Here is a 115,343-nt window from a genome sequence, read left to right as displayed (position 1 = left end):
TCACTTCGAGCTCTAAAGATGATCCTATCTGCTTACCTCCGGCAAAAATCTTATCTCCAGGCTGTTTGCTGATACTTTCACTTTCTCCGGTAATGAAACTGTTGTCGATATTACCTTCTCCGTTGATCAGAATAGCATCTACCGGAATTATTTCCTGATTCCTAACCAGAATTCTATCACCCACTTTTATTTCAGATAGTAAAATATTATCCTGTTTACCTTCGAAATCTACCTTGGTTACAGCAATCGGGTAGAAGGATTTGTAATCTCTGTCATAGGATAGTGCACTGTACGTCCTTTTCTGGAAAATTTTCCCGAGAAGCATAAAGAATAAAAGTCCACAAAGAGTGTCAAAATATCCTGGACCATAATCTGTTACCACTTCATAGATACTTCTTCCGTACAGAACAAAAATTCCTAAGACAATCGGAACGTCAATATTGACAATCTTATTTTTTAAACCGTACCATGCGGATTTATAATAGTCTGAAGCTGAATAAAATACAACAGGTGTTGCCAGCAGGAATATCAAAGTTCTGAATAAACCTCTGTAATGTTCCATCCAATAATCTTCCCCTCCAATATATTCCGGAAAGGCAAGGAACATTCCGTTACCAAAAGCAAAGGCAGCAATGGCAAATTTTACTAATAAAGATTTGTCAAGATGATCTTCATTTTTATCAGCGGTTTCAAGGCTGATTACCGGTTTGTATCCTAGATTGGTTAAGAATTTAGCGAGTTCGCTTAATTTCAGATCGTTATGGTTGAATGAAATCTGCAAAGTCTTCCTTGTGAAGTTTACCTGCGAATATTTAATGTGCTTATTTAATGTATGAAGGCTTTCCAATAGCCAGATACAGGAAGAACAGTGAATGACAGGGATTTTGAAAGTAACAAGACTGGTGCTTCCTTCAGAGAAATCAGTAACTTTCTCAAAAATTTCCGGCGTGTCTAAGTAATCAAATTGAGAAGAATTTTCATCATTCGGACGAATTCCTGCTCCTTTATTAAGCTCATAGAAATTGCCTAAATGATTTAAATTTAGAATCTCGTAAACAGATTTACATCCGTTACAACAGAAAGTCTTTTCATCAAATAAAATTCTCTCTTTTTCTATCCCTTGACCACAATGAAAACAGTTCTCGCTCACCCCATAAAATATTGAACTACAAAATTATAACAAATTTTTTTGTTTATCGTGTTAAAAAGTTCTATTTTTGTGATAAATATCATATAAAATGCCGCAGGAACAACAGATAGCAATTGAAGAGAGGTTCGCCAGAGTTTTTAATGATAAATCATTTAAAGAAAGACTTTCTAGCGCAGATTTTGAAAAATACATTAATGGCAAGAAGAAACTGAGTTTTCAGAAGCATGATACTATTTTCGAGGATGGCGAAACTCCAAAAGGAGTGTTTGTCCTGGAAAAAGGTGCTGCCAAACTTTCGAAATCAGGAGCGTTCGGTAAAGATCAGATTTTAAGATTTATCAAAGAAGGAGATATCATCGGCTATCGTTCTTTGCTTTGCGGGGAAAATTTCCAGGCCAAAGCAGAAGCAATGACAGATATTGAATGTGTATTTTTACCTGCAGATATTTTCATGTATCTTTTGGAGGTAGACCCACAATTGTCTTTTGTAATGCTTCAGAAAATCTCATACGAACTAGGAGAATCTTCCAATACCATTACTTTCCTTGCACAAAAAACGGTAAGAGAAAGACTGGCAGAAATTCTTTTGCTGCTGGAACAGAAACTGGGAGTAGATCCTGAAGGCTTTATCAAGATCTCATTAACGAGAGAAGAGATAGCTAATATCATCGGTACTGCTACTGAAAGTGCCATCCGCCTGATCTCGGAATTCAAACAGGATAGCCTGATTGAAGTGGACGGAAGAAATATCAAGATCTTAAATCACGACAAACTCATGAAACTCGGTCACGTAGTTTTATAATCATACAAAAACTTAAGTCGGCTCAAGGCCGACTTTTTAACTTTTAAAAATAGATAAATTATGTCTGTTCACTCTGAAATTAAAAAAGTTACAACTGAAACCTTGCGTAAAATGAAATTCGACAAGGAGAAAATAACAATGCTTACAGCCTATGATTTTACCACGGCGAAGATGGTAGACGCAGGTGGAGTAGATGCTATTTTGATTGGAGACTCTGCAGCGAATGTAATGGCTGGTTTCGAAACTACATTACCCATTACGCTGGATCAAATGATTTATCATGCTCAAAGTGTGGTAAGAGGAACCGACAGAGCTTTGGTGGTAGCGGATTTACCTTTTGGAACTTATCAGAGTAATCCTGAAAAAGCACTGGAGTCTGCGGTAAGAATGATGAAGGAAGGAGGGGCGCATGCTGTAAAAATTGAAGGTGGAAAAGAAATTTCCAAGTCTATCAAAAAAATTATCAATGCCGGAATTCCTGTAATGGGGCATTTGGGATTAACGCCACAGTCCATTTATAAATTCGGAACTTATAAAGTAAGAGCTAAAGAAGAAGCAGAAGCTGAAAAACTGATTGCTGATTCTCAGCTTTTGGAAGAGCTTGGCTGTTTTTCTATTGTGTTGGAAAAAATTCCTGCTGATTTAGCCAAGAAAGTAACTGAAAGTATTTCTATTCCTACCATCGGAATCGGTGCTGGCGCAGATTGTGACGGACAGGTTTTGGTGTATCATGATATGGTGGGAATGAACAAAGGTTTCAGCCCGAAATTCTTAAGAAGATACCTTGACCTTTACACAGAAATTACAGGAGCCGTTTCTCAATACGTGAAAGATGTGAAAAATGTAGAGTTTCCAAACGAAAACGAAAGTTATTAATCCATGCAGAACCAACAATCTATCCAGGGAATATTATCTATTGCAGCTTTGATTTGTCTGGCCGTAGGATGGTTTAATTTATTTTCCCCGGAAATCAATCATTTGCTTTCAAGAAAAGTATTTTATGTTCTGATTGGAGCGAGCTTTTTTATTCAGGCTCCATTGCTTACCAATAAGAATTTTGTTTATGCCATGTATGCTGCAGCGGCTATCTGTGTATTCGGAGCGTTTATTCCGGAAGGCTCAAAACTTTCAGCTGTTAAAACGGTAGGCCTTCTTGCAGGGATTATCCTGTCTTTATCCAACAGAAGAAGATAGACGGAACAAGTATGAAGGAGCAGATTATATATGAAGACAACCATCTTCTGGTGATTAATAAAAAGGTGGGTCAGCTTGTACAAGGCGATAAGACCGGCGATGAATCACTATTAGAATCCATCAAGAACTTTATAAAAATAAGAGATGCTAAGCCGGGAAATGTTTTTCTCGGCTTGGTTCATCGTATAGACCGCCCAACTTCAGGACTGGTGATCTATGCAAAAACTTCCAAAGCACTTTCCCGTTTGACACAGATGGTGAAAAACCGTGAAGTGAAAAAAACATATTGGGCAGTTGTAGGAAAAGAAATGATCCCGCAAAGCCAGAGACTGGTGCATTATTTAAAGAAAAATGAAAAAAATAATAAGGCTATTGTCTTTCCGAAAGCTACTGAAGGGGCGAAAGAAGCTATTCTTACCTATCATGTGATCAAAACACTGGATAATTATCTCCTTCTTGAAATTGATCTTGAAACCGGAAGGCATCATCAGATCAGAGCACAGCTGTCCAAGACCGGAGTTCCGATTAAGGGTGATCTGAAATACGGAGCACCACGTTCCAATCCTGATGGAGGAATCAATCTTCACGCCAGAAAGCTGGAGTTTATTCATCCTGTTACCAAAGAAAATATTGAAATAACAGCTCCCGTGCCGCAGAATGATGCGATCTGGAGAGCTTGTGAGGAATAACTAAAGATTTTTAGTTAATTAAAGGCAAACATAAAAGTCCGTCTCAATTTTGAGATGGACTTTTTCTTTATTATCATTTCAGATTTTGCGCATTCTAAAAAAATGTCTAACTTCGTTCCCAACTTTAGGGGTGTCTGTTACCAACAGACTGAGACTTACCCTTTGAACCTGATCTGGATCATACCAGCGTAGGGAAAAGTAGATGACTTTTGCTGTACATTCTATTGTACAATAATGGCCATTCCTAAAGTATATTTAATTTATTAGGAATGGAACTTATAATCAACCACACCCGAAAAACATTTGATGTACTTCCTGCAAACCTGGAAGCATTACTGGCTATTGAGTTACCCGGAAAGAAAAAAGGTATTGCTGTAGCGCTCAACAACCGAATTATTCCGCTGTCAGTCTGGGCGGAAACCATTCTCAAAAACAACGATTCAGTTTTAATCATTACTGCCACTCAGGGCGGTTAATTCTCATATTTAATACCAAAAACTTATGGCTCACTCCATTACATGTTCGCCATTTCCGAACTCAAAGAAAATCTATATTGAAGGTACATTACATCCTATCAATGTAGCAATGCGTGAAATACAGCTTAGCCCAACCAAATTGACCAATGGCGGCTTTGAACATAATGCTCCGGTAACGATTTATGACACTTCAGGTCCTTATACCGATGAAAATGCGGTTATTGATATTCAGAAAGGGCTTCCAAGAATCAGAGAACAATGGATTCTGGACAGAAATGATGTGAATATCTTAGACGGAATTACTTCTGAATACGGGAAAGCCCGTTTAGCTGATCCACTTTTAGATGAATTGAGGTTCTCTTATGATCATAAACCTAAAGTAGCACAGAAAGGAAAAGAGGTTACCCAGCTTTACTATGCCAAACAGGGAATCATTACTCCGGAAATGGAATATGTGGCGATCCGGGAAAATCAAAGAATAGAACAGCTGGAATCAGTGTCTAAAGAAATGGCTTTTCAACATCCGGGACACAGTTTTGGAGCCAATACTCCAAAAAGCAAGATCACTCCGGAATTTGTAAGGGACGAAATTGCTGCGGGAAGAGCGATCATTCCCAATAATATCAACCACCCGGAAAGTGAACCGATGATTATCGGAAGAAATTTCCTGGTAAAGATCAATGCCAATATCGGAAACAGTGCTGTTTCATCCAGTATTGAAGAAGAAGTAGAAAAAGCAGTATGGGCCTGCCGATGGGGAGCTGATACCATTATGGATCTTTCTACCGGGAAAAATATTCACGAAACAAGAGAGTGGATTATCAGAAACAGTCCGGTTCCTATTGGTACTGTTCCGATCTATCAGGCATTGGAAAAAGTAAAAGGTGTTCCTGAAGATCTGACATGGGAAATTTTCAGAGATACCCTTATTGAACAGGCAGAACAGGGAGTTTCGTACTTCACTATTCATGCAGGTGTTTTGTTGAGATATATCCATTTAACAGCAAAAAGAGTGACCGGAATTGTATCCAGAGGAGGATCTATTATGGCAAAATGGTGTTTATTCCATCATAAAGAAAGTTTCCTATACACTCATTTTGAGGAGATCTGCCAGATCATGAAAAAGTATGACGTGGCTTTCTCTCTTGGTGATGGCCTTCGTCCCGGATCTATTGCAGATGCTAATGATGCCGCTCAGTTTGCAGAACTGGAAACTTTAGGTGAACTGACAAAAATTGCATGGAAACACAATGTACAGGTAATGATTGAAGGACCAGGCCATGTTCCGATGCACATGATCAAAGAAAATATGGAAAAGCAATTGGAAGAATGCCATGAAGCTCCGTTTTATACCTTAGGCCCATTGACCACTGATATTGCACCGGGCTATGATCACATCACTTCAGGAATCGGTGCAGCCATGATCGGATGGTTTGGATGTGCGATGCTTTGCTATGTAACTCCGAAGGAACATTTAGGGCTTCCGAATAAAGACGATGTAAAAGTTGGAGTAATAACCTATAAGCTGGCGGCTCATGCTGCAGATTTGGCTAAAGGTCATCCGGGAGCACAGTACAGGGACAATGCATTGAGTAAAGCCAGATTTGAATTCAGATGGGAAGATCAGTTCAATCTTTCATTAGATCCAGAGACAGCAAGAGCTTATCATGATGAAACACTGCCCGCAGAAGGAGCAAAAATTGCTCATTTCTGTTCCATGTGCGGACCGAAATTCTGTTCCATGAAAATTACACAGGAAATTCGTGAATCAGCAGAACAAGGAATGCTTGATAAATCACAGGAGTTCATCGAAAAAGGGAAAGAAATTTATATATGATCCTGGTCATTACTCCTGAATTGATTGTCCCGAACGAGACAGATTTCATTAATCAGATGTTTCAGGAAGGTCTTGATCTGCTTCACATTCGTAAACCATGGATCAGCCGGAATGAAATGATTGAATTTATCACTCAGATTGATGAATCTTTTTATACACAGCTGGTTTTGCATACGTATTATGACCTTGGGAAAGAATTTACTATTTCAAGGTTTCATTTCAGAGAGATTGATCGACAGGAAGAAATGTATAAGTCTTTTGCGAAAGAAAATACCATTTCAACTTCTGTACATGATATTAAAACCTACAATACTTTGGAAAAAGAATGGGAATATGCTTTCATAAGCCCGTTCTTTCCAAGTATCTCCAAAAAAGGATATGGATTGAATTCTACCATTAAAGAAGAAATAAAACATCGGAACAATCCGGATGTAAAATTGATTGCTCTTGGAGGAATTCATCAGGATAATATTCATGAAGTTTTCGATTCAGATGCTGATGGAGCAGCTTTATTAGGTGCAATCTGGGAAAGTGAAGAACCTTTAAAAGTATTCAAAAAATGCAGGAACGTCCTTATGTCATAAGTATTGCAGGCTTCGATCCCAGTGGCGGAGCAGGCTTATTATCAGATAGCAAAACTTTTGAGCAATCAAAGGTGATGGGACTTGGAGTGTGTACCGCATTAACATTGCAAACTGCTTCGAAATGCCTGAGTTTAGAATGGCGGCCTATACATGAAGTAACTGAAGCGATTCAGGTACTGATGGATAATTATTCCGTTTCAGCCGTGAAAATTGGAATAGTGAAGGATGCCGAATTTCTGGGTAAGATTGTAAAAACAGTTCAAAAAGGAAATCCTGAAGTGAAAATAGTTTGGGATCCCGTTCTGAAAAGTACTTCTGAATTCGCATTTTTTAACCTTGAAACACTTCCTCAATTAAAAAGTACGGTTAATAAGCTTAGTTTAATAACTCCTAATTATAACGAATACCACATTTTAAGAGGAGATAATCTTTTGCCGGATACAAATCAATGCTCATTACTGATCAAAGGAGGACACCGGAAAGATCATTTGGGAACGGATATTTTAGTTGAAAACGAAAAAGAAACTTTTTTACTCCCGTCCGAAGACAATACAATCTATTTTCCTAAACATGGTTCCGGCTGTGTTTTATCTTCAGCAATTACTGCAGAACTTGCGAAAGGCGAAAATATGGAGAAGGCATGCCGAAACGGAAAACGATACATCGAAAAATTTTTAAAAAGCAATCCCTCTTTATTGGGAGCGCATTCATAGAAAACATGGAAAAATTACAATACATATCACAAGGAAATACCCTGCAGGAACAGGAACTTTGTATTCGGAAAGCCTTAGACAACGGGATCAAATGGGTACAGGTTCGATGGAAAAATGCTCCTGAAAACGAATTAATCAATCTTTGTGAAATTTCAAAACAACTTTGTTCAGAATATCAGGCGGTTTGTATTATCAATGACCATGTACAAATAGCCAAAGAAATAGATGCAGATGGTGTTCATTTAGGATTGAACGACAGTGCCATTGAAGAAGCAAGACTGATCTTAGACGAAAATAAAATAATTGGAGGAACGGCTAATACCCTTTCAGATGTCATTCAGAGAATCAAAGAATCTTGTGATTATATAGGTTTAGGACCATTGAGATTTACTACAACCAAAGAAAAACTAAGCCCTGTTCTGGGGTTTGAAGGCTACCAGGCTATCATTGATGGATTAAGAGAAAAATCAATAGACGTTCCCAAAATATTTGCCATCGGAAGTGTTACTCTCGAAGATATTTTACCGTTACAGGAAATCGGGATTTATGGTGTTGCTGTATCCGGACTTATTACCAGGCAGCCGACTATTATTAACGAACTAAAAAAAGTAATGATATGAACAATCAGAAATTAGAAATAGCAGGAAGAACTTTTGAATCAAGACTGTTTTTAGGAACAGGAAAATTCGGAAGTATGAGAGATATGGTGCAGTCTGTTATCGCATCAGAAACCAATATGGTGACAATGGCGCTTAAAAGAATTGATGCTCAATCCAGTGAAGACGATTTGCTTGATTCATTAAAAGAAACCAACGTTCACCTTCTGCCTAATACTTCCGGAGCAAGAACCGCCAAAGAAGCTGTATTGGCAGCTCAATTAGCCAGAGAAGCACTGGAAACCAACTGGGTAAAACTGGAAATTCATCCGGATCCAAAATATTTACTTCCCGATCCAATTGAAACTCTATATGCCACGGAAGAATTGGCTAAATTAGGATTTATTGTCATGCCTTATATCCATGCCGATCCTGTTTTATGCAAACGTCTTGAAGATGCCGGAACAGCTGTAGTAATGCCGTTGGGGGCACCCATTGGAACCAATAAAGGATTGAGAACTCAGGACTTTCTGGAAATAATCATCAGTCAGAGTAATGTTCCTGTAGTGGTAGATGCCGGAATCGGGGCACCATCAGATGCTGCAAAAGCAATGGAAATGGGAGCAGATGCCGTTTTGGTGAATACTGCCATTGCTGTAGCCAGAAATCCGTTGAATATGGCTGTTGCTTTTAAAGAAGGTGTGATTGCAGGAAGAAGAGCCTTTGAATCTGGATTGGGAGCTATTGCCAACCATGCTGAAGCTTCAAGTCCGCTTACTTCATTTTTATTTGAATAAATCAAACTTATGAAAAGCTTTAAAGATGTTTTTGAAAACTATCAGTGGGATGAGGTGAAGAATAAGCTTGAAAAAGTAAGTCTGGCAGATGTAAGATACAGTCTTCAGAAAAAAAATAAAACTCTGGACGATTTCCTGAATCTCCTTTCACCAGCTGCCTCTCAGGAACTGGAACTTATGGCAGGAATGACGCAGATGCTTACCCAAAAACGATTTGGAAAAACCATTCAGCTGTATGCACCGCTGTATCTCAGTAATGAATGTCAGAATATCTGCACCTATTGCGGATTCAGTCTTGATAATCATCTGAAAAGAAAAACCCTCTCCGATACGGAACTGATGATTGAAGCATCTGTTCTGAAATCAATGGGAGTGAATCATGTGCTGCTGGTGAGTGGTGAAGCCAATAAAATAGTAGGAGTTCCTTACTTTCAGAATGCTGTCCGTAAGTTAAAGCCTCATTTTTCCAACATTTCCATTGAAGTTCAGCCCTTATTGGAAGAAGAATATAAGTTGCTTCATGAGGAAGGAGTACATTCCGTTTTGGTGTATCAGGAAACCTATCATCAGGATGTTTACAGAGAATATCACCCAAAGGGTAAAAAATCTAACTTCCATTTCCGTCTGGAAACTCCCGACAGGGTAGGAAGAGCAGGAATTCATAAAATTGGACTAGGAGTTCTTCTTGGACTTGAAGATTGGAGAGTTGACAGTTTTTTTAACGCATTACACATTGATTATCTTCAGAAACAATACTGGAAAAGTAAATTTTCTGTTTCCTTTCCAAGACTCAGACCGGCAGAAGGGATTATTGAACCTAATTTCATAATGGAGGACAAAGATCTTCTTCAATTGATCTGTGCGTATAGAATCTGGAATGAAGACCTTGAAATCTCCATTTCTACCAGGGAAAGTGAAGTGTTTAGGAATAATATTGTTTCTCTGGGAGCAACCGCTATGAGTGCAGGTTCAAAAACAAACCCCGGAGGATATGCGGTGGATAAAGAATCTCTGGAACAGTTTGAAACCAGTGACGAGCGAAGTATGGATGAAATTAAAATCATGATTAAAAAAGCAGGTTATGATCCTGTGATGAAAGATTGGGATTCCGTATATAATGGATTTTGAAATTTTAAAGCCATTAAGGATTTTGAAGGAGTGAAGTTGAATTAATAAAAATCGGAGATTTTTAAGATAGTATCTTTTTAAAGCGAAGCTTAACTTTCCTAAAAAAGCTAAAGAAACTTAATGGCTCAATTATCATAAAGTATGAAAAAAGAAGATTATTTTTCACGGTACAGCCGGCAGATATTTATTGAAGAAATAGGATTGGAAGGACAAAAGAAAATAAGTTCATCCAAAGTTCTTGTCATTGGGGCAGGAGGTTTGGGAAGTCCTGTTATTCAATATCTGGCTGCTGCAGGAGTAGGAACTTTAGGTGTTGCAGATTTTGATGAGGTTGAACTTCATAATCTGAACCGGCAGATTATCCATACCGAAAACAGAGTAGGATTATCCAAAGTGAAAAGTGCTGAAACCTTTGTTGGAGAACTCAATCACCAGATTACATTCATCGGTATTGAAGAAAAAATCAATGAAAATAATGCAGAGGTAATTCTGTCTCAATATGATGTTATTGTTGACGGCTCAGATAACTTTTCAACAAGATATCTGGTAAATGATACCTGCGTGAAACTGAAAAAGGTTTTGGTTTATGGAAGTATTTTAGGGTTCTCAGGACAGGTTGCTGTATTTAATCATAGTGGAAGTAAAAATTTACGGGATATTTTCCCTGAACCGCCTTTCGATGAGGATGTTCCCGATTGTGACAGTCTTGGTGTATTAGGAGCTCTTCCCGGAATGATAGGCAGCATGATGGCTCTTCAGGCATTAAAAATTATCATAGATCTTCCGGTGAGTGTGAATCAAATGACATTGGTAGATACGATGAAGTGGAGATTTCAGACGATAGATTTCTGAAGTAAATGTAAACACTAATATCACTGATATTTTACCAAATAACACCATTTTAATATCAATAGAAAGAGGCAGTAAAATGATTACTGCCTCTTTTATTTATCTTGGAAAGGATTATTGTGCCTGCTGCATTACGCCACCGTTATCCTCTTTTTTAGTCTGGTTAAGGATATTCGGATCCTCTTTTGCCAGTTTATTTCTTGTCGGAATTTTGTAGTTGATAGAAAATCCGAAATTTCTTGTATCATATTTACTGCTGATCATTACAGGAGTTCCTGATGGAGGATTAGAACGTACCTGCATCATCTGTCCGTTGAAAATATCATTCGCAAAAACAGAAAGTGTCAGACGGTTGTTCATAAACTTTTTCGTCAACGTAATATCAAGCGAGTTGTTGAACGGTTTTTCTGCCGTAAAGTAGAAATATCCTGCTTTAGGTGTCAGATAGCTGTAATTAGCTGTCATTTTGATGTCCTTAGGCAAAAGAATTTGCGTCATGATATTGAAAATCCAGAACCCTTTATTATTCAGATTGTCAATTTCATGTTTCTGATAACCGGCATATAAGTACATGAAGTTAATTTTATCAGGGTTGAAATCAAACTTCATAATCTCACTCATAGGCTTACTGAAAATCATGAAAGGAATCGGCAATCCCACGTTGAAGTTGTGAATTTTCATATTTGAAATATTCACCTGCTCGTTGTAGAGTTTTCTTCCGTCTTTTCGGATGATCTGTGCCACCTGATTGCTTGCCGAACTTACACTATATCCGATAAATGCATAATCAAAAGCTGAAATTTTCAATTCATAATTATCAAAAATAGTAGGTTGTAGATTCGGGTTACCGTTTACTTCTGTACTGGGTCCTGAGAACGTCACGTTGTTCGGGTTAAGGGCAGAAATACTCGGCAGACTGATTTTTCTGTTGTAATTCGCGGCAATATAAACCTGATTCATCATGTTATACTGCACGCTTGCATTAGGGAAAAATTTAAACTTATTGAAAGGAATTAAATTAGCCTCTACCAGTTTTGCATCTTTATCAAAATATCTTGTTACTCCGGAAATATCATAGTTCTCAGCACGGGAGCCTAATGTGAAATCAAATTTTTTCAATTTAGCCTGAAACTCTAAGTAGGTAGAAGCTGTCTGTCTTTGATATTCCAGATTGGTCAGACCAAAACTTTTTGTATCATAATCCTGTCTTTCATATAACCCACCAAAACTTACCTTTCCGCCATCAAGAAGTTTGATTGGCTGTGCATAATCTACTTTCAGGTTCGCGATATTCATCACAGATTTATTGTTCAGAATATCTTTTAATCCGTTGGTAGGACTATCAAGAGGTTCATTGGGATAGTTTACAAATGTTCCATCCTGAAAATAATTATCCTGAGAAAACTTGCTGTCTGATTTTGTATACCCAAACTGGAAATCAAGTTTTTGAGATTTGTCAGCAAAACGTTTCTGATACGTTACCACGGCTTCCTGTCTTAAAGTATTGGTATGGGCAACATCCGAAGAAGTGTAAAAAGCTTCTCTTAAATCCTTCGGGTTTCTCTTGAACGGTAGATCTCCATGTCCGTCACTTAAAGTATAGTTATCATTATTGTTGTGATAAATATCGTAGTTCAATAATAATCTGTCCTGTCCTAAATCAAAAGTCAATCCGGATTTTGCAAAATATCCGCGTGCATATCGATCGGTATGGCTGTTCAAAAGTTCATCCTGCTGGCCATTCAGCATACTTTCACGGTAATTCTGCCCAACATTCAGCTGCCACCCGAAATATTTATTTCTGGCGTTTAAGTTAACAGAGTTTGTGGTTCTGCTTCTGAATTTATCATAATTCGTGAAAGAATAATTTCCAGAATAGGTAGCAGTTAAATATTTATTAGCGTTTTTGTTGGTGATGATATTCATAATTGCACCTCCGGAAGTGGCTGGAAACTCAGCACCAGGCTGAGTGATCACTTCAATCCTTTCTACAGAATTGGCAGGCATTCCTTCCAGGAAGGAGTTCAGTTCATTGGACGTAATATTCAACGGTCTTCCGTTAAGATATACTTCCAGCATTTTTCCCTGATACATCATCCCTGCGATGTCGGTAGATACAAGCCCGGGAAGTTTTTTAATTCCTTCCAGAACGTTTCCGTTATTGAGCTGAGGTTGTTCAGAAAAATCAAAAATAGTACGGTCCGCCTTTTGTTCAACGGCTTTTTTAGTTTTGGTGATCACTACACCTTCAATTTGTTTCTCTTTAGGAGTGCTATTGGTCTTTTCCTGAGAGAAAACCAGCATAGAACTTACCAGAGATAAAGCGAATATAGTTTTTTTCATAATGTTTTTACTACTATTCGGTTAGACGATGAAAAATAAATTTTGTTACAGTCAGCACAGTAATTTATTTATTTTAATGAAGAAAATTCAATAAAATCATATTCTGCAGAAGAAGTAAAAAGTTGTCTTAATACAGCCGCATGGCCATTTCCTGCAATAACAAGAATTCTGTCTTCATTATTATGAGGAATGTTTTGAATATTGCGGAACATTCTCAGGTTCCTGCTGTACCAATAGAGAGCAAGCATATCTGCACCATCATATTCTCTCAGTTTAAAATCTCCGCTCAGATAAGCCCCATATCCATATTGATGGCTTTCTTTGGAATTCATATAAATAAAAGTGTCTAAGAGCGATTTGAAATTTTTAGGTTCAGAACTCTTGAAAAACCTGTTAAATTGTTGAGAAATTGCATCATTACTTCTAAAATCATACTCTTTGCTGAGGGTATTAAAAAATGTAGAATCGCTTTTTCCAAACTTCTTCTGAAGATCATCCCAAATACATTCCGCATCAATGCTGAACAGTTCTTTTATTTTAAGGTCCCTGGCGATTCTCATAGCAAGCTGATAACGTTCGTCTCTTTTGTCCCGGTGTTTGCCGTCATTGTATTCCTTAAGCTTTTGATTAGCATTCCAGCTTGGCCAGGCCTCAATTGCAATTTTTGTTGGCTTAAATCTTTTGATATATTCTACAAGCTCGGTGACTTCATTTGAAGTTTTAGGAGAAAGTACATCTATCTGATCTTCTGTATTGATTTTATTGGCATCAAGATTTGGGTAATCAAAATGAAATGATCCGACAACCAAAACTTTTGTCTTTGGATTTTTAAAATAATCGGAAGGTTTTTTTTGAGCAAACACTGATGTAGACATGAATACAAGAAAAATATAAATAAAAGTTTTCATGATTTTATTTTTTAATTACTATTACATTATTATTGTGCACGGTTTTTCTCTTCGAAATTCACCGTTCTGTTATTTGATTTTACTTTCTGATTTCCAAAATTATAAGTGATGCTGAGTGACATTCTTCTGGCATCCCAATAGTTGTTGAATGACTGTGTGTTATCGGTAAAGTACATATCAGCCCTCAATCCGGATTGTCTGAAAATATCACTCATTGAAAGATTGACCTGAAGTGCCTTTTCTGCAAAGCTCATCTTTAATCCTGCATCCAGACTTGCACTGTTTTTCGCAGAAAAATATCCGTCTCTGGAAGGAAGGTTGTTCCAGTAGTTGACAAATAGCATGAATGTTTTTGCTTTATTCAGCTGGAAGGTGTTGTTCAAAGAAAAATAAAATGACTGTCCATTTTTAGCAACCAGATTGAATCTTGTAATCTGAGTTTCATTATAGCTGAAGGAAGTAGAGATATTACTTTCCCAGATTTTGAAATAGGTGTTCGTATAATTGAGATTGATTCCGTAAACATTCTGACTATAATAGTTTTCATAGGTACTGACAAGGTTAATCCCATTCAGAAAGGAAATCTGGTCAAAATTATTCGTTGTTCTCTGATAATAAAGATTGGTAGAAAATTTACTTTTAAAAATATAATTGAATTCGATGTTATGATTGAAAGATGGCTGCAGACTTGGATTTCCTGTATAATACGTATTGGGATTAGAATACCATCGGAACGGATCTAAAGCTCGGAAGTAAGGCCGGTTGATTCTTCGTGAATAATTAATACTGAACTGATTGTTTTCATTGGCTTTATAAGAGACATAAGCTGTTGGGAAAAACTTTCCGTAATTATTCTCCGATTTTGATTGCGTAGTAGGAGAGAAGCCGCTGGTTTGTGAATATTCATAACGAAGTCCGGCCTTTAAAGACCATTTTTCACCTAGGTCCTTACTGGCACTGATATAAGCTGCATAATTCTTTTCATCATAATCAAAAAGATTACTCTTTGCCGGATCTATGATATAATTCCCATTGGTGAAATTAAAATATTCTATATCTGAATTATTAGAAAACTGGCTGTATTTCGTACCTGTTTCCAATTGAATTTTTTTGAAATTTAAAGTCAAGTCTGCTTGTCCGGAGTATATTTTATAATCTACCGTAGAGCGATTTCTAACGATCTGAGTGGCATTAGTGGCAAGATTTTTTGTTGTAAAATTAACTTCAGTATCGGGCAAATTTCCATAATAATTAGATCCGAAACTAAGTTTATGTTCACCCAGTTTTTGATCAAAATAGAGATTAAGCATTTGGGTAGTAAAAGGAGACCGATGCTTTGAATCTGTCTCTGTTTGCAAAGTAGACGTACCATCTGTAAAGTAACTTTGTGTCGAATTGATATCCATATTGGTATGTCCTTTTGTAATGTCGTATACCAATCCTATATTGGAATTTTTAGAAAGAGAATAGTCGAAATTGGCATTCAGCCCAAGTCCGTCATTCATATCTCTTCTGTCATCCTTGCTGACAGAAGAATTTTGGCCGATAATATTATATTTTTCTACCGATCTTTTATCTCCGTCATATCCCGTCACCTTTACAGAAGCTTTTATCTTCTCGTTTTGATAATTTACTCCTGCCACACTGCTGAAACCGGCATATGTTTTTTGAGTATAATTGGAATTCAGATAGCCGCTCCATCCAAGATTCTGATTCTTTTTGAGGATGATATTAATAATTCCGCTGTTTCCCTGAGCTTCATATTTAGCAGGTGGAGTCGTAATCACTTCTATTTTCAAAATATTTTCAGAACGAATATTTCTCAGATAATTGATGAGTTCTGATCCGGAAAGATTCAGCATCCGGTCATTCACCATTACAGAAACCCCATTCTTTCCGGCAATAGAAAGAAGTCCTTTGTTTTCATCCACCTGCAATAAAGGAGTTCCCGCCAGAACCTCAGTCCCTGAGCTTCCCTGTGAAAGCATTGAGTTCTGAACGTTGTAAACAAGACGATCCACTTTACGTTCTACCAGAACTTTTTTACCATTCACCGTCACTGCTTCAATTTTGTTGACGTTAATAGTGTCTTTTGTTTGTGCTGCTGTTAAAGAACAAATCAAGGTAGCTATAAATAAAAAATCTTTTTTCATGGAATATTAATGACAGATTAAAATAATGGTTGTGTTAAATTTCTCTCACAAAAGTATTGGAAGGGCTTCTGAATGGAAAGAGCATTTAGATGAAGGGCAACATTATGCGTGTCAAAAAAGTTTCATCGGAAAAAAACAGGTTTTTATCGAAAAGAGTAGATGGAGTATCGCTACAGTGATTTATATTTGAATATGAATAAAAAGCAAATTATCTGGCTTCAGATTTTTTATTGGTGTTTCAATTTTATAGGGAACAACATTACGCCTTATTTCTTTTTCCCTGAGCGAAGGGGATTTGAAACGTATGTGCTGAACTTTACCTATTTTATTACTGAAATCTCTACTTTTTATCTTTTGTATCTTGTTATTATTCCGAAAGTATTAAATCTTGAGAAACTTTATTCTGCAGTTTTAGTTTTTTTAATCTCTATATTAAGCTTTGGTGTCATTCGGTATGGAATAGAAGAAGTACTGCTTCCAATTACTCTTGGATTCAGAAATTATAATAAAGATACCGGACTTTTATATTATTTGACAGATAATATTTACAATGCTTCACTGACGGTTTTCATTGCCGGAATTTTGTGGATCGTGGAGAAATACGGAGTTGCTGAAAATGATAAAAAACAACTTCTGATTGAAAAAAAACAGGCAGAGTTACAGGCACTGAAGACTCAGATCAATCCTCATTTTATTTTTAATTCATTAAATAATATTTACTCTTTGGTGTATCAAAAGTCAGATAAAGCACTTCCGGCCATTGAAGAACTTGGGCAATTGCTAAGATACAGTACCAAAGATCTTGAAAAAGACTCAATTTCTTTGGATAAGGAAATTGGATATATAGACAGTCTGATTGCGCTGGAGAAGCTTAGAATCAGAAATCCTGAACTGTTGAGTATACAAAAGGATATTCAACACCCTCATCTGAAGATCTCACCCATGCTGTTGGTTCCTTTTGTTGAGAATGCCTTTAAACATGGTGATTTTCGTGATAAGGGTTTTGATATGAAAATTTCAGATCATGATAAGGTGCTGCATTTTTATCTTTTAAATTTTAAAACACAGAAAATGAAAGACACCGTTTCTGGAATAGGAATTCAGAATGTAAAAAAAAGACTGGAAATATTGTATCCTAAACACCAGCTTGAGATCAAAGATTCCGAGACGGAATTTATTGTAGACTTAAAAATTGATTTAAGGGATGAATAAGATAAAATGCATCATTGTGGATGATGAGCCGCTGGCCATCTCTCTTCTGGAACATTATGTAGAGAAGATTCCCTTTCTTGAATTGGTATTTTCAACAGAGAATCCTATTCTGGCCTTGGAGTATCTGCAAAAAAATGATTCCGACCTCATCTTTCTTGATATTCAGATGCCTGAGCTTACAGGAATCAATTTTATGAAGATTGTAGGACCTGATCAAAAGTATATTCTGACAACGGCTTATTCAGAGTATGCCTTGGAAGGATATGAGCATAATGTAGTGGATTACCTGCTGAAGCCTATTTCATTTGAAAGATTTCAAAAGAGTGTATTAAAGGCTCAGGAGCGATTTTCTTTTCCACAGGAAGAAAATACCCATTTCTTTGTAAAATCTTCCGGGCAGAGGCATCGTATCGGCTTTCAGACGATTCTTTATATTGAAAGTATAAAAGACTATGTCAATATCCGGACTGAAAATGATGAGTTTATCGTTCTGGATACTCTTAAATCAATGGAAAACCAGCTTCCTGCAACATTTGTTCGGATTCATAAATCTTTCATCGTCAACCTGGATAAAGTCAAAAGTATTGGAGCGAAAAAAGTGATTCTTCCTGAATACGAGATTCCTATTGGAGAAAGTTATAGGGCAGGTCTTTTGGATAGATTAAAGTGATAAAATATCGGGATATTCATTTGAGACAGGTTTCTAAAACCAGTAAGGTTTAGAATATTTAACAAGTTCAGATCTAGTAAGTTGAAATAAAAAAAGACGACTTCAGTTGAAGCCGCCTTTCTATTAATTAATCTAACAATTAATCTTATTTTTCCTGTTGTTTGATCAGATTTAGCGCTGAACCGGCCTTAAACCAATCAATTTGCTGATCATTGTAAGTATGGTTGGCCATAATGATATCTTTAGTTCCATCGGTATGAATGAATTCTAAAGTCAGTTGTTTTCCTGGAGCGAATTGATCAAGATCTAAGAAATTAACAACATCATCTTCCAGGATCTTGTCATAGTCTGCCTCATTAGCGAAAGTAATTCCAAGCATTCCCTGTTTTTTAAGGTTCGTTTCGTGGATTCTCGCGAATGATTTTACCAATACAGCTTTCACACCAAGATGTCTTGGTTCCATGGCTGCGTGTTCTCTGGAAGAACCTTCACCATAGTTCTGGTCTCCTACAACGATTGTCGGGATACCTGCTGCTTTATAAGCTCTTTGTACAGCCGGAACTTCACCGTATTCACCGGTTAATTCATTTTTAACTTTATTGGTTTCCATGTTGTAAGCATTCACTGCTCCAATCAACATGTTGTTTGAAATATTATCCAGGTGACCTCTGTATTTCAGCCATGGTCCAGCCATAGAAATGTGGTCGGTAGTACATTTTCCGAAAGCTTTGATCAATACTCTTGCTCCGGTAATGTTTTTACCATCCCATGCAGGGAATTCTTCCAATAACTGAAGTCTGTCTGAAGTTGGGCTTACATTAACAACAACGCTTGAGCCATCTTCTGATGGTGCCTGATATCCGTTATCATCTACAGCAAATCCTTTTGAAGGAAGTTCGAAACCTCTAGGCTCGTTAAGTTTTACCTGTTCGCCAGCTTCGTTCGTTAAAGTATCAGTAATCGGGTTAAAGTCCAGTCTTCCTGAGATCGCTACAGCAGCTACCATTTCAGGAGAAGCTACAAATGCGTGGGTGTTTGGGTTACCGTCAGCTCTTTTTGCAAAGTTTCTGTTGAAAGAATGGATAATAGAGTTTTTCTCTCCTTTTTCCGCACCTTCTCTGTCCCATTGTCCGATACATGGTCCACAAGCGTTGGTAAAGATTCTTGCGTTTTCAAATTTTCTGAAAGAATCTAAGAATCCGTCTCTTTCCGCTGTAAATTTCACCTGCTCAGAACCAGGGTTGATTCCTAAGATTGCTTTAGGTTTTACCCCTTTTGACACTGCATCCTCTACAATGGATGCAGCTCTTGATAAATCTTCATAAGAAGAGTTGGTACAAGAACCGATAAGCGCCCATTCCACTTCTAACGGCCATCCGTTAGCTTCAGCTTTAGCTCTGAATTCAGCAACAGGAGTCGCTAAGTCCGGAGTGAAAGGTCCGTTTAAGTGAGGAGTCAGTTCAGAAAGGTTGATTTCTATTAATTGATCGAAATATTGTTCAGGGTTAGCATATACTTCAGCATCACCTGTTAAGTGCTCTGCAATTTTATCAGCGGCATCTACTACGTCCTGTCTTCCTGTAGCGGAAAGATATCTTCTCATAGAATCATCATATCCGAAAGTAGACGTGGTAGCCCCGATTTCAGCACCCATGTTACAGATCGTACCTTTACCCGTTGCGGAAAGAGATTCTGCACCTTCACCGAAATATTCCACGATACAGCCTGTACCTCCCTTTACGGTAAGAATTCCGGCAACTTTTAAGATCACGTCTTTTGCAGAAGTCCATCCATTCATTTTACCGGTTAATTTTACCCCGATAAGTTTAGGCATTTTAAGCTCCCAGGCCATTCCTGCCATTACGTCTACTGCATCAGCACCTCCTACACCAATAGCTACCATTCCCAATCCGCCGGCGTTTACCGTATGCGAGTCGGTACCAATCATCATTCCTCCAGGGAAGGCATAATTTTCCAGTACAACCTGGTGAATGATACCTGCTCCCGGTTTCCAGAATCCGATTCCGTATTTATCACATACAGAGCTTAAGAAGTTGAATACTTCGGAGTTTTTGTTGATCCCTTCCTGTAAGTCTTTATCAGCACCTACTTTAGCCTGGATAAGGTGATCCGCGTGAGCAGTAGAAGGAACAGCCACTTTAGCTTTTCCTGCCTGCATAAACTGTAAAAGTGCCATCTGTGCGGTAGCATCCTGCATCGCTACTCTGTCCGGTGCAAAGTCCACATAAGAGTTTCCTCGTTCATACGCTTGTGTAGCATTTCCTTCCCAAAGGTGGGTGTAAAGGATTTTTTCTGAAAGGGTAAGAGGTTTTCCCACGATTTGTCTTGCTGCTGCAATTCTTTCAGGGTAACGTTCGTACACCTTTTTGATCATATCAATATCAAAAGTCATATCGTATTTTAGTTTTGTTCTTGTTCCGTTAATGCTTCTTTTCCCTGTGTTGAAAAAGAAAATCACTTATCTATGCATCAAAAAACGTTCCTATAATCCATAAACAGGGTGTTTTTGATTCTGAAATCAATAGATTTTATAACTTTCAATTTAAGAAAAATTAGAATTTATTTTCCAGCTTTTATCGAAAAAAAAACGTAATTATCTTAAAATAGAAACGTTCTAAACAAAAAATTGGAAGATTTTAAATCCTTAAGGACTAAAATCTTCCAATAATATAGTTATTCAGTAGTCTTGCGACTTATTATCAATCTCTTAGTGAGCGCTTGTACTTGTTAATTCTTTAATAGAAGGAACGAAAGTAGTAAGGTCGATTCCTTCCACTGCAGCTTTGTACTCATCAATGCTAGGAATTCTTCCGATAATCGCAGAAAGAACAACAACCGGAGTTGAAGCAAGCAGAGATTCTCCTTTTTTACGTTCAGAATCTTCCACTACTCTTCCCTGGAAAAGACGGGTAGATGTTGCTAAAACAGTATCTCCTTTAGCTGCTTTTTCCTGGTTACCCATACAAAGGTTACATCCAGGACGCTCAAGGTACATTACGTTTTTATATTCAACACGGGCCTCTCCTTTTGGAGCGTTATCATCAAATTCAAAAGCTGAATATTTTTCTAATAATTCCCAGTCTCCTTCTGCCTTTAATTCATCAATGATGTTGTAAGTAGGGGCTGCTACTACAAGAGGAGCACTGAATTCTACCTTACCTTGTTGCTTTTCAATGTTTCTAAGCATTTGAGAAACAATCTTAAGGTCTCCTTTGTGAACCATACAAGATCCTACGAAACCAAGGTCTACTTTTTTCTCACCACCATAGTAAGAAAGATCTCTGATGGTATCGTGAGTATATCTCTTGGATACATCATCATTGTTTACATCCGGGTCAGCAATCATTGGCTCGACAATTACGTCAAGATCTACAACTACTTCAGCGTAATATTTAGCATTTGAATCCGGAGTTAAAGCAGGTTTTTCTCCTGATCTGATCTCTTCAATTCTCTTATTTGCTTTGTCAATTAATCCCTGAAGAACTTTGTTGTGGTTATCCATACCCTTATCGATCATGATCTGGATTCTGCCTTTTGCAATTTCCAGTGATTCGATCAAAGTATTATCTTCAGAAATGTTGATAGAAGCTTTTGCTTTCATTTCAGCAGTCCAGTCTGTAAAGGTAAATGCCTGGTCAGCAGGAAGTGTTCCGATGTGAACTTCAATGATTCTACCCTGGAATACGTTTTCTCCTCCAAACTGCTTCAACATCTGAGCCTGTGTAGCATGAACCACATCACGGAAATCCATGTGTTCTTTCATGTTTCCTTTGAAGGTTACTTTTACAGATTCCGGAATTGGCATTGATGCTTCACCTGTAGCCAAAGCAAGAGCCACAGTTCCTGAGTCTGCTCCGAAAGCTACTCCTTTGGACATTCTTGTGTGAGAGTCACCACCAATGATGATGGCCCACTCGTCAACAGTGATGTCATTAAGAACTTTGTGGATAACGTCAGTCATGGCGTGGTATTCACCTTTCGGGTCACGGGCTGTAATCAGTCCAAACTCGTTCATGAATTTCATCAGCTTAGGAATGTTAGCCTGAGCTTTTTTATCCCAAACCGAAGCGGTGTGACATCCCGACTGGTAAGCTCCGTCTACAGTAGGAGAGATTACAGTTGCGGCCATAGATTCAAGCTCCTGAGCAGTCATAAGCCCTGTGGTATCCTGTGAACCTACAATATTCACTTTGACACGAACGTCTGATCCGGCGTGCAGAACTTTTCCTGGGGTAGTTCCCACAGCATTTCTGTTGAAAATCTTTTCTACAGCAGTAAGTCCCTGTCCTTCATGAGAAATTTCTTTTGAAGGAGCAAAAACCGTCGGCGCTTCAATACCTAAAACCTGAGCAGCAAATGTCTGTAGTTTTTTACCAAATACGACCGCGTAAGATCCTCCTGCTCTGATGAATTCCATCTTTTGCGGAGTGAAAGATTTGGTAAGGTCGATCAGTTCCTGGTCGCCGTTATATAATTTCTTTTCTTTTGTATTGATTGTTAAAACAGTTCCTGTTGCTACTGAATATGCTTCTTCAAGAACAATGTCACCGTTTTCATTACGAACCGGGTTTCCGTTTTCGTCAACTTTCTTTACCCAGTTTTTAAGGTCAATACCGATACCTCCGGTAACGTCTACTGTGGTAAGGAAGATCGGAGAAATACCGTTTGTTCCTCCTACAATAGGAGCAATGTTAACGAATGGTACATATGGGCTGGCCTGTTTTCCTGTCCAAAGAGCCACGTTGTTTACTCCGGACATTCTGGATGATCCAACACCCATTGTTCCTTTTTCAGCGATCAGCATAACGCTTGCATCAGGATGCTTTGCCTGTAAAGCTTTGATTTCTTCCTGAGCTTCAGGAGTGATCATACATTTTCCATGAAGTTCACGGTCTGATCTTGAGTGAGCCTGATTACCCGGAGAAAGTAAATCTGTAGAAATATCTCCTTCACCAGCAATATAAGTAACTACTTTAATTTCTTCAGCAACTTCAGGAAGTTTAGTGAAGAATTCAGCTTTTGCGTAGCTTTCAAGGATTTCTTTTGCAATTTCGTTTCCGCTGTTGAATGCTTCTTTCAGACGGTTCGTATCTGCTTCATAAAGGAAAACCTGAGTTTTAAGAACGTTGGCAGCTTCTTTGGCAATAGCTGCATCATTACCTAAAGCAAGGTCCAGCAGCACCTCAATAGAAGGTCCGCCTTTCATATGAGATAATAATTCAAAGGCAAATGCCGGGGAAATTTCTTCTACTACGGATTCACCCAGAATAATTTCTTTTAAAAATTTTGCTTTTACTCCCGCTGCACTTGTTGTTCCGGGTAGTGTGTTATAAATGAAAAATTTAAGAGAGTCCGGTCGGTCAGCATTACCTGAATCTTTAATTTGTGCAATGATTTCGCTTAGTAATTCAGCACCATCAATTGGCTTTGGATGAAGCCCCTGGGTTTTTCTTTCTTCAATCTCTTTGATGTAATCCTTATAAATACTCATAATAGAAGGTCTTTCAAAATTAAAGGTAGGCCTGCTTTTTCTTTACCGGGGTGTATAAATACAATTAATGACATTTTGAGTTCTCGCATTTTGATGCAACATTAACCGAATAAAGTCAGCATAATCTACACTTTTTCAAAAGTTTTTTAAAATTATCAAACATTTCAAAATGTTCCCAAAATTACGAAATTTTACAATTTTATAAGAATGAAATTATTTAGATTCTTTATAAATATGAATTTTATAATATCTATTTTTGGTCGTATTTTTGTAATCAAATGGAGAATATGAAAAATATCCTGAATGTTTTATGTGTTTTTATTTCGATTTTCGTTTTCTCACAGACCCGATCTGTGAAGAAAATCCCTGCGAAGAAAGGACCGAAAACCACGGCTAAAAAAGCAGCTTCAGCCAGCAAACCTAATGCTGACCTGGTGGTGATCAACAAAGATCTTCCTGTTTTGATTCCTAAGAAAAAAGGAGATCAGTTCGGGTATGTCAATCAGAACGGGAAATTTATTATCCAGCCGGAATATCATATTGCCGTATTTTTTTATGAAGACTGCAACCTTCTGAATTCTCCTAATGAAAAAGTGAGAAAATTTGGAACAAAAGACTATGCTACGGTGGAGAAAAATATGATTTCTTACCGTATAGATAAGTCCGGGAAGAGAGTCTATCAGTTTAAAGATACCGATTTTGGAAAATGTAAATTTGAAGAATATAAACAACAGTTATTCCAGGCTTATATCCTTAATGGTTTTTACGGAATCATTGAAAAATCAAAATTTGTAAATGCCGCAGATTACAGACAATATCAGATCTATCCTCAATATCAGTATCTGTTCATTCTTGAAGGGGATGATGTAGCTAATCCAATGATTGTTGCTTCCAATAATGATAAATTTGGAATCATTGATGTTAACAATAAAGTTATTATTCCGTTTGAATATTCCAATATTAAAAGAAACTTCAGCTGGAAACTCGGTAAGATGTTTGAAGTGACAAAAGACGGCTCGAATTACTACTATATCGATGCCAACAACAAAACTTACTAAATAATTATAAATGATGAATGATGAATGATGAATGATGAATGATGAATGATGAATGATGAATGATGAATGATGAATGATGAATGATGAATGATGAATGATAAATGATAAATGATGAATGATAAATGATGAATGATTCATTTGATAACTCCTATTTTTCATAGTGTTTTTTCCATTCTGTAACTATTTATTTACCACGTAATCTGATATTCAGAAGCCCACATCTCGTAACCCGATCGCAGTTCATATATTTTTTGTAATTTTGCGGCTGAAATAAAGGGGTGCTTTAACAGGCTGAGATTATACCCAATGAACCTGGAACAGGTAATGCTGTTTAGGGAATTGAAAATGTACCAATGAAACAGTATAACAATATACCAATTGCTAGACTGTTAAATTAATAAAATTGTTACATTATTGCTCAACCCCTTTTATTCATTAAATATTAAAGATTTATAGAATGAAAGGATTATTTTTTTTAGGGCTTAGTGTAGGCTCAGTAGCTTTTATACAGGCTCAGAATAAAGATTCCCTAAAGGTGAGGGAAATTGAAGCAGTCAACTTTACCAAAAGGCTTCCGGTAGCAAAGGAAATCATCAATGTACAGAAAGATCTGGACAGTAAGAATCTGGGACAGGATCTTCCTATTCTTTTGAAAAATCAAACTTCCATTATTTCGACGTCAGATGCCGGAAACGGAGTAGGATATACCGGTTTCAGAATCCGTGGTGTTTCAGGAAGTGCCATCAATGTTATGATGAACGGTGTTCCATACAACGACTCTGAAAGTCAGGGAACCTTTTTTGTCAACGTTCCGGATTTGACAAGTTCTGCCTCACAGATTGTCATTCAGAGAGGAGTAGGAACTTCCAATAACGGGGTTTCTGCCTTCGGAGCAAGTATTAACGTACTTTCTAAGGATCCTGAAGAGAAATTTTATTTTAAAACGGATGACAGCTACGGATCATTTAATACTTATAAATATTCAGCAGAAATTGGCTCAGGGAAATTCTGGAAAAACCGACTTTCTGTGATGGGAAGATATACTCATATTCATTCTGACGGATACATCGACAGAGCTTCATCCAACTTACATTCTTATAATTTCACTGCCTTATTTGAAGAAGGAAATACGAAATTACGTTTAATGGCTTTTGGTGGAAAAGAGAAAACGTATCAGGCATGGAACGGGATTGATCGTAAAACCTGGGAGACTGATCCCAAATTCAATATTTCAGGGGCCATTTATGATGCCAACTGGGAGAATATTGTAAGTTTCTATGATAATGAAACGGATAACTACAGACAGAATCATTATCAGTTGCTGTGGGAACAGAAATTCAGCGACCGCTGGAATCTGGAAACCACGTTCCACTATACAAAAGGAAAGGGATATTATGAAAACTACAAGCAGGGAGATCCTTTTTCAAGATATAACCTTCCCAATATAACAGAAGGAGGAGAAACGATAAAAGCTTCAGACTTTATCAGAAAAAAATGGCTGAATAACGATTTCTACGGAATGGTTTCTACATTGTACGGAAAGTTTGAAAATTTAGATTTGAACTTTGGTGCTGTGGTCAATCAGTATTACGGAAGACACTATGGAAATGTAACAGGAGTATTTTTTCCTCAGATTGATGAAAGCGAATATTACAGAAATCGCTCTGTAAAGAATGAGGTGTCTGGTTTTGCAAAAGCTTTATTAAGATTGAATAATTTTGAATTCTTTGGTGATTTGCAGCTCAGAAAAATAAATTACAACACAAAGATTCTGACGGCTGGTGATGGTGAAGGAGCAGATTTAAGTAAAAACTGGCTGTTTTTTAATCCAAAAGCTGGAGTAAATTACAGAATTGACGGAGGTAAAATATTCCTTTCTTACGCCCACGCCCATCGTGAACCCAACAGAGACGATCTGATGGTTAATAATGATGTAAAAGCAGAAAAGCTTCACGATATTGAAGCCGGTTTTGAAAAACAGTTCGGAATCGTTTCTTTTACTGCGAATGTGTATTATATGTATTATGTGAACCAATTGGTTCTGAACGGAGAACTGAATAACGTAGGGGCATTTATCAGAACAAATTCAGGGAAGAGCTACAGAAGAGGTATTGAGGTTGGTGCTTTGGCAAAACTATCCAAACAATGGGAGGTTTCCGGTAACGTAACATTAAGCCAGAACAGAAATCAGGATTTTAATATTCAGAATGGTGATGTTCCTAAAAGCCTTGGAAATACTCAGATTTCATTTTCTCCAAATGTTATAGCCAATTTAGGCTTGAAATTCAATCCTACAAAAAATTTCCAGTTTGCTTTAATGAATCAGTATGTAGGAAAACAATATCTGGATAATACCGAAGATGCCAATCTGCAGCTTAAAGATTATTTCCTTACAGATTTCAATGCTCAGTACCAGTTTAAAATTGCCAATAATGAAATTGCATTGAAGTTATTGGTGAATAACCTGTTCAATAAGAAATATGTGAATAACGGATCTGTTTATGATGGGCAGCCTTATTATTTTTCTCAGGCAGGAACGAATTTTATGTTTGGAGTGAGCTGGAAAATTCAGTAATTGACAAATCGGCCTTTTTGCTTTTTAACAGTTTTGACCTTTTTAAGCTTAAAAAAAGCAGTTTGAATAACAGTATATCTGTTTTACTACAGAATAAGTAAAAGACTGTTTCGGCAGTCTTTTTTATATCCATTAAATATTACAAAAAGTCCCGAAAAAGTTATAAATTTGCTGCCAAATGAATATTTCAGCATATATTTTAGAATACTTAAAACAATTTGGAACTGCCACAGTTCCAGGCTTTGGGGTGTTTTCACTGAAAAATTCTAAGGCAATTATTAATTCTGAAAACGGAAGCATTCTGCCTCCGGCCAGTCAGATTGAGTTTACAATAGATTACGAAGTACAGACTGAAGATCTTGCTGCTTTTATTGCAGAACAAAAACAAATGTCTCTGGAAGCTTCAAAAAGTGATCTTAAAATTCAGACTGATTTTTGGAAGAAAAAACTTCAGGCCGAACAGGTTCTTGAAATTCAAAACCTTGGAACAGTCTTCATTGAAGAAGGACACACTCATTTCAAGGGAAAAAGAATAGAATCCGGACGTCCGGACTTTTACGGATTGGAAGAAATCAGATTCTCAGATATCAATAACGGGGAAAAAGTGAATACCACAGTGAATCGCGAAAAGGATTTTAAATTCAAAAAAACAATTCTTTGGATTTTCCTTCTGGTTATTCCGGTTCTTGGGATTTTATACCTGGCGTTTAGCCAACAGGAACTTCTTTTTGGAAAAAAATCTTTCAATAATGTTTCTGTACAGACTTCCACCCATAGAATTGTAAAAGATACGGTGAAAGTAATGGTACATACCCCGGAAACATCCGTTTCAGATTCTTTGAAAAAAGATTCATTAGTAAAACCCGCCGGAAAAGTAAAACAATCTGCCCCGGCTGTCTCAAACAACACTAAGACTAGATGGCAAAAATAAAAAAAGCGTCAGAATCTCTGACTATTATGACCAATATCGTTCTTCCGAACGAAACCAATTCTCTAAGAAACCTTTTCGGTGGTGAACTTTTAGCAAAAATGGACCGTTGTGCGTCTATTTCTGCAGCAAGACACTGCGAAAGAAGAGTAGTTACAGCTTCTGTAAACCACGTATCTTTCAACCATCCGATTCCGGAAGGAGGAGTTGTGGTGCTTGAATCTAAAGTTTCCAGAGCATTTTCCACTTCCATGGAAGTGTATGTAGATGTATGGTTGGATGATCCTATCAATCAGAAAAAAGTTCATACGAATGCCGGGATTTATACTTTCGTTGCAGTAGATGAATTCAACCGTCCAATTCCTATTCCGGAAATGATTCCTGAAACAGAGGAAGAAAAAGAAAGATTTGCCGCAGCATTCCGTAGAAAAGAACTTTCATTGATCCTTTCCGGAAGAATGAAGCCTTTGGAGTCTGTAGAGCTTAAAAAACTATTCCAGGAACCGCAGGAGTCTAAGAAAGACAAGAAATAAAACACAAAAAACACAAATGACTGGCACAAATTTTCACAAATGGTTTGTGCTCAGTCAGATGAAAAAAATAAGCAAAATGGATATTTCAGAAAATGATATATCAAAAATAGTCTACGAAGCAGGGTATACAGTTCATAAGTCTTTAGGACCTGGACTTTTGGAAAGTGCTTATGAAGAATGCCTGTTTTATGAATTAAGTAAACATGATATTCTTGTAGAAAGACAAAAACCGATGCCATTAATTTATGATGAAGTTAAAATGGATGTTGGTTATAGACTTGACTTTTTGATTGAGGAAAAATTTGTGCTGGAAATAAAATCTATAGAATCATTACAGGATATTCATTTAGCGCAAATACTTACCTACCTTCGCCTCAGTAATTGTAAACTTGGGATGTTGATCAACTTCAATACACTTCAGTTTAAAAATGGTGTTAAGAGAGTAATTAACGGTACTTTATAATTTGTGCTATTTGTGAAATAAATTAGTGTCATTTGTGTTTAAACTATGAAAATACTTCTTTTAGATAAAAACCATCCTCTCATCACTGAACAGCTTTTGGCTCAGAATTTTATTTTAGAAGAGGATTTTACATCGTCTTATGATGAGGTTTGTGATAAAATTGAGAAATATGACGGAATTATTATCAGAAGCCGTATTCCACTAGACAAAAACTTTCTGGAAAAAGGGAAGAACCTGAAGTTCATTGCCAGAGTAGGAGCCGGAATGGAAAATATTGATATTCCTGTTGCAGAAAAACTGGGAATTCAATTGATCAATTCTCCTGAAGGAAACAGAGATTCTGTGGCTGAGCATGTAGTGGGAATGCTTCTGGTGATCATGAACAGACTTTTTATTGCTTCTCAGGAAGTGAAAAACGGGATCTGGAAACGTGAAGAAAACAGAGGAGATGAGCTGTTGGGGAAAACAGTAGGATTAATTGGATATGGTAATATGGGAAAAGCTACTGCGAAAAGACTTTCAGGATTCGGATGTAAGGTGATTTTCCATGATATTCTTCCTGATCTTTCTGATGAATATGCAGTACAGGTTTCATTGGATGAATTGAAGCAGTCTGCAGAGATTGTGAGCTTACACATTCCTTTAACTGCGGAAACCCATTATCTTATAGATGAAACATTCATTGCAGAAATGAAAAAGGAGTTTTATTTTGTGAATACTGCAAGAGGAAAGAATGTTGAAACTAAAAGTTTAGTACAAGCATTGAAATCAGGAAAAGTGAAAGGTGCTTGTCTGGATGTTTTGGAATATGAAAAGTCTTCTTTTGAGAACATTGAATCAGAAAATGAAGATCTGAAATATCTTCTTGAATCAGAGAAAGCTATTGTCACACCCCATATTGCCGGATGGACCCATCAAAGTAAAGAAAAACTGGCTCAGTTTATTGTAGATAAAATTGTGGCTTCACATTGTTAAGATATTTAAAAAAATAAAATATAAAAGGCGGATATACAAAAAGTAAATCCGCCTTTTATGATGATTTTACCCTTTAACATTTTACTTTTCTACTTCACTTATGTTAAATAATTCATAATATCCACCTCATATTTATTATTTATTTTGAGTTTTATTAAATTGCCGCTCATTTTTGAATCACATGACGACGCGTAATTTTGTACTTATTTTAACTGTTCTATTATCAATATTTTCCTGTAAAAAAAAGTCTGAAGCCAAAGAAGTTTCGGCTGAAAATACAACCAATCTGCCCAACTATGGAAATGTAGATCTGAGTGATATTTTTACAAAGGGTGACGGACAGCTTTTGAACAGACAAACTACCGTAAGTTATATAGATCAGTATTACAAAAAAATATGGGAAGGAGGAGACCTTAGTGGTGGAATTCTTGTTGCCAAAGGTGATGAAATCCTGTATGAAAATTACAGAGGTTTCGGAAGAGAAGGAAACCAAATGCCAATAGATAAAAATACACCTTTGCACGTTGCTTCAGTTTCAAAGACTTTAACGGCAATGGCCATGATGAAGCTTATAGAGGCCGGAAAAATAAAATTAACGGATCACCTTACGCAGTTTTTTCCAGGATTTCCCTATCCGAATGTTACCGTTCAGACTTTATTGGATCAAAGAAGCGGTCTTCCAAAATATGAATATTTTATTACCAAGATACAACCTGCTCCGGCAGAACTTTCCAAGCCTTTTATTACCAACGAAGATGTATTGAATATGATCATCAAATATAAACCTGATCTGGCAAGAGATACGGATACAGGATTTATGTATTGCAATACGAATTTTGCTTTATTGGCTTTATTAATTGAGAAAGTGACTAAAACTCCTTTCCCTCAGGCGATGAAAGAAATGGTTTTCACACCACTGAAAATGAATAACACGTACATCTTCCAGGAAAAAGATATTCCTACAGCTTCGCAGTCTTTCTATTATGGAGGAAATAAGTTGTATCCTTTAGACAGACTTGATCTGATTTACGGAGATAAAAATGTGTACACGACACCAAGAGATTTATACAACTTCTCAAAAGCAATGTTTTCGAAAAATTTCCTGAAACCGGAACTGATGCAAATGGTATTCACTCCTTACAGCAATGAAAAAGCAGGAATGAATAATTATGGATTAGGATTCAGAATGAAAATATTCGATAATGGCGAGAAGCTGACCTATCACAACGGATGGTGGCATGGCACCAACTCGGTATTTGCCCATCTTTTAAAATCTAAGGTTACCATTGTAGCTATTGGAAATAAATATTCAAACAAAGTATATACAGCTCTTGCATTATCAGGATTATTTGAAGATTTCCCTTTACAGAAAGAGAAACTTCATACGGTGATGCACGACAATAAAGATACTTTGAATTCCGAACAGGAAGTTTTTGGAGAATAATGTTTACTTTTGCCTAAACATTTTCATGAAAAGGTTTCTTTTATTACTCATTATCTGTTTTCTTGTACATTCATGTGCAAGAGTAGGATCTCCTGTTGGAGGGCCTAAAGATACTCTGGCACCGAAATTTTTAAGTTCAAACATTGATACAACAAGAATTAATGTCAAAAGAGATATTCACCAGCTCCGTCTGGATTTTGATGAATATGTGACGTTGAAGGATATCAATAAAAACCTGATTATTTCACCTCCCATTAAAGGGATAACGAGGATTCTTCCGTCCAATATTGCCAACAAATTTGTTCTGATTCAATGGTCAGATACCCTTCAGGCTAATACAACGTATAATTTCAATTTTGGAAACTCAATTGTTGATAATAACGAATCCAATATACTAAGGTATTTCAATTTTGCTTTTTCTACAGGAGATAAATTGGACGATCTTTATATCAGCGGTGAAGTGAAGGATGCTCTCAATACTAAAAAGAAAGAAGGAACTACAGCAGAAAATAAACTTGTCGTAGGATTGTATCAGCTAAAAGATACAATGGATTACAAGAAAAAACCTTACTATATCACGAAGGTAGATGAAGACGGATATTACGAATTAAACTATCTGACTCCTGGGAAATATAAAATTATTGCTTTTGAAGACGAGAATGGAAATTCTATGTATGATCCGGGTAAAGAAAAAGTAGGTTTCCAGAAAGATCCCATCAATTTTGAGAAATCTATTTCAGGGTTAAACTTAAAAGTATATCCTTCCAAAAAGGCTGTAAAGTATGTTGAAATGAAAGAAATCTCAGGCGGTGTTCTGATGACTTTTGAAGGAAATCCTGACGAAGTAAAAGTTCAGTCGCTGAATGAGAAACTGAAAGATGTAAAAATAACCCATACTCCGAAATCAGACTCTGTAAGAATCTGGTTTGATGCGGTAAAAGATAATGTAGGGCAGGACGCCAATGAAAAACTGATATTCACCCATAATAAAGGTCTGAAAAAAGACAGTGCCTACAGCGTGTCTTTATTTTACAGATACAATAAAAAGAATGTCATGGATCTCAACAGTGATAATGGAGGTGAATCATTAGCTCCAAAGTCAGATTTTAGGATATCTTCCAATTATATCGTTGATAAAATAGATCCTTCAAAATGGACACTTAAGATGAAAGGAGACAGTTTAACATCGTTACCATTTACTGCGAGAATTTCAGAAACAAATCCTTATCAGATTCAGGTTCAGTCAGATTTTGTAATGGGGAAAAGTTATGAGCTTACCGTACCTAAAGAAACCGTATCCTCTTTCTATGCAAAAAATACTCAGTCTAAGCGTTTCGATTTTGATGTTGACAAGATAGACCAGTTTGGAAGTGTTGAATTCTCCATTTCTAATGCACCTACGACAAATTATTGGATTCAGCTGCTGGATTCTTCAGATAAAATTGCTTATCAGAGATATATAAAAGGAGACAAAGTAAAATTTGATATCCTGAAACCTGGAGAATATATTGTGAGAATTCTGGTAGATAATAACGGGAATAAATATTGGGATGAAGCAGATTTTGCAAATGATGTTTTTGCTGAAGATGCCTATGTTTTCTATAAAAAAGTGATCATTAGAGGTCTATGGGAAACAAGAGAAGAGTGGGATCTGAAGGATACCAGAACACTTGATAATCCTAAAGGAGCTACGCCCGCTGTAGCAATTCCTGTAGTGGAAACACCACCAGCTGCGACTGAAGTGAAACAGGAAGCTAAAAAAGAATTAAAATCTCAAAATGCTGTTTTAACGCCAGTAAAGTAAGTTGATGAAGATCGCTAAGAAAATAATATTCTGGACATTGGTGGCGTTTGCCCTGATTCAGTTCTTTCCTATCGATAGAACCAATCAGCCTGTGGATAAGAAGGAAAACTTTGTTGATGCAAGGAAATCACCGGAAAAGATCAGAACGCTGCTTAAAAATGCATGCTATGACTGTCATTCCAATGAAACGGTTTATCCGAAATATGCTTTTATTGCTCCCGTTTCATGGTCTGTGAAGAGTCACGTGAATGAAGGTCGCGAACATCTTAATTTTTCTGTCTGGGGAACATATAATAAGGATCTGAAGGAAAATATGCTGACTAAATCCGTTCAGACCATTCAGAACAAAACAATGCCGATGCCGGGTTATATTGTTTATCATAAAGAAGCCAATCTTTCAGAAGCGGAAAGAGCATTGCTGATTCAGTATTTTGAAGAAATGCTGAAGACTAAAACCTACTAGTTTCTATCATAGAAAACTCCCGCAGATTTTACAAACTAAGCAGATTATTTAAAACAAATATCTGTCCGGTCTGTAAAATCTGCGGGAGAATATTTTACAAAAATTATTTCTTTATATAGCTCTCAAAAAATCTCTTCTGAGAATCGAAAGCGATATCTTCAAAATCCAGATCCTGTAAAGGAATCCAGACTGCTTCTGAGATTTCAGAGAGTTCAAGACTTACCTCAAATTTTTCCGGAACATTGTATTCATAAAAGAGATCGATCGTATTATAATCAATTTCCTTGTATTGATAAATGTTAGGAAGGCTGGTAAGGTATTTTAGGTTCGAAATATCGATATCAAGCTGAAGTTCCTCAAAAAGTTCTCTTTTACAGGTTTCCTCTGCACTTTCTTTAGGGTCGACAAATCCTCCTGCAAGATCGAGTTTCCCTTTTTTAGGATCTCTGTTTCTTCTGGTAAGATAAATTTCGTCTCCACATCTGATGACAACTGCTACCGCACCTGCCACATTATTATACAAAGTAAAACCGCATTCCGGACAGCTCCATTTTTTTTCACCATCCCAGTGTAAGGACTCCTTGCCACAGCTTGGACAATATTTCAATAGTTTCATTGAGCAATATTAATATTTCTCGGGTGATAACTCAAAATAACATCCCTTAATTCTTCTGTTTTCAGATGCGTATAGATCTCCGTTGTCGTAATACTGGAATGTCCCAGCATTTCCTGGATATAACGTAAATCTGCCCCATTCTGTAACAAATGGGTTGCAAATGAATGTCTGAATGTGTGTGGAGATATTTTTTTGTTAACCCCTGCTTTATCTGTAAGTTCTTTGATAATAAGAAATACGATTACTCTGGACATAGAAGTCCCACGGCTGTTTAAGAACAGAGTATCTTCATATTTCTTATTGACTTTTCCTTTAGAACGCACCTCTTTGATATAACTTTCAAGCAAATCAGCCGTATAATCAGCTAAAGGAACAAAGCGGGTTTTATTTCCTTTTCCGTGTACCTTGATATATTGCTCTTTGAAATTGATATTGGAGATCTTCAGATCGATCAGTTCAGAAACACGAAGTCCGCATCCATATAGTACCTCTATGATGCAGTGGTTTCTTTTTCCAAGATCTGTATTGACCTCAATAGCAGCAATAATTTTGTTGATATCAGGCAGGCTTAAAGTATCAGGTAGATATAGTCCCAGTTTAGGGCCTTCAAGTAACGCCGCAGGATTGTCTTCACGATATTCATCCTCCAGCAGAAATTTGAAGAAAGCTTTGATGGAAGATATCCATCTTGCCTGTGATCTCTCACTGAATTTCTGTTTGGAAAGATTGAAAATGTATTCCTGCAGGTTTTCGTAACCGATGGAGTCTGGACCGACGTTTTCCAGATCCTCTTCTGCGTAATCTTTTAATTTCTTAATGTCCCGAACGTAAGCGTCGAGCGTGTTTTCTGAAAAATTTCTTTCGAAACGAAGAAATATTTCAAAATCTTTGATCTTTTCATCCCAAGTCATTTGTGCTTATTTTTTTAGTTCACAGTCCGATATTTGTTCTATTTCAATATTATGGTTTCTCAGGAACGATATTCCATCGTCATCCGAATACTCATTAATGTACACCAGTCTCGTAATCCCTGCCTGCAGAATCAGCTTGCTGCATTCTTTACAGGGAGACAGCGTTAAATATAACGTTGCTCCTTTTGCAGATTGGGTAGAGGCAGCCAGCTTTAATATAGCATTGGCTTCCGCATGCAATACGTACCAGTGTGTTTTTCCATCTTCATCTTCACAGCAGTTTTCGAATCCCGAAGGAGTCCCGTTGTAACCATCTGAAATAATCATCCTATCTTTTACGATAAGAGCTCCCACCTGTTTTCTCTTACAGTAGGAGAGTTTTGCCCATTCCTGAGCCATTTTTAGATAAGCTTTATCAAACTTATTCATACCGCAGCATTGTTTTTTTTCGAAATAATTTGGATTAAAATCTTTTAGAAAGATTTAGAAGTTAGGCTTTCTCTTCTCTAGAAACGCAGTAACTCCTTCTTTCTTATCTTCCATTTCAAAAAGTTCTCCGAAATATTTGATTTCAGTTTCAAAACCTTTTTCCCTATCCGATAAATTCACGGCATTGATAGCCTTCGATATTGCCATTGGTGAATTGTAGGCAATCGTGTTTGCTAATTCTTTCGTTTTGGTTAATAATTCTTCAATAGGGTATACTTCATTCACCAGTCCGATCTCTTTTGCTTTTTGAGCAGGGATCATTTTGGCAGAGAAGATCATTTCATTGGCAATACCTTTTCCTACAAGCTTTGGAAGCCTCTGAGTTCCTCCGTATCCTGGAATCAATCCAAGTGTTACTTCAGGAAGTCCTAATCTGGCGTTTTCCGATGCATATCTGATGTGGCATGCCATGGCAAGCTCCAAACCTCCGCCTAATGCAAAACCGTTTACGGCTGCAATGACAGGTTTAGACATATTTTCAATCTTGTTGAACAATGTATTTTGTCCGTTTCTTGCAAGTTCTTCAGCTTTTTCCTGTCCGAATTCACTGAATTCCTTGATATCAGCTCCTGCTACAAAAGATTTTTCTCCACTTCCGGTAAGGATAATGACTCTACATGAAGTGTCAGCGTTAAGCTCATCCAGTGCGGTACTGATTTCCTGAATTGTTTTGGCATTTAAAGCATTTAAACTCTCAGGTCTGTTTATGGTAATAATAGATAATTTATCTTCTTTTTTTAATAATATGTTCTCGTAACTCATTTTTCCACTTTAAAATATCATCCTTTGCAAATTATGAATTTTTTACAAAAAAAAGGAAAAAATATTATTTTTTTTTCCTTTTTTTTAATTTATCATTCAATATGATTATTTTGAATGATTCATCATATTTGCATCAATATTGACGTTTAGTTGAGAAGCCACTTTCATGCCAAGCTCTATGTTAGCACGGAAAAAGTGACATAGCTGTCGGTTGATAATCTCATCCTTTTTAGGTCCTGTAATGCCATTCATACTGCCTACAATATTTTTGATCAGATGATCTCTGTCCTCAGCATTCATTGCTTTTGAATACAAAAGCCCCGGTTGGGTATAGTGATCACTGTCATTGTCATTTCTGTTGTAGCTGGCAACATGAGCACTGTCTAACTCATATTCATAGTTTTTATAAGATGAATCTGCTTTAATATCATCAAAACTGTTCGGATGATAATTAGGTTTGTCCTTGTACTGGCTTGAATCCGCCATATAACCATCTCTTTGGTAGTTGTTGACTTCAAATGGACATCTGTTCACTTCCAGCTGATGAGCATTGACACCTACTCTGTAACGATGAGCGTCAGGATATGAAAATAATCTTCCCTGAAGCATTTTGTCCGGTGAGAAACTGATTCCGTTAATTAAGTTACTTGGTGAAAAAGTAGACTGTTCCACATGGGCGAAATAATTAACAGGTACTTCGTTCAGTTCCATTTCTCCTACTTCAATCAAAGGGAAATCATCGTGGAACCATACTTTGGTTACATCAAACGGATTCCATCTGAAATCTTTTGCCTGTTCTTCTGTCATTACCTGAATGTACATCGTCCATTTAGGGAAATCCCCATTTTCAATAGCGTTGCAAAGGTCTTCCTGTGCAAAGTCCGGGTTTTCTCCGGCCATTTTTACGGCTTCTTCCTCCGTAAAGTTTTTTACACCTTGTTTTGTTTTAAAATGGAATTTCACCCATACTCTTTCATTTTTATCGTTGATCATGGAGAAAGTATGAGATCCGAAACCGTGCATATGTCTGTAGCCGTGAGGTGTTCCTCTGTCTGACATTAGTATAAGAACCTGATGAAGTGATTCCGGGTTTAAGCTCCAGAAATCCCACATCATCGTGGCGCTTTTTAAGTTGGTTTTCGGCACTCTTTTCTGAGTGTGAATAAAATCCGGGAATTTTTTTGCATCCTTAATAAAGAATACGGGAGTATTGTTTCCTACAAGATCCCAGTTTCCGTCTTCGGTATAAAATTTTAAGGCAAAACCTCTCGGGTCTCTTGCCGTATCTGCGCTTCCTTTTTCGCCTCCCACCGTGGAAAATCTTGCGAACATTCTGCATGAGTTTCCTACTTTTGAAAACAGCTTTGCTTTTGTGTACTGGCTGATGTCGTGTGTTACAGTGAACGTTCCGTAAGCTCCGCTTCCTTTGGCATGCACAATCCTTTCAGGAATTCTTTCCCTAACGAAATGTGCAAGATTCTCCTGAAGAATAAAGTCCTGCAGCAATACCGGGCCTCTTGGTCCTACCGTCTGTGAATCCTGATGTTCAAAATAAGGTGCCCCGTTACTTAACGTTAATTTTTTAGAATCCATATAATTGATGATTTGAATAATTGTTTCTTTTTTCTAAATCCAGTGTAAAGGTAATGAATATCAAATTTACTTGAATTTTTAATTGCTAATAGCAAAAACGTTATATCTTTGTAATAGATAATATTAATCAAATGAACATTCAGCAACTGGAGTATCTTATCGCCGTTGATAAGTATAAACATTTTGGTAAGGCCGCTCAGGCGTGTTTTATTACCCAACCTACGTTAAGTGCCATGATACAGAAATTTGAGGATGAACTGGATGTAAAGGTTTTCGACAGAACTACTCACCCGATTCGTACCACGGATGTAGGTCTTCAGATTATTGATCAGGCAAAGGTAATTATCGAGTCTGTCAATGAGCTGAAAAACAAAGCCAACCTTTTGAATAATATTCTAGGAGGAACTATCAATCTGGGAATCATTCCTACGGTGTCTTCTTTCATTCTGCCAACAGAGATTTTCAAATTCCTGGAGGAAAATCCGAAGATTCAGATGAATGTAAAAGAAATGACAACTGATAATATTATTAAAGCGCTGAAAGCAGGAGAGTTAGATGCCGGAATTATTTCCACTCCTTACGATACCGCTGACGAGTTTTATCAGGATTTTCTGTTCAATGAGGAGTTGATGATTTACAGTTCCAATACAGAAGCTAACAAAAAGAATTCTTATATCATTCCGGAAGATCTGAATGTAGAGAAAGTATGGCTTCTTGAAGAAGGGAACTGTCTGAGAAATCAGTTTGAAAATATTTGTCACCTTAAAGAAAATACCCTGAAACCTAAAAATTTAGATTTCTTAGCTTCCAATATCCAGACTCTGGTACACATGGTAGATAAAGTAGGAGGAATCAGTATTCTGCCGGAACTGGCACTGAGCCAGCTTTCAGAAGAGCAGAAGAAAAATGTTTTCAGATTTAAAAAACCTTTCCCGTATCGGGAAATCAGTATTATTTACTATAAACCGACTTTTAAGCAAAAAATTATTGATGAATTATCACATTCTATCAAAACTTCTTTAGAACTTAAGTTGAATTACCACGAAAGTCCGAAAGAATTTGTAAGCATTAAGCCTCAGTAATGGAAATGCTTTAAAGTGATAGAAATCATCAATTTAAATAAAAGTATAATTAATAAACAAAATTTTTGAGTATTACGAAAATAGTACTTAAATTTGCTGACGTTTATTACGAGGAAAAATTTGACCTGATTGCAACCTCTATAAAAAAATGCTAAAACAGTATTCTTTTTTCTGGGCAATTTCATTCATATTTTTCGCAATACAATTTTTTAAATCTTTAAAAACAAAAGAATTATATGTCTTATTTATTTACATCTGAATCAGTTTCAGAAGGACATCCGGATAAAATTGCCGATCAGATTTCCGATGCATTAATCGACCATTTCTTAGCCTATGATAAAGATTCAAAAGTAGCATGTGAAACTCTTGTAACTACCGGACAGGTGGTATTGGCAGGAGAAGTAAAATCAGATGCTTACCTTGATGTACAGACCATTGCCAGAGAAGTAATCAACGGAATCGGGTATACGAAAGGAGAATATATGTTCAACGGAGATTCTTGCGGAGTTATTTCTGCTATCCATGAGCAGTCACCTGATATCAACCAAGGAGTTGACAGAGCTGTAAATGATGAGTCTTTCGAAGCTAAAGCAAATGCACAGGGAGCAGGAGATCAGGGTATGATGTTCGGGTATGCTACCAATGAAACGGCAAACTATATGCCTCTTGCATTGGATCTTGCCCATACGATCCTGAAAGAACTTTCTGCTATCAGAAGAGAAAATAAGGAAATCACTTATCTTCGTCCGGATGCAAAAAGCCAGGTAACCATTGAGTATTCTGACGATCATAAACCAATCAGAATAGATTCTATCGTAGTTTCTACCCAACATGATGACTTTGGAAGTGAAGAAGAAATGCTGAACAAAATCCGTGAGGATATCAAAAATATTCTGGTTCCAAGAGTTGTTGCACAGCAAACTGAAGAAATCAAGGCTTTATTCAACGATCAGATCAAATATCACATCAATCCTACTGGGAAATTCGTAATCGGAGGACCTCACGGAGATACAGGTCTTACAGGTAGAAAAATCATCGTTGATACCTACGGAGGTAAAGGAGCTCATGGTGGTGGTGCTTTCTCTGGAAAAGATCCTTCTAAAGTAGACAGAAGTGCGGCTTACGCAACAAGACATATTGCTAAGAACTTAGTGGCTGCCGGAGTAGCGGATGAAGTTTTGGTACAGGTTTCTTACGCCATTGGAGTAGCTGAACCTTGTGGTTTATACATCAACACTTATGGAACTGCGAAAGTAGATCTTCATGACGGAGATATCGCTAAAAAAGTTTCTGCTATTTTTGATTTAAGGCCTTATGCTATTGAGCAGAACTTGAAATTAAGAAATCCTATTTATCAGGAAACAGCGTCTTACGGGCATATGGGTAAAGAGCACTATATAGCTGATAAAACTTTCAATAAAGGACATAAAAATGAGCTTACATTAGAAGGGCTTGAGTTCTTTACATGGGAAAAACTAGACAAAGTAGAGGAAATTAAAGCTGCTTTTGGAATTTAATTTCTCTTTAAAGAATAATAAATGAACTGCTTTATCTTTGGATAAGGCAGTTTTTTTTAATTTTACACCTTAATAATATAGAAAGATGATGAATTTTCGAACTGTAGTTGCTGCCATGTCTCTGGTTTTGCTAAGCACATTAGTAAAAGCTCAATATACCATGCATAAAATGATCAGTGTAGGGTATACTTACCAAAATCAAAGTTTTGGTGAAATAGGAGGTAAATTACTTTTCCTTAAAAATGATGATGTGATTTACAGAGTAGGAGGATCTGCAATGATGGGATCTGTGGATTCTAAATTTGCTATTATGCCCAAACTACAGGCTGATGTCCTTCTTAATTTTGAAAAGAATGTAGACTTCTATCATTCATATTACTTTTTAGCAGGTGTGGAAGGAACCAATAAATACATTGCCCCTAAGATAGGAGTTACCTTATTTGGGATGCTTGATCTTACAGGAGGTTATGCTTTTCCTATCGGAGATACCCGACTGAACGGCAAAGAGATGAAAGGACTGAATATTAATTTTACATTAAATGTTCCTACAGTCTTTATTCATGACATGTTTAAATGATTTTTTTTAGATTTTTCTCTATAAAATTTAATAATAGGTTAACAGTTATTAAAAAATTATTATATTTACATCATAATAATTGTACTACTGCCTATAGAAGAGACTCTACTCTAGAACTGTTTTGTTTATACAGCAAAGGCCAGAAGAAATATCTGGTAGAATGCCTGTCTGCAAATATTTATATTGAGAAGAGTTATGAAATCAAAATCGGATAGTTTACTAATTTCCCTTTACCAGAAAGGTGATGAGAATGCATTATCAACCCTCATTCACCGTCATCAGAGAGAACTTTTTACATTCATTTTTTACAAAATTAATGATGAAGATTTAGCTAACGATATCTTCCAGGATACATTCATGAAGATTATTGTCATGCTGAAAGAAGGACGCTATAACGAAGAAGGCAAATTTATTCTTTGGGCGAAAAGAATTTCCCACAATTTAATCATTGATCATTTCAGGTCAAAATCCAAGAATATCAAAGTTTCAGAAACTACTTTTGAAACAGATGAATATTCTATCTTTGATTTGATCAGAGAACCTTCAGAAAATATTGAGGACCAGCTTGTGACCAACCAGATTCAGGAGGATCTTATGAGGATGTTACTGTTTTTGCCACAAAACCAGCAGGAGGTAATCAAACTGAGGTTTTTTGATGGTCTGAGTTTCAAAGAAATTGCAGACCATACAGAGATGAGCATTAATACTACGCTAGGAAGAGTAAGGTATGCACTGATAAACCTGAGAAAAATCATGGACGAAAACAATATAATATTAACCAGATAAATAATATTTTGTAAAATTTCACGTTTTTAAGGAAAACATACTTCGCTTATGAAAAAAAATGACTCCTTAAAAGTGAAAACTTTGAAACCTAAGAAACAAACAATTGATTTTTTGCTGAATTTTTCCAAAAGCCTTGAGATTGTGAAAAGCAAGAGCAAAAATTATCCTATTACAAAAAATTAAAATTATTAACTTTGTGCTGTATGAAAATGCAGCACGTTTTTTTTGACCTGGATAATACACTCTGGGATCACCGCAGAAATGCCTATCTTACCATTAAAGATCTTTTTGAAAAACAGGAAATTACTTCAAAATATCATATTGATTTTGAAGAGTTTCATTCTGTCTATCACAATATTAACGAAGAGTTGTGGGAAAAGATCAGAGACGGAATTATTGGCAAAGAGTACTTGAGAGAACACCGTTTTTATGATTCATTCAAACATTTTGGAGTAGATAATAAAGAGCTTGCCCTTTATTTTGAAGAAAACTTCCTTGATAATATTGTGAGTCATAACGAATTGGTAGAAGGTGCAGAAGATGTTTTGGAATATCTGAAAGCTAAAAATTATACACTGCACATTATTTCCAATGGTTTTCAGGAAGTAACGGAAAGGAAATGTACCCTGTCCGGAATTGCACCTTATTTTAAGACTATTACCAGTGCAGATGCAGTAGGGGTAAGAAAACCCAATCCAAGGATTTTTGAATATTCATTAGGCCTTTCTGAAGCCAGCAAAGAAGAAAGTATTCTGATTGGGGATGATTGGATTGCAGATGCCATGGGAGCTACAGATTTCGGAATGGATGCGATCTTCTTCGATGTTTATAAAGAAGATAAGCAGAAAGAAGGTTTAAAAGCCATTACCCATCTTCAGCAGATCAAAGAATATTTATAGAAATATATAAGATCATAAGATTTGATAAAAAGCCACTAAGACCGCCTTAGTGGCTTTTCTGTTTTCAATTTTCATAAATCAATACAAACATTGGTGATCATCTGTTTCAATGTGTGGTTAACTTAAATTTCTCCACCAAAATCATTTTTCCCAATTCTTTCCCAAATTGATTAGCAACTTTGCTTCATAATAATAACAGAAAATGTAATAGTATGAAAAATGTAAAGAAAATCACAGGAGTATTAATGATTATTTTTTTATTAGTGGGAGGCTTAGTAGCCGCACAGGACAGAGCAATCAATGCGAATCAGTTACCGAAAACAGCTAAAAACTTTCTTGCTGCTCATTTTAAAGGAATACCTGTGACCTCGGCAATAGAAGACAGAGAAATCTATGGAGTAGATGAGTACAAAGTATATCTGACGAACGGAATGAAAATGGAGTTTGACAGCAATGGAAACTGGAAAGAAGTGGATGGAAAACACCAAAAAATTCCATATGGTTTCATTCCTGTTTCAATCAGAAATTACATCACGAAAAACTTTCCTAACACTTACATTATTAAGATTGAAAAGAAAAGATGGTCTTATAAAGCAGAACTTTCCAATGGATTGGAGCTTGAATTCGATAGAAACGGGAATTTTAAAAAAATCGATGATTAACACTTAACCGAATACAAACACTAAATAGTAATACTATGGTCAATTGGAATGTAATAAAGAGTAACGGAAGAAAGATGTCTTCTGCTCAGATTAGAAAGAATATGGTATCATTTATGACAAGAAATCATCCTTGCAGCATCATTGATTCTATTGAAAAAGAACACAGTGCTTACAAAATTCATTTGATGAATGGTCTGTGTCTTGTTTTTGATGCAGATGGCCTGAATGTGAAATCAAATTAGATTCTTTATGAAAAAGAACCTGAGGGAATCCGGCAGAGAGCATTTCCATTTTGTAGATTTATTATCAGTAATTTATCACATAACCCTTATACTGATGATATTATCGTAGACTTTCGGATGTATATTCCTTTCTCCAGCTTCCCTCCTTATAATTTCCTATATTTGACATAAGTTAATCGTGCACCAGAGCATATAGATCCGGAATATGAAGATTTTAATAGTAGAAGATGAACCCGAACTGAAAGATACCGTACAGAAATTTCTGGAGGCAGAACACTTCATTGTAGAGTATGCAGAAAATTACAGTGGCGGACTGGAAAAAATTATTTCTTACGAATACGACTGTATTTTGCTGGATATCATGCTGCCTGACGGAAACGGAATCGATCTGCTGAAAGAGATCAAAAAAATGCACAAGAAAGACCCTGTGATCATCCTTTCTGCCAAAGACTCAGTAGATGATAAGGTGGCCGGACTGGAAATAGGAGCAGATGATTATCTTGCTAAACCTTTCCATCTTGCAGAACTGATGGCGAGAATCAAATCTGTGATCAGAAGAAAAAATCAGGATGGCGAAAATATCATCCGCTACAAAAATATCAGCATTGACCCGGAGAACAGAACGGTGAAAGTAGGTGATGAAGAGCTTGTTCTTAACCGTAAAGAATATGACCTTCTCTATTATTTTGTGATTCATCCGGAAAAGACCTTACAAAAAACAACACTGGCAGAAGCCATCTGGGGAGATTATATCGATCAGGCGGACAGCCTGGATTTTATATATTCCCAGATTAAAAATCTTCGTAAAAAACTGAAAACCCTCAATGCAGAAGCTGATTTCCAGGCTGTATACGGAATAGGATATAAATTCATCTGATGAAGACTTCATTAAAATATTACACGATAAAATACCTGATCATGATCCTGCTGCTGATTATAGCAGTATGGGCAGGTCTTTTTTATGCCTACATTCTGGATGAAGTACACGATAATGTAGATGATGGTTTAAGAGATAGAAAAATACAGATTATTAAAGCTGTTTATCTTAATCCTCAGCTTTTGAAGAATAATGAATTTGGATTCAATGAATTTAAAATCAATCCGATCAAAGCCGCAGATTATCAGAATAAAAGCAGGCTGTACAATAAGATGTATTATATGGAATATGATGATAAAGACCAGCCTTACAGGGTTTTGGAAGCCGACTTTATTGATCAGTTCAAAGGGCATCAGCGGCTTGTCATCAGAACATCTACGGTAGAAGAAGACGAATTGATATATGATCTTACAACAGCCTTAATTGTGCTTTATATCCTTTTGGTGATAAGTATCGTAGCAGTTAACGGATATCTCCTTAATAAAGCTATGAGACCATTCTATCAGATATTGGATAAACTTAAAAAATATCAGTTTGGAATTCCTTTTTCTCAGGAAAAGCAGAACTATAAGATCACCGAATTTGAAGAATTAAATGTGGAAATCAATGAAATGATTGAACGTAATGAATTGGTTTTCTATCAGCAGAAACAGTTTATTGAAAACGCTTCCCATGAGCTTCAGACTCCTTTGGCTATCGTGATTAATAAAATTGATCTGATGATCCAGAATGATGATCTTGATAAAAAGAACCTTACTTTTCTTACTGAAGTAAAGAATGATCTGAGAAGAATGGTTGGGTTAAACAAATCGTTATTAATGCTTTCCAAAATTGAAAACAGTCAGTTTAATAAAACTTCAGATGTTGATTTTAATGTGATGATCGCTCAATTAGTTCAGAATTATGAAGATTTCATTGCATTCAAAAAAGTAGAGGTCAGTATTATTGAGAAAGGAAAATTTGTTGCGGATTTTAATCAGGATCTTGCAGATATTCTTTTATCCAACCTTCTTAAAAATGCAGTTAAATATAACCATCAGGAAGGGATTTTAAACATTATCGTGGAAAATAATCGGATAACATTTCAAAACAGCGGAAGTGCTGAACCTTTAGATAAATCCAGAATCTTTAACCGTTTCTATAAACGGGGATCAGATCATACTTCTACAGGATTAGGGCTGTCTATCATCAAAACCATTATCAAGCAATATCCGGGCTGGGATATTAATTACGAATATGGAGATCAGATGCATTACTTTATTCTGACAAAGAATAATGCCCAATAATAATACTTTATATCAATAGAAAAAGCCTTTCAGACGAAAGGCTTTCTTATGTTTAAAACTCAGGATTAAAATCCTAAACTTGTTCTTACTCTTTTAAGTGTTTCCAGCGCGATAGGTCTTGTTTTTTCCGCTCCTTGCTGAAGTTTTGCTTCAAGTTCATCAAGATTATTCATGTAATAAGTGAACGTTTCTCTTTCTTTCTCAAAACGTACCAGGATAAGATCCAGCAATTCTTTCTTAGCATGTCCGTATCCGAAGTTTCCGACAAGATATTTTGCTCTTAATGCTTCAGTCTGTTCAGTCGTAGCAATCAGCTGATAAATCTGGAATGTTTTATCCGTTTCAGGATCCTTAGGTTCCTCTAAAGACTTGGAATCTGATTCAATGCTCATCACCTGTTTCTTCAACTCCTTTTCAGGTAAGAAAATGTTGATGATATTTCCTCTTGATTTTGACATTTTCTGTCCGTCTGTCCCGGGAACATATTTAGTGTCCTCCTGAAGTTCAGATTGTGGAAGAACAAGAATTTCACCCATCTGGTTGTTGAATCTTGAAGCTACATCTCTTGCAAATTCCAGGTGCTGAAGCTGATCTTTTCCTACAGGTACAATTTCAGCATCATACAGTAAAATATCTGCAGCCATCAGAATAGGGTAGGTAAACAGACCGGCATTTACATCCTGAAGTCTGTCAGCTTTATCCTTAAATGAATGGGCTAATGTTAATCTTTGGTATGGGAAAAAACATGATAAATGCCAAGAAAGTTCACAGGTTTCAGCGATATCACTTTGTCTGTAGAAATATGTTTTTTCAGTATCCAATCCACAAGCAAGCCAAGCCGCAGCAATCTCGTAGGTATTTTGTCTTAAAGTCTGCGCATCCTTAATCTGTGTAAGCGTATGAAGATTCGCAATAAATAAAAATGATTCATTTCCTTCCTGTTTGGATAACTCAATAGCAGGAATAATGGCCCCTAATAAATTTCCAAGATGGGGTGTTCCGGTGGCTTGAATGCCGGTAAGAATTCTTGACATTTGTTTACAATTTATATTTAAAAATTAATGAATAGCAAATTTACGAGGTTTGACGGGAATAACGAAAGATAAAAGATAAAAGATAAAAGATAAAAGATAAAAGATAAAAGATAAAAGATGTTGTTATTAAAATTCAATAGGGGTGGGCTTCAGCCCAGCCAGCTTAAAATTCAACATCTATCCATTGGCTTTAGCCAAAACGTATCAACCTTCAATAATCTATATCTCTTTACGCATCATCCGTGAAAATCTGTGCAATCCGTGGGAAAAATATTAAGGAATCACAATTTTTTCTCCTCCAAATTTCGGTTCCACACCAAAAAGAAGATCCCAATAGGCTTTAGCTTTTGCAAAATACTCTCTTAAATTGGTCTTTAAACCTGCATACTTATTCACATCCGCTGCATTGTATCCAAAGGCTTCCATACCATTTTTTCTGGCCAGGAAAACGGCCCTTTCATTGTGAAACTTCTGAGAGATAATGATCAGTTTTGTCTGGCTGAAAATATCCTTTGCTCTTACCACGGAATCCAGCGTCCTGAATCCTGCATGGTCTAAAATAATTTTATCCTGTGGAATTCCTTCCTGCATCAATGCCAGCTGCATATCTTCAGGTTCGTTATAATCCTTGGTACTGTTATCACCACTAACGATGATGTATTGTATTTTCCCGCTTTTGTATAAATCACTTGCAGCCTTAATTCTGTTATAGAAATAAGCATTTGGAGTTCCATTGCTCAGAAGTTTTCCGGTTCCCAGTAATAATGCGGTTTTTACTTGTGGTACATCAGCAGTATTGTAGGAAAGAAATGGTGCGCTGTCACTTTTGATGCTGTAATTCGCCCAGGCAATAAAAATAATTCCTGCAACGAAAAGAAGCAGGAAAAATTTAATAATATTTTTGATTATTTTTTTCATCCGAAAATATATCTTTTAAAACTCCAGACCGTTTGGGAAAGCTTTTTTTCTGAATATTAATAAGAATGCGGCACCTACTGTGATCGCAGAATCAGCAACATTGAAAATATATTTGAAGAACTCAATATGTTTTCCTCCTATCAAAGGCCAGCTTTCAGGAACGTACCAGTCTACCACCGGGAAATGAAGCATATCCACTACACATCCTTTCATAAATGTGGAATATCCGTGTCCGAAAGGAACAAGTTTGGAAATTCCGCCATAGCCAATCCATCGGTCAGTGCTGGCGTCATAAACTGTTCCGCTGTCGAAGATCATTCCATAGAACATTCCGTCAATAAGATTTCCGATAGCGCCTGCAAAAATGATCGCCATGGGAACTAAAAGATAATTAGAAGCTCCTTCTTTCAACCATTTTTTGAACATATAGATCATCCCTCCGATCAGGAAAACTCTGAGGATAACCAGAAAATATTTCCCGATAATTCCTCCGAAATGAAATCCATAGGCCATTCCGGGATTTTCCACAAAAGTTTTGTTAAAGAAACCATTGATAACAGGAATGCTCTCATTCAGTTCAAAATGGGTTTTGATATAAATTTTTGAAGCCTGGTCAATGAATAACACTAAAAGTGTTATTGCTAAGATCTTTTTCATTATTGTCCTTTAGGTTTTGAAGGCTTTGAAGCCGGCTTTACATTTTTATTATCGCTTGCTTTCTTGACCACTTTCTGTCCATTGAAAGAGCTCTTAACATGTGCTTTTTCAAATTTAATGCCCATTTCTTTGAGTACGCTTTTCAGTGCACTCAGCTCCATAGAATTCTTAGGATGTACTATGATAGATTCCATTTCTTATATTTATTATTTACATTTTGGACAGCTCATCAAGTCTTTTCCTGTCTTTCTCAGACAGATCATTCACTCCGTTTTTGCCCATCTTACTCAAAAGTCTGTCGATTTCTTTCTCCCGCTCGCGTTTATCAGAATTGAATTGATCATCAATGGTATAATTATAATTTTTTTTCCGATCAGGGAAGAATCTGTTTTTGATCCATTCTCTGTTGAAAAATAATATAACTACGGCAATGATCACTCCCAAAATTAATAATTCGTTCATGGGTATACATTAAAAATTAGGTTTATAAAGTATCCGTAAATACGATATAAACCCAATGTTATTTTACAAACCTTACGGTTATTTTTGCATGTTTTTCGCTTCGATGCTCAACGTAGCGTGAGGAACGGCTAAAAGCCTTTCCTTAGGAATCAGCTTTCCTGTTACTCTGCAAACACCATACGTTTTATTTTCGATTCTGATCAAAGCATTTTTAAGATCACGCACGAATTTTTCCTGTCTTCCTGCCAAAATAGAATTCTGTTCTTTGCTCAACGTTTCTGCTCCTTCTTCAAAAGCTTTGAAAGTAGGAGACGTATCATCAGTACCATTATTCTGGTCATTGATAAAACTTTCTCTGATAAGCTGAAGATCCTTTTCTGCTTTTTCTATTTTTTCTTTAATGATCGCTTTAAATTCCTGTAAATCAGCATCGCTGTATCTAACTCTTTCGTCTGACATATTCTTTCTCTTTTTTAATAAAATTATGAAATGGAATTTGAAATATAATAACTACAGGTTAATTTTTTTCAACATTTATCTTAAAATTAACCTCATCTATTTCGATTTCGTTAAAATTTAAAAGTGAAGATACAATTTCTATTTTATTTGACAAGACTTCGGAAGAAATATATTCTTCATTTTTCTTAATCTCATTCAGGAAAGGAGAGCTTTCTTCCAATGTGATTGAAATTCTGTCTGTCAGATCAAAGTCTTTGTCTTTTCGCAGGTTCTGAATTCTGTTGATGAATTCTCTTGCGATCCCTTCAGATTTTAACTCATCGGTTAACGTCAAATCTAATGCCACAGTTGTTTTTCCATCAGAAGTTACTGTCCATCCCGGGATATCTTTTGTAGAAATTTCCACATCATCAAGAGTGATCTCATATCCCTGAACGTCTGTTTTCCCTTCTTTTTCAAGTGTGGAAATCTGTTCTGCTGTAAGGTTGCTAATCTCTGCACCTACCACCTTCATATCTTTTCCTAATTTAGGACCAAGTGCTTTGAAGTTCGGTTTTATCTGTTTTACAATTAAATGGGATGCTTCTTCAGCATTAATTAACTGTAATTCTTTCACGTTCACTTCCTGCTTGATCAGATCTGCAACTGCAAGAATCTGCTCTTCTGTTTTAGCATCCAGTACAGGAACCAATACTTTTTGTAAAGGCTGACGAACTTTTACATTTTCTTTCTTTCTCAATGAGAAAACCATACTTGTAATGTTCTGTGCCAGATGAGTCTTTTCAACCAGATCCTGATCGATTAAACTTTCATCTGCTACCGGGAAGTCTGTTAAGTGTACAGATTCACAGTTTTCTTTACCTGTTACCTTATTCAGGTCCTGATATAACTGATCCATAAAGAACGGAGCAATAGGAGCGGATAATTTTGCTACTACTTCAAGACACGTGTATAGAGTTTGGTAAGCGGAGATTTTGTCATCAGAATAGTCTCCTTTCCAGAAACGTCTTCTGCATAATCTTACATACCAGTTACTCAGGTTATCGTTCACAAAAGTACTGATCGCTCTTGCTACTCTTGTCGGCTCATAATCTTCATAGAATGCTTTCACCTCTTTGATCAGAAGATTAAGCTCAGAAAGGATCCATCTGTCGATTTCCGGACGGTTTTCCACTTCTTTTTCTGAATAGTTAAAGCCATCTACATTCGCATACAAAGCAAAGAATGAATAGGTATTGTAAAGGGTTCCGAAGAACTTTCTTCTTACTTCGTCGATTCCTTCGATGTCAAACTTCAGGTTTTCCCATGGGTTGGCATTGGAGATCATATACCAACGCGTAGCATCCGGTCCGTATACAGCAAGTGTTTCGAACGGATCTACGGCATTTCCTAAACGTTTTGACATCTTCTGCCCGTTCTTGTCCAGAACAAGACCGTTACTCATTACATTTTTATAAGCAACTGAATCAAACACAGCAGTCCCGATAGCGTGAAGCGTATAGAACCATCCACGCGTCTGGTCAACACCTTCTGCGATAAAATCAGCCGGGAATGCTTTATTATTGTCGATTAATTCTTTATTCTCAAAAGGATAATGCAACTGGGCATAAGGCATAGAGCCTGAATCGAACCAAACGTCGATCAGGTCGCTTTCACGCTTCATTGCTTTTCCTGAATCAGAAACCAATACCACTTTGTCAACCACGTTTTTGTGAAGATCCACAAGTTCATAGTTAGACTCTGACATATTTCCAATGATGAAACCTTTGAAAGGGTTTTCAGTCATCAGTCCTGCTGCAATTGATTTTTCGATCTCGTTATAAAGTTCCTCTACAGAACCAATGATCTTTTCTTCCTTCAGGTCATCTGTTCTCCAGATCGGCAACGGAATACCCCAATATCTTGAACGGGATAAGTTCCAGTCGTTTACATTTTCCAGCCAGTTGGCAAAACGTCCTTCACCCGTAGCTTTTGGCTTCCAGTTGATGTCTTTGTTTAAATTAACCAGTCTGTCTTTTACAGCAGTCATTTTCACAAACCATGAATCCAACGGGTAATACAATACCGGTTTATCTGTTCTCCAGCAGTGTGGATAGGAGTGGACATATTTCTCTACTTTGAAGGCTTTGTTCTCTGTTTTCAACAGGATCGCAAGTTCTACATCCCATGATTTCTCAGGAGCCGTTCCTTCGTCGTAATATTCGTTTTTGATATAAGTTCCGGAGAATACCGCAGGAACATTATCTCCTTTGATGAATTTACCCTGTAAATCTACCAATGGTACAAGATTGTCATTTTCATCTTTTACCAACATCGGTGGAACCTCAGGCTGAGCCATTTTAGCTACTCTCGCATCATCAGCACCAAAAGTAGGAGCCGTGTGAACGATACCTGTACCATCTTCTGTGGTTACGAAGTCACCAAGAATCACTCTGAATGCATTCTCAGGGTTGTCATTAGGTGTAAACCACGGAACTAATTGCTCATATCTTGTATCAACAAGCTTTTCTCCTGTAAATTCCTTTACTATTCTGAAAGGAATTACTTTCGTTTCCGGAGTATAGTTGGCAAAATCTTCATCTGTACCTTCTGCATATTTTTTACCGAAAACTTTAGGTAAAAGAACGCTAGATAAAACCACTGTTACAGGTTCAAATGTATATTGATTGAAAGTTTTAACTAAAACATATTCAATATCTCTCCCTACGGTAAGAGCCGTATTGGATGGAAGCGTCCACGGGGTGGTCGTCCATGCAAGGATATGAACATCTCCGTCAACATCATTGAACAATGCTGAAGAGTCTTTCTTTACTTTAAACTGAGCCACAACCGTTGTGTCCGAAACATCACGATAGGTTCCGGGCTGATTCAGCTCGTGAGAAGAAAGTCCTGTTCCTGCTTTTGGAGAGTAAGGCTGGATCGTGTAACCCTTATATAACAAGTCTTTGCTATACAACTGCTTCAACAACCACCAAACGGTTTCCATATATTTTGACTTGTACGTGATGTACGGATCATCAAGGTCTACCCAATATCCGATTTTCTCCGTAAGGTTATTCCATACGTCGGTATAACGCATTACCGCTTCACGGCAAGCTTTGTTATAGTCTTCAATAGAGATTTTTTTGCCAATATCTTCTTTCGTGATTCCTAACTCTTTTTCTACACCCAGTTCCACAGGAAGACCATGCGTATCCCAGCCTGCTTTACGGAAAACCTGCTTTCCGTTCTGAGTCTGGTAACGGCAGAAAATATCTTTCAATGCTCTTGCCATTACGTGGTGAATTCCAGGCATACCGTTTGCTGAAGGCGGACCTTCGTAAAAAACAAACTCAGGATTTCCCTGACGAATCTCAACACTCTTATTGAAGGTTTTATTTTGTTTCCAAAATTCCGCTACATTCTCTGCTATGTCAATAAGGTTGAGGTTTTTGTATTCTTTAAATTGGCTCATTGTAAATATCTCAATATCGTTGATTAATTAAGTCTGCAAATTTACTAAAATTTGTCGGTTTATAATATATGTTTTATTTAGGTAATTTCTATTAAAAAGTTCAATTTCAGAAATATAATAAAGAAAGTGGGGGAAAGTGAATGGTGAATAGTGAATAAATGAATTTTTTCTGACAACTTTTATGTGAGATTTTATGCAGTATATTCAATAGAAGTGGACTTTAGCCCACTTGAATAATAAAGTTTATTTATGGCTTTAGCCAAAACTTAATGGTAACGCAAAGTTCACAAAGATGTATGGATAATGTAAGATCGATCGCAAAGACGTTTCACTCAGCAGGGGAAATATGGGGTGAGAAAAACAAAATTGATTCGAAGATTGGCTAGAGTACGAAGCACTGATTGGCAGAAATTTTGTACATTTAAGTAGACCTACTAAACCCAAATGCTGTATGAAAATCTTTTATTACCTGATGCTTTTTGTTTGTTTTATCAACACAGGCATTGTACAAGCTCAAAATAATTACCCTCAAAATTATTTCAGAAATCCATTAAACATTCCCATGCAGCTCGCTGCCAATTTTGGTGCTGTGCGGACCAACCACTTTCACATGGGACTGGATCTGAGAACCAACAGCCAGGAAAATCTGCCGGTTCTTGCCGCTGCAGAAGGTTATGTAAGCAGGATAAAAGTAGAACGGTACGGATTTGGAAATGCAGTGTACATCACTCATCCCAATGGTTATACCACGGTATATGCTCACCTGAATAAATATTTCAATCAACTTGATGAATACGTAAAGGAGAGGCAATATAAAGACGAAAAGTGGGAACAGGATATTACTTTTCAGCCCGGACAGTTTCCTGTGGAGAAAGGACAGCAGATTGCTTTAAGTGGAAATACCGGAGGTTCGGCGGGTCCGCATCTGCACTTTGAAATAAGAGATACCAAAACAGAGGAATGCTTAAATCCGTTACTTTTTGGCTTTGCCATTCCTGATAATATTGCCCCGATTATTAGCGGATTGTATTGGTATGACCGACGTTTCAGTACGTATGAACCAGGAGCAAATAATATTGCCGTAAAAAAAGAGGGAAATGCTTATACGGCTAATCTTGTTCAGGTGAGTTCTCCGGAGATAAGTTTTGCCATTAAAGCTGTAGATAAAGCCAACAAAGGATTTAATCTTGGTATTTATCAGACAGAACTGTTTATGGATGGCAATCTGATGTACAGTTTTAAAATTGATAAGATCCACTATGATGATACCCGATACATCAACGGTTGTATAGATTATACCAAATTCATAAGAGATAAAATGGGAATCCAGCACCTGTCTGATTTACCTGGAATGAAACTGCAGCATTATAGTCTTCCAAACTTAAGTGGGATTATCAAACTTCAGGATGAAAATGTTCATGCCATTGAAATTGTCCTGAAAGATGTCAAAGGAAACACAAGCCGGTTAACAACAAAACTTCAGTTAAGCAAAACATCAGACAAAATATCTTATACTGCAAAAACAATAATGGCTAATCAAGGGAAAATCATTACCACAGAAAATACAGAGATTGCTTTTAGTAAAAATGCCATGTATGATGCTGTAAATTTCAGTGCCTATGAAAAACCTGATACAGATCCGAATGCAGTTTCAAATACGATTGTTTTGCATAATCCATATATTCCCGTCCAGGATGAATATACTTTGAAAATAAAACCGGATAGAAAATTAACCAATACAGAAAAAGATAAAGCCATTATTCTTCTTGACTATGGCAGTGATAAAACCGTTGTCAAGGTAAAATGGAATGGTGATTGGGCAGAAGGGAAATTCAACAGATTGGGTACCGCAAAATTGTTGATTGACAATAATCTTCCATCCGTTTCATCAGGCTGGGCAGAAGGAGCATTAGTTAATAGCAGTTCATTACTCTTAAAAGGAACAACGAAAGTGGGTGATATTATTTCATTCCGTGCCGAACTGGATGGCAAATGGTTGAGGTTTACCCGTGTAAAAGATAATTTTGTCTACATTTTTGATGAAAAATGTCCTAAAGGAAGTGGTTCTCATACTTTAAAAGTAACAACTATCAATACTGCCGGGAATACCAATACACAAACTTTTACGTTTAGGAGATAATTCATCTTTTAATACTTAAATCTTTTAATTTTAATTAGATAAATTTGCCTTTTTAAAAATTAAAATCATTGGAATTTCATCCGTCAATCGAGAAAGCAGGGATTCAGGAAATCAAATTGTTTCAGGAAGAAAAACTTCATGAGCTTTTGAGGTATCTTGAAACTCATTCGCCGTTTTATCAGAAACTGTTCAAAGAAAATAATATTACTATTGAGGATATTCGTACTTTGGAAGACCTTCAGAAGATTCCTACCACCACAAAGAATGATCTTCAGCAGTACAATCATGATTTTTTCTGCATAACACCGGATAAAATTGTGGATTACAGTACCACTTCCGGAACATTGGGAGATCCGGTGACTTTCGGATTGTCTGACAGTGATCTGGAAAGGCTTGCGTACAATGAAGCGATATCTTTCGCCTGTGCAGGAATTCAGAAAGGAGATGTTGTGCAGATGATTACCACCATAGATAAAAGGTTTATGGCTGGGCTTGCTTATTTTCTTGGTTTAAGAAAAATGGGGGCAAGCGTAGTAAGAATGGGACCGGGGATTCCTGAACTGCAATGGGATTCTATTTTTAGATACAAGCCAAAATATTTGATTACCGTACCTTCTTTTCTACTGAAAATGATTGATTACGCTGAAAAACACGGGTTGGATTATAAAAATTCCGGCGTTTATGGTGCTGTTTGCATTGGAGAAAGTATCAAAAATCAGGATTTTACAGATAATATTCTTTCACAGAAAATCAAGGAAAAATGGGACATCAAACTCTTTTCTACCTATGCTTCTACGGAAATGAGCACTGCTTTTACAGAGTGTGAATTCCAGATCGGAGGACATCACCATCCGGAATTGATTATTACAGAAATCCTGGATGATGAAGGAAACCCTGTAAAAGAAGGAGAAAGCGGTGAACTTACGATTACGACTTTGGGAGTGGAAGCCATTCCTTTGTTGAGGTTTAAAACCGGAGATCTTGTAAAAGCCCACTATGAGCCATGCCAGTGTGGAAGAAATACGATGAGGTTAGGACCTGTTGTAGGAAGAAAGCAGCAGATGATCAAATACAAAGGGACAACGCTGTATCCTCCTGCTATGAATGATATTTTGAATGATTTTAATACTATCTTATGCTACCAGATTGTGATTCAGTCCAACGAAATCGGACTTGATGAGATTATCATTAAACTTAGTACAGAAGCAGATCACGAAGGGTTTGTCAATGAAGTGAGAGATCACTTCCGTGCAAAACTGAGAGTAAGTCCCAAAATTGAAATCATAGATTTTGATGTTCTTTCTAAAACAGTTTTTAATCCAAACAGCAGAAAGCCAATCACTTTTATTGACTTAAGATAAAATTAAACCTAAAGAATAATTAACAGAGGTCTTTTTATATATCTTTGGGGCTTGAATAGTAAAACTAATACACTATGAAAAAATTATTTCTGCTGCTTTTTGCAGCCATTACCACGGCAACTTTTGCCCAGGACAAAATTAATATTGAATCTGGAAATTTTGACTTTCTGAAAGATCAGACTGAGGTAAATGTTCAGTTTAAATTTGAAAATCCTCTTTTTCAGGCAGATAATTATACTGAAGCCCAGTATCTTGAAAGAAGAAAAACAGAGACATTGGCTAAGAAAGGCGAGCAATCCTGGAAAGAATGGGATGAAGAATGGCAAAAGCATAAGGAATCTGTTTTTTTTGATAAGTTTATCGAAGGAGTAAATGGTAAAGCGAAAAAAATAAAATTCAGTAAAGGAGCTTCGGCAAAGTACACCTTAGTACTGCATACAAAATGGATCTACGCCGGATGGACTGGGTTTGTAACACAGCCTGCTAAATTATCATCAGAAATGATATTTGTTGAAACTGAAAATCCATCTAAAGTTTTAACTAAAGTTCAGGGTGATAAGATTGAAGGGATAGGAAGTAAAGGTAGTTATCGTATGGAATACGGAAGAATATCCGCTGCATATGAAAAAACAGGAAAAGAATTGGGTAAAGCTATTAAAAATGCTTTAAAATAACAAAAACGGTCTGAATTTTCAGACCGTTTTTTTATGCTTGATTTTGCTGTTCCTGTTTTTCCTGTTTGATCAGGTTTGCAAGGTTTTTAATAACTGTATCATGCTTTCTCACAAAAGGATTGTCTTTATTCCAGACATAGCCTGCTAAAACAGCACAGATCTTTTTCTTTACGTCCGGATTTTCCGGTTGATGGAAGAATAATTCCTGAAGGTTTCCGGTATACCATTCTTTTACATAGGTGGTGAAAACATCCACTCCATATAAAATGTAGTCTGTGTATTCCCTCTGCCAGTCAATTTTTTCTCCGTTTAATTGTCTTAATGCCAGTTTGGCGGCCAGCATTCCGGATTCTGTGGCAAAAGCCATTCCTGAAGAAAAAACCGGATCAAGGAATTCAGAGGCATTTCCTGTTAAAGCAAATCCGTCTCCGAATAAACTTTTTACTGAACAGGAATAATCTTTCAGATGTTTAGGTTCAAAAAGGAAATCTACATTTCCAAAACGTTTTACATAATATTCAGAAAGAGAAATAGCTTTTCTTAAAGCTTCCGTTGTATCTCCGTTTTCAGATAATTTGTCAATATATTCAGTAGGACCTACAATTCCTAAGCTGGTATTTCCGTTGGAAAAAGGGATTACCCAAAGCCATACTTCTGTTTCAATAATGTCAAAAGAAATCAAAGTTCCTTCCTCTCCCGGTTCTCTGTTGATATCATTCACATGAGAAAAAATCGCAGAGTGAGGGGATAGTTTTGAAGGTTTTTCAAGATCAAGCAGGCGAGGTAAAACTCTTCCGTAGCCACTGGAATCGATAACAAACTTAGCATGGATCTCTTTTGTTTCCCCATCCTTGTTTCTTACCGTAGTTATAGAATCTGTTCCGTCAAATTTGATGTCTATAACCTCAGTTTCAAACTCAAGATCGATTCCCTTATTCATTACTTCCTGAGCAAGCGTATTATCAAAATCAGCTCTCGGAACCTGCCAGGTCCAGTCCCAGCCTTCCCCGAATTTGTTGCTGAAATCAAAAATGCAGACTTCGTCACCACGAAGAAAACGAGCTCCAAGCTTTTTTTCAAAGCCCATTTTATCTAATGCAGGGAAAAGTCCGGCCTCCTCAAAGTGGTCCATTACCCTTGGAATTAAGCTTTCTCCAACTACGAGTCTGGGGAATTTTGTCTTTTCGACTACTTTTACGCTGACGTTATTGTTCTTCAGGTACGAAGAAGACACGCATCCGGAGGGTCCGGCTCCGATTACAAGAACGTCAACAAATTCTTTGCTCATCTTTGATTTTTTATTTTAATAATAACTTTTATCTTTGCCGCAAAATTAGTGACAAATAATTAATATTTTACAAAATTATCAACTATTACTTTTAATTGATGAAAATAAATAACTTTTTAGAACTGAAAGACTTTCAAAAAATTATCATTGAGAATGAAAAAATAGAACTGGATGAATCACTTTTATCAAGAGTGGATAAAAGTTTTCAGTTTTTAAAGGAGTTTTCAAAAAATAAAGTAATATATGGTGTGAACACCGGTTTTGGGCCAATGGCTCAGTTTAAAATCAGTGATGAAGATACACACCAGCTTCAGTATAACCTGATAAGAAGCCACTCTTCAGGAATTGGAAACCCTTTGCCTGTAGAAGAAGTAAAAGCATGTATGCTTGCAAGATTGAATACCTTATCATTAGGGAATTCAGGAGTGCACCAGTCTGTTATTTATCTGCTTCAGGAGCTGATCAACAGAGATATTACCCCGTTGATCTTTGAACATGGAGGAGTAGGGGCAAGCGGTGACCTTGTTCAGCTGGCTCACCTGGCTTTGGTATTGATTGGAGAAGGAGAAGTTTTTTACAATGGAGAAAGAAAATCTACCAAAGAAGTTTTTGAAGTTGAAGGCTTAGAACCGATCAAAGTAGAGATCCGCGAAGGTCTTGCATTGATGAACGGAACTTCCGTAATGTCAGGAATCGGTATCGTAAATGCTTATAAAGCCAATCAGCTTACTGATATTTCTCTTAGACTTTCTTGTGCCATCAATGAGATTGTACAGGCTTATGATGATCATTTGTCAGAAGCCTTGAACGGAACTAAGAAACATTACGGTCAACAGAAAGTGGCAGAAAGAATGCGTGCTCACCTGGCAGACAGTAAACTCATCAGAAAAAGAGAAGAACATCTGTATACCCATTTTGAAGAACAGGAAAAAGTATTCAAGGAAAAAGTTCAGGAATATTATTCTTTACGATGTGTTCCTCAGATTCTAGGTCCGGTATTGGATACATTGGAATATACGGAGAAAGTTCTTGAGAATGAGATCAATTCAGCGAATGATAATCCAATTATCAACGTTGAAGACCAGCATGTGTATCATGGAGGAAACTTCCATGGGGATTATATCTCTTTGGAAATGGACAAGCTTAAAATTGTGGTAACCAAACTTACCATGCTTGCAGAAAGACAGCTAAACTACCTTCTGAATGCTAAAATCAACGAAATTCTACCTCCTTTTGTCAATTTAGGTAAATTAGGTTTCAATTTCGGGATGCAGGGTGTACAGTTTACAGCAACTTCTACCACAGCAGAAAGCCAGATGTTGTCAAATTCTATGTATGTTCACAGTATTCCAAACAATAACGATAACCAGGACATCGTTAGTATGGGAACAAACGCTGCTGTAATTTGTAGAAAAGTCATTGAAAATGCCTTTGAAGTTTTGGCTATTGAAGCTATTACCATCATTCAGGCGGTTGAATATCTTGGATTCCAGGATAAGGTTTCATCCTCTACAAAAGAACTGTATGATGATATCAGAAAAATTATTCCTGCTTTCTCAGACGATATGGTTATGTATCCGTATTTGGAGGAAGTAAAGAAATATCTGAAAGGAATGTAACTATTGGTTGCCATCAATTGTCTTTTAAAAAAGGCTTCCAGCATCAACTTAAAAAACTAAAAACGATATAAACACTAACGCATGAAATGTGCAATTGTAACAGGAGGCTCCAGAGGAATCGGGAGAGCAATCTGTATAAAACTGGCTGAAGAGAAAAACTATCACATCCTTATCAACTTCGCTTCAAATGAAACGGCAGCCAAAGAAACGTTGGCTAAAGTGGAAGAATTGGGTGCTACCGGAGAAATTCTTAAATTTGATGTAGGAAACACCGAAGAAACACAAGCTGTTTTAACGGAGTGGCAGGAGAAAAATCCTGATGCCGTGGTAGAAGTGATCGTCAATAATGCCGGAATCACAAGAGACGGTCTTTTTATGTGGATGCAGAAGGAAGACTGGAATAGTGTGATCAATACAAGTCTGGACGGATTCTTCAATGTGACTAATTTCTTTATTCAAAAGCTGCTTCGTAACAAATACGGAAGAATCATCAATATGGTTTCTGTATCCGGAGTAAAAGGAACAGCCGGGCAGACAAATTATTCTGCTGCGAAAGGAGCTTTGGTAGGTGCTACAAAAGCCCTTGCACAGGAAGTTGCCAAAAGAAATGTTACGGTAAATGCCGTTGCACCGGGTTTCATCAAAACGGATATGACCCAGGAGTTTAATGAAGAAGAACTGAAAGCAATGATTCCTGCCAACAGATTTGGAGAAGCAGAAGAAGTGGCAGATCTTGTCGCATTTTTAGCATCTAAAAAATCTTCTTACATAACAGGTGAAGTGATTAATATTAACGGAGGAATTTATTCATAACATGGAAAATAGGGTTGTAATTACCGGAATGGGAATTTATTCCTGCATCGGGACGTCTTTAGAAGAGGTCAGGGAATCCCTATATCAAGGAAAATCCGGTATTGTTTTAGATCAGGACAGAAAAGAATTTGGTTTCAGGTCTGGCCTCACAGGAGTAGTTCCAAAGCCTGATCTGAAAAATCTTTTAAACAGACGCCAGCGTGTCAGTATGGGAGAAGAAAGCGAATATGCTTATCTTGCTACGCTTGATGCTTTAAAACAGGCAAATCTAGATGAAGAATTCTTGGATGCTCATGAAGTGGGGATCTTATACGGAAATGATAGTGTTTCTCAGGCAGTCGTCGAATCTATCGATATTGCAAGGGAAAAGAAAGATACAACATTGATGGGATCGGGAGCGATTTTCAAATCAATGAACTCAACGGTAACGATGAACCTTTCTACGATTTTTAAACTGAAAGGAATCAATCTTACCATCAGCGCAGCATGCGCAAGCGGTTCGCATTCTTTAGGACTGGCTTATATGATGATTAAAAATGGTTTCCAGGATATGATTATCTGTGGCGGAGCTCAGGAAACCAACAAATATTCCATGGCGAGCTTTGACGGATTGGGAGTGTTCTCAGCCAGAGAAGATGAGCCTGCAAAAGCATCCAGACCTTTCGATGCAGAAAGAGACGGATTGATTCCAAGTGGCGGAGCTGCCAGTCTGATTGTTGAAAGCTTGGAATCTGCCCAAAGAAGAGGCGCTCCGATTATTGCAGAAATTATCGGGTACGGTTTCTCTTCCAACGGAGGGCATATTTCAACACCAAACGTGGATGGACCGGCTTTGGCAATGGACAGAGCCTTAAAACAGTCAGGATTAAAAGCTTCAGACATCGATTATATCAATGCTCACGCAACTTCTACTCCAATTGGTGATGCCAACGAGGCAAAAGCCATCTATGAGATCTTCGGGAGCGAAGTTCCGGTAAGTTCTACCAAATCCATGACCGGACATGAGTGCTGGATGGCAGGTGCAAGTGAAGTTATCTACTCCATTCTGATGATGCAGAACGATTTTGTTGCTCCCAATATTAATCTGGAAAACCCTGATAATGAAGCACAAAAGATAAATTTAGTCGCAAAAACAAAAAATCAAAAAATTGATGTATTTTTGTCGAATTCTTTTGGGTTTGGGGGAACCAATTCTGCACTAATAGTTAAAAAATTTGATTAAAAACATGGAAAGGGAAAAAATTGTTGCTATTGTTAATGATTTTCTTGTCAACGAATTCGAGGTAGACGGAGACGAAATCAGTAACGATGCCAACCTTAAAAATACACTGGGCTTAGACAGCTTAGATTATATCGACATGGTAGTCGTGATTGAATCCAATTTCGGGGTGAAATTAGGAGAAGCAGATTTCAAAAAAATGGTAACATTTGATGATTTCTATACAACGATTGAACATAAGATTGCTGAAAAAAACGCGTAGTTATTGAGTAATTCTTTATTCTATAAAATGTGCCAATGTAACAATATCGCAGTGATCCGGTAACGGACACTTCAAAAAGGTATTATTACATTGGCTCTCTGTTATATTAAATTCTAGATATGAACAAGTGGAAAGGTAAATCTAAAGGAACAGTACTCGGATACAGAATATTCGTCTGGTGTATTAGAAATATCGGGATCAGAAGTTCATATGGTGTGCTGTATTTTGTGGCAGCCTACTACTCCCTGTTTCAGAAGAAAAGCAATCAATACATTCTTTATTATTTTCAGAAAAGACTGAACTATGGATACTGGAAATCCAAAGCTTCCATCTTTAAAAGCTATTTTACCTTCGGAAAAGTTCTGATTGATAAAACTGCGATTTCTGCCGGACTCAGAGAAAAATATACCTATGAATTTGACGGTATTGAAAACCTCAGAAATCTTTTAGCTGCTAAAAAAGGAGGTGTACTCATCAGTGCCCATATTGGTAATTTTGAAATTGCGGAACACTTTTTTGCAGATATCGACTTCGACTGCCAGATCAATCTGGTTACAACAGATCAGGAAGTGACCGTGATCAAGGAATATCTGGAAAGTGTTGCGGTAAAAAAGAGTAATATCAAGTTTATTTACGTGAAGGAGGACATGTCTCATATCTTTGAGATCAATCAGGCTTTGTCCAATAATGAACTCATCTGCTTTACCGGAGACCGTTATTTCGAAGGGTCCAAATATCTGGAGGCAGAACTGCTGGGAAAAAGTGCAAAATTTCCTGCTGGCCCATTTTTGATCGCCTCAAGGTTAGGCGTTCCCGTAGTATATGTTTATGTGATGAAAGAGAATAATCTTCATTACCATCTGTATGCAAGAGTTGCCCAGAATATCAAAAATCGTGATTCACAGGGACTTTTACAGTCTTATGTGCAAAATCTTGAAACTATGGTGAAAAAATACCCGCTTCAATGGTTTAATTATTTTGATTTTTGGGATGATGTTGATTAATTTTTCTATTTTTATCCCGTAAAAACGAATAAAAACTAAAAAACCATTAAGATTTACCGAGATTTAAGAGAACTCATAAAATTTCTATGCTTACTTTACTGAAGTAAACTTTAAATATCTTAAATTCCCTGTTTCTTAATTATTAAAAGCACATTTTCTTTTGAAGAAAGAATACGACATACTTGTAATCGGCAGCGGATTGGGAGGCCTTGTTTCAGCTCTTATTTTGGCGAAAGAAGGTCTGAAAGTATGCGTTCTGGAGAAAAATAACCAGTATGGGGGAAATCTGCAGACCTTTTCAAGAGATAAGCTTATTTTTGATACCGGAGTTCATTATCTTGGAGGTTTATCCAAAGGACAGAATCTTAACCAGTTCTTTTCCTATCTGGAAATTATGGATGATCTTGAACTTCAGTTGATGGATGAAGACGGCTATGACAGAATCAGTTTCGGAGAAGATGAAATAGAATATCCTCATGCACAGGGCTATCAGAATTTTGTTGAACAGCTTTCAAAGTATTTTCCCGAAGAAAAAGAAAACCTTGAAAACTATTGCGAAGAAATTCAGTATGTATGCAGCCAGTTTCCCAGATATCATGTGGTGGGAAAAGACAATTACAACGAGGAAATCCTGCATCTAAATACCAAAAGATTCATTGAATCTGTTACTCAGAATAAAAAATTGCAGTCAGTTTTACTGGGTTCCAACTTTTTATATGCCGGAGACTCGGAGAATGTTCCCTTTTATGTACATGCTCTGACGGTAAATTCTTATATCCAAAGTGCTTACAAATGTGTGAAAGGAGGAAGTCAGATCTCTAAACTTTTAATCAGAAAACTCCGGGAATATGGAGCCGAAGTACACAAGCACTCCGAAGTTTCAGAATTTGTTTTTAATGAAAATAATACACTGACCTCTGTTAAAACAAAAAAAGGAAAAGAATACACTGCCAAACAATTTATTTCAAATATAGAAATCCGTTCCACCATTAAACTTATTGGTGAAGAAAGACTTAAGAAATCTTTTCTGAACAGGGTTTTAAGCTGGAAGCCGGTTTCATCGTGCTTTAGTATTTATCTTGTTTTAAAGCCTCATTATCTTCCGAATTTTAATTATAACAGATATCACTACTCCTCTGAAGAACAGGTTTGGAATGCATTCCAATACCGGAAAGAATCATGGCCGGAAATGTTTATGCTTTCTTCTACGCCTTCGAAACGTCATCCTGAATTCGCAGAAAGTCTGACGGCGATATCGTATATGGATTTTGATGAGGTTAAAGAATGGGAGAATACCTTCAATACTGTTGCCGATGAACATGAAAGAGGAGATGCTTATGAAAGATTTAAGCTTGAAAAAACAGAAAAAATGCTTGATGCTCTGGAAAAGAAAATTCCGAATCTAAGGCATGCCATTAAAACACTCTATACTTCCTCTCCTTTATCTTATCGGGACTATATCGGAAATTGTGAAGGAAATATGTATGGATATATGAAAAGCTCGGAGAATCCTCTTAAAACGATGGTTTCTCCCCGTACCAAAATTGACAATCTTTTTCTGACCGGACAATCCGTGAATATGCATGGCATCTTAGGCGTTACTATCGGAGCTTTTAACACCTGTGCTGAAATTATCGGAAAAGAAACGATAGACATGCGGCTGACCCAAATGATTAATAAAAACTAAAGTGAAAAAAACTAAAACCATTTATTCATCCTGTAAAAGAACTTTACTTTATCTCACTTTTTGTGTTTTCCTCACATCCTGCGGAATCTCAAAGTCTATCAAACATATTCCCGATGTAAAACAATATGCTCTGGAGATCCCGAAAGTAAACCAGATCAATGACAGTACCTTCAGCTACAATCAGAATTATCTTACCAAAAATAAACAGCAGCTCTGGGAACTCTATATTAAAGGAAATCCTTTGCAGCTTGGATATAATAGCGGAGCATTGACCCAAAACTTAATGCAGAAGCAGGAGAACATTTTCTTTTCAAAAGTGGAGGGTTTTGTGCCATCAAAATTCAGACAAGGGCTGTTAAGAGGTTTTTTAAAATGGTACAACAGAAAAATGTACCTCAATGTAAGAGAAGATTATCAGGCAGAATTATTTGGCTTGTCACGATATTCATCCGATCAGTATGACTTTATTGCTCCTAAATATTTAAGAAACCTTTACCTGCACGGTGCTCATGATATAGGGCATGCCATGCAGGATCTTGCCATGGTAGGCTGTACATCTCTTGCTGTATGGAATGAAAATACTGAAGACGGAGACTTGTTGATTGGAAGGAATTTCGACTTTTATGTGGGAGACGATTTTGCTAAAAATAAATTGGTAGAGTTTGTGCAACCCGAAGAAGGAATTCCCTATATGTCGGTAAGCTGGCCCGGAATGATAGGTGTAGTTTCAGGAATGAATAAAGAAGGAATTACCGTGACCATTAATGCCGGAAAATCAAAAATTCCTTTAACGGCAAAGACTCCTATTTCCCTGGTTACAAGAGAGATTTTACAGTATGCAAAAAATATAGAAGAAGCCATTGCCATTGCTAAAAAACGAAAGGTATTTGTTTCGGAATCTATCCTTGTGGGAAGTGCAGCTGATAAAAATGCAGTCATTATTGAAGTTTCACCTAAAAATTTCGGGGTATATAGAGTACAAAATACAAGCAGAGTGCTTTGTACCAATCATTTTCAGTCTGAAGCTTATAAAGATGACAAAAGAAATCAGAAGCAGATTGAAGAAAGCCATTCAGAATACCGTTATGAAAAACTTCAGGAGCTTTTGCAGAAAGAAAAGAAGATCACCCCCGGAAAGATGGCTTCCATTTTAAGAAATAAGTCAGGCTTAAAAGATGAAAGTATCGGTTATGGAAATGAAAAAGCACTCAATCAGCTATTGGCTCACCATGCCGTTATATTTTCGCCTCAGAAAAAACTGGTTTGGGTTTCTTCCAATCCTTATCAGCTTGGAGAATTTGTTTGCTATGACCTGAATGAGATTTTTTCCGGTAAGCCATTATCGCAAAGTCTGCTGGCGAAAACAGAACTGAATATTGCAAGAGATCCGTTCGCAGATTCTGAAGAATTTCAAAACTATAAACTATCCAAAATGTACGGTAAAGAAATCAATGAGGCCGCTGATGATAAAAACGCGCTGTTGACAGATGATATTATCCCATCGTATCAGGCTATGAATCCCGATTTTTGGCTGGTTTATTATCAATCAGGAAAGTATTATTTTAGCAAAAAAGAATATTCAAAGGCAAAAATGGAGTTTGAGAAAGCATTGACGAAAGAAATTACAACAGTTCCGGACAGAAAAAATGTTGAAAAATACCTGAAGAAAACTTTAAAGAAACTGAAATGATCCCCAAATATATAAAACTGCTGTTCTGTATTCCTTTTGTTATTATTATCTGTTATTCTGTGTATTTGTGCACCGTTTACAGCTCAATACCTGACACCATCACTATTCACGGGTACGGAAGTATGAAAGACAATTATGGAAGCAAAATCTTTCTTGTGTTTCCTGTACTGATGAATCTCGCTGTTCTTTTATTTATCTGGTTGATCATTAGAAGGCCTGATAAAATAAAATTTACTTTTGAAATCAATGAGGAGGAAAGAGAAAAAATATACCATATCACCCAGCTCGCCCTGGTTATTATTTCGATATTTGTTACCATAATGATGACACCACTATCATTCGCTGATGTGGTCTTTAAATAATTGATTATGAAAAAACTTTTAACCTTATTCTTTACCGCATTCGCTCTGTTATCATTTTCTCAGGACAGAAAAGAGATCGGAAATACTTTCATTAAAGCCTTGCTGGTTGATAAAAATATGGAAAAAGCACATGCTTATTTTGATCCTACCGTAGCGGGACAAATTCCGGTGGAACAGCTCAAAGCGATTCCGCAACAACTTCAGGGGCAGATTGGAGGACTTAAAAATATCCTTGAAGTAAATAACGAAGGAAACACCTATTATTACTATTCTGAATTTGAAAAGGAAAAACTGGATGTTCAGCTTACTTTTAGTGAGAATAATAAATTGCTGGGTTTCTTCTTAGTTCCTCACAAAACATTTGAAAAAAGAGATGAGAAAACCACACTGAAAATAAAAAGTGATGCTATTGAGCTGAACGGAACATTATTAATTCCACCTTCCAACAATAAAAAGAGATTGGTTATTTTCGTTCACGGCTCCGGACCTCATGACAGAGATGAAACCATTGGAGAAAACAAGCCGTTTAAAGACATTGCAGAATATCTTTTAAACAACGGAATTGCTTCCTATCGATATGATAAAAGAACCTATTCCCACCCTGAAGCATTTACGGAAAAGTCTACTGTAGAAGAAGAAACCATCAATGATGCTGTAAACGCAGCTCTTTATTTTAAAAATAATGCTGATTACAAAGGATACCAGATTATCATTCTTGGGCATAGCCAGGGAGCATATATGATGCCAAAAATTGCAGAAAAGGCACAGGTTTCAAAATATGTTTTTATGGCCGGAAATGCAAGACCGCTGCAAGACCTGCTTGTTGAGCAATATGAATACCTTCATACGATTGACCCGGCTAAAGTTCCAGCTGAAGCTGTTCAGGAAATTAAAAAGCAGGCTGCTTTTTTAAACTCATCCCAATTTAACTTACATTCTCCTTCATCAGAGCTTCCTTTGGGCCAGTCTGCCGCATATTGGAAGTATTTGAAGGATTACAATCAGCTTAACGAAGTTAAAAAAATAAAAGCTCCGATGTTTTTTGCGCAAGGGGGAAGAGATTATCAGGTAACCGAGAAAGATTTCAGCCTTTGGAAAGAAACATTGAAAAATGATAAGACTGCTGTATTTAAGTTTTATCCTGCATTAAGTCACTTATTTATTGCAGGTTCCGGAAAACCATCTCCAAAAGATTATGAAACAAAAGGAAAAGTGGATGAACAGTTTTTAAAAGATTTGGTTCAGTTTATTCTGCAATAATGTATTCCGTGTACAATAGAAAATAATAATTCATTGTGATAGGCCTGGAACTTTGTTCCGGGCTTTTTTAATTGTTTTCCGGATTTACTTTATTCAGAAATAAAAAAGACACTACTCCTGCAAGAGCAGAAAGGGTGGTACTTAAAATAAAACTACCGATAATATATTGCAACAGATTATTTTTAATCAGTTCAAAGTTTAACTCCTGACTTAGAATATCGCTGTTTCCACTTACAAAGGGAGCTCCCAGAAACAAGGAAGCGGCAATAATGAAAGGGATAAAAGGAGGAAGACTCACATTGGAAGCTACAAATGCAAGGACTTTATTAAGTTTAAAAAGTACAGATAAACTGATCACCAGAAGCGTTTGGAATCCCCAGAAAGGAGAAAGCCCTATAAACACTCCCAAAGCTATGGAAAATGCTTTTGTTCGGTTACTTCCGTCACTTTCTAAGACATCTTCCTGTATGAATCTTTTAAAGCTTTTTTTTTTGAAATTATTCACGAAATTTCTCGGAATAATATAAAGTAGAGTAATCGTTACCAGAATTGTATTCAGAATACTGATTCTTGTGAAATCTTTGAAAGGTCTGAAATGGGAAACCCGCTCCACCGGATCATATAAAACCTTGATTGGAACATTTTTTACCGGAACATGCCTCCATGCAGTTCTTACAATAATTTCTATTTCAAATTCAAACTTTGGGGTAAAATATTTCTTTGGAATTTTATGCAAAGGATAAAGTCTGTAGCCGGACTGTGTATCTTCAAGCCTGATACCGGTTTCAAACCAAAACCAGAAATTGGAAAAACGGTTTCCGAAACTGCTTTTCTTAGGAATCCCATCCTGAGACATATTTCTGTTTCCGATAAGAAGAACTTCCTCTTTTTCCTGAAGAAGAGCTTCTACAAATACCGGAATATCATCCGGATAATGCTGACCATCCGAATCAATGGTGATGGCGTAATCATATCCTGATTTCTTTGCTGCTCTGAAACCCGTTTTTAGGCCGTTTCCTTTTCCTTTATTCTCCGGTAAGGAAATTACAGTGATCTGAGGATATTGAGCAAGAACCTGAGGCGTGGAATCTGTAGAACCATCATTGACCACGATAATACTTTCGGTGTAGTCCAAAACGCCGTCAATAACCCTCTTCAGGGTTTTTTCATTATTGTAGGTAGGGATTAAAACGCATATCTTCTTTTCAGAAATAGCATTTTGTACTTCAGCAAGAAACATTTTTTTATTTTAAAGTGGCTTTTTCCGCCTCTGTCATGGTTTTAGATTGCATTGCAAACCTTTTGATATAGCCCTTCAGAGCTGTATTCTGTTTGCTGTAATTATTCAGCAGGAAAGCTTTATCATCTTTCAAACTTCCACGATATCCTACAATTTTCGGAATATTTTCCTGAACACTCATTCTGATAAGACGAAGTTCTGCATTGTTAGGATTACTTTTAATAATGCCTTCAAGACTTGTAGCACCTGTCTTTACCAGAGCTTTTCTGTTGCTTTTGGCAATTTTGGCCTCCATAATCTTTGCTGCGGCCTTGTATCCTACAGTTACGGCATCAGAGCCGGATTGTTTTTCCGCAGTTTCAATAAAGCTCGCAGTATTGGTAGTGGATTCGTTCGCCTTAGCATAGCTGTTTCTCAGCGTTTCAAGTTCAGATTGAAAGAAAAAAACAAATGCTGCTATGAATGATAAGATTAGTTTCATGACGATATTTTTTTATAGCTTACAGACAATTTCAATGCAATAGTCTCGCCAAAAGAAGTCGTGTTTTTTACTTTAACATCTTCTTCATTTTCAGCAATATCCAGTTGAAGTACCAGATCAGGGGTTTCAAAAGGATTGATAATCGCCATGAACTTTACATTGGAAGCTGTTTTCAGAAATAATTTTGAACCTGTAAATTCCTCAGTCAGTTCCTTAATAATTTGCATCATACAAACACCGGGAGTTACCGGATTTCCAGGAAAATGGCCTTTGAAAATCTCGTGGTCTTTATTCAGGTGAATATGAGCGGTAAATTTTCCGTCTTCTGTCTTATCGTATGATGTTAAAGTATAAAAGTCTGTAAGAATGGTCTGCATGATCTTATTTTTTAAGATTAAATGTACACTACACTTTGGTTTGAAAATAATACTTGTAGGCTGTACAGTTCTTATTCTGTTTCGGTTATTTGAAATAGTTTTATATTGATCTTAAAATCTTTGTGCTGTAGATTTAAGCTATCCGCGAAGATAGGTTTTTTTGCATCAAAAGTGAAATCGATTTTCTCTTTGTTATTTTTCGTGTAAACAATCTCTTTCAGTAAGCCATTTTCTTTGCTGAAGAACAGATAGTAGCTCTTCTTATCGATTTTTGAAAGATAGATTTTAGCATTTTTATTTTCAAAACTTTCACTGACCGGATATTTTCTTTTCAGAAGTTGTTGAAAGTCGTTTTTCAGGAAATTGATGACTATTTTTTTATCCAGGTCAGGAAGTACATAATTCAGTTTGAAATCATTATCAGAGACTTCAAAATCTATCAGTTTATTCCCGAAATCAGAAGTTAAGGCGACACGGTGCGTTGTTTCATTCAGTTTTTTGATGACCAGAATTCCACTCACATGGTTTTTATAAATGTCCATCTGGCATTTGTATACATAATCTTCGGTGGAAGAAAAGAATAAATTTTCAACCATCTTTTCAGAAGAAGAGACAGGTTTTGCTTCTGTTAACCGATACGTTTTACAGGAAGCAGCCAGGATCAGAATCAGGCTATAAAGTAAACTCTGACGCAGGAATGGAAGCATTGATCTTGGTATTTTTGAAAACAATATTCGTAGTATCTCCGGAAGCCTCCGTCATATTGACCTGTGAAACTGTCGACTGGTTTTTAGGGAAAAACAGTTCAATCTGTTTAATATATTTCAGCAACTGAGAAGTCTTTGGGATAAACTTTGCCACATTGTAATTTCCGTTCTTAAAATAGGTAACGGTAAACTCAGGATCATTAAACATGGTTCCATTCGAACTTCCTACAATAAGTTTATTGATTTTTTCAAATGTTTTGCTTTTCGCATCTACAGAAGATTTTTTTCCCTGATCATTGATGAAGATTTTATTACTTTTAAAAACAATACTGTACTGATATGGTTTAGTGTACTTCCAGCTCAGCATATTGGGCGTCTGCAAAGACATTTTCCCATAGGTGACAATGCTTTTATCAAGGAAATCCATTTTTTTGGTCTGGGTAAAATCGCTCTGTAACGTTTTAATTTCTTTCGTGTCTGAAGAAACCTTCGATACAAATGCTTTGGCTTCAGCTCCTGACATTGCTGTGTTTTGCGCAAAAAAGAATCCTGAAACCAGTAAGAATACTCCGAAAGCTATATTTTTAATCATTTCTATTTGAATTTATCACTGTATCAACAGTAAAGGTTGAATATTTTTTATCCTTCAAAAATACTAATAAATTGGTCAGCACCCGAAAGGTCTTTTCCGAAGTGTCATGAAGAAGGATAATACTCCCATTTTTCAGACCTTTGGTCACTCTGTTGTAGATCTTTTTTTCATCATCAATGATGGTGTCCAAAGAGCGTACATTCCACCCGATGCTTACTTTATTGGTTTTTTTGATTGCTTTTGCAATATTAGGGTTCGTCACTCCGAACGGCGGTCTGTAGAGATTGGTCTTAATATTTCCCACGTTTTTCATGATCTTATCACACTTTTCAATCTCTGTAATCATTTTTGAAGTCGATAAAAACCCTGTAGAACTGGAATGTGATAAGGTATGATTTCCAATCGTATGACCTTCTGCAATAATTCTCTGAAACGTCTCAGGATATTTTTCAATCTGTTTTCCAATACAGAAAAAAGTTGCTTTTATCTGATGTTCTTTAAGCAGGTCTAAAAACTTTGGGGTAAATTCAGTAGGTCCGTCATCAAATGTAAGGGCCACTTCTTTTATTCTGGTACGCTTATGAGTAATACTGTTCACAAAATATCCCAGTTCAATGTCAAAAGAACCCCAGACAACTACCGCAGAAAAAGCAAAAAAACAAAACAGATATACCCAAATACTTCCGTGGAACGCATAAATAAAAACGTTACAGAAAAGGTAGAACAGGATGAAGGGATAATGTTTCATTGCTGATTGTTTTATTACAAGTTTTATAGTCGTAATATTTATTGTATACCATTGTCACTCCGTAGGAGTCCAGACTAATTTCTAATTTAGATTCCACGCTTCACTGCGTTTCGCTCTGAATGACAAATAGACCGTATAATTTTCAATTTCAACAATTATGCCTTTTCAAATAACACAAGGCTGTGATCATCACCCGCCAGATGGTTGTAAAGAAGTATATTCTTTATACTTTCCTTTTTTTCTGCATTGATCATCATAATTTCCGGGATCTGCTGTTCCTTCAGGATATGACAGGCCATAAAGGTTGAAAAACCACTTGCTGTATTGAATTCTCCACTCAAATGTTTATAATACAGCTGTGCTGAATCCGGAAACAGATTCATTGCTTTTGTATAATACATATCTGATTGTGCATCTCCACTGAATCCTAAAATAACCGCATCAATATCATGAGTGGAAAGATTGTTTTGAACCAGGAAATTCTGGATAAAATCCTTTACTTCATTCAATTCAACCTTGTTGCTGATCTGGATATTCTTAAGCTTAGCGTAAGAGTTTTCGGTCTTATCTTTTCCAATTACAAAAAAGCTGGCTCCTTCGCCCCAGATTACGCCATTGGTATTAGAATTCAAATAATCTGCAGGAAGATCTGCTTCTTTTTTGATCGTATTATTTAAGCAGTAAAGTTCCATGGTTCTGTCCGTCTGTTCGTCTGTAGAACCTACCAGAACATTTTCTGCTTCTCCGTCATTGATCTGAAGCTGAGCGTCCAGTAACGAAAACTCCAGTGAAGAAGAAGTATTTACATACGTGAAGTTGTAAGCATGACACTGTAATCCCAGAGCAATCTGTCCTGCTACCGTATTGTGAGTAGACTGGATGAAAAAGGTTGGCGTAAGGAACTCTTCATGATTGTCAATCACGTTTTTCAGGAACTTTTCAGAATCCTGAGAGCAGCCCATTCCGGTTCCTACAATGATAGCATCCGGTTTTTCAATTTCAGCTTCCTTCAATGCGTAGTGAGATGCTACGGAGCTCATTTTTACGGTTTTAGACATTCTTCTGATCATCGCAGGCGGAATGAACTCTTTGTAATTGGGTTCTATCGCTTTAATGATGTTTGAAGAATTTTTAACAGTAAGGTTTTGAAGAATATTGTCATTTAAAGTGTCCTGAACCGAGATACAGGATGCACTGTTGATGTATACTGCACTCATGATTTTGAGAAAATTAAGGTGGAACAGTTTCCTCCAAATCCAAATGAATTGGAAAGCACATGATTGATGTTTTTCTCTTTCAATTCGGTAACAGGAGTAAGGTCAAACTCTTCCATTTTTGTTTTAAAATTCAGGTTCGGGAAAATCACACTGTTTTGCATGGCTAGAATTGAAAATACGGCTTCAATTCCTGCTGCTGCGGCCAACGTATGTCCTGTAAATGCTTTTGTGGAGCTGAATTCAGGGACCTGGTTTTCTCCGAAGATTCTTATCATGGCAATTCCCTCAGATAAATCATTGTTGGGAGTAGCTGTTCCGTGAACGTTGATATAATCTATATGCTCTTTTTCCACGCCGGAAATTTTCAGGGCTTGCTGCATTGCTAAAAAAGCGCCCTGTCCGTTTTCCGAAGATGCGGTCTGATGGTGGGCATCATTAGCATTTCCATATCCGGAAAGATAAGCGAGAACCTTTTTGTTTTCTTTTTTGACCATTTCTTCAGATTCAAGGACTAAGAAAGCCGCAGCTTCCCCAAGATTCAGTCCTTTTCTGTCGTTGTCAAAAGGAGTATTGTAAGAATCCGTAAGAATCATCAGGGTATTGAACCCATTCAAAGTAAATTTTGAAAGAGAATCTGTTCCTCCGACAATCACGCGATCCAAAACTCCGTTTTTAATCAGTTTAGCGCCCATCATAATCGCATTGGCTGCTGATGAACAGGCTGTACTGATGGTAGAAACCATCCCTTTTAATCCCAGATAACCGGCAATCGCCAATGAGGAATTTCCGGCATCGTGTGCGTCAATATACTTTTGCTTTTCAGGGAAGTCTTCGTAAGAGTAGAAGTATTTTTCAGTGATATCCATTCCGCCTACACTGGTAGAAGAAATCAAGCCGGTTCTATAACCATTGATATCTGAAATTCCTGCACTTTCTACAGCTTCCTTTGCAGCGATCATTCCCAATAAAGAAGTTCTTGTTACGTTATTGTCTTCATCAAGCTGAAGCTGTTGTACAAGTTCTTCATTGGATAATTTTATTTCACCCGTTTTAATGGCTCCGGCATGACGGGTTTCAAACATTTCGATATCTGAAATTCCATGTTTTCCGGATTGCAATGAAATAAAATTTTCCTCCACATTGTTTCCGATGGAGGAAATGATGCCCATTCCCGTTATGGCAATTTTTTGACTCATGGTATTCAATAATGTAACAATGTATCAATCGAATAATTTACCAATAATTGCTACATTGTTACACTGTTAGATTTTTATATTAATTTATTTTGTTCTGTTGTCCTCGATGAATTTTGCCATCGTATCGATAGATTGGAAAATCTCTTTTCCTTTTTTAGGATCTGCTAATTTTATTCCATAGTCTTTATCAAGAAGAACGATCAGTTCCAAAGCGTCGATAGAATCTAATCCTAATCCACCTCCGAACAGTGGGTCAGTATCTTTGATCTCTTCTACAGATACATCTTCAAGGTTAAGAACTTCGATAATTTTGTGTTTCAATTCTGTTTTTAAGTTTTCCATAAATAGTATTTTAATGTACAATATATCAATGTGCCAGTTGACCAATGGTTGTTATTGCCTTTAGCATTGGTACATTATCAGATTGGTACATTGTTAAATTATAATGTGAGCAAATATACAAAAGCTTTGTAATTTTCCTGATATAATTCCACCCAGCCACACAATACTTTGTCAGCTTTTCCGGATAGAAGAATCTGTTCAGAATAATCATTCAAAAATTCTTCATCAAAATCATCCAGCACAAAAAAAGCATTTTCTGTCTGCATTTTGTGTTTAATGCTGATTTCACCTACACAGATGTTGGGTAAAGTATACACAAAAACGGCAGGACTCGGATAGAAATTATCCTGATCGTTGATGCTTTCCTGATATTTGAAATCCGTATCCAGACTGGACGATCTGTTGGCAAAAACAATGGCTGTTCTGCTGTGGTCTTCATCTTTCAAAATGGTTTCAGCGGAAAGAAAGGCCAATTTACTCAAATGATCCATTTTATGAAACTTTGGATAGCTGAGGTCTAAACTTTTATAGGCTTCTTTGGCAAATTCCTGAAAGGTTTCGCTTGGGCTTTCAAAAATAAGATTTCCGTCAACGGTTATTTTTGAATGTTCTATGGTACAGGTATTTATTTTCTTCATCACTTTCAGTTTAACATTTTTCCAGTACAACAGCTGCATTACATCCACCAAATCCAGAAGCGGTCTTTAGAATATATTTAATATCTGCAGTTTTGTTTTCTTTAATGATATTCAAAGGCTGGGTTACTCCTGTTTCCTCAAAATTTTTTGAAGGAAGCAGAGTGCTGTGAAGAGCACTTTCCATGGAAATGATACTTTCCAAAAGACCGGAAGCACCCAGGCAATGTCCGTAATAGCCTTTCATACTGTTGAGAGGAATATTCTGGAGATCCATTCTGTTGAAGGCAATGGCTTCCATTTCGTCGTTATATAGAGTAGCCGTTCCATGGGCAGAAATAAAATCAATCTGTTCCGGAGAAACCTTCGCTTCAGTCATAGTATTTTTGATACTGGCATATAAACCGTCACCGGTTCTTGAAGGTCCGGAAATATGATTGGCATCGTTCACTGCTGAATCTCCCAGTACTTTAAATCTGAATTTTTCGTTTCCTGTTGACATTGAAGTGATATAAGCAGCAGCTGCTGCTTCACCAATATTAATTCCGTTTCTGTTTTTATCATAAGGTTTACAAGGTCCTGATCCTATAGCCTGAAATGAATTGAATCCTGAAATAACAAATTCAGAAAGCTCATCACCTGCAATCACAAAAGCATCTTTATATTTTCCTGCCTGAATCATATTTTTAGCAACAGAAATCGCCATTACCCCTGAAACGCAGGCATTGGAAACAATAATCGGTTTGGTTTTAAATCCAAAGAAATAAGCAATTTTTTCTGCTAATTTTGATAAATAAACCCCTTCAGGTAATTCAGTCTGGTTTTTTAGCAAACTGATATTTCCTTTTGTTGTTGAAAGGATAAAAGCAGTCTCGTCCGATATGTGATGTTTTTCAACAAGAGGCTGTAAGCTTAAAAGAAGCATCTTCTCCAGTCTTGTGAAATTATGAATGTCATTCTGAGCGGAGTCAAAGAATCTGGTAAATTCGTCATTCAGTTTTTCAGAATCAATCATAGAAGCATAAAAAGCCTCCTGATTGTCTATAATTTTATGTAAAGCAACTCCTGACTGTCCTTCTAACAGAGCGTTCCAGTTGGAATCAACATTGAAACCTAAAGGAGTTACACAATTGTAGTCTGTGATATAAATTTCCTTGCTCATGATAATCCCATTTTATCTTTCCAGTTTTGAAAAAACTCCGGATTGTACAGGCATAAGCTTCCATTGCTATCAAGAAATACCTGAATGGTTTCTCCGCTGCATACCAGTTGATCTTCCTGATTGAAAAGCTCATATCTGTAAATAAGTTTGGCAGATACAGAATTGATAAAAGTCGTTACGATCTTAAATGTCTCTCCATACTTTAAAGGAAGAAAATGCTCACAGGTACTTTTTACAATAGGCGTTACATATCCTGCATTCTGGATATCAAGATAGGTAAGACCATGCAGACGACCGAAAGCTTCTCTTCCGTCTTCAAAATACACGATATAATGCCCATGCCAGACAATTCCCAGCGGATCTGTTTCATTGAAGCGTACTCTCACTTCTTCAGTACAGGTTAATATATTTTCTTTAGACTGCATTTTGTTTTTTTTCGTAAAAAATGGAAATAGCTACAGTGGCAATATAGAATAAGAAGAGGAAAACCAGTTCTTTGGCAATTCCACCAATTCCGCTGTTTCTTAAAATAATATCATAATAGGCATTCAGTCCCCAGTTCATAGGTGAGAATTTCGCTACGGTCTGCATGAATTCCGGCATTAAAAATACAGGAACCCAAATCCCGCCAATAGCAGCTAAAACCACTACAGAGGTTGCTCCAAATGGGGCAGACTGTTCCTGCGTATCGGCTATAGTTCCCAATAGAACTCCAAATCCAATTGCGGCCAGTCCTGCAAACAGTGTTACTACCACAAGCTGGAACATTTTTCCGGATACATCAAAAGCCGGAAGATCCATATAAGGGAAAAGGTAAATTCCAACGGCAACCATCAGTAAAAACTGAATAAGGCAGATGATAAGATAGGTAAATGTTTTTCCTAAAATATGGACAAAGTAAGGAGTAGGGCTTATTCTTGCTCTTACACTTGTGCCCTGACTTTTTTCTTTTACCAGATTGATGGATAAAGGGACTACAATAAAGAAGATGGCAAAAAGTGTCCATGCAGGAACGTTGTGCTGAACAGAGTTCGGCATCACATCCATTTCTCCTTTTTGGGGAGTGATTTCTTTAAAACTGATCAGGTTTTTATTTTCGTCAAGATTTTCTGTTGTTCCCAGCTGCTCCTGAAATGCCTTGTAAATCTTTTTATTTTCAATCTCAAAAACCATTTTATTCACAGAATTCATCACGGAGTTTTTGAATCCGGCATTGGTAGCGGGATCAAAATACAAATGAATATCTTTTGCCTTTGGAGCTGCTGTTTTTACTTTTGCCGAATCTCCTTCCAGTCCGAATGAGCTTACAATGGTCTGAACTTTAGAGTCAATATTGGAATTTAAATCTTTCGTTAAATTTTCAGGAATGACAATCGCCATCTGATAATCTCCGGAGAAAACAGCATCCTGGGCCGACTTTTCATTGAAGTTGGTCAGCAGTTGGAATGTTTTGCTGTTTTCAAGCTCTGCTTTTATGTTTTTTGATACCTCAGATTTGTCCTGATCAATAAAGATAATAGGAATCTTTGATCCTTCAAGGTTTTTAAAGGTAGAATCCTGAATAAGGGTAATGGTGACAATCAAAAGCAAAGGCATCACAAAGATGATGACGATTCCTCCAATATCTCTTTTTAGCAGAAGAATTTCCTTAATAAAACTTCTCCACAGTTTATACAACAACATCTCTTAATTCTTTTCCGGTTAATGAAATGAAAACGTCTTCCAGGTTTTCGGCATTGGCAATCTGCGAAACAAGTTCTTCAGGGGTTCCTACAGCATGAATTTTTCCATGATCGATGATGGCAATTTTTGTGCAGAATTCTTCAGCCTCAGAAAGGTGATGGGAAGTATAAATAATGCACGTTCCCTGTTTATTTAAATCCAGAAGATAATCAATAATTGCTTTTTTAGATTGAACATCCACACCTACAGTCGGTTCATCCAGAAAGAGAACTTTAGGATTGTGAAGGGTGCCGGCGATGAGGTTGCAGCGGCGTTTCATTCCTCCTGAAAATTGCCCTACCTGCTTGTTGGCAAATTTTGAAAGCCCCATGATTTCAAGAGATTCATCAATGGCTTTTTTAAGCTGATTATGCTTTAAACCATACAGGCTTCCAAAAAACATGAGGTTTTCTTTGGCTGTAAGTGTTGGGTATAAGGCATATTCCTGTGGAACAATTCCGATAATCTGTCTGATTTTAAAGCCGTCCTTCTGTGGAGATAAACCATTGATGGTAAAATGTCCTGATGTAGGTTTGATTAATCCTGAAAGCATGGAAATCAAGGTTGTTTTTCCAGCTCCGTTGGGGCCAAGAATACCATAGATTTCATTTTTACTGATGCTCAAAGAAATATCATTTACAGAAAACTCATCAGAATTTTTGTATTTTTTGTATAAGTTTTTAATCTCAATCATATTTTCTGCCATATCAGATCGCTTTTCTCAGTTTTTTATAGAAAGCTTCTTCCAGGTCTGCAATATGCAGCATTGTTTTTGAAAGTTCGTTATAGATATTGCTTTTGGAGTTTCTGTTTTTATAAACACGGGCAATATCCACGGCAAAGTCTCTCCAAAGGTCACCAATAGAAGTAATTTCTTTTGATAATTCCTTCAACTCATCATTTTTAAGAATAACAGCCGCTTCCTGAAGAAATGCACCATAGATAAACCTGAAGCCTCCGCCTCCGGTTCCGATTTCTTCCTGCATCCTTATCAATTGTCCCAAATAATGGTTAGTCACTTTTGTACCTTTCTTTTCAGCCCATTTCGGGATGCTTTTGGCTACCCATCTCATAGCTTTTACTCCGATAAGCGGTACTGGCGCCAGCATATTTTTACAGGTATCCTTGATTCCTTTTTTGATGGCATCTTCAAGATTCACATTTTCCGGAACATACACAGGGTAGTACATATGTCCTTTTGGAGGAAGTGCTCCTTTGGCGTATCTTACTTTTTCCAGTTCTGCTTCAGAAAGGGAAGTGGTATAATCCATTACCGGATCACTGATCAGAAATTTTCCGTCTTCTTTTCCGTATACCACAAGATTGTGGGCATTGAAGTGGAATTTATATTCTTCAGGAAAATAAGTAAGGTTGAAAACGCCCACCTGAAGTCCTGTAGGGATATTTTGTTCCAGATTTCTTTCAAGCGCTTTTTGGGCATCCTGAGGATTGGAGAATTTTTCTCTTTTGATTTTAATTCCTAATCTTTTAGCTGCTTTACTGAAAATAGCACCCGGCATCGGACGATAGCTGAAGCCCGGAGCAAAATTCACCTTCAGAAAAGGAAGATAGACAAAAAACAGTCCTGAACCGATCCCGAAGATCATAGGTTCGCTTAGTTTCAAGCCTTTGTTAAGCAGTAGATTAGAAGCAACACCGTTTTCGCAATGCGCAGTCTGATGGTGTTCAAAGTTTAATTTCATTTGCAGATTGTATCTTTTCTCTGGTCAAATGGAACGGGCATTATTTCTGGCCCTGTTTCATTTATTTTCCGTTGAAGTTTTTTAATTCATCCACTGAAATACCGAATGCATCGGCATATTTTTTCAGTGCATTTTCGCTTAGTGTTTTGAATATTTTTGGTTTAAAATGCCTTTTTACCCTCCATTGCCACATTCCTACATATGAAGCCAGAACGCCAATATCCATTTTGTTCAGTTCCATAAAATAGGCAATAGGGCTTGCTATATTATGGGCAACATTTTGTTTTGCTTCCTCAATTCTCTCATAAATAAGTTCCATAGATTCATCCAGAGCAGCTTTCTTGGCATCCCAGCCTGTACTGTTTGCTGTCGTGTAGTTGTCGTTCTCATCCGTTACATACAGAACTTCAGTCATGTTGGCGGATTTCAGGTTACTTTCGTCTTGAGGCAGGTCTTGTTTTTTCATCTAAATAATGTTTATATTTTTAGATTCCAGATGACATAAGGCTCACCTGTTTTTTGATTCTTTTAATCAGGTGGCTAAAATAGTGAAAATACATTATATGTAAATCATATTAAATTTGAGGGAGTTATTACCATGAAATAGAGACTGTATCATCAATAAATCTCCAGAATTGTTATAGAACCGTTTTTATTTTTCCCTGTTTCGAAAGAAGCTTTTAACTAATTCTATATAAAAGAATCTTAAAAGAATCCTATAAAGCTTATTGTTTCTGTTGGTAACGGTTCCTTTGTAACAAGTGTTTATATAAATAAGACTAATGGATGGAAATTTGGATTGAAAAATAATATTAAATAACTACTATGAAAAAGATTTTTATTTCGGTTTCGCTTTTCTTTATGATCAGTGCAATGGCACAGAAATTTGAGACTCAAAAACAGACGGATGCTCAAGGGTATACCTATGAAACGGTAAAGAATGACCAAACCGGAGTGCGTGTGTATACACTGAAAAACGGATTGAAGGTTTATCTGGCAAAAAATGATGATGCCCCGAGGATCCAGACGTACATCCCCGTAAGAACGGGATCTAATAATGACCCAAGTGATAATACGGGTTTAGCGCACTATCTGGAACATATGGTTTTCAAAGGAACTTCGCATCTGGGAACTCAGGACTGGGCAAAAGAAAAAGTCTTATTACAACAGATCTCTGATCTTTATGAGCAGCATAAAGCAGAAAAAGATCCTGAAAAAAAGAAAGAACTTTATAAAAAGATTGACGAAGTTTCCCAGGAAGCCTCCAAATATGCTATCGCTAATGAATATGATAAAGCAATTTCTTCATTAGGAGCTACAGGAACGAATGCTCACACTTCACTGGATGAAACGGTTTATAAAAACAACATCCCTTCCAACGAATTGGAAAAATGGTTAAGAGTAGAGAAAGAGCGTTTTTCAGAATTGGTATTGCGTCTTTTCCACACAGAGCTTGAAGCGGTATATGAGGAATATAACAGAGCTCAGGATAATGACAGTCGTCTTGTATTCTATTCATTGATGCAGGCTCTTTTCCCAAAACACCCGAACGGACAACAAACGACAATCGGAACTTCAGAACATTTGAAGAATCCTTCTATGGAAGCGATCCACAAGTATTTTGATACCTATTATGTGCCTAATAACATGGCTGTAGTATTGGTTGGAGACCTGGATTATGATAAAACTATAAAATTAGTTGATCAGTATTTCGGTGCATTCAAATACAAAGAACTTCCGATGAAAAAGATGGTTACGGAAGAACCCATGACCAGCATTGTTACCAGAACGGTAAAAAGTCCTACTACGCCAAGAATGACTATTGCATGGAGAACAGATTCTTATGGAACTCAGGAAGCAAGACTGGCAGACGTAGTATCTGAAATTTTAAGTAACAGAGGAGATGCGGGATTAATTGACCTTAACATCAACCAGAAGCAAAAAACGCTTGGAGCAGGAGCGTATGAGTCGCCTTACAAAATGTATGGTACATTTGGATTAGTGGTAACGCCTAAAGAAGGTCAAAGCTTTGATGAAGCTAAAAAACTTCTGATGGATCAGCTTGATCTTGTGAAAAAAGGACAGTTCCCGGACTGGATACTGAAAGCTATCGTAAATGATAAAAAAGTTCAGCGTATGAAGAGCTGGGAAACAGCTGATGGACTAGCTACTGAGTTGTATGATTCCTATATCAATGTAAGAACATGGGAGCAGGAGCTGGATGAGATCAATCAGTATGATAAAATTACGAAAGCTGACGTAGTGAAGTTTGCTAACGATTTCTTTAAAGATAATTATGTTGTTATTTATAAAGAAAAAGGGGTAAATGATAAACTTGTACGTGTACAGAACCCTGGAATTACCCCGATTAAACTGAACAGAGAAGCTCAGTCTCCTTTCCTTAAAGATATTCTGAATACAAAAGTACCGGAAAGTAAGCCTGAATTTATTGATTTTAAAACAGCCATTCAGACTTCAAAGATCAAAGATAAGACGATAAGTTTTGTGAAGAATAAATATAATGAGGTTGCTCAAATCAGTTATATTTTCCCTTTCGGAACAGATAATGATAAAGAACTTTCTATTGCAGGAACTCTTTTCGAATATCTTGGAACCGATAAATACACTCCGGAACAGCTGAAAGAAGAATTCTTTAAACTGGGCGTAAGTTATAGTCTGAGAACTTCCAATGACCAGATGATCATTACATTAAGTGGTCTTGAAAGTAATATGAAGAAAGCTGCAGAACTGATGAACCACTGGATGACGAATGTAAAAGCTGATAAAGCAATTTATGCTCAAACGGTAAAAACAATTCTGGAATCAAGAGCTTCTGCAAAGAAAGATAAAGTGAGAATTATGGCTGCTCTTTCAAACTATGCTAAATACGGTAAAAATTCAAGAATGACAGACATTGTTTCGAAAGAACGTCTTGAGAGCATTGATGCCGTAGAATTGATGAAGAAAGTGAAAACACTAAACCAGTATCCTTATCAGGTGCTTCTTTACGGACAGGATCAGTCCGGATTGGAAAAAGCGGTGAAACCTTTTATCATCAATACGAGCCTTCAGCCATTACAGGCAAAAGAATATGCTGAACCGGCTACTGAAGGAAAGGTATATTTCACAAATTATGACATGGTACAAATGGAAATGTCAAAAGTAGCAAAAGCAAGCACCGTAAACCTTAGTAATTTCGGGAAAGCAAATGTTTTCAATGAATATTTCGGAAGAGGATTATCTTCTATCGTTTTCCAGGAGATCAGAGAAAGTAAGTCATTGGCTTATACTGCCTATGTTTCTTATGGAAATGCTTCAGAAAAAGGGAAAGCAAACTATGTTACAAATTATATCGGAACACAGTCAAACAAGCTTCCTTTAGCTGTAAATGCAATGAATGACTTAATGGTATCTTTACCACAAATCCCGGCACAGTTTGAGAATGCAAGAGGTTCTGCCTTAAAACAGATTGCTTCTAACAGAATCAACAGAACAAATATTTTCTTCAATCAGTTAGCATTGAAAAAACTAGGGGTTGACTATGATATCAGAAAAGATATTTATGCTGAAATTCAGGGATTGACATTACCACAGCTTACAGGATTCTACAACACTGAAGTAAAACCTGTAAAATACAATACCGCCATCATCGGCAAGAAAGAAAATCTGAATATGGAGTCTATCAACAAAATGGGAGAATTCCAGGAAGTATCTCTTGAAGAGATCTTCGGATACTAATCCTTTGTTTAAAATAATGATAAAAGCGGGACAGAAATGTTCCGCTTTTTTGTTGTTTAAAACTCTTTCTCCTTGACCATCAGAGTTTCACGGATTTATAAAATGTTTCACGTGAAATAATTCATCTGATGATGAGGTTTTTAAGTCTGTAATGTGTTGTCTATCAATTGTTTTGTGAGGGTGTGATGAATGTGGAAATAAACAAAAAATGAACCTTTTTCCGTAAAATCATTGTAATCAATTCAATAGGAGTGGGCCATGACTCTGAGCGGAGACGAAGAAAGCCCGCTTAAAAAAAGAGAAAAATCAATTGGCTTTAGCCTAAACCTATATTTTAAACACAAATAACACAAATGAATGCACAAATGTTCACAAATCTATTAGAGAATATAAAATTGATTTAAAAGAAAAAGCTGTAGAAAATGTACAGCTTTTCTATTCTATTTTTAATTGATCATTACGATTTTACTTCCTGAATAAAAAGGTTGATCTCCGCTCTGATCAATAATTCATCATGATTAAATGTTTCACAGAAAATATGGCAAATGTTCTCAAACTGTGAAATAAGTGAAGCTTTGGAAATGATTTTGTCATGTACTTTTGGAAGAGCGAAAATCTCGATCTTCTTGATATTGGTAATGAACCCGATCACTTTAGTATCAGCTTCAGGATTTTCAAAGAAGCTTTGTCCAAGGATAGAAGAGCAGGTTTGGGCCATATTTTCGATTAAGCCGGCTTCTGCAAACTGATTGTTGTGAACAAATATATTATCTTCTTTGATTTCAAAGGAAGTCACTACTTTTTCTTTGGTCAGCTCCAGGATATAGTCTGCCATCAGCATCGGCTCACGATGCGGTAAAAAGTTGTGTATATTGATGATATTTTCTTCCTTTATCTCCATTTCAGTTTATTTTACAGCGGTTTTCATTTGAGATTTTGCAATCACTTCACCGTTCAGTTTGGTAACAATATCTACAAGGGTTACTCCCATTACTTCATTAAGGATGGTCACCTCAGATTTCAGGTGGTCTCCTACTTTAGGTAGTATTTCGGCTTCAAAAGATTTGATAGCTCCGATATATCCCGTAGGTGCATCTTTTCCCAGCAGATAATATTTATATCCTGTATGCAGGGCAACGCTCTGCGCCTGATGCTCAATCAGTCCTGAAGCCTGGAATAATCCGTCCTGGATAAAAAGGTTATCTTCTTTTATTTCAAAACCAGACAGAAGATGATTCTCAGAATATTCTGATAATTCATGTACCATCACAAAAGGAAACCTTTGCGGAATAAGGCTTTCTACAAAATCTTTATCGGATGTTGGCAGTCTGTGTTCCATTAGCAAACCGTTAATAAAGCACAAGAATAAGCAAATCTTCCACTTTCAGGAACACAAAGAAGTACTTTTTCTCCTTTTTTTAGTTTTCCTGAATTCATCAATTCTTCAAGGGCAATAAATATAGATCCTGCACCGATGTTTCCAACCTCAGAAAGGTTATAGAACCATTTTTCTGCAGGGAAGTCCATTCCTTTTTTAGCAAATTCTTCTTTCAGTCCATCTTTGAAATATCCTGAAGAAATGTGAGCCAATACGTGGTCAATTTTTTCCGGATCGAGATTATGTTTGTCAAAAGATGATCTTAAACTTTCTGCTCCTTTTACAAGAATATATTTATCAAGGATTTTAGTGTCTTGTTTGATGGCAAAAATAGATTGCTTCAGCCATTCATCAGAAGGGTAGTCAGCCCATGATTTCAGGCTTCCGTCTTCCAGCTTATCACATCCTGCATACATACATGCTTCAATTTCGTGAGCATAAGAATAGAAATCAATGAATTCTATTTTTAGGGAAGTACTGTTTTCTCTCGGTTTATTTTCTAAAAGGAAAGCGCCCGCTCCATCAGAAAGCATCCATCTCAGGAATTCTCTTTTGAAAGCAATGATAGGTCTTTCCTCCAGTAATTTTAAATTTTCTGCTTCATGATTGAATTTGTCAGCAGTCATCCATGCAGACATTCTTTCAGAACCTGCACATACTGCGTTGTCCTGTACACCGGCTTTTACAGAAAGGAATCCATAGTTGAGCGCATTCATTCCTGAATTACAAAGACCTGTTGAAGTATTAATTTCAATAGATTTTCCGATGTTAAGCTCACCATGCACCATAGAAGCGTGAGAAGGCTGGATCTGATCTGGTGAAGTAGTTCCTACCGATAGTAATTTCATATCTTCCTTTTTGAAATTTTCATCAAAAAGTCCTTCGATTGCTTTGGCAGTAAGCTGTGCATTAGAGTGGGTAGGATTTCCTTCTTTGTCTAAGGCGTAGTATCTTGTTGTGATTTTATTATTTCTTAGGATAAGTGATTTTGCTTTAGATGGCGCATCATTGATAAGCCCAAGATAAGTCTCCATTTCATCATTCGCTACCGGCTCATTGGGTAAGTATTTTGATGCTTTTGTTATAAATACGTCGTACATTCTATTTTAAATTAATTCCTTGTAAATATCTTTTTTGTTTTTGTCTTTTAAACCAAAATATAGGGGTTGTAAGCAGGTGTAAAACCAAAACGACAGGTGAGATAATCCATATCGCTGCCATCAAATATACCTTAAAGAATTTTATCAGCAATGGACGTTTCTCTTTTTTCTTGATAATCAGGTTAGACCATACTGTAAAAATTTTGTTTCCTACCTTTTCTACACGCACTAAAAACGCACGGATTTCAATCGCTCCGTTTTTCACAAGATCTGGTTGCAAACTATTAAGGTCGTTATTATTAAAATGTCTTTCAATAATCTCGCCATACTTTACAGAACCTGTGATTTCTTCATTGGAAACTCCTGCAGCAGGAAGCATTCCTGATTTTTCTTTCTGACCTGTGGTAAGCCATCGGAGAATCGTTAATACGCTGGTGTAATTGTCATGTCTGTCTACCAAAGCAATATTTCCTACGAGTTTAGCCTGTAAATCCCTTAAGTAAACCTTTAATTTTTCCTGGGAAAGCATCCACATATTTCTGGTTCCTGAGATCGTAACCACAGGAGTATCTTTAAGGATTGGTTTTGCATAATCACTCTTTAAAAAAGAAATAATAGGAATGGATGGTGTGAGATACCATACCTGATACCCGAATAGGATAAGGTCGTACTTTTTGTTCAGAATTTCTTCTGAAGGAGGAAGGATTTCTTTTGGAATCTGTAGATAAGATTCAGGAAAAGTGTTGAAAAAAACATCACTTGGCCAAGGAAACGGGAAGTCTTCTTTCAGTTTAATATTATAATAGGTAACATCGTATTTCTCCTTTTGAGCTTCAAAAGGCCTGGCGATGTTTTTCACAATATCTTCGAGTTGCCCGGTTTGTGAATAATATATGACAAGTATATTTTTCTTCATTAGTTTTCTTTAGCGTTTACAAAAATATGTTTTTCATATTTATTATTTGGTTTTAAATACTTTTAATGATTCTGAACTAAATTTTAGTGTATAATGATCACTTTTAAAAGAATCATTTTTTGTATTTACAAAAATGATCGTTTCCGGCAGCTCCTGAATATCATTCCATGTAAAACGATCATGGGAGATGAGGAGTACATCAATCTTTTTGTTTGCCTCAGAAAGGTCTTTTATATACTGGATCTTTCTTCTTTTTACCAGATAGCTGTGTGCTGCTGTTGCTCTTTTTTCATCATTCTGAATCAGAGAAAAAACTCTTCGGCTTGCCTGGTATAAAGTTAATAATGCATCCTTCTGCCCAAAATCATCAGCTAAATGAAGAATATTGGCGTCATTCGGAATATGCTTGTTCAGTTCGAAATAAACAGATTTGTTGGCATTAAAATCCTCTTTTACTTCTTTTACCACTTCACTGTCTTTGTAAAGATAGCTCAGGAATAATTTCTTTTTAAAATAATTCTCATCCTCAATCTCTTCACGCAGTCTGGCAAATTCTTCCCTGAAATGAGCGTTGATCTTCTTTGTTCTCTCAGAATAGTTTTTACCAAAACTCATGTTGTCTTTGCTGATTCTGTTCCCCACTTTTACCGTAATGCTTCCGTCGTAGATAATGAAGTCTCCTTTCGGCAATACCTCAGAGTTTCCGTGGATGTAAATAGGAAGTATATCCAGTCCGAACTGTTCTGCGAGATAAAAAGCTCCTTTATGGAATCTTTTCACATCATTGGTGTAAGAACGTTCTGCTTCCGGGAAAACAACCAGAGAATATCCTTGTTCTACTTTTTCTTTCAGTTTGTCCATTCCATTCTCGATTCCCTGTGAAACGGGATAAAAGCCCAGTGCTCTTACCAGTTTTCCAAAAACAGGAGACTGATATACCCAGTCATTCACCAGATAAATAATTTTGTGGGTCGCCATTGCAATAGCCAGCGTATCGAGGAAAGAAGTATGATTGGCAATGATAACTGCAGGTTTGCTGAAATCTTCAGATGTATTTTTAATGACCTTCTTCTTTACAAAAGGATTAGAATAAAGAACGGAAGTTAAAAATCTGGCTAAAATAAGTTTGATAATATTCAGCGTCTGCCCTTTGGAATTTTTAACAAAAAAACTTCCGAAGGCAGAAAACAGCAATCCACCCAATCCGTAATAAAGGAATGAGAATACTGACCATACAAACAATCTGAATGTGATGGGAGAAAGTCCTTTTTTCGCCCTGTTGGTAATGAATAATCTGAACCAGAAAGGATATAGGGTAGAGGTAATGATAATCACAGAAAACATTCCTATCAAAGCAACCAAAGCCAGGGAATGCAGGGCAGGATGCTTGGCAAAAATCAGAGAGCCAATTGAAAGGATCGTCGTGAAAACTGCAAGGATAATCGAAATTCTATACGTGGGTAATTCATTCTTTCCGGTAGTATGTTCTTTCTGCATAGCCTGAGTCAGGAAAATACTGAAGTCATCTCCGACTCCAAATACCAGCGTACACACTACGGTACTGAAAATATTTAATTCCAATTCCAGAAAATAAAGGATTCCGGCTGTAACAACTCCCGTTAAAACAATCGGGAACATGGTGAGAACCGTTAATTCAAAATTCCTGAAGAAAACGATGATCGTTAAAATAATGGCAAGAAGAGAATAATTGATCAGTGTATTGAAATCTCTTTTCAGCAGGCCAAGGAAATTTTCGTTCATCTGCTGGCGGTCAATGGCAATGGCATCATGCTTCTTCTCAATATCCTTGATGAAAGTATCCCGTTTTTTTTCATCTACTTTTACCACATTGGAAACCGTGTAAAAACCATTTTCGCTGCTCATGAATTCTGAAATCTGAAGCGCTTTTACTTTTTGATAATCTTTCAGACTCAATGCGGAATAATTTTTATGCAAAACTTCATTAAAACCATCAAAAGCGGAACTGTTGAAACCGAATTTATTTCCGTTACTGATCAGTTCGGAAATGGCTAGGCTTTTCTTCTGGTCATTCCAGAATCGATTCCATTGCTCAATTTTTTTCTGTTGGTCTTTTTCTGAAAGCACCACACTTCCGATAGAGTTATAGCTTAAAATTTTGCCTTCTTTTTTCTCTTTTTCAAGGAAGCTGCTCAGTTCAGAATTTCTGCTTAAAGCCTGTTCTTCAGAATCGCCATAAGAGATAGTGTAGATTGATTTTGAAGTAATATCTGAAAGTTTCTGAAGTTTTGCTTCACTGATTTTTAATTCTTTTGGAATATAATTCAGATCGCCAATATCTTCATTGAAACCTACATGTCTGAATCCAAAAAGGCAGGCAAGAATAATAATAGAGCATCCTATAATCAGAGGCTTGTTTTTCTCGTACGGATAAGATCCGATCTTGTCAATAAAGTTGGTATTGGGCTGTTCACTCTTCTCTTTTGGTTTGTAAAGCTGAGGAACAATAATCAATGCGGTGATTGAAGAAAGAATCACGGTGATCGCTGCAAAAAGTCCTAAGTCTTTCAATGCTTCGGAACGAACAAAAACCAGACATAAGAATGAAACGGCCGTCGTTGCACTACTCAATATAATAGGCTGCGTAATTTCTTTGTAAAGCTCTTCAATATTATTGTTGTGCTTATAATGGGTAAGAATATGCAGGGCATAATCAATGGTAATTCCAATCAGAATAGCTCCCACACTGAGTGAAATTGCCGAAATCTTATCTTTAATAAAATAAAGAACCAATAAAGCAAGCAATACAGAAAATACTGTTGGTAAAAAAACAATGATGGGAGTAAAGACATTTCTGAAATAATAGATCAGTAGAACCAGAAGAACCGTCATGGAAATGACTACTGTGTTCTGAATATCTTTTTTGATCTGCTTCGCATTGGCTACGGCAATCACTGGAGAACCAAAATAGCTGATCTCTGTTTTTCCTTTGAACTGTTTGTTGATTCCGTCTTTGATGGAATTAAGCTGATCTACAAAGGCCTCATTCGCTTTCGTGTCATTACTTTTGTTTTTAGGATCAATGAAAAGCAAGAGGTTCTTACCGTCTTTCGTTACAATATAGCTGTCTTCGAGTTTGAAATCTTTACTGATGTTTAAAGCATTTAATTTTTTGATTCCCAGAAAAGTAAGCCCCAGAGGATCTTTTTTAATAAACTCTTTGGTAACAAGACTTGTTGGAGAAACCAATGATATATAATTATTTTCTACCTGTCTGGCAATGCTGTCTTTCTGAAGTTTCCGGTCAATTTCCTTATAATCACTCTCATTAAGGAATAGAGGTAAATTCTGATTGACAAAATCAAAGGTTTCGGAGATTTCATTATCATTCACCTTACCCTGAACAGAACCGATGTATTTCTGTAAAGGCTCAATTTTTTTCAGAAACGTATCTGCTGTTTCGGAAAGCTGGAAGCTGTCTTCGCCGGATTTGTTCTCAATAATAACAATAATCTTATCCGAAAAATTAAGCTGTTTAAGAACCTTTGCCGTAAGATCTGACTTTTCATTTTTAGGAATAATCTGATTGATATCTTCCTCAAAATTGATCTTTGACGCAAAGAAAATGCATAAAACGGCAATTCCCAGAGCTGCAAATACAGACAGGATTTTATTTTTGGAAATCAGATAATATAAAAATATAAAAAAGCGATGCATTGCATTTAAATCAAGTCTGCAAATTTAATTTTTTAAGCATTAGTTCAAAATAGTTAACGAGAAGTTTTCACTGAAAATCAATAAAATATTCTAGGAAGAATGAAAAAATATTCTACTTTTGCAAAAGTTCCCTTTTGAAAAAATGTATTTTAAATCACCATTATTATTAAAAAAATAAGAATCTGTTTTAGATATGTTGAAAAGAAATGATGAAAAAATAAACGGATTTCTATTTGTAATAGTACTTCCGCTTCTGTTGTTTGCTATGTCTTATTATGGATTTGAATCTTCCTATACAAGACTGAAAACATCAGAGACAACCCCTGACTTTTTATTTTCCTCGGTATATGCTTACAGAGTGATTCCCAATTATCTGAGTGTACAGATGACAGATTTGATGTACAATCTGATTAACGGACCTCTTTCTTTCTTCAAAGATTTTTTGTCAAAAAACGGAACCCCTTTTTATCATGGGCTTTTCCTGATGAACAGTGTGTTTTTTATTTTGTGTTCTTTGATTTTGAATGCAATTTTCCGCATGAAATCAACGGGACTTCTTCTGAATCTTAATGCAAGAAGGATTATTCATCTCTTATCCGTATTTTTTATTGTGATCACACAGTATGCACCTACAAACTGTGACACCATTGCTCTTTTCTGTTATCTGGCAGGTGTATTTTTAACCTTGAAATATTTAGATACCCAAAAAAATATTTTCTTTTTTATTCTCATTGGCCTTATTGGGATCTCTACTTTGGTAAGAGAAACGGCTTGTCTGAATATAGCCTTTTTTGCAGCAGTATTTTTCAATATAGAGGAGTTGAAAAAAGGAAATTATCAGGTAATCTGGAAAATTATACCGTTAGTTATTGCTTTTCTGATTCCCTATCTTGGATTGAGGGCTCTGCTTGTTCAGGATGAAACTACTTTTGTGGAAGGGTTTTATATTAACAGGAACTTTTCCAGCCCTTTCAACCTTGCAGGACTGCTGTTTGCATTAATTGTGATTTATTTTATATATGGTCTTTGTACGGAAGAAGAAAACAGAAGTGTTTTTGGAAAATATTTTTTCTTTTCCATTCCTTATCTTCTTATGATTACTTTAGTAGGACTTTTCTGGGAAGTGAGGCTTTTCCTGCCTTTAATTCTGACAGGAATAATCACAGCATATCATCAGTTTAAAAAAACATCAGAGATTTAGCATGAGTTTACTACATCCATATTACATAATTGCAATCGTCTATATGCTGTTCTTCAGTGTTCAGGAAGTATATGGAAAAAAGGTTGATAAAAAATGGTTCTGGTTCCTTGCTGTTTATTTTATTATTATTGTCGGTTTTAGAGACAGTGTAGGCCCGGATTACGGAAGTTACAAAGGAATCTATATTTACTCTGATACCAAAAGCTACTACAGTATATTCATGAAGATGCTCCATATGGAAGGAACGGAAACTCTGGATGTGGAATGGCTGTATACCTTGATTAATAAAGTTCTTCTAAACTTTTTTGATGCACCTTTTTATATGGTAACATTCGTCATTGCTGTTTTTGCGATGATCTTTAAAGTAGAATATACAGAAGACAATACTTTTTACCCGTTTACTTTTACTCTCTTCATGTTTATTCCCAACTTCTTTATCGGAGAAAGTGGGCAGATCAGACAAAACCTGGGAACTTTTATCGTTTATTTTGCAATACGGTATATTAAAGAACGAAAACTCTGGCATTACCTGTTTTTTATATTCATAGGATCAGGTATACACAGTGTTTGCTATTTATTCCTGCCGATGTACTGGCTGGCTCGCATTCCGCTGAATAAAACGATGATGTTGATTATGATTGTAGGTTCTGTCTTTTTATCTCCTTTTGAAATCTATAGGAGTTTTGGAGGTTTCTTAGATGGTATGGCCTCTAACAGTACACTTGTAGAGGGTTTTAATGGATATATGGATGAAACGGTACAGCGACTTAACGGGGGAATTGGTATCCCGGAGGTCATGATGGCTATCCTTACCTTCTTCCTTTTTGTTTTTGATAACAAGATGAAAGAACTCTATCCCTACTATGAATACCATAGGAACTATGCTGTAGTCGGGATATGTCTTTACTTTATTTTTAGAAATAACCCTATCTTCTCATCAAGACTTGCAGGAGCATTTATTGGATTCTCGTATATCATTATTCCGAATGCAATGTATGTTGTTTCCGGAAGGGTTAAAAATATGATTTATGCATTTATCATTGCACTTGTGGTCTTCAATTTTGTTATTTTCTCTATGTTTAATAATATCAAAGCCGGACGATTCTCGATTGATCGTTATCAAAACCATATTCTTCCATAAAATTTTGAAGGTTAAAATATAAAGGCAGCTTGAGGCTGTCTTTTTTTTGTGTAAAAGGTTTGTTAAGACTTGTTTTGTTTATTAGATTTATGTTAAATTATTAATAATGTAATTTAAATATGATGATGTTATTTATAAAATAAATCACTTTTTATTGAATGGGGCTTAAAAATTGCATTCGCTAATGACACTAAAACCTAAGGTATGAAAAGATTAGCTGGAAAATTAGCGGCAGTCATCTGCCTGATGTTATTTGGAATCATTTCCAAAGGTAATATCAAAGGAAATCTATGGCTCAATGAGAGTAAGGACTCATTGAAAAGACCACTGAATGAACTGACACCATTATTTCTTCCCGACTGGAAAAAAGCTCCCAACAGTTACATCTTTGATCCAAATCAGAACAGCGAAGGATTGTTGGTTCCTGTAAAAAAAGCTTATGCGATGTGGGAAGGAGGCGGATATCTTAACGGAAGCGGTATTCCGGCAGGAACGGTAACTGCAGATGTTTTGTGGGAAGATGTTCATGGACTTATAAAATCAGGAGTAAATTATGCTCTTGAAATAATAGGAACCGGGCAGGATGCTAAGATAAAAGTCCCTGTCAATAAGACAAAAAAAGGGAATGCTGTGGTAGCTCTCAAAGTAAACGGAGAGATTTATTGGAGCTGGCATATCTGGGTAACAGATGATCCTACCAATGGAGTTGCCTATAAAAGTTTCAACAACGTCAAAAGGATGAAATCGGACGGAACCACAGAAGTTATCCCGGATTCCGATTGGAAATGGATGGATAGAAATCTTGGAGCTATCACAAGTTCTATCACAGCATCAGACTGGAATAAGAGTATGGGGCTTCTTTATCAGTGGGGAAGAAAAGATCCTATACCCCCTTTAGTAACCAGAGGAAATGATTTTTATGAAGCTTCAGGATCTATAGGTAGAGTAAGACATAGAGGAGCTAAAAATATGACCAACGCTGTAAGTATTGATGATCTCAGGAAATTTGTTCTGCTTTCCGCTGCAGAGGTTACCAATAATATCAGACTCTCTGTAAAAAATCCTTTGAGTCTTATTTATGTTAATAAAGATGATAATTCAGGTCAGGCTTACTACAACAATAATCTCAATCTTCCGGTCAATTGGTTTGGTAAATCTACGACTTTGTCGAGTAACAGGCTTTCAGAACTCAATCTGTGGTCTGATAATGCACAAGGGAAAATTGAGACCGTCTATAATACCGATGATAAGACGAAGCCTTATAGAGATAAGTCCCCTTATGATCCTTGTCCCAATGGATGGCGTATCCCTTCTATGTTGGTTGCAAATTTGGCTTCTCCCTCTTATGTAGATGATATCAGAATAGATTTTTCACCTTTTGGAGTCAAAACCAATATGGCAAAAAATGTTTTTGAAACCAATAAGTATCATATTATAATGCCTACTGATGCTGGAGTTCCTGCCTTCATGACGGGATTTAGAATTTATCCTAATCTTGGGTTTGATCTATCGGCTGTAGGTGGGTATAATATGGGGGTTTTTCCTGGAAATGGGCAGCTTATCAGGGGAGCGCATTTAGGACAATATAGTGATCAGCATCACATTGCATTGTGGACGGCAACTTTAACCCGGTTGTTCGATGCTTCTCCTGCTGTTACTGTAAGAGGGCTTTCCATGATTCCGGATAAAGGACAGCCAGATATTCCGGATGCTAATTATCCTAATATCAAAGGACGTTATTATTACTTTCCTATGGCCGGAATGTATACTTCGGATGCCAATGGCTGCAGATGTATAAAAGATCCGTTATATACAATTAATGATTATGATTTTCCAACAGAATATCTGCCTGCAGTTACAGAGTACAAAGAAGGTTTCAATAATCCGAATACTTACCAGGTCGTTAAAAAACCAACGGTTACAACCATTGAAATTCCAGTCAGTAAAGCATTCTCTGTACAAAGTCAGTTACTGGGTAACGCTGATATATTAAATACTTCCAGTTTTAGTAATTTAAAAACTAATGTTCTCTGGTCAACCAATACAGCTCTTATCAGTAGAATTTCAATGGTAAATCCTTCACCTTCGTCATTGCAGGATATCGGTAATTCTAAAATATCTGTAGAAATTGCCCCCAATGAAAGTGGAAATGCTGTTGTTACATTACATAATGGGAGTATATCTTCGCCGGTATATTGGAGCTGGCATATATGGGTTACGGATTCTCCCGTGGAATCTTATACTTATCTTACAGAAACTCCAATAGCTGTCACAAATTACGTGAACTATGTTAATAAAGCTGATGCTGTATTGCAGACCACTTTCATGGATCGTAATCTTGGAGCAACAGATGCTTTTCCTAATGTAGCCAATCCTCAGGCACCTACAACTGATGAGCTGCTGAAAATACGTGCTTCTACAGGATTGCATTATCAATGGGGAAGGAAAGATCCTATTCCTGCATTCCAGTATGCGGATAACAGAAGCTTTTACAATGTGTTTTTGGGAACTGTAGCTGCTAATGGAACAGTGGCTTACAGTACACTTAATCAGTCGGATTATAATAATCTTTCAGGAAACTATATTGTACCTTATGACACATATGCGGGAACATCAAACGTACAGATAACGGATAAACCGGCAGACAGAATCTCCAAAATAATATCCTATTCTGTGAAGAACCCTCTGGTATATATGATCCCAAGTACTTTTGCTCCTTACAACAGTACAACTCCTAATTATACCAATGGTACAGACTGGTTGGCGCAAGAACCTAATCTGGCTTCTGACAGATGGGGTAGAGGAGGTAAGAAATCCCCTTTTGATCCTTGTCCTGAAGGATGGAGAGTGCCGGATCTTACAAGTGTAGCTCTGGTTTCAGGAGCGGATTTTGGACAAACTCCCTGGTATAAAAAAGATAAAAATGTAGCAACTTCATACAGTATTGCTACAGATTATTCAGGAATGAGAGTGAGAAATTCTGCCAATGCTACAGTGGGATATGTCTTTAATAATCCGGCATATCTTGTAGGGAATTATCCTGATTCCGGTTCAAGAGGATTCAGAAGTGTAACAGCCAATCAGACTGCGCAGGGAACATTTAATGTGCTCAACTTTCAGTATCCGGCAGTATGGACCGCTGCTTTAAATTCAAACTACATTGGACGATCTATTAATGTATTGTTTGATGCGGCCTCTACCACCAATAGAATAATCGTCTTTCATGATAATAATGATCCGTACTTCGGAACAGGATGCCGATGTGTGAAAATAAAGTATGATGCCAATGGTAATGAAGAAGGTTCTGCATCAGGAATTTCGGTTATATCTAATAGGCCTGCATTGATGAAAGAAAATGTGAAATCTAAGGCGGTCAGTAACAAAATTTCTATCTACCCGAGTCCTTTTTCCAATATTCTTTACATCAGCGCCACAGAAAATAAAGAATATAATTTTCAGATTTTTAATGTTCTGGGTCAACTAGTAAGGTCCGGACATTTTATCAACAATCAGACAGATCTTTCATCTTTAAGCGCAGGAGTATATGTAATAAGAATAAACAACTCCGAAGCAGTTGCGAAAATTATAAAACAATAAATCTTAAAATAAGGGACTAAAAGCAGAATGAGGCTTCTTGTTCTGCTTTTTTATAAGATAGCATATTTCTTACATCTATTATGGCTGATGAAAAATTCTATATCAATGAATGTTGATAATTGTATATCAGTCTAAAACCCATACTGCAAACGGTTTGTTTCTCCAAAAAATGAATATTGAAAGATGCTGTAAAGCGACCTGATTATTAAATTAAACCTGTTTAACAAAAAGTATATAATAAAAAAGCTTTACTTTTGCAAAAATTTTTAGTTAGAATGTCGAAAAATTTAGTAATCGTAGAGTCCCCGGCAAAAGCAAAAACTATTCAGAAATATCTAGGAAAGGATTTTGAAGTGAAATCCAGCTTCGGACACATCCGTGACCTTCCTAAAAAAGGAATGGGTATAGACCTTGCCACATTCAGTCCTGATTACGAAGTTTCAGCAGACAAAAAGAAATTGGTAACCGAATTAAAGGCTGCCGTAAAGAAAGCTGATATGGTATGGCTCGCTTCCGATGAGGACCGCGAAGGAGAAGCTATTGCATGGCATCTTGCGGATGAATTGAAACTAAAGCCTGAAAACAGAAAAAGAATTGTTTTCCACGAGATTACCAAAAACGCCATTCTAAAAGCAATCGACAATCCAAGAGATATTGATCAGAACTTAGTGAATGCACAGCAGGCGAGAAGAGTGCTGGACAGAATTGTAGGTTTTGAAATGTCTCCCGTTTTATGGAAAAAAGTAAAACCTGGACTATCTGCAGGTAGAGTACAGTCTGTAGCAGTAAGATTAATCGTTGAAAGAGAAAAAGAGATCCGTGAGTTTAAACCAAAAGCAAGCTTTAAACTGGATGGGATCTTCTTAAATAAAACAGAGCAGGAAATTGCTGCCAAGCTGAAAAAAGACTTTGAAAAGGAAGAAGAGGCAGAGAAATTCCTGGAGCAGGCAAAGACTACAGAATTTAAAGTTCTCAATGTTGAAACCAAACCAGGTACCCGTTCAGCTTCAGCACCATTTACAACCTCTACATTGCAGCAGGAAGCTTCCTCAAGATTGGGTTATAATGTAACCAATACTATGCGTCTCGCACAGAGGCTATACGAAGAAGGGTTTATTACTTATATGAGAACGGACTCTGTAAACCTTTCCCAGGAAGCTATTGAAGGAGCTAAAAAACAAATTATATCAGAATATGGAGCAGAATATTCTTCTCCAAGAAATTATACTACAAAATCAGCTTCAGCACAGGAAGCTCACGAAGCGATCCGACCTACAGATTTTGGAGTGAAAACTGTAGCTGATGCCCAATTAAACAGGCTATATCAATTAATTTACAGAAGAACACTTGCTTCTCAGATGGCTAATGCCAAAATTGAAAAGACAGTGATTGAAATAGGGAATGCATCATTGCCACATCATTTTGAAGCACAGGGAGAGGTTATTATATTTGATGGTTTCCTGAAAGCTTATGGAATTGTAAAGACAGAAGATGATGATGAGGAAAACAACGATAAATTGCTGCCGAAAGTAAGTGTGGGAGAAGTCTTGAACTATAAAACCATTACTGCTACTGAAAAGTTCACAAGACCAAGTGCAAGATACACGGAAGCTGGTTTGGTAAGAAAACTTGAAGAATTAGGGATTGGTAGACCGTCTACTTATGCCCCTACCATTCAGACGATTCAGAACAGAGAGTATGTAGATAAAAGAGAAATCGAACCACACACCCGTGAAGTGATCAAAATGTCTTTGACAAAAGATAAGATCAAAAAAGTAGTTCTTGAAGAGAAATTTGGTGGTGATAAAAATAAATTCGTTCCTACGGATATTGGTGAAGTAGTCAATGATTTCTTAACAGATAATTTCAGAGAAATCCTTGATTATGGTTTCACAGCAAGAGTAGAAGAAAGTTTTGACGAAATTGCAAGCGGTGATCAGAAGTGGAAAGAAATGATGACGAATTTCTACTCTAAATTCCACCCGAGAATTGAAGATGTAGAAGAAAATGCAGATCGTGCAACCGGAGACAGACTATTAGGAGTAGATCCAAAGACTGGTAAAAATGTTCATGCAAGAATCGGAAGATTTGGAGCGATGATCCAGATTGGAGAAACGGATGATGAAGAGAAACCAATCTTTGCTTCGTTAATGACGGGACAGAATATTGCAACCATTACTTTTGAAGAAGCATTGGAGTTATTCAAGTTGCCTTTCGACTTAAGCGAAGTTGACGGACAGCCGGTTTCTGTAGGAGTAGGAAGGTTCGGGCCTTATGTGAAATGGGGAGAAACCTATATCAGTATTCCGAAAGGTGAAGATCCGCTTTCTGTAAATCAGAAACGTGCTGAGGAGATTATCAATGAAAAGAAGATTGCTGATGCTCCAATTGCTACGTATAAAGGAGAACCTGTAACCAAAGGATCAGGAAGATTCGGACCATTTATCAAGTACAAAGATATCTTTGTGAATGTTCCCAAAAGATATGATTTCGAAAACCTTTCACAAAGTGATATCAATGAACTGATTGACGCTAAATTGGAGAAAGAAGCCAACCGATATATCCAGCAGTGGGAAAAAGAAAAAATCTCCATTGAAAACGGAAGATGGGGACCTTTCATCAAGTTCGGAAAAGCCATGTTTAAAATTCCGAAAAAAGCAGATGATACAAAATATGAAGCTGACGAACTGAAAGAACTTTCTTTAGATGAGGTTAAAAAATGGATTACAGATCAGGATCCGAAAGCTTTTGCAGAAAAGAAAAAACCTGCAGCAAAAAAGGCAGCGACTACTAAGAAGACTACAGCTGTTAAAAAACCAGCTGCTAAGAAACCTGCAGCTAAAAAATAAATAATCTTAAGATTGAAATACCAAGCCGTTAACACCTGTTGACGGCTTTTTTTATGAACAAATAGAAACAGTCTTACTCAGTTCCTGTGTTTTTTGTATGTTTGTTACATCAAGCGATTAATCAATTATTACATTTTAAATTAAAATATGGACTTCGAAGACTTTATCATTTCACCAAGAAATTTTAAAACAGAGAGCTGGCAGATAGGAAATCGGATTACAAAAGATATCAGAGAAGACAGTATTGTTCTTTTGTTTGTATCAGACTACAGAGGTGCGGGCGGCGATGCGGAAGTGCAGGATTTTACGGCGGTAAGAAAAGAATTTTACAAGCTTTCGCAGATGGACTTCGAAATTCCTGTTGTTGATCTCGGAGATCTGGTGTCCGGAAAATCTGTTCAGGATACTCATTATATCTTACAGGAAGTGCTGTCGGCATGTCATTATAAAAGAGCTATTCCGGTAATTATTGGTGGTTCCAATGATTTTGCTTTCTCATTATTTTCAGCATTGAATTTCCATAAGAAAAGCCTCAATTATACCCAGATTAGTAATATTATCTCTCTTCAGCAAGGAGAAAGCATCAATGAACATACTTTTTTAAGCAAGATTTTCGGAGCCAAAAATTTCTCCATTAAAAACTACCATCATCTGGGTTACCAGAAACATTTGAATGAAATGGATTCCGTAAGGCTCATCAAAGAAGTAGAGTTTGATATTATCCGACTGGCTGAAATGATGAATTCTACAGAAAAAACAGAACCGTTCTTCAGAAAAGCAGATCTGGTGACCTTAAACTGTGATGCTATTGAAAGCTTTAGTGAACCCTTTTCAATGAATCCGCAGGTAAATGGGTTGAACAGAAGAGAAATCTGTGCCTATATGAAGGAAATCGGATTGAGTGAAAACCTGAAATCTGTCGGGATTTTTAATTATAATATTTATTCTGAAAACCAGCTGAATCATCAGCTTTTAGCACAAATGCTGTGGTATTTGATTGAAGGAATCAATATCCAGCATTCCCATCCTAAAGAAAGGCATTATGAACTGTTCTATGTTTTGATAGATGACAGGCAATATGCATTCAGGCGTGATACTTTCAGTAATTTGTGGTATTTTGGTGATGATGAAAATATAGAAAACTGCATTCCCTGCTCCAGAAAGGATTTTGATGAAGCTAAAAAGGGCTGGTTGAATGCAAGACTGACGAAAATTTAATGTATGACAAATGTTCCCTCAAGAGTATCCATTATTGTTCCCGTTTATAATGTAGAAAATTATTTGACAAAATGCCTTGACTCCCTGGTGAAGCAGAGTCTTCCTGATATTGAGATTCTTGTAGTGAATGACGGAAGTAAAGATAGTTCTGAACAAATAATTAAAGAATTTGCACAAAAATATCCGGATAAAATAAAAGCTTTTACCAAAGAAAACGGAGGGCTAAGTGATGCCCGTAATTTTGGAATTGATAAGGCTACCGGTGATTACATTGGTTTTGTAGACAGTGATGATTATGTCACCGAAACTATGTTTGAAGAAATGCTTCTTTTAGCAGAAAAACACCAGGCGAAGATGGTGATCTGTAATATTCAGAAAGTAGACGAAAATGGAAAAATTATCCAAAAACTGACCCAGCTTCCCAATATGCCTGAGAAAATACTACTTGGAGATTATTTTTCTGTTTTTTCAGATATCAGCTATTTTGCATGCAATAAGCTGTTTAAAAAGGAGCTTTTTAATCAGAAAAGATTTAAAAAAGGAATTCATTTTGAAGATATTCAGCTTATTCCACAGCTTTTGCTGGAATGTGAAACCATAGCGCAGACTCAGAATTTTCATTACCAGTACCTTGAACGTACTGATTCTATTACAAAAACCCATACGGAAAAAGGGATTGATATGTTAAAAGCCGTATCTGATGTGGAAAAAATATTCAGTAAATCCCCATATTCCCACAAAAAAGAAGAGTTGAAAAATTTTCAGATTTTTGAAGGCGTATACTCATTTTTAGCCTATCTGGCCTTTGTTAAAAAAGAAGAAATATTTTATAGTATGTCGGATCAATTAGCTCTTTTTATGAAGGAAAGACAAATAAAAATTCAAGATATATTGAAGTATAGTCGTTTTGGTAAGAATTATCTTTTATCTTTGCCTTTGAAGAAAAAGATTTTTTATCTGTTGTTTTTTGCAGGACAAAAAAGATTGATAAGAAAGTTGATTTAGTAAACACAAATGTAAGTACTATTGTTTCGGTCAATAGAAAATGATAATAAAGTTCCTATTATGATTTTTTATTTTGGAGATACAAGTGCTGAATTAGAAAAGAATGAAAAACTTTGAATTGTTCTTAAGCGGATCGGGGATACCTATTTTCTATATAAAAATAGGATTAGGTTTCGTATTCTCCTTTTTAATTACATTTTTCTCTATTCCTACCATTGTCAAGATTTCAAGAAGAAAGAATCTGATGGATGAGCCTGGAATAAGAAGCTCGCACCTTAGAGAAATTCCCAATCTTGGTGGAATTGCCATCTTTTATTCAATTGGAATCTGTGCCTCTATTTTTGCCTATGAATTGTTTGATCTCTACAAATTTTTATTTGCTTCATTAATTATCCTGCTCTATGTGGGGGTAATGGACGATATTGTTGTAATGAGGGCTTACAAAAAACTTGTTGCACAAATTGTTGTGTCTTCCCTCATTGTTATTGGTTCGGATATCAGAATAAGAAGTTTATTCGGAATCTTCGGCGTATACGAACTGGAGTATTTCGTAAGTGTGATATTCAGTATCGTAACATTTATTATTCTGATTAATGCGTTCAACCTGATTGACGGGATAGATGGGCTTGCAGGAGGTTATTCCGTTATCTGTAGTGCTTTATTTGGAATAAGCTATTACCGTTTGGGAGAATATAACTATCCGCTCGTAATACTATCTGTTGTTATCATTGGGACTGTATTGGCATTTTTGTATTATAATTTGTCAAACTACCGTACCCGAAAAATATTTATGGGAGATACCGGTTCTATGCTCCTTGGCTTTTTATTGGCTTTTACATCCATTTGTTTTATAGATATTTTTATAGATAAGAAACTCATCGATGTTCCAAGATATCACCTTCAGTCTGCTCCTGTAGTTGCGGTGGCCATTTTGATTCTTCCGATCGTAGATACTTTAAATGTAATTATGATCAGACTTTACAATAAAAAATCCCCATTTGATGCCGATAAAAACCATATTCATCATAAGCTGTTAAAATTGAACCTTACCCATAGGAGATCAACTTTCTATATTATCCTTTACTATTTGATGATTGTTGGAGTAGCTTATTATTTAAGGCATATTAATGTCAATCTTTTATTATTGGTGATCCTTTCAATAGGTTTTTTGGGTGCTTATCTGCCAGATTTGCTTTATCGATTAAGAAATAACAAAAATTAACAATTAAATATTACTTTTGTAAACAATATTATATATATGATGAAAAACTTTAAATATTTATTTTTAATATTCCCTCTTTTAGTTACCTCATGTATTACAACAAAGGATGTAAGATACTTACAGCCAAGTGAGAGTCTCGTAATTAATGAAGAAGGTCTCGTTCCCTACAATATTCCCGTATACAGGATTACCAAAAATGATATCCTCAATCTTAACATTGTAACAACTCCCAAAGGAGATGCTGCACAGTTTTATTCTTCTTACAATTCCTCAGGAGGAATTGGAACCGGAGTTGCAATGAGTCCTGCTATGTCAGGCGGTGGTGGTGTTGGAGGAGGAGTTGGTGCTATCTCTGGAGCAAGCAGAGGAGGAAACATGAATTTTTATTTTAATGGACTCAAGGTAGACTCCAATGGTGATATCAATGTTTTTGGAATTGGCTATGTAAAAGCCGAGGGGAGAACATTAGAGGATATCAGAAAAGAAATTCAGGAAAAAGTAAATGAAAATTTCCAGGAAGGAAAGTCTGAAGTAAGACTGAATACAGACGGTATCACCTATTATATTCTTGGTGACGTAGAAACAACAGGACTTTCAGGAGAGAAAGTAGCCCATAAAAATACCCTTACCATTACTGAAGCTTTAGCTATCAATGGTGGGCTGAACAGAACGATCGACAAAAAAGAGATCGTTATCCACAGAAAACTTCCGGAAGGAATCAAAATTGCCAAAATAGATCTTACCCGCGAAGATCTTATGAACTCTCCTTTCTATTATGTGCAGAATGGTGATGAAATTTATCTGAACACAAGAGCAAAAAGCTTGAATGGATTCGGAAAGGACCCTATTCAGACTTTGACAACAGGAGTTTCGGTGATTACTACAGCATTGTCTATTTATTTACTTCTTAAAAATCTTTAGTCATGATTCCAGAAAGAGTAAACGCTGCAGAGAAGAATAATTCTCAGAAAGAAAAGTATGGATCATTTGCATTATTTGATTTAGAACACTTTTTAAGAAGGGTTCTTAAGAACTGGTATTGGTTTGTATTCATGTTTTTTATTGGCTATACGCTTGCATGGGGATACACTCACTACTATGCACAAAATATTTATGCATCAGATTTATCATTAAGTACTTCCAGTAAAGGGTCTGAGTTTTTACCAACACAGGCTAATCAATCTATCAACTTCATTTGGGGAGATACCGGAAATCAGGATGGACTTTATCTGAAGAAAATGCTTTTATCCAGATCGCATAACGAATTTTTGGTAAAAGAACTTGACCTTTTTGTCAATTATTCTACTAAAGGACTGATAAAATCTACCTATCTGGATAAAGATGACTCACCTGTCTTTCTTCAGATCGATAAAAACCATCTTCAGCAGATTAATTATCCTATTACCCTGATACCCAAAGGAGATGGAGCCTATCAAGTAGTTTTACCCGAAGAAGGAGAATCTACCAACTTGTATAATTATGAGATTGAAGGCTTCCAGAGTATCAACGCATATAGCAGACCCGCTGATAAAATCATTAAAATCAATGAGTGGTACAATTCCCCAAACCTGAGATTCAGACTGGTTAGAAATCCTGTTCCCACTAAAATCAAGTTGGATAATATCATTGTAAAACTGAACTCAGTAAATGAGAGTGTAAATGAGATTGTTTCTACTACAGGTGTTGACTTTGATAAAGAGATCAGATCCATTATGATTATTACCAAAACAGGATATAATCTTAATAGTACAGTTAATTTCCTTAATAAATCTGTTGCAGAATTACAAAAAAAGAGATTGGCTGATAAAAATATAGTTAATAAAAACACAGACATCTTTTTAAAAGAAAATCTGGATAATATCCGTAAAAAGCTTGATTCAAGTGCTAATGTGCTGAATTATTTAAAAACCTCAGAAAAACTTTATAATATTAAAGACAGAGATGAAAAATCTCTTGAGAAAATAAAAGAGTTGGAAGCTAAAAAAGCTGATATCATAAGCAAAATCAATTCACTTAACAATATAAAGAACACGCTGCAGTCTCAAAATTTTGATAAAATGATCGGAACCAATGCTGCTGGTTTTGAAGATGGCGTATTCTCAGCAACCGTTTCTGAACTGAAAGCTCTGTATACCAAAAAAGCAGAAATGGCTTCTATTTATAAGCCTTCATCAGAGCCGATGAGAGAAATCAACAGGCTTATTGATGAAGCAAGAATGGGATCATCGAATAGCTTAAGAGGATATTATAGCAGATATTATGATGAGATCAACAAAATTGACCGTGATATTTCAGGAGCCAACTCAGATTTAGCATCTTATCCTGAAAAAGAAAGAAGATATCTGGATGCAGAAAGAGGTTATAATATGATCGAGGCCACTTATAATAGTCTTCTGGGAAGACAGAGTGATACTAAGATGAGAATGGCGACCAATCAATCCGATATTACAGTGATTGACCCTGCAAAAAATCTGGGACAAAGACCTATCGGGCCTAATGTCAAGTTAGCGAAAACTGCCATTATCTCTGGATTGTTGCTGCTTCCATTACTCTTTATCTTTGTAGGTGAAGTATTAGACAGTAAAATCAGAAATATTAAAGAGCTTTTAAGTGCTACAAAAATTCCACTTCTCGGAGTAATAGGAAATAACAGCAATGAAAATATGCTTACCGTTCTGGAGCAGCCAAAATCATCTGTATCAGAAGCCTTCAGGGGAATAAGAGCCAATATGAGATTCCTGATGGACAATGAAAGTGAAAAAGGAAAAGTTATTTTGATTACTTCATCCATTGGGGGAGAAGGAAAAACTTATATCTCTATCAATCTGGCATCCGTAATAGGATTAAGTGATAAAAAAACAATCTTATTAGGAATGGACCTTAGAAAACCGAAAATCTTTGGAGACTTTAAGATTGATAATAAATATGGGATCTCAAATTATCTTACAGGTGAAGTAGATATTGACCAGATTATTAATAAAACCAAGATCCCTAATCTTGATGTTGCTACTTCAGGTCCTATCCCTCCCAATCCATCTGAGCTATTAATGAGCCAGAAAAATATCAGATTTATAGAAGAACTTAAAGAAAAATACGATTTCATTATTATAGATTCACCACCTGTAGGGCTTGTGGCGGACTCCTATGAGCTGATGAAGTATTCGGATGCTAATATTTATGTTGTACGCCATGAATACACAGAAAAATATATGCTTAAAATGATTACTGAAAAGTATCATAATGACGAAGTTAATAATTTAGGACTTGTCTATAATGACTATAATACCAAGCAAGGCTACGGATATGGCTATGGTTACGGTTATGGATATGGCTATGGTTACGGTTATTTTGATGAAGATAAAAATTATAAAGAGCCATTACTGATAAGGATCAGAAATAAAGTACAGGTATTATTCAACAAAAAATAAAGCATTAAACCCTCATTTAATGGGGGTTTTTTCATATTTAAAGTATTTTCATTCTATGAAAAAAAGAATATTTTTGCCACTTTGCCGTTTACTTTATAACAAATTATGTTTTTTTGTTTATTTTTAACTAAACATTAAGATTATCATTAATATAAAAATGTTTTATATTTGCAAAAATTAAATTTTAAAATAACCATAAATCCATATTCTTTTATGAATAAAAAATTATTGTTTAGCTTCCTTGCCTTCCTTGGAGTGGTAAGTGTTAAAGCACAAAGAAACGAATTGGGAGTTCGTCTAGGTATGAGTAACCTAGTGGGAGATGTAGGAAGGACAAATTATATTTTACAGAAGCCGTTGGATTTAAGCAGAGCGTCAGATTGGGGCATCCCATTTTATGGTGGTTTATTATATAGATTTAATTTTAATCCGCATCAGACCGTTAGATTGGATTTGGGATACAATCAGATTCAGTTTAGTGATAAAGCGGCGAAAGAAGATTATAGAAGAAATAGAAACTCATACGGAAAAAACAATGTGTATGAGGCGAGTTTAATGTTTGAATATAACTTTTTCCCTGTAAATAATGAGCAGATCAGCATGCTGAGCCCTTACATCTTCGGAGGTATCGGTGCTTTGATGTTTGATGCTCCTAAAGCTACTCTTGTAAATGATTTCAGGAGAGATGCTGATGGTGTAGCACAAGCTCCGATCAATGAATTGGATTTTACAACCACCACAGATTATTCACTAGGGAAAAAAGTAACAATGCATATTCCTTTTGGGGTGGGTTTGAAGTATAAATTCAACCATTCCTGGGCTATATTTGCAGAAGCTACATTCAGATATACATTGACGGATCAGTTGGATCATAGTAAGATCCTTTCCAAAGATGTAAAAACTTCTTTTAATGCTGATATTTTGGATCCCGCTACAGGTGGTTCATTATTACAGTCAGGAAATTATTATGCGGTTTCTAAAGAAAGAGAAGCAGAGTTTATTAAAAAGAGAAATATTGGAGATGGAAGATCCAACGACTGGATAAATACTTTCAGTTTAGGACTTACATATTCGTTCGGAAGACCTCCATGTTATTGTGAATAATATGTCGTTGATTAAAGAAAAAATAAATTCTGAGAATTTACCAAAACACGTAGCCATCATTATGGATGGTAATGGGAGATGGGCAAAATCTCGTGGCGAAGAAAGAACTTTCGGTCACAAAAATGCTATTAATGCAGTAAGAAATGCCATTAATGCATGTAATGAGATTAATATCCCTTATTTAACACTGTATACATTCTCTTCAGAAAATTGGAATCGTCCAAGTGAAGAAGTGAATACCCTTATGAATCTGTTGGTAGAGACCTTACTGCTGGAAGCAGAAGAGATCTTCAGCAAAGGATTGAGAATGCATGTTATAGGGAATCTTGAGAAACTGCCTACAATAGTAAAAGAGCAGTTGGAACGTGTGGTAGAGCTTACAAAAGAAAACACAAAAGGAAACCTTGTATTGGCTATTAGCTATGGCTCGCAAAATGAAATACTGGAAGCCGTAAAAAATATAAGTTCTGATGTAAAAGAGGGAAAAGTAGAGATAGAAAATATAAACGAAAGTTTATTCGAAAACTATCTTTATACAAAAGATTTTCCTCCTGTAGATTTACTGATCAGAACCAGCGGCGAAATAAGGATAAGCAACTTCCTGCTTTGGCAGATTGCTTATGCAGAATTACAGTTTTTAAATGTTCTGTGGCCGGATTTCACCAAAGATATTTTCTTCCAATGTATTGTTGATTATCAAAACAAGGAAAGAAGATATGGTTTAACCGGTGAACAGGTAAATGGCCAATAAAATTTTAAGAAAAGAAAGACTCGATAAAATGAAGTTTAGACTATTACCCATCATTATGTTTGCTGCTTCTGCACATTTTTATGGACAAGTAACTCCACAAGACAGCACAAAAGTAAATAATGCTGTACATGCAGAAAATGAGGCAGGAACTTATACACTTAAAGACATCGTTGTAGATGGGGTAAAAAAATATACACCAGCTCAGATCTTAAGATTTACGGGCCTTACAAAAGGAGAAAGTGTAGACATTCCGGGACAGAAAATCAGCAACGCTGTAAAAAAGCTTTGGGATACCCAATCTTTTTCTGAAGTGGAAGTTTATGTTCAAAGTATTGAAGGACAAACGATTGTTCTGAAATTTCATCTGCAGGATCTGAAAGAACTTGGAGAAGTTAAATTTGCAGGAAAAGGAATCGGTAAATCTAAAAGTGAAAAACTGGCAAAGGATAATAACCTTAAACCAGGAACTAAGATTACTCAGAACTTAGTTTCAAGCCTTAAAACCCATGTTCCTAAAGATTATATCAAAAAAGGTTTTGCAGATGCTAAAATCACTATTGAGGATAAAGTCAATGCAGGTGATCCTTCTTTGGTAGACTGGACAATCAATGTAGATAAGGGTAAAAGAATCAAAATTGATCATATTGAATTTGAAGGAAACGATAATGTAACCGATAGAAAACTTAGAAATAAAGCTTTCAAAGAAACTAAGCAAAAGCGTTTCGGTATCGGTGGAATATTAAAGTCCTCAAAATTCATTGAAGATAAATATCAGGAAGACAAGCAAAGTCTTATCAGTTATTACAACTCCCTCGGATACAGAGACGCTAAAATTGTTTCAGATTCAGTATGGAGAAACAAAAGAAATAACTACGAAATCAATGTAAAACTTAGCGAGGGTAAAAAATATTATATCGGGGATGTTACATTCACGGGTAATACTGTATACGCGACAGAATATTTACAAAGATTATTAGGATATAAGAAAGGTGATATCTACGATGCTGTAGGTTTCAACAAAAAAGTTGGTGAAGACGGAGGTAAAGAGGATGATTCAGATATTAAATCTGTTTACATGAACAATGGTTATCTTTTCTCAAACGTAACACCTGTTGAAAAATCAGTAACAGGAGATGCTGTAAACCTTGAAGTTAGAATTAATGAAGGTGAGCAGGCTACCTGGAATAAGGTAACATGGCAAGGGAATACAACAACCCATGACCATGTAATTCTTAGAGCACTAAGAACAAAACCAGGAGAGCTATTCAAGAAAACAGAAATTAAGAGAACCTATTTCGATTTAGCAGGGATGTCATTCTTTGACCCTCAGCAAATCGGACAGGATATCCAGCCAAATCAGGTGGATAATACTGTAGATATCAACTGGAAACTAGTAGAAAAAGGATCTTCTCAGGTTCAGCTACAGGCAGGTTACGGTGGTAACAGCTTCATCGGTACTTTAGGATTAACATTTAATAACTTCTCATTAAAGAATTTCCTTAAGTTTAAAGATTTCAAACCGGTACCTCAGGGAGACGGACAAACGTTCTCGGTTCAGGTGCAGGCAGGACAGTACTTCCAGAACTATGGAGTATCATTCACTGAACCTTGGCTATTTGGTACAAAACCAACAGCTCTTTCTGTAAGTTTGAATAACTCAAGAGTAAGATATACAGATCAATATGGAGACGCTCAGAAATTGAACATTTTCTCTGCTTCAGTAGGTCTGAACAGACTATTGAACTGGCCGGATGACTATTTCTCTCTTTATACTGGTTTACAGTTCCAGAAGTATGACTTCAAAAACTATCCATTCCAGTTTGGAGATTCCACTGAAAATAATGGTACTGCCAATAACTTCAGTGTCAACTTAGGATTGAGCAGAAACTCTGCAGGTATTGACCCGATTTTCCCAACAACTGGATCCAATATCGAGCTTTCAGCAAAACTGACTCCTCCATACTCATTGTTTAAGAAGAAAGATTACTCCACAATGTCTGCCATTGACAAATATAAGTGGATGGAATTCTATAAAATCAAGTTTAAAGCAGATGTTTACAATGAAATCATTGGAAAACTGGTCTTGAGATCTTCTGCAGAAATGGGATTCATGGATGGATATAACAGCCAATTGGGTGCTCCGCCATTCGAAAGATTCTATATGGGAGGAACAGGTCTTTTCGGAGGTCGATATGATGGTAGAGAATTGATTCCTTTAAGAGGTTATGAAAATGCCACTACAGAAGGAGGCCAGGCAGAAGATATTACACAGAAAGGAGGAGGTACAATCTATAACAGATTTACTTTAGAATTAAGATATCCGATCTCAATGAGCCAGACTGCAAAAATCTACGCATTGACATTCGCTGAAGGTGGTAACGTATGGAATTCATGGAGTTCTTACAGCCCATTCCAGTTGAAAAGATCTGTCGGAATTGGTGTAAGAGTTTATATGGGAGCATTTGGATTGATCGGATTCGACTTTGCACTAGGTCTTGATAAGACTATTTCTGGTGATAAGTCTGGATGGAGAAACCACTTCTTGATGAACCAAACATTATAATTATAAATATGAAGCACTTTAAAATAATTTTCACGTTCGCATTCCTCTTGCTTTTCGGGTTGAACAATGCCCAAAAAATAGGAGTAGTGGATACTAATGAAATTTTGAATAAATTACCTCAGTATAAAGAAGCTGAAGCTAGGTTGAATTCTCAGATTGATACCTGGGAATCTGAACTTCAAAGCCTTCAGTCTGAATATGAAAGAAAAAAGGCTGCTTTTGAAAGTGAAAAAGTTTTATTGATAGGTGACCAGCTTAAACTTAGAGAAAAAGAAGTTACCGATCTTGATAAAAATATTAAAACAACAACAAGCTTACGTTTTGGAGCTAACGGTGAAATTACAAAACTGAGAACAAATCTTGTTCAGCCATTTCAGGATCAGATTTGGGGAGCTATCAAAACAATGTCCGAAAAAAATGGCTTGGGCATAGTTCTTGATAAAAGCAATAACATTAGTGTTATTTTCCTTCAGTCAAAATATGATTACACCGAAAAAGTATTGTCTATTCTATTAAAAGGGACAGACAAGAAGGAAAAGACAAATAGCAAAGGCAAAAAATAATCAGAGAATTAACTTTTGCTATATTTTAAAATCTAAAAACAAATTAAATTATTTATTTACCAGTTATGAAAAAATTAAGTGTATTATTTGCAGCAGTAATGATGGTTGTATCTGTAGGTATGGCAAAAGCTCAAAAAATTGCTACTTTAGATGTAATGGGAGTTCTTAACGCAATGCCGGAGAAAAAGAAAGCAGATGCTGATCTTAAAACATTCTTGGATACTAAACAAGCTGAGATTAAGAAAAAAGCTGACGCAGCTCAAACTAAATATCAGCAATACCAAACTGAAGCTCCTAAGAAAACAGCTGAGGAAAACAATGCTAGAGAAGCAGAAATGAAAAAATTAGCTGAAGAAATCCAGCAAATGCAGGAAAAAGCTCAAAAAGATCTTCAGTCTAAACAAGATGTAGCTTTCGCTCCTATTGAGAAAAAATTAAACGATGCCGTAGAAAAAGTAGCTAAAGCTAGTGGATATGATTATATTATGGATGCAAACTCAACAGCATTCCTTTATAAAGCAGGACCAGACGCAACTCCAGCTGTGAAGAAAGAACTAGGAATTCAATAATTTCAGCAAATTAACAAAGATTTATAAAACTAACCACCTCTTTTAGAGGTGGTTTTTTTATTTTTGCCGAATGGAAAAAGAAGTATCAACTACGGTCAAAGTTAGGTTTAGTGACTGTGATCCAATCGGACATTTGAATAATGTAAAATATCTTGAGTATATGTTCAATGCCCGGGAAGATCATGTAGAAACATTTTATGGATTTACCTATGAAGAATATACCAAGCAAACCGGCTGTACCTGGATTGCTATTCAAAATGAAATAGCCTATCTGAAAGAAGTAAGATATAATACACAGGTAGTGATCAGCAGCAAGACCATCGATGTACAGGATAGAACAGCAAAAGTCGAAATTCTGATGAAAAGCCTTGATGAAAAAACAATTCATGCTGTACTTTGGGTAACCGTTATTTATTTTAATGTCAAAACAAGAAAATCTGAAGTTCATCCCGAAGATATCAAAGAAATTTTTGATAAATTTTATGTAGATCTTATCCAAAAAGACTTCCAGTCAAGAGTGAAGTTCTTAAGATCTCAGAATGCCAAGAACTCTTAAACCTACTTCTTGTTGAAGGTCCCAATTTAAAAATTAATAATAAACAAATGAAAAAAATAGCAGTAATAGGGAGTAACGGACAATTAGGAAACTGCATAAAAAAGATTGCTCCGGATTTTGAACATCTATATGAATTCTTATTTACAGACTCATCCATTTTAGATGTTACCAATGAAGAGCAGGTGAATGATTTCTTTTATGATAACAAACCTGATTATTGCATCAATGCCTCTGCATATACCGCAGTTGATCTGGCGGAAAAAGAAAAAGAAAAAGCCTTTGCCGTAAATGCTGGTGGAGTAGCTCATCTTGCTCAGGCATGCGCAGATTATAAATCTGTTCTGATTCATGTTTCTACAGATTATGTTTTTGATGGTACCACAAATCTTCCATACTCTGAAGATGATTTTACAAACCCGATAGGAGTATATGGTGCATCAAAAAGAGAAGGAGAAGAGCTTGCTCTGGAAATTAATCCAAAAACAATCATCCTAAGAACTTCATGGCTGTATTCTGAATTTAATAAGAATTTTGTGAAAACAATGTTAAATCTTTTCTCTCAAAAAGAAGAGCTGGGAATCGTTGCTGATCAGTTTGGGCAGCCTACTAACGCAAACGATTTGGCAGAAGCTATTATGAGGATTATTGAAACGCCACAGAAAACCTATGGGATTTTCCACTTCTCAAACTATCCGGAGACAACCTGGTTTGAATTTGCCAGAAAAATTGCTGAATTTTCAAAATCATCAATAAAATTAAATCCATTAACAACCGAACAGTACCCAACACCTGCCCAAAGACCTGTAAGAAGTACCATGTCTTTGGATAAAATAGAGGAAGTTTACAAAATAGAACCTAAACATTGGGAAAACAGTCTTGAAGAATGTGTCGATATCCTTTCACACTAATACTATATATATGAAAAATATTGCAATCCTCTTTTCCGTGTTATGTATCCAGTTGTGGAGCGCACAAAATGTTTATATGACCAGAGTTGAAAAAACAAATGACAACTCAGATAAATTCTTACTAAGAAAAGAAGCCGTAGCAGATGCTATTTATTTAGGAGAAGTAGAAGTACAGGGTTTTTCAAAAGATGATGCACTCGTATTTTCTCTGGTATATAAAAAAGCAAAAGAGATTGGTGCCAATACATTCGAATTAAAACCTTTTGAAAATGTTGATGGTACACCTCAGGCATTCAATGCTGCCAATTACAAAATCGCTTTATATTATACACCCAAAGAAAAACTAGCAGCTAAACATGGTGAGATGTATATATTTGCCTCTTCTGAAAAAGATCAAAAGATCAACATCAACCGTAAAGATTATACAATCTCTCCAAGATCTTTTTTAAAATTAAAAATTGTCCCGGGAGAAATTTATACCATCTCAACCAAAAAACTTTTAGGCTCTACGGTGAAAGTTCAGCCAAAAGCTAATGATGACAACCTCTATTTCCAGGTTTCTTCTCTAAAAGTAAAACCAGATAACTCAGGAGTAGGAGGTTTGAATCTGAAATCCGGGGACATTATTGGCCTGGAGAAGTCCTACGCTGAGTTTTTGAGCGTAATATATAAGGAAATCAAACCTTAGAAACATTCTATACTAAACAATTGTAGGTTTTGGCCTATATAAATCAACAATAGGAACGGGCTGAAGCCCGTTCTTTTATATAATCTTTGTACTGAGCTTTAGCTCAAATGTATTTCCCGTCACATTTTTTACAGGCTTTATTGAAAATCTTCCCTTATCTTATTATATATATCAATAGGGAACGGGCTACAATCCTGAGCTTAGTCTAATGAATCTCATTTAATAAAGATACTCCCTCCATCTGAATTCAATTCAAACCTGCACCTTATTATTATAGATACCTTATTTGATGTTCCACCCCCAAAATCCCACATCTCATCGGCCGAATAATCCCCTCTCGTCCACACCTACAAACAAATGTTTACAATTTTTCCCCCTGCTACCCAGTCCTTTAGCGGCAAATATTACAAAACAGTAAAATTTATGTTAAATAAACTTGTTTTGCGTTGTATGAAGTTACTATCTTTGCCCCACTGAAAAACGAAAGACATTCAGTAGCGCAGAAGCGCCTT

At 36.5% G+C, this 115,343-nt stretch carries 102 protein-coding genes and 2 riboswitches (1 of these 104 running past the window's edge); of the genes, 62 read left to right on the top strand and 40 right to left on the bottom strand.

Translation table 11 applies throughout. The features are described from left to right. Positions 1–1,150: the beginning of a heavy metal translocating P-type ATPase gene (locus DEU39_RS20850; RefSeq protein ID WP_120233247.1), read on the bottom strand. The gene continues 1,229 nt to the left of window position 1, outside the view; 1,150 of the gene's 2,379 nt are visible here — the first part of the coding sequence; it begins with the start codon at positions 1,148–1,150; the stop codon falls past the left edge of the window. Positions 1,151–1,238: 88 nt separating this feature from the next. On the opposite strand from DEU39_RS20850, the gene DEU39_RS20845 reads away from it, so the two are divergent. The 12 genes from DEU39_RS20845 to DEU39_RS20790 all read left to right on the top strand — a co-directional run bounded on the left by DEU39_RS20845 (position 1,239) and on the right by DEU39_RS20790 (position 10,818). Beyond that, positions 1,239–1,952 carry a Crp/Fnr family transcriptional regulator gene (locus DEU39_RS20845; protein WP_034692595.1) on the top strand — a complete coding sequence of 238 codons (714 nt, stop codon included), beginning with the start codon at positions 1,239–1,241 and terminating at the stop codon, positions 1,950–1,952. Between the two features lie 60 nt (positions 1,953–2,012). Next, on the top strand, positions 2,013–2,828 hold the full coding sequence (panB, locus tag DEU39_RS20840) for a 3-methyl-2-oxobutanoate hydroxymethyltransferase (RefSeq protein WP_120233246.1): 816 nt from the start codon (positions 2,013–2,015) through the stop codon (positions 2,826–2,828). Positions 2,829–2,831: 3 nt separating this feature from the next. Continuing rightward, positions 2,832–3,146 (top strand): hypothetical protein, encoded by a 315-nt coding sequence (locus DEU39_RS20835; protein ID WP_047377337.1) that lies wholly within the window; start codon positions 2,832–2,834, stop codon positions 3,144–3,146. 11 nt (positions 3,147–3,157) lie between these two features. Next, positions 3,158–3,835, top strand: coding sequence for an RluA family pseudouridine synthase (locus DEU39_RS20830; protein ID WP_047424699.1), 678 nt, complete (start codon positions 3,158–3,160; stop codon positions 3,833–3,835). A 116-nt stretch (positions 3,836–3,951) separates the two neighbouring features. Beyond that, positions 3,952–4,047, top strand: a riboswitch (TPP riboswitch). A gap of 57 nt (positions 4,048–4,104) precedes the next feature. Beyond that, a complete protein-coding gene (gene thiS / locus DEU39_RS20825; protein WP_120233245.1) occupies positions 4,105–4,311 on the top strand; it encodes a sulfur carrier protein ThiS in 207 nt (68 codons plus the stop codon). A 25-nt stretch (positions 4,312–4,336) separates the two neighbouring features. Then, positions 4,337–6,148 (top strand): phosphomethylpyrimidine synthase ThiC, encoded by a 1,812-nt coding sequence (gene thiC / locus DEU39_RS20820; RefSeq protein WP_120233244.1) that lies wholly within the window; start codon positions 4,337–4,339, stop codon positions 6,146–6,148. After that, positions 6,145–6,732 carry a thiamine phosphate synthase gene (locus DEU39_RS20815; protein ID WP_120233243.1) on the top strand — a complete coding sequence of 196 codons (588 nt, stop codon included), beginning with the start codon at positions 6,145–6,147 and terminating at the stop codon, positions 6,730–6,732. The genes thiC and DEU39_RS20815 overlap by 4 nt, the downstream gene beginning before the upstream one ends. Continuing rightward, entirely contained in the window at positions 6,708–7,445 is a 738-nt protein-coding gene (locus DEU39_RS20810; RefSeq protein ID WP_120233242.1) for a hydroxymethylpyrimidine/phosphomethylpyrimidine kinase, read from the top strand. The genes DEU39_RS20815 and DEU39_RS20810 overlap by 25 nt, the downstream gene beginning before the upstream one ends. 5 nt (positions 7,446–7,450) lie before the next feature. After that, complete coding sequence (locus DEU39_RS20805) at positions 7,451–8,065, top strand: thiamine phosphate synthase (protein ID WP_062676002.1); 615 nt, start codon at positions 7,451–7,453, stop codon at positions 8,063–8,065. Beyond that, complete coding sequence (locus DEU39_RS20800) at positions 8,062–8,838, top strand: thiazole synthase (RefSeq protein ID WP_120233241.1); 777 nt, start codon at positions 8,062–8,064, stop codon at positions 8,836–8,838. The genes DEU39_RS20805 and DEU39_RS20800 overlap by 4 nt, the downstream gene beginning before the upstream one ends. A 9-nt stretch (positions 8,839–8,847) precedes the next feature. Continuing rightward, positions 8,848–9,966 carry a 2-iminoacetate synthase ThiH gene (thiH, locus tag DEU39_RS20795; protein WP_120233240.1) on the top strand — a complete coding sequence of 373 codons (1,119 nt, stop codon included), beginning with the start codon at positions 8,848–8,850 and terminating at the stop codon, positions 9,964–9,966. 141 nt (positions 9,967–10,107) lie between these two features. Next, positions 10,108–10,818, top strand: a complete 711-nt coding sequence (locus DEU39_RS20790; protein ID WP_120233239.1) for a HesA/MoeB/ThiF family protein — start codon at positions 10,108–10,110, stop codon at positions 10,816–10,818. Positions 10,819–10,929: 111 nt separating this feature from the next. Here the strand turns inward: DEU39_RS20790 and DEU39_RS20785 are convergent, their stop codons facing one another. From DEU39_RS20785 to DEU39_RS20775, 3 genes are all read right to left on the bottom strand, one after another. After that, positions 10,930–13,158 (bottom strand): TonB-dependent receptor domain-containing protein, encoded by a 2,229-nt coding sequence (locus tag DEU39_RS20785; protein WP_120233238.1) that lies wholly within the window; start codon positions 13,156–13,158, stop codon positions 10,930–10,932. Between the two features lie 68 nt (positions 13,159–13,226). Beyond that, positions 13,227–14,066 (bottom strand): DUF5694 domain-containing protein, encoded by an 840-nt coding sequence (locus tag DEU39_RS20780; RefSeq protein ID WP_120233237.1) that lies wholly within the window; start codon positions 14,064–14,066, stop codon positions 13,227–13,229. 29 nt (positions 14,067–14,095) lie between these two features. Further along, positions 14,096–16,219: a TonB-dependent receptor domain-containing protein gene (locus DEU39_RS20775; RefSeq protein WP_120233236.1), complete on the bottom strand. Its 2,124-nt coding sequence runs from the start codon at positions 16,217–16,219 to the stop codon at positions 14,096–14,098. Positions 16,220–16,411: 192 nt separating this feature from the next. Here DEU39_RS20775 and DEU39_RS20770 point away from each other — a divergent pair, with 192 nt between their 5' ends. Further along, complete coding sequence (locus tag DEU39_RS20770) at positions 16,412–17,431, top strand: sensor histidine kinase (RefSeq protein ID WP_062675995.1); 1,020 nt, start codon at positions 16,412–16,414, stop codon at positions 17,429–17,431. After that, on the top strand, positions 17,424–18,101 hold the full coding sequence (locus DEU39_RS20765) for a LytR/AlgR family response regulator transcription factor (RefSeq protein WP_062675994.1): 678 nt from the start codon (positions 17,424–17,426) through the stop codon (positions 18,099–18,101). The genes DEU39_RS20770 and DEU39_RS20765 overlap by 8 nt, the downstream gene beginning before the upstream one ends. Positions 18,102–18,246: 145 nt before the next feature. Here the strand turns inward: DEU39_RS20765 and DEU39_RS20760 are convergent, their stop codons facing one another. Then, positions 18,247–20,514, bottom strand: a complete 2,268-nt coding sequence (locus tag DEU39_RS20760) for an aconitate hydratase (RefSeq protein WP_120233328.1) — start codon at positions 20,512–20,514, stop codon at positions 18,247–18,249. Positions 20,515–20,829: 315 nt separating this feature from the next. After that, a complete protein-coding gene (locus tag DEU39_RS20755) occupies positions 20,830–23,613 on the bottom strand; it encodes a bifunctional aconitate hydratase 2/2-methylisocitrate dehydratase (protein WP_062675993.1) in 2,784 nt (927 codons plus the stop codon). Between the two features lie 287 nt (positions 23,614–23,900). Here DEU39_RS20755 and DEU39_RS20750 point away from each other — a divergent pair, with 287 nt between their 5' ends. The 9 genes from DEU39_RS20750 (at position 23,901) to DEU39_RS20710 (ending at position 33,856) form a co-directional block, all read left to right on the top strand. Continuing rightward, the gene (locus DEU39_RS20750; RefSeq protein WP_062676122.1) at positions 23,901–24,671 is read left to right on the top strand and encodes a WG repeat-containing protein; all 771 of its coding nucleotides are present in this window, start codon (positions 23,901–23,903) and stop codon (positions 24,669–24,671) included. 264 nt (positions 24,672–24,935) lie between these two features. Continuing rightward, positions 24,936–25,027: riboswitch (TPP riboswitch) on the top strand. A gap of 101 nt (positions 25,028–25,128) precedes the next feature. Further along, on the top strand, positions 25,129–27,246 hold the full coding sequence (locus DEU39_RS20745) for a TonB-dependent receptor (RefSeq protein WP_120233235.1): 2,118 nt from the start codon (positions 25,129–25,131) through the stop codon (positions 27,244–27,246). Between the two features lie 178 nt (positions 27,247–27,424). Beyond that, on the top strand, positions 27,425–28,177 hold the full coding sequence (locus tag DEU39_RS20740; RefSeq protein WP_120233234.1) for a hypothetical protein: 753 nt from the start codon (positions 27,425–27,427) through the stop codon (positions 28,175–28,177). Further along, positions 28,165–28,707: an acyl-CoA thioesterase gene (locus DEU39_RS20735; protein ID WP_062675990.1), complete on the top strand. Its 543-nt coding sequence runs from the start codon at positions 28,165–28,167 to the stop codon at positions 28,705–28,707. Before DEU39_RS20740 ends, DEU39_RS20735 begins: the two co-directional genes overlap by 13 nt. A gap of 76 nt (positions 28,708–28,783) precedes the next feature. Then, positions 28,784–29,170 carry a GxxExxY protein gene (locus DEU39_RS20730; RefSeq protein WP_120233327.1) on the top strand — a complete coding sequence of 129 codons (387 nt, stop codon included), beginning with the start codon at positions 28,784–28,786 and terminating at the stop codon, positions 29,168–29,170. 45 nt (positions 29,171–29,215) lie between these two features. Continuing rightward, complete coding sequence (locus DEU39_RS20725) at positions 29,216–30,145, top strand: 2-hydroxyacid dehydrogenase (protein WP_120233233.1); 930 nt, start codon at positions 29,216–29,218, stop codon at positions 30,143–30,145. A 181-nt stretch (positions 30,146–30,326) separates the two neighbouring features. Then, the gene (locus DEU39_RS20720) at positions 30,327–31,589 is read left to right on the top strand and encodes a serine hydrolase domain-containing protein (protein WP_120233232.1); all 1,263 of its coding nucleotides are present in this window, start codon (positions 30,327–30,329) and stop codon (positions 31,587–31,589) included. Between the two features lie 25 nt (positions 31,590–31,614). Then, positions 31,615–33,393 (top strand): Ig-like domain-containing protein, encoded by a 1,779-nt coding sequence (locus tag DEU39_RS20715; protein WP_120233231.1) that lies wholly within the window; start codon positions 31,615–31,617, stop codon positions 33,391–33,393. Positions 33,394–33,397: 4 nt separating this feature from the next. Beyond that, positions 33,398–33,856 carry a heme-binding domain-containing protein gene (locus DEU39_RS20710; protein WP_120233230.1) on the top strand — a complete coding sequence of 153 codons (459 nt, stop codon included), beginning with the start codon at positions 33,398–33,400 and terminating at the stop codon, positions 33,854–33,856. A gap of 103 nt (positions 33,857–33,959) precedes the next feature. Here the strand turns inward: DEU39_RS20710 and DEU39_RS20705 are convergent, their stop codons facing one another. The 5 genes from DEU39_RS20705 to DEU39_RS20685 form a co-directional block, all read right to left on the bottom strand. Next, entirely contained in the window at positions 33,960–34,472 is a 513-nt protein-coding gene (locus tag DEU39_RS20705; protein ID WP_120233229.1) for an NUDIX hydrolase, read from the bottom strand. Continuing rightward, entirely contained in the window at positions 34,469–35,383 is a 915-nt protein-coding gene (xerD, locus tag DEU39_RS20700) for a site-specific tyrosine recombinase XerD (RefSeq protein WP_034692523.1), read from the bottom strand. The genes DEU39_RS20705 and xerD overlap by 4 nt, the downstream gene beginning before the upstream one ends. Before the next feature lie 6 nt (positions 35,384–35,389). Next, on the bottom strand, positions 35,390–35,812 hold the full coding sequence (locus tag DEU39_RS20695; protein ID WP_007844123.1) for a deoxycytidylate deaminase: 423 nt from the start codon (positions 35,810–35,812) through the stop codon (positions 35,390–35,392). 54 nt (positions 35,813–35,866) lie between these two features. Beyond that, entirely contained in the window at positions 35,867–36,634 is a 768-nt protein-coding gene (locus DEU39_RS20690; protein WP_120233228.1) for an enoyl-CoA hydratase/isomerase family protein, read from the bottom strand. Positions 36,635–36,739: 105 nt separating this feature from the next. Continuing rightward, the gene (locus DEU39_RS20685; protein WP_062675983.1) at positions 36,740–38,227 is read right to left on the bottom strand and encodes a catalase; all 1,488 of its coding nucleotides are present in this window, start codon (positions 38,225–38,227) and stop codon (positions 36,740–36,742) included. A gap of 131 nt (positions 38,228–38,358) precedes the next feature. Here DEU39_RS20685 and DEU39_RS20680 point away from each other — a divergent pair, with 131 nt between their 5' ends. The 9 genes from DEU39_RS20680 (at position 38,359) to DEU39_RS20640 (ending at position 46,155) form a co-directional block, all read left to right on the top strand. Beyond that, positions 38,359–39,309, top strand: coding sequence for a LysR substrate-binding domain-containing protein (locus tag DEU39_RS20680; RefSeq protein ID WP_034692517.1), 951 nt, complete (start codon positions 38,359–38,361; stop codon positions 39,307–39,309). A gap of 236 nt (positions 39,310–39,545) precedes the next feature. After that, positions 39,546–40,826 (top strand): methionine adenosyltransferase, encoded by a 1,281-nt coding sequence (metK, locus tag DEU39_RS20675; protein WP_062675982.1) that lies wholly within the window; start codon positions 39,546–39,548, stop codon positions 40,824–40,826. A gap of 85 nt (positions 40,827–40,911) precedes the next feature. Continuing rightward, complete coding sequence (locus DEU39_RS20670; protein ID WP_120233227.1) at positions 40,912–41,403, top strand: hypothetical protein; 492 nt, start codon at positions 40,912–40,914, stop codon at positions 41,401–41,403. A 195-nt stretch (positions 41,404–41,598) separates the two neighbouring features. Further along, positions 41,599–42,189 carry an RNA polymerase sigma factor gene (locus DEU39_RS20665; RefSeq protein ID WP_062675980.1) on the top strand — a complete coding sequence of 197 codons (591 nt, stop codon included), beginning with the start codon at positions 41,599–41,601 and terminating at the stop codon, positions 42,187–42,189. A 203-nt stretch (positions 42,190–42,392) separates the two neighbouring features. Further along, a complete protein-coding gene (locus tag DEU39_RS20660; protein ID WP_062675979.1) occupies positions 42,393–43,088 on the top strand; it encodes a YjjG family noncanonical pyrimidine nucleotidase in 696 nt (231 codons plus the stop codon). Between the two features lie 212 nt (positions 43,089–43,300). Continuing rightward, positions 43,301–43,750 carry a PepSY-like domain-containing protein gene (locus tag DEU39_RS20655; protein WP_120233226.1) on the top strand — a complete coding sequence of 150 codons (450 nt, stop codon included), beginning with the start codon at positions 43,301–43,303 and terminating at the stop codon, positions 43,748–43,750. Positions 43,751–43,785: 35 nt separating this feature from the next. Continuing rightward, on the top strand, positions 43,786–43,992 hold the full coding sequence (locus DEU39_RS20650; protein WP_120233225.1) for a PepSY-like domain-containing protein: 207 nt from the start codon (positions 43,786–43,788) through the stop codon (positions 43,990–43,992). Between the two features lie 205 nt (positions 43,993–44,197). Next, a complete protein-coding gene (locus DEU39_RS20645; protein WP_062675977.1) occupies positions 44,198–44,869 on the top strand; it encodes a response regulator transcription factor in 672 nt (223 codons plus the stop codon). After that, complete coding sequence (locus DEU39_RS20640; RefSeq protein WP_120233224.1) at positions 44,869–46,155, top strand: sensor histidine kinase; 1,287 nt, start codon at positions 44,869–44,871, stop codon at positions 46,153–46,155. The genes DEU39_RS20645 and DEU39_RS20640 overlap by 1 nt, the downstream gene beginning before the upstream one ends. A 65-nt stretch (positions 46,156–46,220) precedes the next feature. Here DEU39_RS20640 and trpS read toward each other — a convergent pair whose 3' ends face one another. The 7 genes from trpS to ileS all read right to left on the bottom strand — a co-directional run bounded on the left by trpS (position 46,221) and on the right by ileS (position 53,139). Beyond that, a complete protein-coding gene (gene trpS / locus DEU39_RS20635; RefSeq protein WP_120233223.1) occupies positions 46,221–47,189 on the bottom strand; it encodes a tryptophan--tRNA ligase in 969 nt (322 codons plus the stop codon). Positions 47,190–47,462: 273 nt separating this feature from the next. Further along, positions 47,463–48,107 carry a vancomycin high temperature exclusion protein gene (locus DEU39_RS20630; RefSeq protein ID WP_120233222.1) on the bottom strand — a complete coding sequence of 215 codons (645 nt, stop codon included), beginning with the start codon at positions 48,105–48,107 and terminating at the stop codon, positions 47,463–47,465. 15 nt (positions 48,108–48,122) lie between these two features. Further along, the gene (locus DEU39_RS20625; protein ID WP_034692496.1) at positions 48,123–48,764 is read right to left on the bottom strand and encodes a lipoprotein signal peptidase; all 642 of its coding nucleotides are present in this window, start codon (positions 48,762–48,764) and stop codon (positions 48,123–48,125) included. Beyond that, positions 48,764–48,958 carry a DUF2683 family protein gene (locus DEU39_RS20620; protein WP_062675973.1) on the bottom strand — a complete coding sequence of 65 codons (195 nt, stop codon included), beginning with the start codon at positions 48,956–48,958 and terminating at the stop codon, positions 48,764–48,766. Before DEU39_RS20620 ends, DEU39_RS20625 begins: the two co-directional genes overlap by 1 nt. Before the next feature lie 16 nt (positions 48,959–48,974). After that, complete coding sequence (locus DEU39_RS20615; RefSeq protein ID WP_062675972.1) at positions 48,975–49,226, bottom strand: DUF6576 domain-containing protein; 252 nt, start codon at positions 49,224–49,226, stop codon at positions 48,975–48,977. Positions 49,227–49,304: 78 nt separating this feature from the next. Further along, positions 49,305–49,685 carry a TraR/DksA family transcriptional regulator gene (locus tag DEU39_RS20610; RefSeq protein WP_002983772.1) on the bottom strand — a complete coding sequence of 127 codons (381 nt, stop codon included), beginning with the start codon at positions 49,683–49,685 and terminating at the stop codon, positions 49,305–49,307. Between the two features lie 58 nt (positions 49,686–49,743). Continuing rightward, complete coding sequence (ileS, locus tag DEU39_RS20605; protein ID WP_120233221.1) at positions 49,744–53,139, bottom strand: isoleucine--tRNA ligase; 3,396 nt, start codon at positions 53,137–53,139, stop codon at positions 49,744–49,746. A gap of 451 nt (positions 53,140–53,590) precedes the next feature. Here ileS and DEU39_RS20600 point away from each other — a divergent pair, with 451 nt between their 5' ends. The 3 genes from DEU39_RS20600 to DEU39_RS20590 all read left to right on the top strand — a co-directional run bounded on the left by DEU39_RS20600 (position 53,591) and on the right by DEU39_RS20590 (position 57,314). Continuing rightward, positions 53,591–55,279 (top strand): M23 family metallopeptidase, encoded by a 1,689-nt coding sequence (locus DEU39_RS20600; protein WP_120233220.1) that lies wholly within the window; start codon positions 53,591–53,593, stop codon positions 55,277–55,279. A gap of 68 nt (positions 55,280–55,347) precedes the next feature. After that, positions 55,348–56,640: a phenylacetate--CoA ligase family protein gene (locus DEU39_RS20595; RefSeq protein WP_120233219.1), complete on the top strand. Its 1,293-nt coding sequence runs from the start codon at positions 55,348–55,350 to the stop codon at positions 56,638–56,640. A 74-nt stretch (positions 56,641–56,714) separates the two neighbouring features. Next, on the top strand, positions 56,715–57,314 hold the full coding sequence (locus tag DEU39_RS20590; RefSeq protein WP_120233218.1) for a hypothetical protein: 600 nt from the start codon (positions 56,715–56,717) through the stop codon (positions 57,312–57,314). A gap of 31 nt (positions 57,315–57,345) precedes the next feature. On the opposite strand, the gene DEU39_RS20585 is transcribed toward DEU39_RS20590, so the two are convergent. Then, positions 57,346–58,602, bottom strand: coding sequence for an NAD(P)/FAD-dependent oxidoreductase (locus DEU39_RS20585; RefSeq protein ID WP_120233217.1), 1,257 nt, complete (start codon positions 58,600–58,602; stop codon positions 57,346–57,348). A gap of 98 nt (positions 58,603–58,700) precedes the next feature. On the opposite strand from DEU39_RS20585, the gene hutH reads away from it, so the two are divergent. From hutH to DEU39_RS20540, 9 genes are all read left to right on the top strand, one after another. Next, positions 58,701–60,221 carry a histidine ammonia-lyase gene (hutH, locus tag DEU39_RS20580; RefSeq protein ID WP_062675967.1) on the top strand — a complete coding sequence of 507 codons (1,521 nt, stop codon included), beginning with the start codon at positions 58,701–58,703 and terminating at the stop codon, positions 60,219–60,221. Between the two features lie 81 nt (positions 60,222–60,302). Beyond that, on the top strand, positions 60,303–61,034 hold the full coding sequence (gene fabG, locus DEU39_RS20575; RefSeq protein ID WP_120233216.1) for a 3-oxoacyl-ACP reductase FabG: 732 nt from the start codon (positions 60,303–60,305) through the stop codon (positions 61,032–61,034). 1 nt (position 61,035) lies between these two features. Next, a complete protein-coding gene (locus tag DEU39_RS20570) occupies positions 61,036–62,256 on the top strand; it encodes a beta-ketoacyl-[acyl-carrier-protein] synthase family protein (protein WP_062675965.1) in 1,221 nt (406 codons plus the stop codon). Between the two features lie 4 nt (positions 62,257–62,260). Next, positions 62,261–62,515, top strand: coding sequence for an acyl carrier protein (locus DEU39_RS20565; protein WP_034692469.1), 255 nt, complete (start codon positions 62,261–62,263; stop codon positions 62,513–62,515). Positions 62,516–62,634: 119 nt separating this feature from the next. Then, positions 62,635–63,519: a lipid A biosynthesis acyltransferase gene (locus DEU39_RS20560; protein ID WP_120233215.1), complete on the top strand. Its 885-nt coding sequence runs from the start codon at positions 62,635–62,637 to the stop codon at positions 63,517–63,519. A 160-nt stretch (positions 63,520–63,679) separates the two neighbouring features. Next, positions 63,680–65,206, top strand: coding sequence for a phytoene desaturase family protein (locus DEU39_RS20555; RefSeq protein WP_120233214.1), 1,527 nt, complete (start codon positions 63,680–63,682; stop codon positions 65,204–65,206). Between the two features lies 1 nt (position 65,207). Next, positions 65,208–66,896 (top strand): C45 family autoproteolytic acyltransferase/hydolase, encoded by a 1,689-nt coding sequence (locus tag DEU39_RS20550; protein WP_228436864.1) that lies wholly within the window; start codon positions 65,208–65,210, stop codon positions 66,894–66,896. Next, positions 66,893–67,258, top strand: a complete 366-nt coding sequence (locus DEU39_RS20545) for a hypothetical protein (protein WP_062675962.1) — start codon at positions 66,893–66,895, stop codon at positions 67,256–67,258. The genes DEU39_RS20550 and DEU39_RS20545 overlap by 4 nt, the downstream gene beginning before the upstream one ends. A gap of 6 nt (positions 67,259–67,264) precedes the next feature. After that, positions 67,265–68,518: a DUF3887 domain-containing protein gene (locus DEU39_RS20540; RefSeq protein WP_228436862.1), complete on the top strand. Its 1,254-nt coding sequence runs from the start codon at positions 67,265–67,267 to the stop codon at positions 68,516–68,518. A 67-nt stretch (positions 68,519–68,585) separates the two neighbouring features. On the opposite strand, the gene DEU39_RS20535 is transcribed toward DEU39_RS20540, so the two are convergent. The 16 genes from DEU39_RS20535 to DEU39_RS20460 form a co-directional block, all read right to left on the bottom strand. Further along, positions 68,586–69,758, bottom strand: coding sequence for a DUF2062 domain-containing protein (locus tag DEU39_RS20535; RefSeq protein WP_120233212.1), 1,173 nt, complete (start codon positions 69,756–69,758; stop codon positions 68,586–68,588). Positions 69,759–69,762: 4 nt separating this feature from the next. Beyond that, positions 69,763–70,239, bottom strand: coding sequence for a hypothetical protein (locus DEU39_RS20530; protein WP_120233211.1), 477 nt, complete (start codon positions 70,237–70,239; stop codon positions 69,763–69,765). Continuing rightward, on the bottom strand, positions 70,236–70,616 hold the full coding sequence (locus DEU39_RS20525) for a 3-hydroxyacyl-ACP dehydratase (RefSeq protein ID WP_120233210.1): 381 nt from the start codon (positions 70,614–70,616) through the stop codon (positions 70,236–70,238). The genes DEU39_RS20530 and DEU39_RS20525 overlap by 4 nt, the downstream gene beginning before the upstream one ends. A 71-nt stretch (positions 70,617–70,687) precedes the next feature. Beyond that, a complete protein-coding gene (locus tag DEU39_RS20520; RefSeq protein ID WP_120233209.1) occupies positions 70,688–71,323 on the bottom strand; it encodes a hypothetical protein in 636 nt (211 codons plus the stop codon). Next, on the bottom strand, positions 71,289–71,915 hold the full coding sequence (locus DEU39_RS20515; protein ID WP_120233208.1) for a LolA family protein: 627 nt from the start codon (positions 71,913–71,915) through the stop codon (positions 71,289–71,291). Before DEU39_RS20515 ends, DEU39_RS20520 begins: the two co-directional genes overlap by 35 nt. Continuing rightward, positions 71,908–72,663, bottom strand: coding sequence for a polysaccharide deacetylase family protein (locus DEU39_RS20510; protein WP_120233207.1), 756 nt, complete (start codon positions 72,661–72,663; stop codon positions 71,908–71,910). Before DEU39_RS20510 ends, DEU39_RS20515 begins: the two co-directional genes overlap by 8 nt. Before the next feature lie 155 nt (positions 72,664–72,818). Next, positions 72,819–73,880, bottom strand: coding sequence for a beta-ketoacyl synthase N-terminal-like domain-containing protein (locus DEU39_RS20505; RefSeq protein WP_120233206.1), 1,062 nt, complete (start codon positions 73,878–73,880; stop codon positions 72,819–72,821). Next, entirely contained in the window at positions 73,877–75,076 is a 1,200-nt protein-coding gene (locus DEU39_RS20500; protein ID WP_120233205.1) for a beta-ketoacyl-[acyl-carrier-protein] synthase family protein, read from the bottom strand. The genes DEU39_RS20505 and DEU39_RS20500 overlap by 4 nt, the downstream gene beginning before the upstream one ends. A gap of 84 nt (positions 75,077–75,160) precedes the next feature. Beyond that, positions 75,161–75,418, bottom strand: a complete 258-nt coding sequence (locus DEU39_RS20495; protein WP_034692439.1) for a phosphopantetheine-binding protein — start codon at positions 75,416–75,418, stop codon at positions 75,161–75,163. Between the two features lie 98 nt (positions 75,419–75,516). Then, a complete protein-coding gene (locus DEU39_RS20490; RefSeq protein ID WP_120233325.1) occupies positions 75,517–76,056 on the bottom strand; it encodes a 3-oxoacyl-ACP synthase in 540 nt (179 codons plus the stop codon). Between the two features lie 10 nt (positions 76,057–76,066). After that, positions 76,067–77,215: a beta-ketoacyl synthase N-terminal-like domain-containing protein gene (locus DEU39_RS20485; protein ID WP_120233204.1), complete on the bottom strand. Its 1,149-nt coding sequence runs from the start codon at positions 77,213–77,215 to the stop codon at positions 76,067–76,069. Then, positions 77,212–77,640, bottom strand: a complete 429-nt coding sequence (locus tag DEU39_RS20480; RefSeq protein ID WP_062675951.1) for an acyl-CoA thioesterase — start codon at positions 77,638–77,640, stop codon at positions 77,212–77,214. The genes DEU39_RS20485 and DEU39_RS20480 overlap by 4 nt, the downstream gene beginning before the upstream one ends. After that, positions 77,630–78,898 carry an ABC transporter permease gene (locus DEU39_RS20475; RefSeq protein ID WP_120233203.1) on the bottom strand — a complete coding sequence of 423 codons (1,269 nt, stop codon included), beginning with the start codon at positions 78,896–78,898 and terminating at the stop codon, positions 77,630–77,632. The genes DEU39_RS20480 and DEU39_RS20475 overlap by 11 nt, the downstream gene beginning before the upstream one ends. Next, positions 78,885–79,643, bottom strand: a complete 759-nt coding sequence (locus DEU39_RS20470; RefSeq protein ID WP_062675949.1) for an ABC transporter ATP-binding protein — start codon at positions 79,641–79,643, stop codon at positions 78,885–78,887. The genes DEU39_RS20475 and DEU39_RS20470 overlap by 14 nt, the downstream gene beginning before the upstream one ends. A gap of 1 nt (position 79,644) precedes the next feature. Then, positions 79,645–80,640 (bottom strand): BtrH N-terminal domain-containing protein, encoded by a 996-nt coding sequence (locus DEU39_RS20465; RefSeq protein ID WP_062675948.1) that lies wholly within the window; start codon positions 80,638–80,640, stop codon positions 79,645–79,647. Between the two features lie 61 nt (positions 80,641–80,701). Next, positions 80,702–81,106, bottom strand: coding sequence for a hypothetical protein (locus DEU39_RS20460; protein ID WP_062675947.1), 405 nt, complete (start codon positions 81,104–81,106; stop codon positions 80,702–80,704). 359 nt (positions 81,107–81,465) lie between these two features. Between DEU39_RS20460 and DEU39_RS20455 the strand changes: the two genes are divergently transcribed. Further along, on the top strand, positions 81,466–84,378 hold the full coding sequence (locus DEU39_RS20455) for a M16 family metallopeptidase (protein WP_120233202.1): 2,913 nt from the start codon (positions 81,466–81,468) through the stop codon (positions 84,376–84,378). A 457-nt stretch (positions 84,379–84,835) separates the two neighbouring features. Here DEU39_RS20455 and DEU39_RS20450 read toward each other — a convergent pair whose 3' ends face one another. From DEU39_RS20450 to DEU39_RS20430, 5 genes are read right to left on the bottom strand one after another with little or no spacing between them, the layout of a single operon-like run. Next, positions 84,836–85,279, bottom strand: a complete 444-nt coding sequence (locus DEU39_RS20450; protein ID WP_120233201.1) for an ABC transporter permease — start codon at positions 85,277–85,279, stop codon at positions 84,836–84,838. A gap of 6 nt (positions 85,280–85,285) precedes the next feature. Beyond that, a complete protein-coding gene (locus DEU39_RS20445; protein WP_120233200.1) occupies positions 85,286–85,717 on the bottom strand; it encodes a hypothetical protein in 432 nt (143 codons plus the stop codon). After that, positions 85,717–86,856, bottom strand: a complete 1,140-nt coding sequence (locus DEU39_RS20440; protein ID WP_062675943.1) for a beta-ketoacyl-ACP synthase III — start codon at positions 86,854–86,856, stop codon at positions 85,717–85,719. Before DEU39_RS20440 ends, DEU39_RS20445 begins: the two co-directional genes overlap by 1 nt. Before the next feature lies 1 nt (position 86,857). Further along, positions 86,858–87,772, bottom strand: coding sequence for a dialkylrecorsinol condensing enzyme DarA (locus DEU39_RS20435; protein WP_120233199.1), 915 nt, complete (start codon positions 87,770–87,772; stop codon positions 86,858–86,860). A 42-nt stretch (positions 87,773–87,814) separates the two neighbouring features. After that, the gene (locus DEU39_RS20430) at positions 87,815–91,468 is read right to left on the bottom strand and encodes an MMPL family transporter (protein WP_120233198.1); all 3,654 of its coding nucleotides are present in this window, start codon (positions 91,466–91,468) and stop codon (positions 87,815–87,817) included. Between the two features lie 193 nt (positions 91,469–91,661). Here DEU39_RS20430 and DEU39_RS20425 point away from each other — a divergent pair, with 193 nt between their 5' ends. The 17 genes from DEU39_RS20425 (at position 91,662) to DEU39_RS20345 (ending at position 114,831) form a co-directional block, all read left to right on the top strand. Further along, positions 91,662–92,669 carry a hypothetical protein gene (locus DEU39_RS20425; RefSeq protein ID WP_120233197.1) on the top strand — a complete coding sequence of 336 codons (1,008 nt, stop codon included), beginning with the start codon at positions 91,662–91,664 and terminating at the stop codon, positions 92,667–92,669. A gap of 1 nt (position 92,670) precedes the next feature. Next, the gene (locus tag DEU39_RS20420) at positions 92,671–93,810 is read left to right on the top strand and encodes an EpsG family protein (RefSeq protein WP_228436860.1); all 1,140 of its coding nucleotides are present in this window, start codon (positions 92,671–92,673) and stop codon (positions 93,808–93,810) included. Between the two features lie 204 nt (positions 93,811–94,014). After that, a complete protein-coding gene (locus tag DEU39_RS20415) occupies positions 94,015–97,407 on the top strand; it encodes a T9SS type A sorting domain-containing protein (RefSeq protein WP_120233196.1) in 3,393 nt (1,130 codons plus the stop codon). Positions 97,408–97,682: 275 nt separating this feature from the next. Then, on the top strand, positions 97,683–100,256 hold the full coding sequence (gene topA, locus DEU39_RS20410; protein ID WP_120233195.1) for a type I DNA topoisomerase: 2,574 nt from the start codon (positions 97,683–97,685) through the stop codon (positions 100,254–100,256). 147 nt (positions 100,257–100,403) lie between these two features. Continuing rightward, complete coding sequence (locus tag DEU39_RS20405) at positions 100,404–101,474, top strand: formimidoylglutamase (protein WP_120233194.1); 1,071 nt, start codon at positions 100,404–100,406, stop codon at positions 101,472–101,474. A gap of 3 nt (positions 101,475–101,477) precedes the next feature. Next, positions 101,478–102,479 carry a glycosyltransferase family 2 protein gene (locus tag DEU39_RS20400; RefSeq protein ID WP_120233193.1) on the top strand — a complete coding sequence of 334 codons (1,002 nt, stop codon included), beginning with the start codon at positions 101,478–101,480 and terminating at the stop codon, positions 102,477–102,479. 103 nt (positions 102,480–102,582) lie between these two features. After that, positions 102,583–103,701: a glycosyltransferase family 4 protein gene (locus DEU39_RS20395; RefSeq protein WP_062675934.1), complete on the top strand. Its 1,119-nt coding sequence runs from the start codon at positions 102,583–102,585 to the stop codon at positions 103,699–103,701. A 36-nt stretch (positions 103,702–103,737) separates the two neighbouring features. After that, positions 103,738–104,622 carry a polysaccharide biosynthesis/export family protein gene (locus DEU39_RS20390; protein ID WP_120233192.1) on the top strand — a complete coding sequence of 295 codons (885 nt, stop codon included), beginning with the start codon at positions 103,738–103,740 and terminating at the stop codon, positions 104,620–104,622. Between the two features lie 2 nt (positions 104,623–104,624). Then, complete coding sequence (locus DEU39_RS20385; RefSeq protein ID WP_062675932.1) at positions 104,625–107,129, top strand: polysaccharide biosynthesis tyrosine autokinase; 2,505 nt, start codon at positions 104,625–104,627, stop codon at positions 107,127–107,129. 213 nt (positions 107,130–107,342) lie between these two features. Further along, entirely contained in the window at positions 107,343–108,233 is an 891-nt protein-coding gene (locus tag DEU39_RS20380; protein WP_062675931.1) for a DUF6089 family protein, read from the top strand. A gap of 1 nt (position 108,234) precedes the next feature. After that, positions 108,235–108,984, top strand: a complete 750-nt coding sequence (locus DEU39_RS20375; RefSeq protein WP_062675930.1) for an isoprenyl transferase — start codon at positions 108,235–108,237, stop codon at positions 108,982–108,984. 28 nt (positions 108,985–109,012) lie between these two features. Further along, positions 109,013–111,547 (top strand): outer membrane protein assembly factor BamA, encoded by a 2,535-nt coding sequence (bamA, locus tag DEU39_RS20370; protein ID WP_120233323.1) that lies wholly within the window; start codon positions 109,013–109,015, stop codon positions 111,545–111,547. A gap of 8 nt (positions 111,548–111,555) precedes the next feature. Continuing rightward, positions 111,556–112,110: an OmpH family outer membrane protein gene (locus DEU39_RS20365; protein ID WP_120233324.1), complete on the top strand. Its 555-nt coding sequence runs from the start codon at positions 111,556–111,558 to the stop codon at positions 112,108–112,110. 65 nt (positions 112,111–112,175) lie between these two features. After that, a complete protein-coding gene (locus DEU39_RS20360; RefSeq protein WP_062675929.1) occupies positions 112,176–112,679 on the top strand; it encodes an OmpH family outer membrane protein in 504 nt (167 codons plus the stop codon). Positions 112,680–112,749: 70 nt separating this feature from the next. Next, positions 112,750–113,235, top strand: coding sequence for an acyl-CoA thioesterase (locus DEU39_RS20355; protein WP_062675928.1), 486 nt, complete (start codon positions 112,750–112,752; stop codon positions 113,233–113,235). A 47-nt stretch (positions 113,236–113,282) separates the two neighbouring features. Further along, the gene (rfbD, locus tag DEU39_RS20350) at positions 113,283–114,143 is read left to right on the top strand and encodes a dTDP-4-dehydrorhamnose reductase (protein ID WP_062675927.1); all 861 of its coding nucleotides are present in this window, start codon (positions 113,283–113,285) and stop codon (positions 114,141–114,143) included. 10 nt (positions 114,144–114,153) lie between these two features. Then, positions 114,154–114,831 carry a hypothetical protein gene (locus DEU39_RS20345; protein WP_120233191.1) on the top strand — a complete coding sequence of 226 codons (678 nt, stop codon included), beginning with the start codon at positions 114,154–114,156 and terminating at the stop codon, positions 114,829–114,831. The last annotated feature ends 512 nt before the right edge of the window (positions 114,832–115,343 follow it).

This window comes from Chryseobacterium sp. AG363 (genome assembly GCF_003610675.1).
GTDB lineage: Bacteria > Bacteroidota > Bacteroidia > Flavobacteriales > Weeksellaceae > Chryseobacterium > Chryseobacterium cucumeris.
Note: the sequence above shows the minus strand (reverse complement) of the source record. Positions and strands in the feature narration are given on the sequence as shown.

Bases quoted from the DNA above. Each gene is read 5' to 3' on its own strand.
- DEU39_RS20845 (WP_034692595.1), top strand. From the start codon at position 1,239: ATGCCGCAGGAACAACAGATAGCAATTGAAGAGAGGTTCGCCAGAGTT.
- panB (WP_120233246.1), top strand. From the start codon at position 2,013: ATGTCTGTTCACTCTGAAATTAAAAAAGTTACAACTGAAACCTTGCGT.
- DEU39_RS20835 (WP_047377337.1), top strand. From the start codon at position 2,832: ATGCAGAACCAACAATCTATCCAGGGAATATTATCTATTGCAGCTTTG.
- DEU39_RS20830 (WP_047424699.1), top strand. From the start codon at position 3,158: ATGAAGGAGCAGATTATATATGAAGACAACCATCTTCTGGTGATTAAT.
- thiS (WP_120233245.1), top strand. From the start codon at position 4,105: ATGGAACTTATAATCAACCACACCCGAAAAACATTTGATGTACTTCCT.
- thiC (WP_120233244.1), top strand. From the start codon at position 4,337: ATGGCTCACTCCATTACATGTTCGCCATTTCCGAACTCAAAGAAAATC.
- DEU39_RS20815 (WP_120233243.1), top strand. From the start codon at position 6,145: ATGATCCTGGTCATTACTCCTGAATTGATTGTCCCGAACGAGACAGAT.
- DEU39_RS20810 (WP_120233242.1), top strand. From the start codon at position 6,708: ATGCAGGAACGTCCTTATGTCATAAGTATTGCAGGCTTCGATCCCAGT.
- DEU39_RS20805 (WP_062676002.1), top strand. From the start codon at position 7,451: ATGGAAAAATTACAATACATATCACAAGGAAATACCCTGCAGGAACAG.
- DEU39_RS20800 (WP_120233241.1), top strand. From the start codon at position 8,062: ATGAACAATCAGAAATTAGAAATAGCAGGAAGAACTTTTGAATCAAGA.
- thiH (WP_120233240.1), top strand. From the start codon at position 8,848: ATGAAAAGCTTTAAAGATGTTTTTGAAAACTATCAGTGGGATGAGGTG.
- DEU39_RS20790 (WP_120233239.1), top strand. From the start codon at position 10,108: ATGAAAAAAGAAGATTATTTTTCACGGTACAGCCGGCAGATATTTATT.
- DEU39_RS20785 (WP_120233238.1), bottom strand. From the start codon at position 13,158: ATGAAAAAAACTATATTCGCTTTATCTCTGGTAAGTTCTATGCTGGTT.
- DEU39_RS20780 (WP_120233237.1), bottom strand. From the start codon at position 14,066: ATGAAAACTTTTATTTATATTTTTCTTGTATTCATGTCTACATCAGTG.
- DEU39_RS20775 (WP_120233236.1), bottom strand. From the start codon at position 16,219: ATGAAAAAAGATTTTTTATTTATAGCTACCTTGATTTGTTCTTTAACA.
- DEU39_RS20770 (WP_062675995.1), top strand. From the start codon at position 16,412: ATGAATAAAAAGCAAATTATCTGGCTTCAGATTTTTTATTGGTGTTTC.
- DEU39_RS20765 (WP_062675994.1), top strand. From the start codon at position 17,424: ATGAATAAGATAAAATGCATCATTGTGGATGATGAGCCGCTGGCCATC.
- DEU39_RS20760 (WP_120233328.1), bottom strand. From the start codon at position 20,514: ATGACTTTTGATATTGATATGATCAAAAAGGTGTACGAACGTTACCCT.
- DEU39_RS20755 (WP_062675993.1), bottom strand. From the start codon at position 23,613: ATGAGTATTTATAAGGATTACATCAAAGAGATTGAAGAAAGAAAAACC.
- DEU39_RS20750 (WP_062676122.1), top strand. From the start codon at position 23,901: ATGAAAAATATCCTGAATGTTTTATGTGTTTTTATTTCGATTTTCGTT.
- DEU39_RS20745 (WP_120233235.1), top strand. From the start codon at position 25,129: ATGAAAGGATTATTTTTTTTAGGGCTTAGTGTAGGCTCAGTAGCTTTT.
- DEU39_RS20740 (WP_120233234.1), top strand. From the start codon at position 27,425: ATGAATATTTCAGCATATATTTTAGAATACTTAAAACAATTTGGAACT.
- DEU39_RS20735 (WP_062675990.1), top strand. From the start codon at position 28,165: ATGGCAAAAATAAAAAAAGCGTCAGAATCTCTGACTATTATGACCAAT.
- DEU39_RS20730 (WP_120233327.1), top strand. From the start codon at position 28,784: ATGGATATTTCAGAAAATGATATATCAAAAATAGTCTACGAAGCAGGG.
- DEU39_RS20725 (WP_120233233.1), top strand. From the start codon at position 29,216: ATGAAAATACTTCTTTTAGATAAAAACCATCCTCTCATCACTGAACAG.
- DEU39_RS20720 (WP_120233232.1), top strand. From the start codon at position 30,327: ATGACGACGCGTAATTTTGTACTTATTTTAACTGTTCTATTATCAATA.
- DEU39_RS20715 (WP_120233231.1), top strand. From the start codon at position 31,615: ATGAAAAGGTTTCTTTTATTACTCATTATCTGTTTTCTTGTACATTCA.
- DEU39_RS20710 (WP_120233230.1), top strand. From the start codon at position 33,398: ATGAAGATCGCTAAGAAAATAATATTCTGGACATTGGTGGCGTTTGCC.
- DEU39_RS20705 (WP_120233229.1), bottom strand. From the start codon at position 34,472: ATGAAACTATTGAAATATTGTCCAAGCTGTGGCAAGGAGTCCTTACAC.
- xerD (WP_034692523.1), bottom strand. From the start codon at position 35,383: ATGACTTGGGATGAAAAGATCAAAGATTTTGAAATATTTCTTCGTTTC.
- DEU39_RS20695 (WP_007844123.1), bottom strand. From the start codon at position 35,812: ATGAATAAGTTTGATAAAGCTTATCTAAAAATGGCTCAGGAATGGGCA.
- DEU39_RS20690 (WP_120233228.1), bottom strand. From the start codon at position 36,634: ATGAGTTACGAGAACATATTATTAAAAAAAGAAGATAAATTATCTATT.
- DEU39_RS20685 (WP_062675983.1), bottom strand. From the start codon at position 38,227: ATGGATTCTAAAAAATTAACGTTAAGTAACGGGGCACCTTATTTTGAA.
- DEU39_RS20680 (WP_034692517.1), top strand. From the start codon at position 38,359: ATGAACATTCAGCAACTGGAGTATCTTATCGCCGTTGATAAGTATAAA.
- metK (WP_062675982.1), top strand. From the start codon at position 39,546: ATGTCTTATTTATTTACATCTGAATCAGTTTCAGAAGGACATCCGGAT.
- DEU39_RS20670 (WP_120233227.1), top strand. From the start codon at position 40,912: ATGATGAATTTTCGAACTGTAGTTGCTGCCATGTCTCTGGTTTTGCTA.
- DEU39_RS20665 (WP_062675980.1), top strand. From the start codon at position 41,599: ATGAAATCAAAATCGGATAGTTTACTAATTTCCCTTTACCAGAAAGGT.
- DEU39_RS20660 (WP_062675979.1), top strand. From the start codon at position 42,393: ATGAAAATGCAGCACGTTTTTTTTGACCTGGATAATACACTCTGGGAT.
- DEU39_RS20655 (WP_120233226.1), top strand. From the start codon at position 43,301: ATGAAAAATGTAAAGAAAATCACAGGAGTATTAATGATTATTTTTTTA.
- DEU39_RS20650 (WP_120233225.1), top strand. From the start codon at position 43,786: ATGGTCAATTGGAATGTAATAAAGAGTAACGGAAGAAAGATGTCTTCT.
- DEU39_RS20645 (WP_062675977.1), top strand. From the start codon at position 44,198: ATGAAGATTTTAATAGTAGAAGATGAACCCGAACTGAAAGATACCGTA.
- DEU39_RS20640 (WP_120233224.1), top strand. From the start codon at position 44,869: ATGAAGACTTCATTAAAATATTACACGATAAAATACCTGATCATGATC.
- trpS (WP_120233223.1), bottom strand. From the start codon at position 47,189: ATGTCAAGAATTCTTACCGGCATTCAAGCCACCGGAACACCCCATCTT.
- DEU39_RS20630 (WP_120233222.1), bottom strand. From the start codon at position 48,107: ATGAAAAAAATAATCAAAAATATTATTAAATTTTTCCTGCTTCTTTTC.
- DEU39_RS20625 (WP_034692496.1), bottom strand. From the start codon at position 48,764: ATGAAAAAGATCTTAGCAATAACACTTTTAGTGTTATTCATTGACCAG.
- DEU39_RS20620 (WP_062675973.1), bottom strand. From the start codon at position 48,958: ATGGAATCTATCATAGTACATCCTAAGAATTCTATGGAGCTGAGTGCA.
- DEU39_RS20615 (WP_062675972.1), bottom strand. From the start codon at position 49,226: ATGAACGAATTATTAATTTTGGGAGTGATCATTGCCGTAGTTATATTA.
- DEU39_RS20610 (WP_002983772.1), bottom strand. From the start codon at position 49,685: ATGTCAGACGAAAGAGTTAGATACAGCGATGCTGATTTACAGGAATTT.
- ileS (WP_120233221.1), bottom strand. From the start codon at position 53,139: ATGAGCCAATTTAAAGAATACAAAAACCTCAACCTTATTGACATAGCA.
- DEU39_RS20600 (WP_120233220.1), top strand. From the start codon at position 53,591: ATGAAAATCTTTTATTACCTGATGCTTTTTGTTTGTTTTATCAACACA.
- DEU39_RS20590 (WP_120233218.1), top strand. From the start codon at position 56,715: ATGAAAAAATTATTTCTGCTGCTTTTTGCAGCCATTACCACGGCAACT.
- DEU39_RS20585 (WP_120233217.1), bottom strand. From the start codon at position 58,602: ATGAGCAAAGAATTTGTTGACGTTCTTGTAATCGGAGCCGGACCCTCC.
- hutH (WP_062675967.1), top strand. From the start codon at position 58,701: ATGAAAATAAATAACTTTTTAGAACTGAAAGACTTTCAAAAAATTATC.
- fabG (WP_120233216.1), top strand. From the start codon at position 60,303: ATGAAATGTGCAATTGTAACAGGAGGCTCCAGAGGAATCGGGAGAGCA.
- DEU39_RS20570 (WP_062675965.1), top strand. From the start codon at position 61,036: ATGGAAAATAGGGTTGTAATTACCGGAATGGGAATTTATTCCTGCATC.
- DEU39_RS20565 (WP_034692469.1), top strand. From the start codon at position 62,261: ATGGAAAGGGAAAAAATTGTTGCTATTGTTAATGATTTTCTTGTCAAC.
- DEU39_RS20560 (WP_120233215.1), top strand. From the start codon at position 62,635: ATGAACAAGTGGAAAGGTAAATCTAAAGGAACAGTACTCGGATACAGA.
- DEU39_RS20545 (WP_062675962.1), top strand. From the start codon at position 66,893: ATGATCCCCAAATATATAAAACTGCTGTTCTGTATTCCTTTTGTTATT.
- DEU39_RS20540 (WP_228436862.1), top strand. From the start codon at position 67,265: ATGAAAAAACTTTTAACCTTATTCTTTACCGCATTCGCTCTGTTATCA.
- DEU39_RS20535 (WP_120233212.1), bottom strand. From the start codon at position 69,758: ATGTTTCTTGCTGAAGTACAAAATGCTATTTCTGAAAAGAAGATATGC.
- DEU39_RS20530 (WP_120233211.1), bottom strand. From the start codon at position 70,239: ATGAAACTAATCTTATCATTCATAGCAGCATTTGTTTTTTTCTTTCAA.
- DEU39_RS20525 (WP_120233210.1), bottom strand. From the start codon at position 70,616: ATGCAGACCATTCTTACAGACTTTTATACTTTAACATCATACGATAAG.
- DEU39_RS20520 (WP_120233209.1), bottom strand. From the start codon at position 71,323: ATGCTTCCATTCCTGCGTCAGAGTTTACTTTATAGCCTGATTCTGATC.
- DEU39_RS20515 (WP_120233208.1), bottom strand. From the start codon at position 71,915: ATGATTAAAAATATAGCTTTCGGAGTATTCTTACTGGTTTCAGGATTC.
- DEU39_RS20510 (WP_120233207.1), bottom strand. From the start codon at position 72,663: ATGAAACATTATCCCTTCATCCTGTTCTACCTTTTCTGTAACGTTTTT.
- DEU39_RS20505 (WP_120233206.1), bottom strand. From the start codon at position 73,880: ATGAGTGCAGTATACATCAACAGTGCATCCTGTATCTCGGTTCAGGAC.
- DEU39_RS20500 (WP_120233205.1), bottom strand. From the start codon at position 75,076: ATGAGTCAAAAAATTGCCATAACGGGAATGGGCATCATTTCCTCCATC.
- DEU39_RS20495 (WP_034692439.1), bottom strand. From the start codon at position 75,418: ATGGAAAACTTAAAAACAGAATTGAAACACAAAATTATCGAAGTTCTT.
- DEU39_RS20490 (WP_120233325.1), bottom strand. From the start codon at position 76,056: ATGAAGAAAATAAATACCTGTACCATAGAACATTCAAAAATAACCGTT.
- DEU39_RS20485 (WP_120233204.1), bottom strand. From the start codon at position 77,215: ATGAGCAAGGAAATTTATATCACAGACTACAATTGTGTAACTCCTTTA.
- DEU39_RS20480 (WP_062675951.1), bottom strand. From the start codon at position 77,640: ATGCAGTCTAAAGAAAATATATTAACCTGTACTGAAGAAGTGAGAGTA.
- DEU39_RS20475 (WP_120233203.1), bottom strand. From the start codon at position 78,898: ATGTTGTTGTATAAACTGTGGAGAAGTTTTATTAAGGAAATTCTTCTG.
- DEU39_RS20470 (WP_062675949.1), bottom strand. From the start codon at position 79,643: ATGGCAGAAAATATGATTGAGATTAAAAACTTATACAAAAAATACAAA.
- DEU39_RS20465 (WP_062675948.1), bottom strand. From the start codon at position 80,640: ATGAAATTAAACTTTGAACACCATCAGACTGCGCATTGCGAAAACGGT.
- DEU39_RS20460 (WP_062675947.1), bottom strand. From the start codon at position 81,106: ATGAAAAAACAAGACCTGCCTCAAGACGAAAGTAACCTGAAATCCGCC.
- DEU39_RS20455 (WP_120233202.1), top strand. From the start codon at position 81,466: ATGAAAAAGATTTTTATTTCGGTTTCGCTTTTCTTTATGATCAGTGCA.
- DEU39_RS20450 (WP_120233201.1), bottom strand. From the start codon at position 85,279: ATGGAGATAAAGGAAGAAAATATCATCAATATACACAACTTTTTACCG.
- DEU39_RS20445 (WP_120233200.1), bottom strand. From the start codon at position 85,717: ATGGAACACAGACTGCCAACATCCGATAAAGATTTTGTAGAAAGCCTT.
- DEU39_RS20440 (WP_062675943.1), bottom strand. From the start codon at position 86,856: ATGTACGACGTATTTATAACAAAAGCATCAAAATACTTACCCAATGAG.
- DEU39_RS20435 (WP_120233199.1), bottom strand. From the start codon at position 87,772: ATGAAGAAAAATATACTTGTCATATATTATTCACAAACCGGGCAACTC.
- DEU39_RS20430 (WP_120233198.1), bottom strand. From the start codon at position 91,468: ATGCATCGCTTTTTTATATTTTTATATTATCTGATTTCCAAAAATAAA.
- DEU39_RS20425 (WP_120233197.1), top strand. From the start codon at position 91,662: ATGTTGAAAAGAAATGATGAAAAAATAAACGGATTTCTATTTGTAATA.
- DEU39_RS20420 (WP_228436860.1), top strand. From the start codon at position 92,671: ATGAGTTTACTACATCCATATTACATAATTGCAATCGTCTATATGCTG.
- DEU39_RS20415 (WP_120233196.1), top strand. From the start codon at position 94,015: ATGAAAAGATTAGCTGGAAAATTAGCGGCAGTCATCTGCCTGATGTTA.
- topA (WP_120233195.1), top strand. From the start codon at position 97,683: ATGTCGAAAAATTTAGTAATCGTAGAGTCCCCGGCAAAAGCAAAAACT.
- DEU39_RS20405 (WP_120233194.1), top strand. From the start codon at position 100,404: ATGGACTTCGAAGACTTTATCATTTCACCAAGAAATTTTAAAACAGAG.
- DEU39_RS20400 (WP_120233193.1), top strand. From the start codon at position 101,478: ATGACAAATGTTCCCTCAAGAGTATCCATTATTGTTCCCGTTTATAAT.
- DEU39_RS20395 (WP_062675934.1), top strand. From the start codon at position 102,583: ATGAAAAACTTTGAATTGTTCTTAAGCGGATCGGGGATACCTATTTTC.
- DEU39_RS20390 (WP_120233192.1), top strand. From the start codon at position 103,738: ATGATGAAAAACTTTAAATATTTATTTTTAATATTCCCTCTTTTAGTT.
- DEU39_RS20385 (WP_062675932.1), top strand. From the start codon at position 104,625: ATGATTCCAGAAAGAGTAAACGCTGCAGAGAAGAATAATTCTCAGAAA.
- DEU39_RS20380 (WP_062675931.1), top strand. From the start codon at position 107,343: ATGAATAAAAAATTATTGTTTAGCTTCCTTGCCTTCCTTGGAGTGGTA.
- DEU39_RS20375 (WP_062675930.1), top strand. From the start codon at position 108,235: ATGTCGTTGATTAAAGAAAAAATAAATTCTGAGAATTTACCAAAACAC.
- bamA (WP_120233323.1), top strand. From the start codon at position 109,013: ATGAAGTTTAGACTATTACCCATCATTATGTTTGCTGCTTCTGCACAT.
- DEU39_RS20365 (WP_120233324.1), top strand. From the start codon at position 111,556: ATGAAGCACTTTAAAATAATTTTCACGTTCGCATTCCTCTTGCTTTTC.
- DEU39_RS20360 (WP_062675929.1), top strand. From the start codon at position 112,176: ATGAAAAAATTAAGTGTATTATTTGCAGCAGTAATGATGGTTGTATCT.
- DEU39_RS20355 (WP_062675928.1), top strand. From the start codon at position 112,750: ATGGAAAAAGAAGTATCAACTACGGTCAAAGTTAGGTTTAGTGACTGT.
- rfbD (WP_062675927.1), top strand. From the start codon at position 113,283: ATGAAAAAAATAGCAGTAATAGGGAGTAACGGACAATTAGGAAACTGC.
- DEU39_RS20345 (WP_120233191.1), top strand. From the start codon at position 114,154: ATGAAAAATATTGCAATCCTCTTTTCCGTGTTATGTATCCAGTTGTGG.